Below are 83,269 nucleotides of genomic sequence, written 5' to 3'. Positions count from 1 at the left end.
TCCGCCAGCCGCTCCAAGTCCCCCGCCAAGCCCGCCGCCAGCGGTCCCGGCCGCCCCAAGGACCTGGGCAAACGCGCCGCCATCCTCGAGGCCGCCAAGCAATTGTTCGCGCGCGAGGGGTTCAACGGCGTCAGCATGGACCAGATCGCCGCCGAAGCGGGCGTCTCCAAGCTGACGGTGTACAGCCATTTCGGCGACAAGGACGCGTTGTTCGCCGCCGCCGTGCAGGCGAAGTGCGAGGAAATGCTGCCGGATACGCTGTTCGACCTTGAGCTGACCGGCAGCCTGCGCGACCAGCTCAAGGCCATCGCGCAGGCGTTCTTCGCGCTGGTCACCAGCGAGGAAGCCATCAGCACGCACCGCATGATGATGGTCCCGGGCAACATCGACGACAAACTCAAGCGGACCTTCTGGGAAGCCGGCCCGCAGCGCACGCATGATGCATTCGCCGCGATGCTGCAGGCACTGGTGGCCAAGGGCGAGCTGGATATCCCCGACGTGGCGACGGCCTCCTTGCAGTTCTTCACCCTGATCAAGGGCGAGGTACATGCCCGGATGACCTGCGGTCTGTGCAGCCAGCCCGGCCCGCTCGACGCCCGCCGGCATGTCGATGCCACGGTGGAGATGTTCCTGAGGGCGTATGGGCGGCGCTGAAGCTGAAGCCTGCCCCGGGCGACGGAGGTTGCGGTGACTTCCGGCACTGCGCCCGCCGCCGCGGCTGCCGTGATCCTTGCGCAGCGCGGACGCAGCCAGCCCGGTAAAATGCCCGGCCCAGCCTTCCGCGTCGGATGACCACCCCCATGACGATCAACTACACCCAGGCCCGCGAAAACATGGTCGAGCAGCAGGTACGTCCCTGGGACGTGCTGGATGCGCGCGTGCTGGACACACTGGCCACGCTGCCGCGCGAAGCCTTCGTGGCCGAGTCGCACCGCGCCCTGGCTTACGCGGACCTGGAACTGCCGCTGGGCCATGGGCAGACGATGGCGAAACCGGTCATCGAAGGCCGCACGCTGCAGGCGCTGAAGCCGCAGGCCGACGAAGACGTGCTGGAGATCGGCACCGGAAGCGGCTACCTGACCGCCTGCCTGGCGCGCCTGGCGCGCGACGTCGTCAGCCTGGAGATCCATCCCGACCTGGCCGATGCCGCGCGTGCACGCCTTGACGCCACCGGCCTCGGCAACAACGTCCGCATCGAGGCCGTCGACGCGCTTTCGTGGGATACCGACCGCCGTTTCGACGTCATCTGCGTGACCGGCGCCGTCGCGACCGTGCCGGCCCGCTTCCTGCCATGGCTGCGCCCCGGTGGCCGCCTGTTCGTCGTGCGTGGCGCCTCGCCGGTGATGGAAGCCGTGCTGCATGTGGCCGATGTCAACGGCGTGCGCATCGAATCGTTGTTCGAAACCGACCTCCCCTATCTGGTCGGCGCCGCACCGGCGCCCCAGTTCGTCTTCTGAAGAAATAAAAAAGGAACCCGCATGAGCCGTCGCCCCCTCGTACTCGCGCTCGCCTTGGCCCTGCCGTCCGCGGCCGGCGCCACCGACCTGATGCAGACCTATGAGCTGGCGCGCACCGGTGACCCGACCTTGTCGATCGCCGAGTCCACCCGCCTGATCGACAAGGAAGGCGCGGCGCGTGCGCGTGCGGCGCTACTGCCGCAAGTCAGCGGCAGCGCCGGGTACACGCTGACCCACGACAGCCGTCCGGGCAATCCGCTGGGCGACGGCAACAGCCGCAGCTATGGCGCATCGGTCAGCCAGACCATCTTCGACTGGAGCCGTATCGCGAACCTGCGTGGCCAGCGCGCCGTCAGCCAGGCCGCCGACTACACGCTGGCCTCGGCAAACAACCTGTTGATCACCCGCACCTCGGCCGCGTACTTCAACGTGCTGATCGGTATCGAATCGCTGGCGGCCGCCGAGACCAATGAAGCGGCGTCGAAGAAGCAGTTCGACTACGCGCAGAAGCGTCTGGACGTGGGTCTTGCACCGATCACCGACGTGCATGAAGCCCGCGCGCAGTACGACAGCGCGCGCGCCAACACCATCCTCGCCCGCAACGCACTGGACGACAGCTACCGCGCGCTGGCCGAGATCACCGGCCAGCCGATCAGCGGCCTGAAGGGCTTGCCGGACGACTTCCGCCCCGAGCTGCCGCCGGAGCAGAACGCACAGGGCTGGGTGGATCGCGCGCTGGACCAGAACCCGGGCCTGAAGTCGGCGGAATACTCGCTGGAGTCCGCGCAGCACGGTGTCTCGAGTGCACGCGCAGGCCACTACCCGACGCTCAGCTTCAGCGGTCGCTACACCAACGGCACTGCGTGGGACAGCGTGCCGGGCACGCTGTCGCAGGACGGCGAAGGCTACAACTGGGGCGTGACGCTGACCGTACCGATCTTCTCTGGTGGCGCCACGCAGTCCGGCGTGCGCCAGGCGCTCGCGCAGCGTGACCGCGCTTCCGACACGCTTGAACAAACCCGCCGCGCGCTCGTGCGCAACACCAGCAATACCTACCAGGCGCTGATCGCGGGCGTGACCGAAGTGGAAGCACGTCGCCTGGCCGTCGTCTCGGCGCAGAGCGCGCTGGATGCCTCGCAGGTCGGCCTGGAAGTCGGTACCCGCACCGTGCTGGACGTGCTGCAGAACCAGCGCACCCTGTTCCAGGCGCAGGTCGAGTACGCGCAGGCACGCTACCGCTTCCTGCAGAACCGCCTGCTGCTCGAGCAGGCCGCCGGCACGCTGGATGGCGCCGACGTGCAGGACGTGAACCGCCTGCTGACCGCCGACGCCGAAGCGCGTCTGTCGTCGCAGCCGGTCTCGCAGTAGCGCCTCGCGCTCCTCGCGATCACGACGGCGGGCTTCGACCCGCCGTCGTCGTTTCAGGACCCGGGAATTTCTGTAGGAGCGACCTGAGTCGCGACCGCACGTCTCAGTAACCCGGATATGTCGAAGCAAGCGGAAGACTCGCGGCCGCGACTCACGTCGCTCCTGCACCTACAGCTCAGATCGCGCCACGCGCATGCAGCGCGGCGATCTCCGCATCGTCGTAACCCGCCTCGCGCAATACCTCGTCGGTGTGCTGTCCCAGCCACGGCGGCGCATGCCGCAGCTCCACCGGCGTGGCCGACAGCTTCAGCGGACTCGCGACCAGCGGAACCGTGCCGGCGTGCGGATGCCCGACATGCCCCACCATGCCACGCGCCCGCACCTGCGGATCGGCGAATACATCGGCGATGTCGTTGACGGGTCCGCACGGAATGCCGGCCGCTTCGAGTAACGTCAGCCACGCCTGCCTATCTCGCGAGACGAATGCCGCCTGCAACATCGGCACCAGCACATCGCGATGGCGTACGCGTCCCGCATTGGTCGCGAAGCGCGCGTCACTGGCCAACAGGGCATTTCCCAGCACGTCGCACAAGCGCGCGAACTGGCGGTCGTTGCCGACCGCCACGATGAGGTGACCATCGGCGACGGCGAAGACCTGGTACGGCACGATGTTGGCATGCGCATTGCCCTGCCGCGGCGGCACCTCGCCGCCGACCAGGTAGTGGCTGCCCAGGTTGGCGAGCATCGCGACCTGCGCATCGAGCAGGGCCATGTCGATCACCTGGCCTTCGCCGGTGGCGTCACGGTGGCGAAGCGCGGCGAGGATCGCGACGGTGGCGTACATGCCGGTGAACAGATCGGCGACCGCGACCCCGACCTTCTGCGGTTCGCCATCGGCCGCACCGGTCACGCTCATCAGGCCACCGAGCCCCTGGATCGCGAAGTCGTAGCCGGCGCGTTGCGCGTGAGGACCATGATGGCCGAAACCGGTGATCGAGCAGTACACCAGCCGTGGATGCTCGGCGCGCAGCGTCGCGGCATCCAGACCGTGACGCGCCATGTCGCCCACCTTGAAATTCTCCACCAGCACATCGCTCTGCAGCGCAAGGCGACGGATGATCGTTTGGCCTTCGAGGGTGGCGATGTCCACCGTCAGCGACCGTTTGTTGCGGTTGGCGCACAGGTAATACGCCGACTCCGCGGTTTCGTTCCCCTCGGCATCGCGCAGGAAAGGCGGCCCCCAGCCGCGCGTGTCGTCGCCGCTGCCCGGACGTTCCACCTTGATGACCTCGGCGCCGAGGTCGGCAAGCACCTGCGTGCACCACGGGCCGGCGAGCACGCGGGTCAGGTCCAGCACCCGCACGCCGGCCAGCGCACGCGGCGTGGCCGTACTCATGCCACCGGCACCGGCAGGTGCGGCGCGATCATCACCAGCGTGCGCGCCAGCGCGCCGCGGCCATGTTCGACCAGCGCGCGGCCGCGCGCGGCGACTTCATGACGCCGTGCATCGTCCGCCAGCAGGTCTTCGACCGCATCGCCCACGCCCGCCGCGTCCGGCGCGATCACCAGGGCGTCGGCGTCCCTGAGCAGGCGGGAAATCTCGCTGAAGTTGTGCAGATGCGGGCCGGTGACGGCCGGTGTTCCGACGGCCGCCGGTTCCAGCATGTTGTGGCCGCCGATGGCCTGCAGGCTGCCGCCGACGAAGGCCACGTCGGCGCAGGCGAAGAAGGCCATCAACTCGCCCAGCGTGTCGAGCACGAAGACATCGTTGTTCGCGCCCGGCCAGCCATCCGCGCGACGGGTTCCCACGTTCCAGCCGGCTTCACCAGCGGCCTCCACGACGCGCGGGAAACGTTCCGGATGCCGCGGCGCCCACAACAGCAGCAGGTCGGGCCAGCGCTTGCGCAGGCGGGCGTGGATGGCGAGCACGGGTGCCTCTTCGTCCTCGTGCGTGCTGGCGGCGATCCAGACGCGACGCCCCGCGGCGAGGTGCTGGCGGAAACCGGCGACCACCTCGGCCACGTTGGTCGGGACGGGAATATCGAACTTGAGATTGCCGACATCGCGCACCTGCTCGGGTGCCGCACCAAGCTGGACGAAGCGCCCGGCATCGTCTTCGGATTGCGCCGCCACCTTGCGCACGGTACGCAGCGTGCGCGCGATCAGCGGTCGCAGCACGCTGTAGCCGCGCAGCGAACGGGCGGACAGGCGTGCGTTGAGGATGTATACCGGCACGCGGCGATCGTGGCAGCCGAACAGCAGGCTGGGCCACAGCTCGGTTTCCATGATCAACGCCAGCCGCGGCGGGAAATGCGTGAGGAAACGTGCGACGGCGCCTGGAAGATCGTACGGCGAGTACACGTGCAGCACGCGGTCGCCCCACAACGCCTGCACCCGCTGCGATCCGGTCGGGGTGATCGTGGTGATCAGCAGGCGCAGCCCGCGATGCCGCTTCAGCAACGCATCCACGACGGGCGCAGCCGCGTTCACCTCGCCGACCGACACGGCGTGCAGCCAGACATCGACCGTGCCGCCGGGCATGTCGTAGCTGCCGTAGCGTTCGTTCCAGCGCTGGAAGTAGTCCGGATACCGGAAACCGCGCCAGATCAGGTGGTACACCGTCACCGGCGTCAGCACGTAGAGCACCACCGAATACAGGGCACGCAGCAGGCGTTCGGCGGTACGGTTCGACATGGGCGACAAGGATACCCGGGGCCGCCGCTACAATGGGCCATGGCTGAATCCGAGAAGAAACCCTCCGCCGCCGGTGAGCGCCTCCCGCTGGGGCCACGGCAATGGCCGGCCTGGATCGGCATAGGTCTGGCGTGGCTGGTGGCACGCCTGCCGTGGACGCTGCAGCGGTGGCTCGGGCGCCTGATCGGTGCACTGTTCTTCATGGCGATGCGCGAACGCCGCGAGATCGCCCGCCGCAATATCGCGCTGTGCTTCCCGGCGCGTTCGTCCGCCGAGCAGGACGCGCTGGCCAGGGCCAGCTTCGCCGAGCTCGGTATCGGCCTGTTCGAATTCGCCCGCGCCTGGTGGGGCAGCGTCGACCCGATGCGCAAGGGCCTGCAGGTGGAAGGCCTGGAACACCTGGCGGCGGCGCGTGCCGGCGGCCGTGGCGTGATCGTGGTATCCGGCCACTTCACCACGCTGGAGATGTCGGCGCGGCTGATGTGCGACTACGCGCCACTGGCCGGCATGTACCGCCCGCACAACCAGGGCGCGATGGAATGGGCGGTCAAGCGCGGCCGGCTGCGTTATGCCACCGCGATGTTCACTCGCGACGAGCTGCGTCCTGCCCTGAAGCATCTCAAGCAGGGCGGACTGCTGTGGTTCGCACCGGACCAGGACACGCGCCGCGGCGAGAGCGTCTTCGTGCCGTTCTTCGGCCATCCCGCCTACAGCCTGACCTCCACGCACCAGCTTGCGCGGCTTTCGGGTGCGGCCGTCATCGCGTTCTCGCACGTGCGGCGCGAGGACGGCGGTTACACGCTGACGCTGTCACCGGCGCTCGAAGACTTCCCGTCGTCCGACGCCACGACCGACACCGCGCGCGTGATCGCCGCGATCGAAGCGATGGTGCGCGCGGCACCCACGCAATACCTGTGGATCCACCGGCGCTTCAAGCGCCAGCCCGACGGCCGCGGCGAACTCTACCGGTAGAGATCCGGCTCGCCCGGCGGCCGCGTCTTGAACCGCCGGTGCACCCACAGGTACTGCTCGGGATGCCGGCGGACGACGGCCTCCAGCTCGGCCATGTAGCGCGCCGCGTCCTGTACCGGATCATCGCTGGGCCATCCCCGCCACGTCGGTTCGACGCGCAACTGATAGCGCCCGTCGGCATCGCGATGGAACCAGAACGGCAGCACCACCGCATTGCCACGGCGGGCGAGATCGGGCGTGGCCGCCAGCGTCGCCGCCTGGATGCCGAAGAACGGCACGAAGGCATTCTGGTAGTTGAAATCCTGATCGGCCGAATACGCAACGATCGCGCCGCGCGACAGCGCGCGCAGCAAGCCACGCACATCCTTCTTGCCGACGACATCGGCGAACACGCGTCGCCGCGCCTCGTCCAGCATGCGCTCGATGCAGGGATCGTTGTTGCGCCGCGCGACGATGGTGACCCGGTCGCCCAGCGCTTCGCCCAGCAGGCGCGCGCACAGTTCCGAATGCGGGAAATGCCCGCCGAACAGCAGCACCCCGCGTCCCTGGGCCTGTGCGGCACGCACATGTTCCAGGCCCTGCACGTCGGCCAGCCCGTGCAGGCGGGGAGCAGGCGCGTACCAGCCGCGGATCAGCTCGAGGACACCGGTCACCGTCGCACGCAGGTTGTCGCGCAGCAGCTGCGCTTGTGCGCGCTCGTCCAGCGCGGGAAAACACATCGCGATGTTGGTCGCCGCGTATCGGCGCCGCTTGCCCAGCAGTGGCCACAACACCCAGGTGCCGGCCCTGCCCACTGCCAGCAGCAGGCGTTGCGGCAATCGCGCGATACCGGCAGCGATCAGGTTGGCGGGCGCAACGAACCAGCAGCGGACACCCGCGACACGATCACTCGTCATCGCGCGCCAGCAGACTGCCGGCATACAGCGCGGCCAGCATCAGCGTCAGCCCGCCCCAGAAGGTGGAATAGAACGCAAGATGGGTGTTGAGCGGGAACACCGTGACGGCCAACGCCAGCATCGCCGGCCGCGCGCGTTCCTTGGCCTGCGGCGTGGCGTAGCGCCACGCCCGCCACGCGAGCGCGGCACCGGCCAGCCACAACAGCAGGCCGATGACGCCGGTTTCACTGAGCACTTCGAGCACGATCTGGTGGGCATGGAAGGCTGGGCCCTGGCCCCATTCCGGACGCTGTCCGGTATCCGTGGTGCAGGCGGGATAGGCCTCGCGGAAGCCACGGGCACCGACGCCATTGATCGGGTGATGGAGCACCATGCAGACTGCGGCAGACCAGATCTGCGCACGGCCCGACAGGGCCGTGTCCACTCCCGACTCATCGGCAGTCAGCGCCTGGGCCGTCAGCATGATGCGGTCGCGTACCTGCACGGACGATACCGAAAGCAGGGTCAACACCAGCGTGCCCGCCGCCATCACGCCCAGCATGCGGCGCAGCCCGAGCAGTCGCCAACCGGATGCCACGAGCACCAGCGCGTAGGTGATCCATGCCGCCCGCGCGCCTGCCAGCAGGACGACGAGGCCGATCGCACCCGCGGCGAGCAGCCAGCCCAGTGTCTCCAGGCGCTTCGCGGCGGCGAACAGCAGGAACGGCGACAGGCTGGCCATCACCACGCCCAGCTTGCGATTGCATGGACCGAGGAAGCCGCTGAGCCGGTCGATACCGGCCATCTGATCCGCGGTGCACATCGGCCGCCCGCTGATCAGCTGCTTGAGCTGGTCCAACCCCCAGAACAACGGGCTGGTGCCGAAGACGACCTGCGCCAGCGCATCCAGCGTCCAGATCGCCACGATGATCGCCAAGCCGTTGAACGTCGCGCGTCGTGCCGTTGCATTTGCCACCGCCGCTGCCGTCAACCACAGGAACGGCAGGTAGCGCAGGTCTACCGCGGCCTCACGCAGCGCACGCGGCGTGTCGACCGCATCGATCGCCGAGATCGCCTGCGGCAGCCAGTACGCGGCGAACAGCGCGCTGGTCAACGCCCATGCGCCGCCGCTCAACAGGCGCGCGCTGCCACGGAAACGCCCCAGCAGCAGGCGCACGATCGCCGCCAGTGCGCCCAACACCATCACCGCTTCGGCATACCCGGGCGCGGGCCACAGCGCGACGTAGGCCAGCACCCACGCGGGCGCCCAGCGCCAGCCATGCCCCTCGCGGCGGGTGGGCGAAACAGGAATCGACGGCGAGTCAGCGGTCATCGGCGAGATCGTGGTAGAGGGCGAGCGTGGCGTCCTGCATCGCGCGCAGGGTGTAGGTGTCCATCGTAGCCAATGGCGGCGGCGGATGGGCGAGCATCGCCGTCACGCTATTGAACAGGTGGTCTTCATCGAAGATCGGCACCGCACCCTGGGGCTGCAGTTCCGTCAGCAGTTCGCCCACGCCGCCATGCGCCCAGCCGACCACCGGGCGTCCCACCGAGAGCGCCTCGATCACCGTGCGGCCGAAGGCCTCGGGCTTGCGCGACAGCTGCAGCACCAGATCGCTGGCGGCATAGGCGCGGGCGATCTGCGCGGTAGGTGGCGTGATCGCGAGCGCATCGGCCACCGCACCCAACTGCGCCTCCGCTTCCAGTTCGGCCACGTACTGCTCGCGCCCCGCTTCACGGGTGCCAGGCATCCATAGCCGGGCCTCCACGCCCACCGCCCGCAGACGGCCCAGCAGCACGATCGCTTCGCGATGCCCCTTCAGCCGCGTGCCGCGTCCCGGCAACAGCAGCAGCGGCCCATCGCCCGACAACGCGGGATGCTGCGTCGCCGCCCACGCGCGCGCATCGGGATCCGGATGCGCGGCGCGCGGGAACTGCGCCGGATCGATGCCGCGCGGAATCACCACCAGCTTGCCGGGATCCGTGCGCGGGTAGTGCTGCAGCAGATAGCCGCGCACGGTCTCCGACACGCAGATCACCCGCTCGCCGCGCGTCATCACCGCGCTGTAGCGGCTTGGTGAATTCAGTCCGTGCATGGTGGTGATGAAGCGCGGCCGCGATGCCGACGGCATGCTGCGCACCGCCCACAGGCCGATCCACGCCGGCAGGCGCGAACGCGCATGCACGATATCGGCGCCGACCTCGGCGAACAGCCGTCGCAGTGCAGCGGCATGGCGCAGTGTCAGCAGCGACTTGCGGCCGATATCGAGCGTGATGTGTTCGGCGCCGGCGGCACGCAAGGCCGGTTCGAGACGGCCGCCCGCGGAGACGACCACGGCACGATGGCCGGCGCGCGCCAGTGCATCGGCGACTTCGAGGGTGGAGCGTTCGACACCGCCGGATTCCAGCGCCGGCAGCAGCTGGACGACAGTCAGCCGGCGCATGGTCGAGGGGCGATGCGGCGCGACCGCATCAGGCGGTCAGTCGGCCAGGACGAAGTGCGAACCGCAGTACGGGCACTGCACTTCCCCGCCCGCCGCGTCCTCGATGGCCAGGTATACGCGCGGGTGCGAGTTCCACAGCGCCATCGACGGCAGCGGGCAGCTCAGCGGCAGGTCGGCGCGCGACACGGTGTAGCGCTTCTCGGCGTTGGCGGGCGCGGTGGCGGTCTGGCTCATGGCGGTGAAGGCGGTCGTGGAACGAGGCGGCCAGTCTACCAGCCGGCGCCACGGCCGCCCATGAACCGCCCCCCGAAAAGGAAAACGCCGCCCTGCGCGAGCGGGGCGGCGTGTCCTTGCTGGCGGTGTCCGGCGGGGGAGGAGCGCCGGATCGCAGCGGGATTACTTCTTCGCGTCGGCCGTGGCCTCGGTGGTGATTTTCAGCGCGACCTCGTCGCTGACCATCGGGGCGTACGCGCCCACGCCGAAGTCGCTGCGCTTCACGGTGGCCGTGGCGTCGAAGCCGATCGCCGGCACCTTCTTCATCGGGTGCTCGCCGGCCTTGTTGAGGGTCACGTCCAGCACCACCGGCTTGGTGATGCCCTTGATGGTCAGGTCGCCGGTGACCTTCAGCTTGCCTTCGCCCGCGGCTTCGACCTTGGTGCTCTTGAAGGTCGCGGCCGGGTACTTGGCGGCGTCGAACCACTTGTCGCTGGTCAGGTGATCGTAGAACTGGTCGGCCAGCGCGCTCAGGCCGGTCAGTGGCAGCGTGACCTGCACGCTCGACTTGGACACATCGGCGGCGTCGTACACCAGCGTGCCGTCGGCCTGGCCGAAGTTGGCGCTCGGGTTGGAGAAGCCGAAATGGTTCCAGTTGGCCAGCACGTTGGTGTGGCTGGGATCGAGCTTGTAGGTCACCGGCGCGGCGAAGGCCGAACCGGCGAACGCGAACAGGGCGGCAACGAGCAGGGTCTTGCGCATGGGGATGTCTCCGGGTGGTGGGGTGTCAGAGGATGCGCGCGGCTTCGTCGAAGCCCAGGCGCGGGGAACGCGGGAAGATGCTGGCCGGATCGCCATGACCCAGGTTGACCAGGATGTCGGACTTGATGGCGGTACCGGCGAAGAACGCTTCGTCCACCTTCTCGGCGTCGAAGCCGGTCATCGGGCCGGCATCCAGGCCCAGCGCGCGCGCGGCGACGATCAGGTAGGCCGCCTGCAGGCTCATGTTGCGCAGCGAGGGCTTGCTGCGGTTGTCGCGCGGGCCGTCGAACCAGGCCTTGGCGTCGGTATGGGGAAACAGGAACGGCAGCTTCTCGTGGAAGTCCTCGTCACGGCCGATGATGACGGTGACCGGGGCTTCCATCGTCTTCTTGTAGTTGCCTTCGGACAGCGCCGGGCCCAGCTTGGCCTTGGCCTCGGCCGACTTCACGAACACGAAGCGCGCCGGCGTCGTGTTGGCCTGGGTGGGGCCGAACTTCAGCAGGTCGTACAACTGGCGCAGGGTGTCGTCACCGACCTCGCCGGTGAAAGCGTTGTAGGTGCGGGCGGTGCGGAACAGCTGGTCGAGCGAGGCAGCGTCGAGGGCGTGGGACATGGGTTACCTGTCGCGAGGAAGGGAAGCACGTCGCGGCGGCACGGGCCGGCGCATCGGACGGGCAGTGTAGAGTGTCCTGACCATGGCAATATCCAATCGACCCGGAACGGATTGTTTTAACCGGTGGAACAAACAAGCCCCCTCCAGGCCGATTCCTGCGGTCTCTGCACGCTGACCGATGGCAACGCCGGCAACGTACGCCAGGCGCAGTCGTTGGCGCGTGCACTGGGCGCCCAGGCGCGCGAGGTGGTGCTCGCACCGCGTGCGCCTTGGCGCTGGATGGCGCCGCGCCTGCTGCCGGGCGCGACGCAGGGTCTGGGACCGGCCTTCGATCAACTGCAGCGGCAGCCACCCGCCCTGGCCATCGGCTGTGGTCGTCAGGCGGCGCTGGCCACGCGGCTGTTGCGTGTGCGCGGCAGCCGCAGCGTGCAGATCCTCGACCCGCGCATCGATCCGTCGCACTGGGATCTCGTCGTCGCGCCGGAGCACGACGGGCTCACCGGCCCCAACGTACTGACGCTCCTGGGCAGCCTCAATCCGGTCGACGATGTTTGGCTGGCCGACGCACGCGCCGCGTTTCCATCCTTCGCCACCCTGCCCTCGCCGCGCACGGCGGTACTGCTTGGCGGCGACAGCGCGCACTACCGGTTCGATGCCGATGCGTTCGCACGGCTCGCGATCCTGCTCGACGACATGACGGCGGATGGCAGCCTGCTGGTCACCACCTCACGACGCACGCCGCACGCCCTGATCGACGCCGTGCGCCAGCGCGGGGCGCAACGGCCGCATACGCTCCTGTGGTGCGATCCGTCCGACGGCCCGAATCCTTACGCTGGCCTGCTGGCGTGGGCCGACCGCATCGTCTGCACGCCGGAGTCGGTCAACATGCTGTCGGAAGCCTGTGGCACGCGCGTGCCGGTGCAGGTGTTCGAACCGGATCGCGTCGTCGGTCGCCCCCGTCGCTTCCTGGATGCGCTGCTCCAGCGCGGACGTATCCGCGATCTCGCCGACGGACCGGCGACGTTCGATGGCCAGCCGTTGCGCGAGACGGCGCGCATTGCCGCTGAAGTGCGGTCGCGCCTCGCGATCTGAAGCACCCGCCTAGGGATCGCGTGCGTCGAAGCCCAATCCGTGTGCGGCCGTCGTCCGCATCACCACCGCGCGTGCCGTCGCCAGCGCCGCGCTCTCGACGACCAGGCGCGGACGGCGGTCCAGTGTGCAGGCCAGGCCTTCGGCGACGAAGGTCGCATGCACCGCGTCCAGCGCACCTGCTTCATCGGCAGACAACGCACCTGCAGCCGCCAGTGCGGCGATCAATCCGGGCGTATCGCGCGGCAGCACCAGGGCGGCGTGCGCCTCCGCATCGCGAAGCACGAGATACTGGATCAGGAACTCCAGATCGACCAGGCCACCCGCGCCCTGCTTCAGGTCGAAGCGTGCGATGTCGCTACGATCCAGTTCTGCACGCATGCGGGCGCGCATCTTGACCACCTCGTCGCGCAGGACGCCGCCATCGCGCACGCGCGCCAGCGTCGCGGTGCGGATGTCCTCGAACGCGTCCAGCAGCGTGGTGTCGCCGGCCACACCACGCGCGCGCACCAGCGCCTGGTGCTCCCATGTCCACGCACGCTCGCGCTGGTACTCGCTGAAGCTCGCCAGCGACGACACCAGCAGGCCTTTCGCCCCATCGGGACGCAGGCGCACGTCCACGTCGTAGAGACGACCCGCGGCGGTGACTGCGCCGAGCAGCGCGACGATCTTCTGCGCCAGCCGCGCATACCAGCGGCCGGCCTCCATCGGGCGCACACCGTCGGACTCCGCTTCAGTCGGCGCCTCGAACAGGAACACCAGGTCGAGGTCCGAACCGAAGCCGAGCTCTTCGCCTCCCAGGCTGCCGTAACCGATCACCGCGAACCGGCCCGCCGCGACGGCGCCATGCGACGCGGCGACATCGCGCGTGGCGACCTGCACGACGACGCGGACGACTTCGTCCGCCAGCCACGCCAGCTGGCGCACGCTGTCACGGGCCGACTGGCGCCCGTCCAACGCCGCCAGTGCCACGCGGAAGCTCAACGCCAGGCGGCGCTCGTTCAATACGCGCAGGCAGGTTTCCGGATCGTCTTCCTGCAGCGCGACCTCGCATTCGGTCCGCAGTTCGTCGCGATCGGGCATCGGGCCGGACACGCGGGTATCCAGCAACTCGTCGAGCAGCAACGGGTACTGCGCCAGGCGCTCGGACAGCAGCGCACTGCGCGCCAGCACGTCCACCAATCGTCCAAGCGCACTGGGCTGCTCGTCCAGCAACGCCAGATAGCTGGCGCGCCGCAGGATGGCCTGCAACAGCGACAGCACACGGCGCAGCGCGGCATCCGGTTGCGACGAACGCGCGCAGGCGTCGAGCAACGCAGGCACCACGCGATCCAGGCGCGCACGCGCGCCATCCGACAGCGCACGCACGCCGCTGAACTGTGCGAACTCGCGCAGCGAGCCGTCCGCACTGCCGGCATCCGCGAAGCCCGACGCCGCCAGCGTCTCCGCATCGCCACCGTCGGGCAGCGCACGCCAGTACAGTGCCAGTGCGCCTGGTGCCGCATCGCGCTGGCGCGGCGCCAGCAGTTCGGCGAACTCGGCGGACACGCGTGCGCGCTGCATTTCCAGCGCTGCGACCAGACCATCCCAGTCCGGATAGCCCAGCCCCCGCGCGATGCGATGGCGATCCAGCGGATCCTCGGGCAAGGCATGCGTCTGCGCATCACGCAGCATCTGCAGACGGTTCTCCAGCCGGCGCAGGAAGCGATAGGCCTGCATCAATGCATCGCCCTCCTCGACCGAGACCTGGCGCACGGCGACCAGCGCCGGCAACGCCACGCGCAGGCGGCGTTCGCGCAGGGCCGGCTCGCGACCGCCACGGATCAACTGCAGCGCCTGCACCAGGAATTCGATCTCGCGGATGCCGCCCGGTCCACGCTTGATATCGTCGGCCAACTCGCGGCGCGCGACTTCGGCGGCGATCGCCGCCTTCATCTCGCGCAGGCCGTCGAGGGCGGTGTAGTCCAGGTAGCGGCGGTAGACGAACGGACGCAGCGACTCCAGCCAGCGCTCGCCCGCCTCGATGTCGCCCGCCACCGCGCGCGCCTTCAGCCAGGCATAGCGCTCCCAGTCGCGACCCTCGCGCTGGAAGTACGAATCCATGCCGGCGAACGACAGCGCGACGCGACCGGCGTTGCCGAACGGCCGCAGGCGCAGGTCGACGCGGTGGCAGAATCCGTCGACGGTCGGCTCGTCCAGCAGCTTCGCCAGCCGCTGCCCCAGCCGCATGAAGTAATCCTCGGCAGCGAGCGCGCGCGCGCCGTCGGACTCGCCGCCCTGCGGATACGCGTAGACCAGGTCAATGTCCGACGAGAAATTCAGTTCGCCGCCGCCCAGCTTGCCCAGGCCGAACACCACCAGCCGCTGTGCAGTGCCGTCCGGCGCTCGCACCACACCGTGGCGCTGCGCGAACTCTGCTTCAAGAGCATCCAGTGCGGTCTGCAGGCAGACCTCCGCCAAGCGCGTGGTGCCGGACAACGTGTCGTCGACCGTGTCCAGGCCGTGCACGTCGCGCCATACAAGTCGTGTCGAGTCGGCGGTGCGGTAGCGGCGCAGCAGTTCGGGCCATTGCCCGGTGTTGTCAGCCGTCAATGCTGGCATTGGCCACGGCGCGTCGCCATCGGTGCCTAGCAACCCTGCCAGCAACTCGGGTTGCCGCCATAGCGTCTCGAAGGCGAAGTCGCTGGCCGCGATCACGCGCGACACGCGGTCCGCGTTGCGCGCATCGGCCAGCACCGCTTCACTGTCGGGCGACGATGCCCGCAGGCGGGCAAGGCTACGCTCCGTCAGAGCATCGCGTTCGGTATCGAGGGACAAGGTCGCGTCATTCATGGCGACCGATTGTGGCATGCGATCGCGACGACTTACGCCGCCCGCGACAGATCCGGCAAGGCGGCTTCGCGCTGAAGTGAAAGTCCGAACTGCTCGGCCATGTGCGTCAGCAGCACCGGCTTCACCTGGTCCATGCCGGTCGGGCCACCGAGGTCGGCGAGCGACACCACCTGCAGGCCCTGGTAGCCGCAGGGATTGATGCGATGGAATGGCTCCAGGTCCATCGCGATGTTGAACGCGAGGCCGTGGAAGGTATAGCCGCGGCGCACGCGGATGCCGAGCGCGCCGATCTTGGCGCCGGCCACGTACACGCCGGGCGCGCCGTCCTTGCGTTCGGCATGGACGTTCCATTCCGCCAGCGTGTCGATCATCGCCTGCTCGATCTTGCAGACGTACTCGCGCACACCGACCTTCAGGCGCTTCAGGTCGAACAACGGGTACGCGACGATCTGGCCGGGGCCGTGGTAGGTCACCTGGCCGCCACGGTCGACGTTGATCACCGGAATGTCGCCTGCCGCGAGCACATGCTCGGGCTTGCCGGCCTGGCCGAGGGTAAAGACGGGATCGTGCTCGACCAGCCACAGTTCGTCGGCGGTCGCCTCGGTGCGGGCATCGGTGAAGCGTTGCATCGCACGCCAGACCGGCTCGTACGGCTGGCGGCCGAGCTCGCGGACGATGCAGGTCGCCGTCACAGCGTCCACTTCACTTCGGGATGATCGCGCAGCGCCTCATGGGCGGCGTCGTACTGCGCACGGTCATTGGCCTGGAAGCGGATGCGCACGGACACGTACTTGCCGTTGGCCGAATGCTTCCAGCTGATGTCTTCGTGCACGACGTCCACGCCCTTCGATTCCAGCAGGCGCGGCAGTTCGGTTTCCAGACCGGTGCCGGCCGTGCCCATCGCGCTGAGCTCGAAGGTGCCGGGGAACTGGAAGCCGTGTTCGGGGTTGTCGGATTTGATGTCCATGCACGGATTATTGGGACGCCGGCGGCGAAAGCCAAGCTGCGCGGTCCCGGAACGACGAAGGGCCGCTCGCGCGGCCCTTCATTCATGCAGCGCAGCGGTTCAGCGCGCCAGCTGCACCAGGCTGGACGACACCCAGCCCTTGTTGCCGAGTTCGTCCTCGACTTCCCACATCACGCCATCCTTGTTGCCGGTGGGGTACAGCATCATGCCCGGGTCGAGGTCACGCACCGCCTTGCCGGTGCCCTTCGGATTGGCGAACAGGCGGCCGGGCTTGGTCATTTCCACCGCCTGCTGGGCGTTGGAGGCCGACGCGTTGCCGGACAGGCCACCGAGTTCGCTGACCAGGTTGGTGTACGCCTGCAGGTAGGCCAGCGTGATGACCTGGCCGATCTCGGTGTTGGCGTAGCCGCTGGCACCACCGCCGCCCCAGTGGCTGCCGGTAAACAGGCTGCCGCCGGCACCCCAGCCGATGTCGGTCTTCTTGGCGCTGCCTTCGGCCATCGCGACCTGCTCTGACGAACGCACGTCGGTGACCGTCAGCACCACGTCGGCGGTCTTCTTCTTCATATCCAACCCACCGACCACGCGGCCGAGGTTGCCGCCCACCAGCCCGCCCAGCAGGCCACTGATGGCGTTGCCGCCCGCATTGCTGTTATGCGAGATCAGGTCGGGCACCAGCACGTAGTCGGCGGCGCGGATCTGGCCCTTGCCGATGTTGGACCGGTTGCGCAGCTCGCCACTCGCCGCCAGGTCGCGCTCGGCCATCGCCGCGCCCATGCCCACGCCACGGTCCACCAACGTGAAGCAGCGGGACTTGTTGACGAACACCTTGATCAACTTCGACGGCGCGGGCAGCTGCTGGCCGCTCCACCAGTTCACGCCATCCTCCGGTTCGATCACCGAGATCGAGCCCAGCGGCTTGCTGCAGGTCGGGATTTCCGCGGTCTGCTGCTTGCGCTGGTCCTGTGCGCTCTGCCGCTGCGCCCACGCGGGCGCCGTTGCCGCGGCGGCCATCAGCAGGCATGCCGTCATCGTTACCGTCTTGCCAGTTCCCCTGTTCACTCGTGCATCTCCTTGAGATTGATGGTGCCCGCACCCCGCGGACCTTCCGTTGCGGGCGTGGCCCGCATTCGCGTGCCGGATCACCCGACAACGATGATAGGCGAAGAATGCGGTTTCGCTCGCTACACACGAAAAGAGTGACAGTCGAAGGCCACTGACCGGGGCACGGGAGGGCGATGCGGCGATAATGCCGACCCTTCCCGCGAGGTCCGCCGTGCTCTTCCTGCTCTCCAGTGTCATCTGCAGCGTGCTGGTCTCGGTCCTGCTGAAGCTCATGCAGCGACGCGGCATCGACACCGCCCAGGGCATCGCCTGGAACTACCTCGCCGCGTCGCTGCTCTGCTTCACCCTGCTGGATCCACCGTTGTCGGCGCTTGCGGCGGCCCACGCACCCTGGCCAGCGCTCGCGCTGCTGGCGGTGCTGCTGCCCGGCATCTTCCTGGCGTTGTCGGCCTCCGTTCGCGCGGCCGGCATCGTGCGTACCGACATCGCCCAGCGCATGTCGCTGGTGCTGTCGTTGCTGGCCGCATTCCTGTGGTTCGGCGAACAGGCCGATGCGCGGCGACTGGCCGGCCTCGGGCTCGGCCTGCTGGCGGTCGTGCTGCTGGTGTTGCGCCCGCGCACCGACACTGCGCAGACCGAAGACCGCTGGACCGGCTGGGGCCTGCCGCTAGTGGTGCTGGTCGGCTATGCCAGCGTGGACGTGCTGCTGAAACACATCGCAGCCGCCGGCACGCCGTTCGCGGCATCGCTGCAGGTCGCGTTCGTCGCCGCCTTCGTCGTGATGATGGCGGTGCAGGTGGTGCGGCGCGCGCGTGGCGGCCCGGAGCTCACGCTGTCAGCACTCGGCGCCGGCCTGCTGTTGGGCCTGCTCAACTTCGGCAACATCCTCTTCTACGTGAAGGCGCATCGCGCGTTGCCGGACAACCCGGCCGTCGTGTTCTCCACGATGAACATCGGCGTGGTCGTGCTGGGCACGCTGGCCGGCACGCTGTTGTTCCGCGAACGGCTCAGTCGCATGAACCTGCTGGCGATTCCGCTGGCGATCATCGCCATCGCGCTGGTCGCCGCCGGCCTGTGAGGGGTCCGCAGGAATGAAAAAGGCCGGCATGCGCCGGCCTTTTCTTCAGGGGATGGAGCGCCGGATCACTCCGACTCCCACCACATCCAGAACGCATCCCACAGGCGCCTGAAGAAGCCGGCTTCTTCGATCGGGGTGATCGCCACCAGCGGCGATTCCGCGACGACCTTGCCGTCCAGCGTGACCTTCACCGTGCCGATGGCCTGGCCTGCGGTGATCGGCGCCACCAGCGTCTTCGGCACGTCCATCGTCGGCTTCAGGTCGTCGTAGCGGCCGCGCGGCACGCTGACCAGCATCGGCTGTGCGACGCCCAGCTGCACGTCCTTCGCCTGGCCCTTCCACACGCGCTGCGTGGCGATGGCTTTGCCCGGCTCGTACAGGCGGTGCGTTTCGTAGAAGCGGAAGCCCCAGTTCAACAGCGCCAGGCTGTCCTCGGCGCGCTGCTTCTCGGAGGTCGAACCCATCACCACCGCGATCAGGCGCTGGTCACCGCGCTTGGCCGAACTCATCAGGCAGTAGCCCGCGGCGGAATGGTGGCCGGTCTTGATGCCGTCGACGCTGGCATCGCGCCACAGCAGCAGGTTGCGGTTCGGCTGGGTGATGGTGCCGACCGTGAATTCCTTGATCTTGTTGAACGCGTACTGCTCCGGATATTCGCGGATCAGCGCGCGGCCGAGCAGCGCCAGGTCGTAGGCGGTCGAGTAGTGCTCCGGTGCCGACAGGCCGTGCGCGTTGGCGAAGTGCGAGCCCTTCATGCCGATCTGCGCGGCGTAGTTGTTCATCAGCGCGGCAAATGCCTCCTGGCTGCCGGCGGCATGTTCGGCCAGTGCGATGGCGGCGTCGTTGCCCGACTGCACGGCCATGCCGGTTTCCATGTCCAGCAGCGACGCCGTCTTGTTGACGGCGAAACCGCTGTAGCTGCCGTCGGTGCCGGCCCCACCTTCGCGCCAGGCGCGTTCGCTCATCATCACCTGGTCGGTCGGCTTGATCTTGCCGTTCTTCTGCTCGGCGGCGAGCACGTACGAGGTCATGACCTTGGTGATGCTGGCCGGCTCGACGCGCTCGTTGTAGTTCTCACCCGCCAGCACCTGGCCGGTGATGTAGTCCATCAGCACCCAGGCGGCGGGGGTCTGGGCGATGGCCAGGCCCATGGCGGTGGTCGCGAGCGCGGCGAGAGCGAAACGGAACTTCATCGGCGGAAAACTCCTGGCAAGGCCGTGGGCCTGACGGTTCAAGCGAATATTGTAGGGACGCGGACTGCGGCTTGGGTTGGAAACAAGTAAAAAACCGGCGGATGGCCGCGTCGGATCTACTCGCGGACGATCTGCGGTCGCCCGAAGCCCAGGCTGGCGATCCGGCCCGCCAGCGCTTCGGCCGAGGCCGCATCGCGGGCGCCTACACGCAAGCGCCACAGCGGACGGTCGGCGCCCGGCACGTCACTGAGCCGCGCGTCGGCAATGCCGGCGGCCGTCAACCGTGCAAGCGCGCGGTCGGCGTTGTCGCGGCTGGAAAAGCTGGCGACCTGCAGTTGCAGGGCCGAGGGCATCGAGGCGACCGGCGAGACGTCCGTAACGACCACCGCCTGCGTCGCGGACGGCACTGGAGACGGCGCTGGCGAGACCGCCGGCGTACCGGGCTTGCCCGACGCCACGCGCACGCCGTTGGCCTTCATCCAGGCATCGAAGCCGGCCGCACTCGGCGTATCGCCGGCTTTCGCGGGCACGTGGTAACGCGCGGATTCCCTCGGCAACTGCCCGACCAGCCGGTCGATCGCCGACGACGAAGGCCCGGGCGTAGGCGCAGCGGCGAGCGTGCTGCCGTCCGGCGTCAGCGCGCGCACTTCCACCCGGCCGGTGCCGCGCTGGGTGATGCCCAACCGGACCGCAGCGGCATAGCTGAGGTCGATCACGCGGCCTTCGTGGAACGGCCCGCGATCATTGACGCGCACGACCACCGACTGGCCGTTGTCCAGGTTGGTCACGCGGGCGAAGCTCGGCAGTGGCAGCGACTTGTGCGCGGCGCTGTAGGCGTACATGTCGTACACCTCCTGGTTGGACGTACGGCGACCATGGAACTTGTTGCCGTAGTACGACGCCGTGCCCTGTTCGACGTAGCCGTCGACGCGGTCGAGCACCTTGTACTGCTTGCCCAGCACCGAATACGGCGACTTGTTGCCCACGCGCGAGCGCGCTTCGGCCGTGACGACCGGTTCGCGGATGCAGTCCAGGTCGGGCACGTGGTCCGGCGTGGTGTCGGAAACGCCCGGCTTGTAGAGCCCACCGGCGGTGTAGTCGCCGCGCGTGGACAGGTCTTCCTGCGCCGCGGCGTAGCGCGAACAGTCCTTGCCGGCGATGGAGGACGATGGCGCCGTGGGTGACGGCTTGCCCGTGTGGCCAGACGCGGAGGGTGGCGACGACTTCTTCGGTGCCGTGCTGCACGCGGCCAGGGCCACCGCCAGCAGCGGCAGGACCAGCCACTTCATGCCGGCGGAATCTCGCGGCCGGCGATCGCCTGCGACAGCTGGTGCACCGCCATCGCGTACATCTTGGAATTGTTGTAGCGGGTGATCGCGTAGTAATTCTGGAAGCCCAGCCAATACTGCTTGCCGTCGGCGCCATCCAGTTGCACGAGCGTCGCGGTCGCATCGGGCGCCACCGGATCGAGCGGGCGATAGCCCTTCTCGGCCAGTTGCGCGAGCGTGTAGTCCGGCGTCCACGTCTCCGGATTGAACTCGGCGAAACCGTCCTGCAGCTGCGCACGCGCCACCACCGCGCCACCCGGCACCCAGCCGCCACGCTCGCCGCCCTTCTTGCGGAAGTAGTTGGCGATCGAGGCGAAGATATCCGGATAGGTCGTGAACAGATCGCGGCGGCCGTCGCCATTGCCGTCCACCGCGAACTCGCGGTAGCTCGACGGCATGAACTGGCCCAACCCCATCGCGCCGGCGTAGCTGCCGGTCAGCGAGGCGATATCGAGCTTCTCCTCGCGGCCCAGCGCGAACAGCTGCGCCAGTTCGTCGCGGAAGAACTGCTCGCGACGGTGTTCATAGGCGGCGCGCTCGGGATTGCCCGTGCGCGGGTAGCGGAACGCCAGCGTGTACAGCGCGTCCAGCACCTTGTGCCGGCCGGTGAAACCACCGTAGCTGGTTTCCACGCCGATGATCGAGACGATCACCTCGGCGGGCACGCCGTACTGCTGTTCGACACGGGTCAATTCGTCGCGGTGCGCGGCGATGAACGTGCGGCCGCCATCGATGCGCGACTGCGTGAGGAAACCGACGCGGTACTCGCTCCACGGCTTCACCCGTTCGGCGGGACGCGACATCGCCGCGACCACGCTGTCGAGGAACTGCGCCTTCGCCAGCGTGGCCTCGATCTCGGCCGGCGCGATGCCGTACTTCGCCGCCGTATCGCGCACGAACTGTGCACGCGCCGTGGGGAAATCGACCGGCTTCAAGGCCTCGGGCGACACCTCGGCGACGCGCTCGACCGACGTTTCGGCCGGCGTGGCGGAGGCAGGTGCGGGAGGAGCATCGGACGCCGTGGACGCCGGCGCCGGCGGTTGCGGTGTGGCGCAGGCCGCGAGGCCGAGCACCAGCAGACAGGGAAGAGCGCGTCGCATCATCGGCGCGAGGGTAGCACGCACGTTTCGAAGCAGGGTGAACAGCACGCGGTGCGCAGACGTGAGTCGATGAGGTCAGTACCCGTGCACGGGCCGATGCGCGCGCACTGCCATCACCAGGCCCAAGCCTGCGAGCAGCGAGACCGCCGACGTACCGCCGTAGCTCAGCAGCGGCATCGGCACACCGACCACCGGCAGCAGGCCCGACACCATGCCGCCGTTGACGACGACGTAGACGAACAGCGCCATGCCCAGTGTGCCGGCGAGCAGTCGCGAATAGGTGTCGCGCGCATCCATCGCGATCCACAGGCAACGACCGACGACGAACAGGTACAGCGTCAGCGCCACCATCACGCCCATCCAGCCGAACTCCTCCGACAGCACCGAGAAGATGAAATCGGTGGTGTGCTCCGGCAGGTAGTCCAGGTGCGATTGCGAGCCCTCGCCCCAGCCCTTGCCGCTCCAGCCGCCACCGCCGATGGCGATCTTCGACTGCAGGATGTTCCAGCCTGCGCCAAGCGGATCGTTCTCGGGATCGCGGAAGGTCAGGATGCGGTTCTGCTGGTATTCGCGCAGGAACGAGAACCACGAGATCGGCGCGAACATCACCAGGCCCACCGCCGTACCGCCGACCACGCCAGCGGTGATGAACCACCACCACGACAGCCCGGCGAGGTACAGCCCGAACACGCCGCTGGCCGCCACCAGCATCGCCGTACCGAAGTCCGGCTGCAGCAGGATCAGCCCGGTCGGCAGGCCGATCAACAACGCCGACACGCTCGTCGTGCGCCAGCCCGGCGGCAGCGGCTCGCGGTGCAGGTACCACGCCAGCATCATCGGCAGCGCGATCTTCAGCAGTTCCGAGGGCTGCAGGTAGAAGAACTTCAGGTCGATCCAGTGCGCGCCATGCTTGCCGGTACCGATGAACAGCACCAGCACCAGCGGCACCAGCGCCACAGCGAACACGCCCGGCGTCCAGGCACGCAAGCGCACGGGGGTCACGCGCGACAGCGCCCACATCGCCACCAGGCCGACGCCGAAGCGCACGCCCTGCGCCAGCACCAGGCGATCGCCCAGCGCCTCGCCGCCCGCGCTGTACAGCACCGCCAGTCCGATGCCCATCAGCGCCAGCAAGGCGCCCAGCAGCAGCCAGTCCACCGTGCGCAGCAGGTGGCGCAACAGATCGAAGCCCCAGCGCAGCAGCTCGGTCATGCGTGCGTCTCCTGCAATGCGCGCGCGCGTGCAAGCCCCTCTCCCGGCGGGAGAGGGGCCAGGATTCGCGGGCGTAGCGGGCACTGGCGATGGCGGCATCACCTCCGGTGCCGGTGTCGTTGCGGGTGGTGCAGCACCAGGAACGGCCTCCTCGCCTTCCTTCTCCGGCATCTTGCCCAGCAGGTAGGCATCGAAGATCTTGCGCGCCATCGGGCCGGCGGTGCTGCCGCCGTAACCGCCGCCTTCCACCGCGATGGCGATGGCGATCGTCGGGTTGTCGGCCGGCGCGAAGCCGACGAACAGCGAACGGTGGCGCAGGTGCATCGGCAGGCTGCGCGGATCGACCGCGGCGGTGCCACGACGGCTGATCACCTGCGCGGTGCCGGTCTTGCCCGCCATCAGGTAGGGCGCATTCAGCGCGACGCGCCAGCCGGTGCCGCCGGGCTGCATGGTGTCCTGCATGCCCAGGCGCACCACCTCGACGTTCGCGGGATGGGAGCTGATCGCGATCGGCGCGGGTTGTGGCATCGGCTGCCACGGTCGGTCGAAGCCGACCCGCATCTCGCTGACCAGGTGCGGCCGACGCATCTGCCCGTTGGCGATACCCGCGGTGGCGCGCACCAGTTGCAGCGGGGTGACCTTCCAGTCGCCCTGGCCGATGGCGACGTTGACCGTGTCGCCGGGATACCAGCGTTCCTTGCGCGCTTTCAACTTGGCCGCCGGCGACGGCAGGATGCCGCCGATCTCGCCACGCAGGTCCACGCCGGTCGGCTGGCCGAAGCCGTAGTGCTCCATGTAGTCGTCGAACTGCGCGATGCCCAGGTCCAGCGCGAGCCGGTAGTAGTAGGTGTTGACCGACTGCGAGATCGACTTGCGCAGGTTGGTCACGCCGTGGCCGCGCCGGCTGGCGTCGCCCCAGCCGCGGCTGGTGCCGGGCAGGTAGAACATGCCGGTGGACACCACCGTGTCTTCGGGCTTGCGCTTGCCGCTGTCCAGGCCGGCCAGCGCGATCAACGGCTTCAGCGTCGAGCCCGGCGCCACGCCGCCCAGCACCAGGCGGTTGAACTGCGGCCGCGACGGGTTGTCGTTGAGCAGCTTGAAGTCCTTGCTGGAAATACCGTTGACGAACAGGTTGGGGTCGTAGCTGGGCAGGCTGACCATCGCCAGGATTTCGCCGGTGCGCGGATCGACCGCGATGGCCGAGCCCTCCAGTTCGCCGAACGAATCGACGATGGCCTGCTGCAGCTTCGCATCCACGCTCAGGCGCAGGTCGGTGCCCGCCTGCGCCGGCACGCGGCCGACCACGCGCAGCGCGCGGCCTTCCACGTTGGTCTCGACCTTCTCGTAGCCGATCTTTCCGCGCAGCTGCTCGTCGTAGTAGCGCTCGAGCCCGGTCTTGCCGATATGGGTCAGCGCCGAATTGATCTCGCCCAGGGTTTCGAGATCCTTTTCATCGACGCGACCGACGTAGCCGACGATGTGCGCGAACAGTTCGCCGTAGGGATACCGGCGGGTCAGGTACGGCACCAGTTCCACGCCGGGATAACGCCAGCGGTCCACCGCGAAGCGCGCCATCTCTTCCTCGCTCACGCGCAGTTTCAGCGTGATCGGGCGGAAGCCGCGCGTGGCCTTGCGGGTGGCGTCGAAGCGCTCGATGTCCTCGGGCGAGAGTTCGATGATCTTCGCCAGGTCGGCGACCAGCTTCGCCGGCTCCTTGACCTTGTCGGGCGTCACGTCGAGGCGGAACGCCGGCACGTTCTCCGCCAGCAGCAGGCCGTTGCGGTCGTAGATGGTGCCGCGTCCCGGCACGACCGGCCGCGGCCGGATGCGGTTGGCTTCCGAGCGCGTGGCGTAGTCGGCGTGGTCGATGACCTGCAACTTGAAGTACCAGGCCCCCAGGCCAATCAGGCACAACGCCACGATGGCGAAGCCGGTCACCGCACGGCGTCGGAACTGGTCGGCTTCGGCGTGCGGGTTCTTGCCGCGCCGGCGCGATCCGATCATCGCTCAGCCCCGCCTGCGGCGACCCAGCCGCAGCGCGTCCATCAGCACGAACAACGGCGGCCAGAACAGCATGCCCAGCAGCGGTGCCCACCAGTAGGCCCAGGGCAGCGTCGGCTCGCCCAGCGCCAGCTGCACCACGGTGGTGACGATGCGGTCGTTGAGCAGCAAGCCGCCGATCGCCAGCGCCTGCTGCGACATCGGGAAGAACCGCAGCCGCGCGCGGAAACGCTGCAGGATGAAGGCCATGATCAGCAGGCGCAGCGCCTGTTCGCCCAGCAGCGTGCCGAACATCAGGTCGGCGATCAGGCCGACGATCACGGCGAAGCCGAGGCCGGCGCTGTCCGGCGCCTCGATCACCCAGTACGCCACCACCAGCGCCAGCCAGTACGGACGCAACGGCTGCAGCAGGTCGGGCAGCGGCAACAGCCCCAGCAGCAGGGCGACGAGGATACTCAGCGGCATCAGCCAGCCGGTGCGCGCGCGGCTCATCGCTGCGGCTCCGTTGCCGGCGGGTTCGAGGACGGCGCTTTCGGCCCCTCTCCCCCCGGGAGAGGGGTTGGGGTGAGGGTCGGCGCGTTCACGGGGCGCGAAGCTCGCGGAGCAACTGTCGCGGGCGCGGACGCGGTGTTGGTTGCGCCGGCATTGCTGCCTTCGTTGCCCCTCTCCCCAACCCCTCTCCCGGCGGGAGAGGGGCTTTGGGTCGCGGACGCGGCCGGTCCCGTTTCCACCGGACTGGCGGAGCCTGCCGCTGGCGAGGCCGGCTCAGGCAGGAACCGGCTCGGATCCGCCGGCGGCAACGGCAGCGGCGGCGCCGATTTCAGCAACAGCACGTCGCGGCCGCGGTCCAGCCGCGCGGCCGGGGTGACGTCGCCGACCAGGAAGGCATGGCTGTCGTCCGGGCGCAGCGCGGAGATCGTGCCGACCGGGAAACCCGCCGGGAAGCGGCCGCCAAGACCAGAGGTCACCAGCACGTCACCGACCTCGACACCGCTGTTGAGGGGGACGTCGGCCAGTTCCAGCAGGTCGCTGCGGCCGCGCCCGTAGACGATCAGGCGCACGCCGTTGCGCGCGACCACCACCGGCACCGCATGGTCAGGATCGGTCAGCAGCAGCACGGTGGCGTGGGCGGGCGTGGTCTCGATGATCTGGCCCATCAGGCCGCCCGCATCGATGACCGATTGGCCGACCAGCGCGCCGGCGCGACTGCCCACGTCCAGTACCAGCCGCTGACGGCCCGGGGCGAGGTCGATGTCGAGGATCGGCGCCAGTTGCACATCCAGTCCGCGCGAGGTCTTCACGCCGAGCAGCGCGCGCAGCTGGGCGTTGTCGGCCGCCGCGGTCTGCAGCCGGGCGAGCCGGGCGTTGGCGACCAGCATGTCGTTGCGCAGGCGCTGGTTCTCTTCGATCAGGCCGGTGCGGGTGGCCGCATCGTCCTGGACGCGGGTGGTCACGCGGCCAGGCAGGCCCGCCACCCACCACAGCGGCTGGGTGACCGCGTTGGCCTGCGCGCGCAGTTGCGACAACCAGCCGCCGCGATGGTCCAGGATCACCAGCGCGATGGTCAGCGCGAGATAGCCGAGCAGCCGCAGCGTGCTGGCGACTTCACCGCGGGTGGCGACGGGGGGACCGGCGTAGGAAGGCACGTCAGGGCCGAAGGGAGGTGGATCGGAGTGGGCCGCGGGGCGAAACCGCGACCGGGTGGCGAATCAACGTGCGTCGCGCGGCGTCGGGCGCGCGGAGCGGCCATGCCGCTCCCGCTGGCCGCAGCCGCAGGCCCCGTGTCATTCGGGTGCGAAGAACTCGTTGCCGTGCATGTCGACCAGTTCCAGCGCGCGTCCACCGCCGCGGGCGACGCAGGTCAGCGGATCGTCGGCCACCTGCACATGCAGGCCGGTTTCCTCGCTGATCAGCCGGTCCAGGTCACGCAGCAGCGCGCCGCCGCCGGTCAGCACGATGCCGCGCTCGGCGACGTCCGCGCACAGTTCCGGCGGGGTCTGCTCCAGCGCCAGCTTGACCGCGCTGACAATGCCGGACAGCGGCTCGTGCAGGGCTTCCAGCACCTCGTTGGAGTTGATCTTGATCATCTTCGGTACGCCCTCGGCGAGGTTGCGGCCGGAGATATCCATCTCCTGCACCTCCGCCTGCGGGTAGGCGCAGCCGATCTCCAGCTTGATCCGTTCGGCCGTGGCTTCGCCGATCAGCATGCCGTGGTTGCGGCGCACGTAGTTGGTGATGAACTCGTCGAAGCGGTCGCCGCCGATGCGGACCGACTGCGAGTAGACGATGCCGTTCAGCGAGATCACCGCCACCTCGGTGGTGCCGCCGCCGATGTCGATGACCATCGAGCCGCGGGCCTCGGTCACCGGCATGCCGGCGCCGATCGCGGCCGCCATCGGTTCCTCGATCAGGTAAACGTCGCGGGCACCGGCCTCTTCGGCCGATTCCTTGATCGCGCGGCGCTCCACCTGGGTGCTGCCGGCCGGCACGCACACCAGCACGCGCGGGCTGGGACGCAGGAAGCGCGACTTGTGCACCTTCTTGATGAAGTACTTCAGCATCGCCTCGGTGTAGGTGAAGTCGGCGATCACGCCGTCCTTCATCGGGCGGATGGTGGTGATGTGGCCCGGCGTGCGGCCCAGCATCTGCTTGGCCTCGGCGCCGACCGCCGCGACCGAGCGCGAGCCGCCGATGGCGCGGTCCTGGCGCACTGCCACGACCGAGGGTTCATTGAGCACGATGCCCTGTCCGCGCACGTAGATCAGGGTGTTGGCCGTGCCCAGGTCGATGGACAGGTCGTTGGAGAACATGCCGCGGAGCTTCTTGAACATCGGGGGACGGGTTCCTGCTGGGGGCTGGAAAATCGCGCGGAGCTGGCGATTTTTTGGGCAAAAACGAAGTCGGCTAGCCTAACAATCCGGCATGGAGCGGGCAAGGAAAAATCTCGTGAATCCGCGGGAAAAAACGGCGTTCGTGACGCATGCGCGCGGTGCCGGACGACGGCGCAGCACCCTCGAGCGCCCGCGATCAAGACTGGCCGCAGGCCGGTCCAGCCGGTAACCTTCGCACCGGCGCGCCGGGAATGGGGCGCACGTCCCGCTTTTCCTGCGGCCCGGGACGGCCGCATCCGCCTCCAGCCGAGTCTGCCGATGTCCGCACTGATCTGTGGTTCCCTTGCCTACGACACCATCATGGTGTTCCCGGACCAGTTCAAGAACCACATCCTGCCGGACAAGGTGCACATCCTGAATGTGTCGTTCCTGGTGCCGCGCATGCGCCGCGAGTTCGGCGGCTGCGCCGGCAACATCGCCTACAACCTGAAGCTGCTGGGCGGCGACCCGATACCGATGGCGACGGTGGGCCAGGATTTCGGTCCCTACCGCGAGCATTTCGTCGAACAGGGCATCAACCTGACCCAGGTGAAGGTGATCGACGAACTGTTCACCCCGCAGGCGTTCATCACCACCGACCACGACAACAACCAGATCACCGCGTTCCATCCGGGCGCGATGATGCGCAGCTACGAGAACCACGTGAAGGACGTGGCCGGCGTGACCTTCGGCATCGTCAGCCCCGACGGTCGCGAAGGCATGATCCAGAACGCCGCCGAGTTCGCCGAGGCCGGCATTCCCTTCATCTTCGATCCCGGCCAGGCCATGCCGCTGTTCAACGGCGAGGAGCTGCGCCACTTCATCGAGCTGGCGGACTACGTGACCGTGAACGACTACGAGTCGAACCTGCTGCAGGAGCGTACCGGCTGGAGCGAAGCCGACATCGTCAAGCGGGTGAAGGCCTATATCACCACGCGCGGTCCGCACGGCTCGCTGATCCACACGCCCGAGAAGACCTACGACATCCCGCCGGCGCACGAGCGCCGCGTGACCGACCCGACCGGCTGCGGCGACGCGTTCCGCGCCGGCCTGATCTACGGCATCGAGAAAGGCTACGACTGGCTGACCATCGGCCGCATGGGCAACCTGATGGGCGCACTGAAGGTCGAACATCCGGGTACGCAGAACCAGCGCTTCGACTTCGGCGAATTCAACGAACAGTTCAAGCAGCAGTTCGGCTACGCGCTGTAAGGAAAAAAGCCAGTTGGGCGGCGGGATCTCCTGCCGTGGCGACGGCGCCGACAGTACCGGCGCCCCTGCCTCCACTCGGCGCGGCTACGCGCTGTAAGCCGCCTGCACCGGCGCGGCGTCGAGTCCTGCCAGGACCGCCGCGCAATCGGGCGACCGCCAGGTCGCCAACGCCGGCCAGCCGTCGCCCACGCAATTGACCAGCAGGGTGTGCGTGCCGGCGGCGCGACCGCATTCCAGGTCGAACCGGTAGTCGCCCACCATCACCATCTGCGCCGGTGGCACGGCCCATCGCGCTGCGAAGTAGTGCAGGCCATCCGGCGCGGGCTTGGGTGCCGCCTCGTCGCGGCCGAGGACGTCGGCTGCATCGAAGACGTCCGCCAGCCCGATCGCCGCCAGCGTCACCACGGCCAGTTCGCGCGCATTGCGGGTGAGGATGCCGAGGCGACACCCCCTTGCATGCAGGGCACGCACCAGGGCGACCGCGCCGGTGGCCGCCGTCGCCGCTTCGGCCAGGGCACGCTCGTGCTGCATCAGCCAGGCGTGCTTGTCTTGCGCCTCACTGGCTGGCAACGCCGCCAGATGGGCCAGGATGTCGGCGTCCAGCGGGATGTCCAGCGCGCGCCGGATCAGCACGAAATCGTGCACCGCTTCCGTCAGCGTGCCATCCAGGTCGAACACCCAGTGCCGCAGCGCCGACAGCGACGGCGCATCGACCTCAGCGGACGCCACCGCGCTCAGTCCCATCCCGGCATCTGGCTGCCGTCCAGGCCGCCGGTTTCGAACACGGCCTTGCGCATGCTGCCATCCTTCACCGGAAACTCGACTTCCAGCACCTTGGTCTTGCGCACGAGGCGCCACAGCGCCTTGTTGTCGTCGATGAACATCGCGGTGGCTTCGTCGGTATCCGGCCGATGGGACGCCATGCGCTTGGGCGCGGCGCCGTCCGCCACCACGGTCACCTGGCAACGGCTGTAGCACGCCTTGGCGAAGTCGCTGGCCTGCAGCACCAGGTAGCTGCTGCGTTTCCACGTGGGATGGTCGCGGAACACCAGCTGCACCGGCTTGGCGCCGCTGCCATCCACGTCCACCGGTTCCTTGCTGTAGATCATCGCCGAGCGCTGGGTGCCGCCATCGGCCGCCACCTGCGCATACGCCCACAGCGCTTCCATCCTGCGCTGGTCGCGCACCGCCTCGGCCTTGCCCTTCACTTCGTCGAGCGACGGCCCGATGCGTCCGGCCGCCACGCTCTGCGGGTACTGGTCGAGCAGCGCGATGCCATGGATGCGCGCCATGTCCCAGTCGCCGGAGGCCACGGCACTGTCGTACTTCTTCGCCAGTTCATCGGCCTGTTGCTCGACGGCCGCCGCCTGCGCGGCCGCGGCGGCCGCGCGCTCGGCTTCGCGATCACCACAGGCGGACAGGGCCAGCGCGCAGGCCAGCGCCAACATCAGCGTCTTCATTGCGTTCTTCTTCATCGGGGTGTGCCTTGCTGTATCAACTGGGCGACCGCGGCCGCCACCTCGTCGGGTTTTTCCATGATGGACATATGGCCGCAACCATCGAGTGAAACCTGCATGGCCTGCGGGATCTTCCTGGCGTACAGCGCCATCGCGCTGGGGTCGATCACGCGGTCCTGCCGGCACCACAGCAGCAGCGCCGGCTGGCGGATCGACGCGGCCCTCTCGCCGGGCAGGAAACGCTCGTCGCTGCGACCGATGCGGTCCAGCACCTGCTGCTCGAACGGTGCCTGCGCGATGCGCCAGTCGATCACCGCCTTCGACGCCGGCCAGGGAATGGCGGGCTGCGCGGCGCGATCGTGGAAGACGGTGTCGAGGTAACGCTGCAGGGACGCAGCATCATGGACGCCAAACGGATTCTTCCCTGCCAACACCTCGGTACCGAACACGTTGTCGTTGAAGCGCACGCCCGCGGCATCGATCAACGCCACGCGCGCAACGAGGTCCGGATGTTCCGCCGCGACGATCGCCACGATGCCTCCGCCCATCGAATGGCCGAGCAGCACGACCGGACTGCCGTCGCGACGGACGTGCGACAGAAAAGCCGCCAGCCGCGCCGCCTGCGCCTTGAACCCGTAGTCCGCACCGGCGAGGCGCTGGCTTTCGCCCCAGCCCGGCAGGTCGGGAATCACCAGCCGATACGGGCCGCGGAGGCTTTCCGCCAGCGGATACCAGTTCTCCTTGCTGCCGGTGAAGCCATGCACCATCACCACCGTCGGCGCGGCGGGATCCTTTCCGTCGCGTTCGTCGTAGACCCAGCGATGGTCGTCGATGACGGCATGGCGCTCGGACAGGCCGATCCACCCACCCTGCATCGCCATCCCGGCGCGCAAGGGCGCCATCGGGTCGCGCCACGCCCACAACGCGAGCGCGCAGACAAGAACGGCCGCCACCAGGGCGACCGTCCTTGCGCGGGTCATGCGGACCGGCATGCCTTACGGGCTCGCCGACGCCTTCGCCAGCAGCGCCTCGACCGACCCGGTCGTGATCGGGTGGTAGCCCGGCCTGGCGCGCGCGAAGCTGTCCTTCGCCAGCGTCAGGCCCTCCGGCGTCTTCACCAGTTCTTCGTAGATCGGGAGGATCAGTTTGCGACGGCCGACGCGCTCGATGAACTTGGCGATCTCCGGCTGCGCGTCGACGTAACCGCTGCGGATGGTCAGCGGATACCAGCGCATCGCGATCTCGCCGTTGGCCGTACCGGTGAAGTGGTAGGCGTCATCCAGCTGCTTCAGCTGCTCGACGGTCAGCTTCTCGCCCATGCCTTCGAGGAAATGCACCCATTGCTGGGTCACCCAGGCGTCGGTGAGCTGTGGATTCGGCAGCTGGCCGCTGCCCTGCCAGGCGATGCGCGCGGTGTCGGTGTTGGAAAAGCCGCGCGACTGCACCTGCGGCGCGTTGGCCGGGATGCCCGTGCCGTAGACCCAGGCCTGGATCTCGGCATCGCTGACCAGGTTGGGGTGCTTGTCGAACAGGTTTTTCTTCGCGTAGTCGAGGAACTGCTCGGTCGTGATGCTCTGGAACGCGAAGTGGTCGAAGTAGCCACGCAGGAAGGCATCGAACTCCTGCCGGCCGAAGCGCTCTTCCAGGAACTGCAGGAACCACGCGCCCTTGTCGTACGACACCGCACTGAGTGCGTCGTCCGCGTCCAGCGGCGTGCCTGGCTTGACCGCCAGCGACTGCGTCGCTTCCGGCATCGTGCCGATGTCCTTCTTCAAACTGTTGCGGGCGATGGAGTACTCCATGCTGGAGGTCTCCTTGCCGTACAGCGCCTCGACGATGCGGTTCTCGACGTAGCTGGTGAAGCCCTCGTTCAACCAGCCGTGCTTGGCGCTGGAGAAGGTCACCAGGTTGCCCGACCAGCTGTGCGCCAGCTCATGCGCGATCAGCGAGACCAGCGTCTTGTCGCCGACGATCACCGTGGGCGTGATGAAACTCAGGCGCGGGTTCTCCATGCCGCCGTACGGGAACGACGGCGGCAGCACCAGCATGTCGTAGCGGTCCCAGCGGTAGGGGCCGTACAGCTGCTCGGTCGCGGCGATCATCTTCTCGGTGTCTTCGAATTCCTTGGTGGCCTTGTCGACCATCGCCGGCTCGGCCCAGACGCCGCTGCGCGCGGAAATCGGCTTGAACACCAGGTCGCCGGCGGCGATCGCCATCAGGTACGACGGGATCTTCTGCGGCATCTTGAACGTGTACTCGCCGTCGCGCGCGGCGGCCGGATCGTTGTCGGCGCTCATCAGCACCATCACGTCAGGACGCGAGGTCACCTGCGCGCTGTAGGTGTAGCGCACCTGCGGCGTGTCCTGCAGCGGCACCCAGCTGCGCGCGTGGATCTGTTGCGACTGGCTGAACATGAAGGGCAGTTGCTTGCCTTCGGTCATCTCCGGCGTCAGCCACTGCAGGCCGGAGGCCTCGGGCGAGCTGGTGTAGGTGACGCGGATCTTGGCGTTGCGGGCCGGCGTCTCGATGGTCAGCTTGCTGCCCAGCACGGCGTCCTTGGCGGCCAGCGCGTACTTCAGCGGCGCCCAGGCGCCATTGGCCTCGCCTTCCACCGTGGCGATGGCCAGGTCGCGCGTGTCCAGCACCAGTTGGGTGGCGGCCTTGTCCTTCCAGTCCAGCGTGTAGGTCGCGGTGCCGCCGATGGTCTTGGCGTCGAAGTCGACGGCGATATCCAGCGCCAGGTCATCGATGGCGACCTTGCGCGGTTCGGCGTAGGAGTGCTCGTCCTGGTCGACGGGCGCCTCGACGGCGGGCTTGGGCGTGGCGGCCACGGGAGCGGGTTCGGGTTCCTTGGAACAACCGGCCGCCAGCACGGCGGCGCAGGACAACAGCAAAGCCAGTGAACGCATCAGGGAACTTCCAGCGATACGGGGGAAGTCCCCAGTTTACCGCGCTCGGCCCCGGCCGCCCTCAGACCTTGTAGCCGGTATGGATGGCGACGATGCCGGCGGACAGGTTCTTGTAGCTGGTCCGCGCGAAACCGGCCTCGTCCATCATGCCCTGCAGCTCGGCCTGCGGCGGGTGCTGGCGGATGCTTTCGGCCAGGTACTGGTAGCTGCCGGCGTCCTGCGCGAACAGCTGGCCCAGCTTCGGCAGCACCTTGAACGAATGGAAGTCGTAGACCGGCTTGAACCAGTCCACCGTCACTTCGGAAAACTCCAGCACGCGTGCCTGCCCGCCGATCTTCAGCACGCGATGCATGTCGCGCAGCGCGGCCGCCTTGTCGGTGACGTTGCGCAGGCCGAAGGCGATCGTGACCAGGTCGAAGCTGGCATCCGGGAACGGCAGCGCCTCGGCGTTGCACTGCACGTACTCCAGGCCCTGCACCACGCCACGGTCGGTCATGCGGTCGCGGCCGACCGACAGCATGCCGGCGTTGATGTCGCCCAGCACGATCTGGCCGGTGTCGCCCACCCGATCCTTCAACAACGCGGCGATGTCGCCGGTGCCGCCCGCCAGGTCGAGCACGCGGTCGCCGCGCTTCACCTGGCAAGTGCTGACGAAGTAGCGCTTCCAGACCCGATGGATGCCGAGGCTCATCAGGTCGTTCATCAGGTCGTACTTGCCGGCCACCGAGGTGAAGACCTCGCCGACGAGCTTCTGCTTGTCCTTGGCGGCGACGTCGCGGAAGCCGAAATGGGTGGTGCCGCGTTCGTAGGGGGATTCGCTCATGGCCGGATTATCGCACTACCCGCCGGCCACGGCCCGCTCATCGCGCGAACAGGGCACACGCCGGCGATGCCTGCCACCGACGCACGAGCGTGCCGCATGTCGGTGTGTCGCCTGCTCGCCGCTGCAGCGAACCTCGAACACCGACCTGCGTCACGTCCATCCGCCCCGCGGCCGATGCCTGCGGTGCCGCGGTGCGCTCCAGCGCGGGCGCGGGCGCACTCATCACGCGCGGTCGCGGTCCGATGCGTATCAGGAAGCCGGTGGTCGTCGAGGCGATGACCGACACCCAGTGCCGCCCATCCGGCGTGTTCCATTGCTCGCCTACCCGCAGCATCGAGCCTTCGTTGCCGGACAGGTCGGCGGGCGGCGTGTCCGTGTCGACGCTGTAGGCAGCGCCGTTGTCCGCCACCCGGTGGAGGATGACGGCGTCGCCCGCCAGCCCGGATTCGTAGGTGCCGCTGCGGCGACGCGCTTCCAGCGTGTAGGACTCGGTGCGGTAGGGGTCCGGTTGCGCCGCACCGGCCAGTACCACCAGGTGCACGCCGCCCGAAGGCGGCATGCTGGCGGCCTCCAGCACGATCTCGTGGGCCGCTGCATTGTTCTCCGGCACCACGTATCGCAGTGCCGGGGATACCCAGCCCAGGCGGTCGCGATGATGCATGCTCAGGTGTTTGGGCAGCAGGCCCAGCACGGGATCGCTGGCGGCATGGCGCCAGGCATCGCTCATCAGGTCCCAGGGATTGTCGTGGGTATCGGCATCGCCATCGGAGTTGTCCGAATGCGGCAGGCCATAGCCGTGCCCCATCTCGTGCGCCAGGCTGGACAGGTTGTCCGTGGACCATGGCGGATTCCAGGTCGCGCGCGTACAGGCATACACGCCCTCCAGCAGGCCGCAGGCACCGCCAGCCCATGCGCGGCCGTCGAGCTCGGCGTTGAACATCAGGTTGATGCCCTGCACGTTGCGGAAATCGACCTGCGCTTCGGCCTGGGCGATGCAGTCGTTGAACAGCAGCGGCAGGTCCGCGCGCGCCTTGCCGCCGACCATGGTGACGTAGGTCGACCTGGGGGCGGGCAACGCGTACCACCCGTGCGCGCTGCTGCCGGCCAGCGTGATCGCCCCGTAGGACACCTCCGACCAGTAGTGGCCCAACTGCCCGGGGGCATCGCCATACTGCGACTGGAAGAACGCGCGCGATCTCGGTTCGGCCGCCACGTCGGCGAACTTGCACATCAGCGTCACCCAGCGCGTGCTGCCCGTCACCGGCGCGGCCAGGGCGATGCGGCCGTCTGCTGCCCTCGCCAGCGCGCGCGCCGGCACCCGGTCCACCGGCACGATGGCGTCGATGCTGGGCGTCATCGCCTGCCCAGCGCCGGTCTTCGCGGCGGGCTGGCGGCGGGACGTGTAGGACACCGCCACCCGACGATGGGAGAGCGCGGGCAGATCCCCCGCCGCGCGCATGGCCTGGTCCATGTCCAGCCGGTAACGCAGCCCGGGACCCACCTCGAGCCATGCCTCCACGTGCGACGTTGCGGACGCACGACCGACGGCGGCCCGCGGCCCGTCGCCCCAGCGCACAAGCAGCGTGCCCTGCACGATGTCGTCCGCCCTGGCCCACGGCACAGCACCACCCAACGCGATCAACAGCACGATGCTCCACCGCGCCAGCACGCGGTTGATACCGATGATCCGTCCCGACATATCCACGACCGTCTCCCCGCCGTGATATGACATGAAAGTGCACGGCTACCCGGGATATCGCGATGGCGTGCCGAAGGCGGCTACGCGATACGGGTCCTTGGCCCGCGGCAGATCCATTCTGCGACCGCGTTCAAGCTCTTGAGGCTCCGGTCCGCGCGTGTCCGGCTACTACGTTCCGCGGCACGGCCCGCTGCCATCAAGCCCGGCGCTACAGCAGGGCACACAGGGTCGGCAGTCGCAGCACACGCGGCAGGACCTCGCATGCGCGCGCTCGCGCCGAGGGAACGTTTGCCGGACGCGCCCGCCGGGTAGCCGGGGTCGTGCGGACCGCAACGGCGGCCGGCGCCGAAGCGACGGTGGCCGCGGAACGCTCCAGGGCCGGTGTCGGCGCGCTCATCGCGCGGGGACGCGGCCCCACGCGCAGCACGAAGCCGCTATCCGTGCGGGCCACCACCTCGATCCAGTGCCGCTCATCGGGCGTACTCCAGCGCCCCCCCACCTTCAACATCGATCCTTCATTGCTGGAGAACGAGGCGACCGGCGTATCGCGATCGATGCTGCGCGCGATCCCGTAGTCCTCGAGCCGGTGGATGATGACGGCGTCACCCGCGAGTGCCGCTTCGTACGTGCCTGTGCGCCGGCGTGCTTCGACCGTATAGACGACGGTGGTGAAGGGGTCCGCCTGCGCGGGCAATGCCAGCATGAGCAGCTGCACGCCGCCGGCGTTTTGCAGGCTGGCCGCATCCAGCATGATCTCGTGCGTCTCGGCGTTGTTCGCCGGGATGGTGCGCTTGCGTGCAGCCGCCACCCAACCCAGGCGCTCGCGCTGGTACATGTTCAGGTGCTTCGGCAACAGGCCATACGTCACGTCGCTGGTCGCCATGCGCCAGGCATCGCTCATCAGGTCCCAGGGATTGTCGTAGGTATCGCCATCGCCATCGGAGTTGTCCGAATGCGGCAGCCCGTAGCCGTGCCCCATCTCGTGCGCCAACGGTGCGAGGTTGTTGAAGGACCACGGCGGATTCCAGGTCGCGCGCGTGCACTGGTAGCTGCCGTCCAGCGTGGCGCAGGCACCCCCGCCCCACGCGCTGCCATCGAGTTCGGCATTGAACATGAGGTTGACGCCCTGGGCGCCACGGAAGTCGACGTCCGCGTCCGCCAGCGCCGCGCAATCCGCGAACAGCAGCGACAGGTCCGCCCTGGTCCGCCCGCCGGCATCGGACAGGTAGGCCGCTCGCGGACGCGGCAAGGTGTACCAGCCGTGTGCGGCACTACCGGCCAGGTCGATGCGGCCGTAGGACACCTCGGACCAGTAGTGGCCCAGTTGTCCCGGCGCATCGCCGTACTGCGACTGGAAGAACGCGCGCGGCCGCTGTTCCGAGGCGATATCGGCGAACTTGCACATCACCGTGATCCAGCGCGTGCTGCCCGACAACGGCACCGCAGTGCCGCCACCACTGGCGTCGCTTTTCGCCATCGTGCGCGACGGCAGCGTATCCGTCGGCACGATGGCGCTGATCTCCGGTGCGATCGAAGACGCCTTCGCGCCGGCCATCACGCGCGAAGACACGCGATACGCCACGGCCACGCGGCGGTTCGACAACCCATACAGGTCGCCGGCCGCGCGGCGGGCCTGCTCGACATCCAGGCGGTAACGACGGCCGGGCCCGGCATCGAGCCATGCCTCGACCTGCGCATGGGCGTCCACCCGCGAGTGGGGAACATGCGGCGCATCGCCCCAGCGCAGCTGCAGTACGCCCTGGACAATCTCGTCCGCTTTCGCATCGGCCGCCACGGCGATGCACGTCGCCAGGCCAGCCAGCAGGATGCCTACCCGCGTGATCGCGCTGCGGGTCGCCCGCCGTTCCGCCACCATGTCGCTCTCCGAATGCGCGCCGTGCTGCGCTACTACCGGGGACATCGACAAGCGATACGCAACGAGGCAAGCGAATTCGCGTTTATCGCGACAACATTCTGTTTCTGGAATGCAGGTCCGTCTTCGTCTGCGCCCCAGCCCGCACTCCGGTGCGATGAATACGAATGCAGCGATGCGTCATGAAGTCGTCGCTGTCACACGCGAATGCGATCACATCGACACTTGCAGCCCTGCGCGCCAAACGCTTGACGACATCAACGCTCGATCAACGCGCACAACGGCGACGCCCGCAACAGCGAGGGCAGCGCGACGCATGCCCGCCGGGCCGCACGGGCAACGCGCACCACGGCGGGCGGCGACGACGCCGTGCCGGGTGCAGGGGACGATGCCGCGGCCACCGTCGCCGGGCGCTCCATGACGGGTGCCGGCGAGCTCATCGAACGCGGGCGCGGACCGACGCGCACGACGAATCCCTGCGCGGTGGCCGACACCACTTCGACCCAATGCGATTCGTCGGGCGTATTCCAGCGTCCGCCGACTTTCAGCATCGATCCCTCGTTGCTGGAGAAGTTGGCGGCCGGCGTGTCGCGATCGACGCTGTAGGCGATGCCATAGTCTTCGAGTTTGTGGACGATCACCGCGTCGCCGGCGAGACTGGCTTCGTAGGTGCCGGTGCGACGCCGCGATTCGAGCGTGTAGATCACCGTCTTGTAAGGATCCGGCTGGGCCGGCAGCGCCAGCACGGCGAGTTGCGTGTTGGCTGTCTTCAGTACGCTGCCCGCGTCCAGCACGAACTCGACCGTCTCGCGATTGTCGGCGGCAATGACGCGCTTGCGCGACGCCGGCAGCCAGCCCAGGCGTTCGCGCTGGTACATGTTCGGATGCTTCGGCAGCAGCCCGTAGGTGGCGTCACTGGTGGCATTCCGCCACGCATCGCTCATCACGTCCCAGGGATTGTCGTAGGTGTCGCTGTCGCCATCGGAGTTGTTGGAATGCGGCAGCCCGTAGCCGTGTCCCATTTCGTGCGCCAGCGGCGCGAGGTTGGCGAATGACCACGGTGGACTCCAGGTCACGCGCGTGCAGGCATAGGCGCCGTCCAGGGTCGTGCAGGCGCCTCCGCCCCATGCGTTGCCATCCAGCTCGCCGTTGAACATCAGGTTGACGCCCTGGATGCCACTGAAATCGACCTCGGCGTCCGCCGCTGCGGCGCAATCGGCGAAGAGTTCGGAAAGCTGTGCCTTCTGCTTGCCATTGACGTCGCCAAGATAGGACGAACGCGGCTTGGGCAGCGTGTACCAGCCATGCGCGGAACTGCCCGCGAGATTGATCTGGCCGTAGGAAACCTCCGACCAGTAGTGACCCAGTTGTCCCGGCGCATTGCCGTACTGCTCCTGGAAGAAGCTGCGCGGCTTCTGCTCGCTCGCGATGTCGGCGAACTTGCACATCAGCGTGACCCAGCGCGTTGCGCCGAGGACGGGCGCAGCCGCCATCACGCGCCCGTCGGCACCCATCGCCAGCGCGCGCTCGGGCAGGCGGTCCGTGGGCACGATGGCACTGATCGACGCCAGCGCACCGGATGCGGACATGACCTTCGACGACGCCGCGATATCCGCACGCGTGCCGTACGACACGGCCACGCGGCGGTTGGACAGTGCATACAGGTCACCTGCGGCCTGCTTGGCCTGCGCGACATCCAGCGGGATACGTCGTCCCGGGCCCATATCCAGCCAGGCATCGAGTTGCGGCGCCGCCTGCACGCGCCCGGGCAGCGCGCGCGGTGGATCCGCCCACTGCAACTGCAATGTTCCCTGCACCACCGTCTCCGCCCTCAGCGGAAGATTCGGAAGCATGCAGGCCATGACCGACATTCCCGCGGCGAAGAGCACCCGAATGCTCCCGCAGCGCGTGCCGGCTGATCGGTGTTTGATCACGCGCGACCCCATTCACGACGGCGGGTCGAGATGACGCCGCCATGGTCGGGGTGTCGGCAGGGAATGTGAGGTCTTGAGGGTGCTTCAGGGCCTCAGGACATGCTTCGCGACCGGATGTTCCGAACTGCGATGCCGGTCAGGATTCTGGTGCGAACATCAACCAATTGGCCCCGACACCACATCGTCATGCACTGTCGGGATTGCCCGGGCCATGTAGGAGAAATCCCGACGCATCAGCGCACGCGAACCGCGCAGGACGACGCCCTGGCGCCCTGTCCGGACGCGCATCGCGATGGCGGTACATCGCGCGCATCTCTGCCAGTCGTCGTCGCTGCAGATTGTTCCGTCGATGACAGGGACGACGCAGAGACCGCGGCCGGCTTCACCAGCGCCGGCAACGGACTGCTCATCACCCGTGGCGGGCTCACCGCCAGGACGAACCCTGTCGCGGTCTGCGACTTGATGGTGACCACGTGCGAAGCCTCCGGCGTGATCCAGCGCTCGCCTACCTTGAACATCGAGCCTTCGTTGTTCGATCGGTTGGCCGGCGGCACATCGGCGTCGATGCTGTAGGCAGTTCCCGATCGCTCCACCTTGTGGATGATCACGGCATTGCCCGCCAGGTTGCCGTCGTAGGTGCCTTCACGCTTGCGCGCTTCCAATGTGTACACCACGGTCGCGTAGGGATCGGCCTGCGGTGACAGCGACAGCACCAGCATCTGCACGTTAGCGGCATTCGCCAGGTGCGCGTAATCGAGCGCGATCTCGCGTGTCGTCCGTTCGCCCAGCCCCACGATCTGCTGGCGCGGTGCATCCACCCAACTCAGCCGGTGGCGCTGGAAGATGTTGATGTGCTTCGGGCGCGTGCCGTAGGTGGCGTCGGCGACGGCGTTGGCCCAGCCATCGCTCATCACGTCCCATGGATTGTCGTAGGTGTCGTCATCGCCATCGGAGTTGTCCGAATGCGGCAGGCCGTAACCGTGGCCCATTTCATGCGCGAGCGGCGCCAGGTTGCCGAACGACCACGGCGGATTCCATGTCACCCGCTTGCACAGGCGCGCGCCACGCACGGTGGCGCAACTCTGGCCACCCCAGGCGTAGCCGTCCAGGTTGCCGTTGAACATCATGTTGATGCCCACCGGCGCCGTCAGGTCGACAGTCTCCGGCGCGGCGGCGGCGCAATCGGCGAACAGCTTGTTGAGATCCGCCTTGTCCTTGCCGTCCACGGTCGTGACGTAGGTGGAGCGCGGGTTGGGCAGCGCGTACCAGCCGTGCGTGGTGCTGCCCGTCAGGTTGATCTTGTTGTACGAGACATCACGCCAGTAGTGGCCCAACTGGCCCACTCCCTCGCCGTACTGGGACTGGAAGAAGGCCTGGTCCTTCTGCTCGTCCGCGATGTCGCTGAACTTGCACATCAGCGTCACCCAGCGCGTGGTGCCGCTGATCGGCGCCGCTGCCATGACACGCGCATTGGCGGGATGTACCTTGCCCGATTGCGTGATGCGGTCGGCCGGCACGATGGCCTGGATCGCGGATGCGGACGACATCACGCGCCCGGGTGGTGCCAACGCCACCGCGACGCGACGATTGGCCAGCACATACAGATCGCCGGCAGCGAGCTTCGCCTGTTCGGGATCGAGCGCCAGGCGACTGCCATCGTCCTTCAGCAGCGACGCATTGAAACGCGGCGCCAGCCGCGGTTGCCCTGCAGTGGCGCGCGGTGGATCGCCCCATTCCAGTTGCAGCAGCCCCTGCTCGATGGTCTGCGCACGCAGGTCGCCCGGCGCCACAAGACCCCATGCCAGCGCCATCGCAAGCACCCATGCGCCGCGGATCGCCGCCGTCGTTTCCATTCCCATGATCGTCCCGACTCCATGCCGATGCGGCGCAATGTTCCCCGTCTCGTGTTCTAGCGGCTGCGAACGGATGGTGCCGTGCGGCGGATCACACTCTCCGGCGTTAGGATGGAGCCCCCACACGGCCCACCTCCGCCCATGAGCAATGCCATCGACTATCGCGCCCTCCTCGATACCGCCATCGCCGAAGCGCGCCAGGGACTCGCCGAGGGCGGCATCCCCATCGGCGCCGCCCTCTACCACCAGGACGGCCAGCTGCTCGGCTGCGGCCACAACCGCCGCGTGCAGGAAGGCGATCCGTCGGTACACGGCGAAACCGATGCGTTCCGCAAGGCGGGCCGCCAGCGCCGTTATCGCGACACGATCATGGTCACCACGCTGGCACCGTGCTGGTACTGCAGCGGCTTGGTGCGCCAGTTCAATATCGGCACGGTGGTCGTTGGCGAATCGGTGACGTTCCAGGGCGGTATCGACTGGCTGCGCGAATCCGGCGTGAACGTCATCGACCTGCAAGACCAGGAATGCATCGAGCTCCTCGGCGGCTACATCCGCGCCAATCCCGAGGTGTGGAACGAGGATATCGGCGAGGACTGACAGGCACATCCTCCCAGCCCTCCCTTCATAGGACGCTCATGCCCCGCTTCCCCGCCTTGCTCAGTGCACTGCTCGCCGTTGCCCTTGCCTTGCTGCCAAGCGCGGTTCATGCCCAAGACGGCGCAAAGGACGTGAAAGTGCTGGTGGTGTTCCCGCAGACCCCCACGCCGTCCAAGGTGTATTTCGCGACCGATGGCGAGTTCACCCGAGGACTGCTGATCCCCTTCGCAGCCATCGCCAACAGTGCCAACCTGCGCAAGCGCAGCGACACGCTGGGCGCGCAGCTCGACGCCACGCTGGTGGGCTACGACCGCTACGCCGTCCTCGAGGAGGCCTTGCGCAAGAGTTTCGGACAGCGCTCGCCGATGTTCATGATCGAAGCCACGACCGATGTCGACCGCTTCCTGCCGGGTGAGAAGCTGGGGACAGCCGCCGCCCAAGCAGGCTACCGCTATGTCATCACCATCGAGGAAGTGTTCAGCGGCTTGTCGATGCTCAACCTGATGGCGACCCGGAGCGACGATGTTGCGCCGATGGCGACCATCCGCTATCGGGTATACGAAACCAGCGATCGCAAGCAGTTGCTGAAAGGTGTCGCCGCGCAGAATGGAATGACCAAGAAGCATATCGACCATGCTCCCGGTGATCGTGCGCTGTTCGTCGATGCCTACCCCCAGATGGCCCAGGGGATCGCGACACAGCTCGTGGGCAACCTGTTCCGTACCGATACGCTGCATGCGATGGCGGCCTCGATAGGCCGTGGCGGCGAAGTCCCCAAGGTATCCACGGTACTCAAGCAGAACGAGCGCCGCTTCGCCTACACCTTCAAGCCGGCCGAGGGCTGGAAGCAGACGAAGATGAACACCCGCTACGCCAGCGTCCTCGAGCCCCGCACCGATCTGCGCTACCGCATGGGCATGCGGTTCGAGATCGACCTGCTGGTGCCGGAATTCGGGCAAGCCGTCGACAATCTGGACGACTACCTGCCACCCTTCCTGGAGCGCCTAGGGGATACGGGGGTGGACATGACCACCTTCGCGCCGTTCGACGACATCCAGGCTCCCGGCTACCGGATCTATTCGCACGCCGTGGGCGACAAGGGCGGCCGCAACGTGGTGATGATGCGAATGCTGGACAAGGACATGCTGGAAGTGGTGACGATCGTGGTACTCGAAGACTTCGACGCGCTGTATCCGCAGTATCGCGCTGCGCTCGAGCAGAATCTCTCCGCTACCCGGCTCAAGGTGGCCAACGCACGCTGATGGCCGTGGCATCAAACACGTTACGCCTTGCGCACGAACTCCGACTTGAGCTTCATCGCGCCGATGCCGTCGATCTTGCAGTCGATGTCATGGTCGCCGTCGACCAGGCGGATGTTCTTGACCTTGGTGCCGACCTTCACCACCAGCGACGACCCCTTGACCTTCAGGTCCTTGATGACGGTGACGGTGTCGCCATCCTGCAGCAGGTTGCCGTTCGCATCCTTGATGACGCGTTCGTCATCGCCGCCCGCAGGTGCATCGGCCGACCATTCGTGTCCGCATTCCGGACAGACCAGCTGGGCGCCGTCCTCGTAGGTGTAGGCGGAGGCGCACTGGGGGCAGGGAGGCAACGTGCTCATCGAAACCGGGACGTATAGAGGTGCATCGATTGTAACCGACGGACCGATGCCCTTCCGAAGCGAAGAACCCGCCTTGCGGCGGGTTCTTGGCATCACAGGATGTAGCGGCTCAGGTCGGGATCCTGCACCAGTTCGCCCAGATGCGCATCGACGTACGCGCGGTCGATGGTGATGCTCTGGCCGTCGCGGTCGGGCGCCTCGTAACTCAGCGTATCCAGCAGGCGTTCCAGCACGGTATGCAGGCGGCGCGCACCGATGTTCTCCTGGCGTTCGTTGACGATCGCCGCGATCTCGGCCAGCCGGTCGATGGCGTCGTCGGTGAAGCGCAGCGCGACGCCTTCGGTCTTCATCAGCTCCACGTACTGCCTGCTCAGCGCGGCCTTCGGCTCGGTGAGGATGCGGATGAAATCCTCCTTGCTCAGTGCCGACAGCTCCACGCGGATCGGGAAGCGGCCCTGCAGCTCGGGGATCAGGTCGCTGGGCTTGGCGAGGTGGAACGCGCCCGAGGCGATGAACAGGATGTGGTCGGTCTTCACCGTGCCGTATTTGGTCGACACGTTGCTGCCTTCCACCAGCGGCAGCAGGTCGCGCTGCACGCCTTCACGGCTGACGTCGGCGCCGCTCATGTTGCCGCTGCGCTTGGCGACCTTGTCGATCTCGTCGATGAAGACGATGCCGTGCTGCTCGCACGACTCGATGGCGGCGGCGCGGATGTCGTCCTCGTTGACCAGCTTGGCCGCCTCTTCCTCGATCAGTTGCGGGCGTGCCGCCTTGATGGTCACCGTGCGCTTGTGCGTCTTCTGCCCGCCGAGGTTGGAGAACATCTGCCGCAGCTGCTGACCCATTTCCTCCATGCCGGGCGGCGTCATGATGTCGACGCCGGCATTGGCGGCCAGTTCCAGTTCGATCTCGCGGTCGTCCAGGTCGCCGCTGCGAAGCTGGCGACGTAGCTTCTGCCGGGTCTCTGACTCCTTCGACGAGGGCTCGGCACCGATGTCGACGGTCGTCGTGGCCGCACCGAAACCGAAGCCGTTGCCGCCGGCCGCATCGCGGCGTGGCAGCAGCGCATCGAGGATGCGGTCCTCGGCACGCTCCTCGGCCTGCGTGCGCATGCGCGCCTTGGCCTGTTCGCGGTACATCTTCACCGCCGTGTCCGCCAGGTCGCGCACGATCTGCTCGACGTCCTTGCCCACGTAGCCGACCTCGGTGAAACGCGTGGCTTCGACTTTCACGAACGGGGCATTGGCCAGCGTGGCCAGGCGGCGCGCGATCTCGGTCTTGCCGACGCCGGTGGGGCCGATCAGCAGGATGTTCTTCGGCATCACTTCGTTGCGCAGCCCGGCATCGAGCTGCATGCGGCGCCAGCGGTTGCGCAGCGCGATGGCGACGGCGCGCTTGGCGGCGTGCTGGCCGACGATATGGCGGTCGAGTTCCTGCACGATCTCGCGCGGCGTCATGGTGGACGATGTGTTCTCGGTCATGGCATTGGATTCTTGGGAGGGGGAACCGCCCCGGCTCGATCGCCGGAGCATTGCGGCGGCCCGAGCGTCAGAGCTCTTCGACCACCACGTTGCGATTGGTGTAGATGCAGATATCGCCGGCGATGTTCAGCGACTCGACGGCAATGGACTTCGCGTCCAGCTCGGTGTGCGCCAGCAGCGCGCGCGCCGCAGACAGGGCGTAGGAACCACCGGAGCCGATGGCGATGATGCCGTCTTCCGGCTCGATGACGTCGCCGGTGCCGCTGATGATCAGCGAGGTTTCCTTGTCGGCGACGGCAAGCAGGGCCTCGAGCTTGCCGAGGCGGCGCTCGGTACGCCAATCCTTCGCCAGTTCGACCGCCGCACGCGTCAGCTGGCCATGCTTTTCCAGCTTGGCTTCGAACAGCTCGAACAGCGTGAACGCATCGGCCGCCGCGCCGGCGAAGCCCGCCAGCACCTGGCCGTCGCGACCGAGACGACGCACCTTGCGCGCGTTGCCCTTCATCACCGTGTGGCCCAGCGTTACCTGGCCATCGCCGGCAACGGCGACATGGCCGTTGCGACGCACGGACAGGATGGTGGTGGCGTGAAAGACGTTGGGATTCTGGCTGGGGTCCATGGAGGCCTCCGGGGTGTTCCCACAGAGGTGGGGACGCCGGTTCCGGGTTCAAGCATGACCTTCGGCGTACCGGTTCAGCCCTTCTTGCGCTTCGCCCGTGGGTGCGCGGCGTCGTACACCTTGGCCAGGTGCTGGAAGTCCAGGTGCGTGTAGATCTGGGTGGTGGCGATGTCGGCGTGGCCGAGCAGTTCCTGCACGCCGCGCAGGTCACCGGACGATTCCAGGATGTGGCTGGCGAAACTGTGGCGCAGCATGTGCGGGTGTACGTGCTTGAACAGTCCCTGCCGTTGCGCGAGCTGCTTGATGCGGATCTGCACGGCGCGCTGCGAGATCGGACCTTCGCCGCGACCGGGGAACACGAAGGCTTCGTTCGCCGCTGGCCGTTCCTGTCGCCACTCCCCCAGCGCGTTGCGCGCATGCGAGCCGACCGGCACCTTGCGTTCCTTGTTGCCCTTGCCCAGCACGGTGACCATGCCGCCGGCGATGTCCAGGTCGCGCCAGCGCAGCGCGCACAGTTCGCTGAGGCGCAGGCCGGACGAGTAGAACAGTTCCAGCAGCGCGCGATCGCGCTTGCCCAGCGGCGCATCGACCGGCACCTCCACCAGCCTGACGGCCTCGTCCGCGTCCAGCACCTGCGGCAGTTTGCGCGGCGCTTTGGGGGCGCGCAGCGCGGCGGCGGGACTGGCAGCGATGCGACCGTGCTTGAGCAGCCACTGGTAATAGCTGCGGCAGGCCGACAGGCGCCGCTGCAGGCTCTTCGGTGACAGGCCACGCCGGTGCTCGCTGGCGACGAAGCCGCGCAGCTGTTCCGTGTGGATGTCGGTCAACGCGGCGATGCCCTGGGCCTGCGCCCACTCCGTCAGCGCGGCGAGGTCACGGCGATACGCATCCAGCGTGTGCGCGGAGACACGGCGCTCGACTTGGAGATGCGCCAGGAAGTCGGCGACTGCGTGCATTCCGATAACCCGTCATTCCGGCGAAAGCCGGTATCCAGTGCCCGAACCAAACAATCCTCAAACAAGCTCCAGTCCAAATGGACTACTGACCGTCGCGTCGAAACGACTGGCGCATGAGGTCCATCTTGAGATCACGAACCTCGTCCATGGGCGCAACGCCCCGCACCGAATGTTCCACGGAACCCTCATTGCTCCACAAAAACGGATAGAAAATGAAAGCAGAATCAGCAGAAAGAGAGTTCACATCGGACTGCCAGTCTTTCCAACGAAGATCTTGGTAGAAGCCGTCAATACCTCCGCTAAGCATCGACGCGAGGAAATCCGAATATCCCGTCTTCAAGGCCAACCAGCCAGTGTCATCCGGACCGGAATAGTAGACGTTGCCAAGATCCTCCCCCAGCGCTCCTCCGTTGAGTGCAAAAAGACCGCCGACGGCATCGTCTGCGACCAGCAAATAGCCAGATGAGCGACTGCCGTTCCACTGGTCGATCCGGCGCTGGAGCGTGGGGCTACCCGATCCCAGGAAGCGCAACCAACCACGCTGTATCAACAGGCCTCCGGTGTCGTGGGCGATGGCGCCCATGGGTGATCGCGTAGTCACTTGAAGATTCAGCAGCGTCTCATCTGCGAAATCCGATGGATCCAAGATCTCGCAATCAACGTTGGCCTGCCTGACCCACTTCCTGACGAGATCGATTCCCGGATCGTCCAGATTGATCAGTTCCTCCAGTGAACGCATGGGTTATCTCGAGGACTACGGCTGACGCATAAGGGCTGTCGTGTCGGCATCCAACAAGCAAGATCAACCTGGATGCCAACTTTCGCTGGAATGACCACAGGAGGCGCGAGCCTCCACTCAACCATCGAACCGCTTCAGCGCCGTCACCAGCGTCTCGCCCATCATGCGCAGGAACAACGTGCCCATGCCGGGATAGAAGCGGTTGCCGTCGCGGCTGCCGACGGCGACCAGGCCGATGCCGGGAAGCGGCAGCAACGCCGACGACGCCACGTCCTCGGCGCGCGCGCCGTACAGCAGCACGTGCTTCTCCGGCTGCAGGCGGCCGCAGATCGGCTCACCGTCGCGCAGGCAGTCGCGGAACGGCGCCATGTGCGGATTGTCCGCCGGCACCACCTGCAGCCACTCGCTGTCCTCCAGCCCGGCCACCGGCTGCAGCAGCACGATGCTGACGCGGTCGCCGTTGAAATCTTCGGCCAGCGACGCCGCCATCGCGCGCACGGTGTCGGCGGCGGTGCCTTGCTTCATCAGCGTCAGCGCGAGCTGATGGGTACGCACCGCCAGGCGCTCGTTTTCCTGCGCGTTGGCAAACAGGTCGCCGAGGCGCTTGGACAGCTCACGGTTCTTGTCGCGCAGCACGTCCAGCTGATAGCTCGCCAGCGACGCCGTGGGGCCTTCGTCGCGCGGCACCACCATGCTCAACGCCAGGTCCGGGAACTGCTTCAGGAAGGTGGGGTGCCGCCGCAACCAGGCCGCGACTTCGTGGGCGCCCAGCTTCTCCTGTGTGTCACTCATGCTTTCCATTCCCCTTCGAATACGAACGCCGCCGGTCCTGACATGATGACCGGTGCATCGTCGGACGGCCAGCGGATGCGCAGCTCGCCACCGGGCAACACCACCGCCACGTCACGGTCCACGCGCCCCCGGCGGATCAGCACCGCCGCGGCGGCACAGGCGCCGCTGCCGCAGGCCAGCGTCTCGCCCGCGCCGCGCTCGTACACACGCAGGCGCACGCGATCGCGCGCCACGACGTCGGCAAAACCGACGTTGACCGATTCCGGAAAGTGTCGGGAGCGCTGCAGCAACGGGCCATAGTGCTGGACCGGTGCAGCGTCGATGGACGGCACTTCGATGACGGCATGCGGATTGCCCATCGATACCGCACCGAAGCGCAGGCGCAGGCCCTCATCCACGTCGACGTCATACTCGCCACGCGGCTGATCGAAGCCCAGCAGCGGGATGCGCGCCGGCATGAACTCGGGCACACCCATGGCGATGGCGTAGCGGTCGTCGCCGATGCGCTCAACGGCATGCGTCGCGAGTGGGCTGTCGACCTCGAACGTGTCGCCGTGCGCCGCGCCATCTCGGACCAACCAGGCCGCCACGCAGCGCGCGCCGTTGCCGCACTGCTGCGAAGGCGAACCATCGGAATTCCAGATGCGGTAGGCCGCGACCGCGCCGGCACTGCGCGGCGGCTCGATGGTCAGGATCTGGTCGCAGCCCACGCCGCGATGCCGGTCGGCCAAGGCGGCAGCGAGCATTGCATCAGGCGGCGGCAGGCCATCGCGCAGGTCCAGCACGACAAAGTCGTTGCCGGCCCCGTGCATCTTGGTGAACCGCATCGCCATGGACCGCGCGTGCGAGGGATCAGCCATTCCCGTCGGTGGCGGGCACCGTGGCGGGATCGATCGGCGGTTCCGCCGGCAGCGTATCACTGCTCGCCGGCGTGCTCTCGGCGGGCGTGACCGGCGCCTCTTCGACCGGCTTTTCCGGCATGAACAGCGGGCCCTTGGCGCCGCAGGCAGACAGGACCGCCATCAGGGCGGCAGCGAGGACAAGACGGGCGTTCCGGTTCATGGCGCGAGTATAGCCACAGCGCGATGAACGCGGCGGCCGCTCATTCGGTGCGCGGCGGCTCGGGACGCATCCACAGCCAGACGGCGACCGTCGTCATGCAGACGATCGGCAGGGCGACCATCCACCAGCGGTGCGAACCCGTCCACAGCATCACGCCGAGCAGGATCACCGCGCTGCCCAGCATCGTCCACGTGGCGGCCCACTTGGCGCGGCGCGAGACCGCGCGATGCTGGTGCCAGTCGCGGATCATCGGGCCGAAGCGCGGGTGCGTCACCAGATAGCGATGCAGCCGCTCGGAACCACGCGAGGCCGCATAGGCCGCGATCAGGATGAAGACCGTGGTCGGCAAACCCGGCAGGAAGATTCCCACGATTCCCATGCCCAAGCTGGCATAGGCCAGCAGCCACCAGGCCCAGCGGAAGCGCGTGGGCGGTGGCGCGTCAGGCAGTACGCGCGGCGGCGGAGATGGGTCGTGCACGGCGACCTTGTACCCCAAATCCATGGCGGACGGCGCAAATACGATCTGCGCGGACCGGACGACCGCGCCCCACGTTGCCATGACCCACCACTCCCGACCGACGATGCTTCCGGGATATCGGCGATAGCGGGGCGGACCTGAAGCGCCATCCATCGGCCAAACGGCCGGAAACGCGAAGAGCCGGGTTTCCCCGGCTCTCCGTATACCCGTGCGATGCGGTTACTTCGACGGCACGCCCAGCTGGTCCAGCATGAAGGCGTACATCTCCGCGCGCTCTCGGTACTGGCGGAAACGGCCCGACTTGCCGCCGTGGCCGGCCTCCATGTTGGTGCGGAACACGACGGTTTGCTTGCTCGTGTTCAGGTCACGCAGGCGGGCGACGTACTTGGCTGGCTCCCAGTACTGCACCTGCGAATCCCACAGGCCGGTGCCGACGAACATCGCCGGGTAGGCCTTGGCCTGCAGGTTGTCGTACGGCGAGTACTTCAGGATGTAGTCGTAGTAGCCCTTCTCTTCCGGGTTGCCCCACTCGTCGTACTCGTTGGTGGTCAGCGGGATGCTGGGGTCCAGCATCGTGGTCGCCACGTCCACGAACGGCACCAGGGTCAGGATGACCCGGTACTTCTCCGGCGCCATGTTCGACACCGCGCCCATCAGCAGGCCGCCGGCGCTGCCACCCATCGCGGCAACGCGGCCCTTCGCCGCATAGCCTTCCTTCACCAGGTAGTCGGTGACGTCGATGAAGTCGGTGAAGGTGTTGATCTTGTTGTACAGCTTGCCGTCGTCGTACCACGTGCGGCCCATTTCCTGGCCACCACGGATGTGCGCGAGCGCGTACACCACGCCGCGGTCCAGCAGGCTGACGTTGGTGATGCTGAAGTTCGGATCCATCGACGAGCCGTAGCTGCCGTAGGCGTACTGCAGCATCGCTGCCTTGCCGTCGCGGGCCACATCCTTGCGGTAGACCAGCGTCACCGGGATCTTCGTCTTGCCGTCACGGGCCGGTGCCCACATGCGCTCGGTCGTGTACTTCGAGGCGTCATAGCCCGGCACCGGCTGCTGTTTCAGCTGGCGGCGCTCGCCGGTCCTGGTGTTGATCTCGTAGGTCGTGGCCGGCGTGGTCATCGACGTGTAGCTGTAGCGGATCCAGTCGGTGCCGGTTTCCGGATTCGCGGACAGGCCCATCGAATACGCCGCTTCGTCCGCCTTGATGTAATCGCTGCTGCCGTCGGCCTTGACCACGCGCAGGCTTTCCAGCGCATTGGCGCGCTCGGACACCACGCTGAAGCCGTCGAACAGCTCGATGCCCTCGACGAACACGTCGCTGCGGTGCGCGATCCAGTCCTTCCAGTCCTTGCGCGAGGTCGAACCGGTCGGCGCGGTGACGACCTTGAAGTTAGTAGCGCCGTCGGCATTCGTGCGGATCACCCAGCGGTCGCCCAGGTGATCGGCCTGGTACTCGACGTCGCGCTCGCGCGGCGCCAGCACGGTGAACACGCCCGGGCTGGCGGCCGGCGTGCAGCGCATCTCCGAGGACACGGTGCTTTCCACGCCGATGCAGATGAACTGGTCGTCGCGGGTGCGGCCGATGCCCATGTAGAAGCTGTCGTCCTCTTCCTCGTAGACCAGCTTGTCGGCGCTGGCGGGCGTGCCCAGTGCGTGCGACTTCACCCGCTTGCTGAGCAGGGTTTCCGGGTCCTTGTCGACGTAGAACAGCGTGCTGCCGTCGTTGGACCAGACCAGGTTCGGTTCGGCGTTGGTCACGGTGTCCGGCAGGATTTCGCCGGTATCCAGGTTCTTGAAGCGGATCGTGTACTGGCGGCGGCCGTTGGTGTCGTCGGCGTAGGCGAGCAGCTGGTTGTCCTGGCTGACCTCGTAGTCGCCGACGCTGTAGTAGTCCTTGCCTTCGCCCAACGCATTGACGTCCAGCAGCACCTGCTCGCCGGCGAAGTCGCCGGCCGCGTTCGCCGCCTGGATCGACACCGCGTCCACGTCCGGGCCGTCCTTGCGGCGCGCATGCACCGGGTAGTCCTTGCCGGTCACGAAGCGCGCGTAGTACCACCAGCCGCGCTCGCGGTACGGCACGCTGGCATCGTCCTGCTTGATGCGGGCGACGACCTCGTTGTAGAGCTTGTCCTCCAGTGGCTTCAGCGGTGCCATCACCGCATCGACGTAGGCGTTCTCGGCATTGAGGTACGCCAGCATCTCCTTGTTCTCGCGCTTGTCGTCGCGCAGCCAGTAGTACTCGTCGTTGCGCTCGGCGCCGTGGGGCGCTTTCACGACATGCGGCTTCTTGGCCACGTCGGGCGGGGTGGCGCTGGCAGCCAGCGCGGAGGTGATCGGGGTGCTCATCAGGACGGTCGCGGCAAGCAGAAAGGAAGTCGTCTTCATGGATGGGGTCCGGGAATGCGGGATGCAATGGCAGCGCCCCTCCGCAAGGGAGGGGCGCCGGACACTTACTTGGTCAGCTGTTGCCAGAGGAAGGTGTAGGCCAGCGCGCTCATGTGCGCGGCCTGGGCGTTGTTCGCCGCACCGCCGTGGCCACCTTCGATGTTCTCGTAGTAGCGCACGTCCTTGCCGGCATCCAGCATCATCGCCGCCATCTTGCGGGCATGGCCCGGATGCACGCGGTCATCGCGCGTCGAGGTCATGAACAGGGTCGGCGGATAGTCCTTCTTCGCATCGAACACATGGTACGGCGAGAAGGTCTTGATGAACTCCCAGTCGGCGGTGTCGGGATTGCCGTACTCGGCCATCCACGAAGCGCCGGCCAGCAGGTGGCTGTAACGCTTCATGTCCAGCAGCGGCACCTGCACCACCACGGCGCCGAACAGCGCCGGATACTGCGTCAGCATGTTGCCGGTCAGCAGGCCGCCGTTGCTGCCGCCCTGGATGCCCAGGTGCTTCGGCGAGGTGATCTTGCGCGCGATCAGGTCCTGCGCGACCGCGGCGAAATCCTCATACGCCCTGTGGCGGTTGGCCTTCAGCGCCGCCTGGTGCCAGCGCGGACCGTACTCGCCGCCGCCGCGGATGTTGGCGACCGCGTAGACGCCGCCCTTCTCCAGCCAGCCCTTGCCGACGCCACCGGAATAGCCGGGCGTCATCGAGATCTCGAAGCCGCCATAGCCGTACAGCAGCGTCGGCGTGCTGCCGTCGTACTTCAGGCCTTCCGGGCGCACCAGGAAGTACGGCACCTTGGTGCCGTCCTTGGACGTGGCGAAGTGCTGCTCGATCTTCTTGCCGGCCGCGTCGAAGAACGCCGGCATCGTCTTCAGTGGCTCGATCTTGGCATCCGGCATGCTGGCATCGGCCAGCATCAGCGTGGTCGGGGTCAGGTAGTCGGTGACGGTCAGCCACAACGCATCGGATTCTTCGCTGTCCACGGCGCTGGCGCTGATCGCGCCAAAGGCCAGATCGCCGACCTTCAGTTGCTTGGAGCTCCAGGTGCCGTTGGCGTGGGTCAGCACGCTGAGGTGATTCTTCACGTCCTGCATGATGTTGAGCACGACGTGGTGACGCGTAAGCGTCACGCCGGCCAGCGACGTGGTGTCGGTCGGCTCGAACAGCACGTCGAACTCACGCTTGCCGGCCATGAAGTCATCGAAGCGCGCCACCAGGAACGAGCCGGCCTTGTAGGTCTTGCCGCCCACGGTCCAGGGCTCGCGCAACTCCAGGCCCAGCCATTCGCGCTGGACGGACTTCTGCGCCGAGTTGGGCGCGTCGACCTTGGTCAGCGTGCCGTCCTTGCCCCGCAGGTAGAGCTCGTCGTTGTAGAAGGCGATGGTGCGACTGACGAAATCGCGCTCGAACCCCTTGGTCGCGTCGTGCCCGGCAGCGATGTACATGTCGTCCGGCTTGCCTTCGTAGACGACGGTGGCGCCATCCAGCGGCGTGCCGCGCTTCCATTCCTTGACGATGCGCGGATAGCCCGAGCTGGTCATGCTGCCGGCACCGAAATCGGTGTAGACGTAGACCATGTCGGCGTCCTTCCAGCCCAGGCCGCCCTTGGCTTCGGGACGGTAGAAGCCGTCGGTGAGGAACTTCTTGTTGACCAGGTCGAACTCGCGGGTCTCGTCCGCGTCGGCGCCACCGCGCGACAGCGCGATCAGGCAGCGGGTGTAGTCGGGCTTGCGGCAGTCGGCACCGTGCCAGACCCAGTTCTTGCCTTCGGCCTTGTTCAGCGCGTCCAGGTCGAGCACGGTCTCCCACTGCGGCTGGGCCTTGCGGTACTCGGCCAGCGTGGTACGGCGCCACAGTCCACGTTCGTGCTGCTTGTCCTTCCAGAAGTTGTAGTAGTGGTCGCCGATCTTCTGCACGCCGGGGATCTTGGCGTCGGAATCCAGGATGGCGCGGATGTCGGCTTCGAGCTTGCGGAACGCCGGCGTCGCGGCGATCTCGGCCTCGGCCTTGGCGTTCACGCCCTTCACCCAATCGAGCTGCTTCTGGCCTTCGACGTCTTCCAGCCAGGCATACGGGTCGTTGGACACGTCAGCCTCCTTGGCATGGACGGGGGCGGACAGGGCGCCCGCAACGGCAAGGCCGGCGGCCAGGCAGGCATGGGTGAGTCTGGGCATCGGGAGCGGCTCCGGAAGTGCTGTTCATGAACATGTCACGCTAGCACAAGGCCCGGAGGCCACCCCCTGCCGAAGGTCAGGCCGCCCGTGGCAGGGCCCCGCGCAGTGCCCGGACGCGCCGCGCCTGCGGCCCGCGACGACGCCGCAGTCCGCCACGCGCCGTCCATGCCGGCGGAAGACGGAAACGGTGCAGCGCCCACCATGCCGTCGTCGGCATGCCCACCAACCACAGGGGAAGCCATCCCAGCCAGTCAGTGCTTGCCCGTGCCAGCGGCACCAGCAGCACCAGCGCCAGCCCGGTCACCACCAACCTGCGCAGCGCGCGATCAAGATGGACATCGGGGCGAACCCGGGCAACCGCATGCGAAGACGCCAGCGACCGTGTGGACATGGAAGGACTCCGTTGTGATGTCAGTACGACGTCACAATCACACACCCGCATCTCACGGGTTGCGACGTCACCGGTTAACATCCCCATCGCATCCCGATGACGAGCGTGTCCGCATGACAGGCAGGAAGAAGTTCCGTATGTCCATGGCCTTGTTTACCCGCGTGGCCCGCATCGCCCTCCTCGCCCTGGCGGCCAGCATGGCGATCGGCTGCGCCAGCCGTGGCACGGTGCGGGAAGCGCCCAACGCCGTCGACCTGCCGCGCTTCATGGGCACGTGGCACGTGGTCGCCCACATTCCGTATTTCGCCGAACGCGGGCATGTCGCCGCGCGCTACGACTATGCCCTGCGCGACACCGACAAGGTCGGCGTGACGTACTACTACCGCGAGGGATTCGATCAACCCGAGCAGGCGCGCGACGCACGCGCGTCGGTCAAGGGCGATTCCGGGAACCGCGAGTGGACGCTGTGGTTCGTCGGCGTGGTGCCCGCCAAGTGGCGCATCGTCGAGGTCGCGCCGGATTATTCATGGGCGCTGGTCGATTATCCGGGCCGCGACATGGGCTGGATCCTGTCCCGCGACGCCACGATGGACGATGCGCAGTACCAGTCCCTGGTGAAGCGCGCGCGCGACCACAACATCAATGCCCGCCAGCTGGTCCGTGTCCCGCAGGTCCCGGCACAGGTGGGCACACCGGGATTCGGCGATCCGAAAGACCCGTGAGTCGCAGCAGGCGTGCGGTGTAGCGGCGGAGCAAGCGCCGCGCTACGGGTCTACTTCTTCTCGTAGTTCGACAGCGCCAGCTCCAGCAGCGCCTTGGCCTGTTCTCGCAGCACGGCAGGCTCGATGATCTCGGCGTCGGCGCCGTAATGCAGGATGTCCATCAACAGTTCGCGCGAGACACTGTAGGGAATCTTCAGTTCGTAGCGGCCATCGGGCAGGTGGCGGCCCTGCTGCTTGGAGTGCCATTGCTCGTCAGCGACCCAGCGCGCGGCCTTGGCGCTGAACAGGATCGTCGCCCAGCCCTTCGGTTCGCCCGAGAAGATGCCGTAGCTTGAAGCCAGGTGCTGGTTGAGCTCGTCGTTCGGCAGGTCGCGGGCGGGCTCCTCCCCCATCCTTGCATTGCCGACGCGGTCGACGGCGAAGCTGCGCAGCGCGTTGCGCTCGTGGTCCCAGGCATCCAGGTACCAGTTGTCGCGGTAATGCGTGATGCGCTGTGGCGACACTGTGCGCTTGGTGCGCTCATCGGTGGACCGCGCGCGGTACTCGAACTGCAATTGCTTCCGCTCCAGCACGGCGGAGGCGACGGATCGGAAGCTGGCTTCGTCCAGCGTGCGGCCGCGGTGCGGGATCACGCGAACGCGGTCGACCGGCCACTGGTCGACGCCGGCATGGTCGGCCAACAGGCCTTCGATGCGTTTCTGCAGCGGAGCCAATGCGCCGGACAGTACCCCGCCACCGGTGCGGACCAGCAACTGTTGCGCCGCCAGCAAGGCATACAGCTCTTCCGAACTCAGCCACAGACCCGGCAGCTCGAAGCGGTCGCTTTCAGCGGCGTGGTAGCGGAAGCCTGCTTCGCCATCCCCCTCGATCGGCGCCATCAGCGCATCGCGCAGGTAGGCCAGGTCGCGGTAGACCGTGGCGCGCGAGCACCCCAGCTCTTCCTGCAGCCGCTTGACGGTGACCGGATAGCGCGCCGCCTTCAGGATGCGGTGCAAGGCGGTGATGCGTTCGATCTTGTCCATGGGCGGCACGGCAGGGGGCGTGCGCGGATTATCACCGACGGGTGGCCGTTTTCGTCGCCTGCCCGCCGTTGGAACGGAGACAGGGGAACCAGCGCCGACGGCGCCTTGGGCCCGTGCGGTGCCTGGTGCCGCGGCGTGTTCTCGCCGCCGTGGCGCCCCCAACGCACGGACCCAAGGCGCCCGCGTCCGGAAACCGCCGGCACGACCACCGCGTGGACGGATAACTCCACATTCATTTCCGGCTCGACAGACTCCGCGCACGCGACACGGAGATGACAGGATGTCACCGGAAAGCCGGAACCGCGCCATCGCGGCGGTGATCGTGATCGTGGTCCATGGCGCGGTCACCTGGGTGCTGTTTCGCACGCCCCTCCCGGACGCCAGCGACCGCACGGGTCCGCCGGCATTGCGGGTGCGCTGGATCGAGCGCCCACGACCTGTCCCACCCACGTCGTCCCGTCCGGCGCCTCCTACAGCGTCCTCGTACTCCGCACGTCCACCGGCGCCTGAAACGCATCGCCGTGCCTCGTCGCCACAGCGCTCCGCACGACCGCTCTCGGAAGTGCCCGCACCCGAGCCTGCGCCGGACTACCTGGCACAAGGTGCGGCCTGGGCCGCGAAAACGGCGACGGCCGTCGATTTCCAGCCCGGACTGACCGCCAGCCGCGTTCCGAGATTGCCTGGTGGCACCCCTGACGGCCGCTTTCGCATGCGTGCCCCGCCGTCGCCGCAGAAAACGCTGCAGGCGATCGGCAGGATGCTCGCCGGCCCCGGCTACACCACCGACCCCTGCCCGCAGATGCACGACAACGTCTACGGCCTGCTGCCGAACGCCAGCGACGACGGAAGGCGGCGCCTGGCATGGGAACTCCGCGAGTACCGGGAGCGCTGCCGTCCGTGACGGCGATCCTGATCCGGACCCGTTCCCATGGCAGAATGCATGTCGCAAACCTGAATCGGAACAATCACTTGGGTTGTCGCACCGCTGCGGCCTCCCTACCATGTAACCGATTACAAACCCTCTCCCCCAGAGACCCGCCATGCTCCCCCGGATGCCCCTATCGCTGCTCGCCGTTGCCCTGTTGGCAGGCGGTGCGGCCCAGGCACAGGCCACTGACGTCCTGCTGCCGCGCAATGACAAAGTTGGCGCGCCCCAGGCCAGCAAGGGATTCGGCAAGCAGGCCGGCATGGCGCTTCCGGTGGTCGCGATGGCCGTGCGCCCGATCCCGGAAGCGCCCCCCGCACCGCCGCCACCCACACCGCCGGCCCCGACCCTCACCGGCGGGGGCGAACTGGGCTTCGCGGCCGCCAGCGGCAACAGCAACAATGAGAGCTTCAACGGGCGGCTGGACCTCACTTACAACGACGGCGGCGCCTGGCGCCACAGCGCCAGCCTGTTCGGCCTGCATTCGCGCTCGGAGTACATGCGCACGGAGGATGACGGCAGCGTGGTCCGCGAGCGCCGCACCACCGCCAACCGCTACACGGTGACGGCCAACAGCGCCTACCTGATGGATGATCGCGGCACGCTCAACACGTCGGTCCGCCAGGAGGAAGACGGTTTCGGTACCTACAGCCGCCAGCAATCGGTCAGCCTGAGCTACGGCAACCGCGTGATCGAGAACGAACGCGCGCATCTCGACCTGCAGGTCGGGCCTGGTTACCGGCGTGCCCACGACACCGTGGACGGCCGCACCGAAGCCGGCTTCATCGGCCGTGGCCTGGTCGACATGCGCTACGCCCTCAGCGAGAACACCGAGCTCGTCAACAAGCTGCTGGTGGAGTCGGGCGGGTACAACACGTTCGCGCAGAACGACCTGGGCGTGTCGGTGACGATGAACTCGCACCTCGCATTGAAGGCCGGCTGGCAGGCCCGCCACAACAGCGACGTGGCACCGGATATCAAGAAGACCGACACGCTGACCACCATGAACGTGGTCTACCGCTTCAAGTAAGCGCGTTCAACCTATCACGCAGCGCACGACTCAGGCGAGGAACGCGCCGGCGCCCTGCTCCAGCAGCTGCGCCGCCACCCGGCGACCAAGTGCATCGGGATCGTAGGCCGGGCCGCGCGCTTCGGCGCGCAGCACCTGTCCGTCCGCCGCCGACCCCACCAGTCCCGACAGCACGAGTACGTCACCGTCGCGCCGTGCGAACGCCGCCACGGGCACATGGCAGCTGCCATGCAGCGCGCGGTTCATCGCCCGCTCCGCCGCCACGCAGACACGGGTGGCGGCATCGTCCAGCACGGCGAACAACGCATGCGTGCCCGGGTCTTCGGCGCGGCACTCGACCGCCACCGCACCCTGCGCAGGCGCCGGCAGCCAGTCCGGCGCATCCAGCCGGGCACGGATGCGCGATGCGAGGCCGAGCCGCTGCAGGCCCGCACAGGCCAGGACGATGGCGTCGTAGTCGCCCGCATCCAGCTTGGCCAGGCGCGTGTTGACGTTGCCGCGCAGGTCGAGCAACGCGAGATCGGGCCGCAGCGCGCGCAACTGCGCCTGGCGACGCAGCGACGACGTGCCGACGCGCGCACCCAGCGGCAGCGCGGCGACGTCGGCATACTGATGGGAAACAAACGCGTCGGCGGGGTCGGCACGCGTCAGGATCGCCGGCAGCACGAAGGGCCCTTCCAGCTCCATCGGCACGTCCTTCAGCGAATGCACCGCGCAATCCGCCTCGCCGCGCAACATCGCCAACTCGAGTTCCTTCAGGAACAGGCCCTTGCCGCCGATCGCGGCCAGTGAACGGTCCAGCACTTCGTCGCCACGCGTGCTCATCGGCACCAGGTCGACGACCAGGCCCGGGTGCGCGGCGCGCAGGCGGTCGGCGACGTGTTCGCTCTGCCAGAGGGCGAGCGGGCTCTTGCGGGTGGCGATGCGCAGCGTGGTCATGCGGGCATTATCCCGCATGGGGCGGCGTCCGCGGCGATCAGAGCGCCTTGACCGTCTCGCGCAGACCGGCCACGCAGCGGCGGCTGACCTCAAGTGGAACCTTGCCGTGGCGCAGGATGGCCTGCACATGGCCGTCGCTGATGCGCTTGATCTCGACCAGCTCGTGCCGCGCGACCAGGCAGTTGCGGTGGATGCGCACGAAGCGGCTGCCGAACTCCTCTTCGAGCGACTTCAGCGACTCCTCGATCAGGTCCTCGCCGCGGGCATGGTGCACCACGACGTACTTTTCCTCGGCCTGCAGGTAGTGCACTTCGTCGACCGGGATCAACCGCAGGCTGCCGCGCAGGCGCGCGCACAGGTGGGTACGCGGCTGGCTGCTCGATGCTGCCGGTGGGTGGTTTTCCCGCCCGGCGATGAACGTGCGTGCACGCTCGAGCGCTGCGGCAAGCCGCTCGGGGCGGATCGGCTTCATCAGGTAATCGATGGCTGCCGCCTCGAAGGCGGACAGCGCGTGCTCGTCGTAGGCCGTGCAGAACACCACCGCCGGTCGCGGATCGAACGCCGCCAGATGGCGAGCAGCCTCCAGGCCATCCACGCCAGGCATGGCGATGTCGAGCAAGACCATGTCGGGGCGATGCTGCGCGCATGCCTGCAGCGCATCGAGCCCATTCTCGGCCTCGGCGACGACCTCGATGCCAGCATGTTCGGCAAGCAGTGCGCGTAACCGCTCGCGGGCGAGCGCTTCGTCGTCGGCGATGACCACTTTCACGGCAGAGGCGTCCTCGGTGAACGTTGGCGTGATCCCTCGCGGCCTAGGTTACCCATGGCCGCGTCCTGCGTCATCCCTGCGGAGCCGCCTGGCGATTACAACGCAAACCGCCGATCCATCCAGTCACCCAGGTCACGGATTTCCTCCGCGCAGACCTGGTGCGCCATCGGATAGCGGTGCCACTGGACGTCGAAGCCCAGGTCACCCAGCGCGCGCGCGCTCTGGTCGGCATGGACGAGCGGGATCACCGGATCGCCCGTTCCGTGCGCCATGAAGACAGGCTGCGTGGTCGCCGCCTGGGCGAGATGGGCCCTGGCCTGCGCGGCGCCCGGTAGATAGGTCGACAGTGCGATGAGTCCCGCCAGCGGCACCTGCCTGCGCAGGCCGGCGGCCAGGGTGATGGCGCCGCCCTGCGAGAAGCCGGCCAGCAGCAGCCGTTCCGGCGCGATGCCGCGAGCCTGTTCGCGCGCGATCAGCGCCTCCACCTGGGCGATGGACTCCTCGATGCCGGCACTGTCCGCACGGGTGGGAAAGTCCATGCCCACGATGTCGTACCACGCGCGCATGCGCACGCCGTTGTTGATCGTCACCGCGCGCACCGGCGCATGCGGGAACACGAAGCGGATCGCCGGCCAGCCCGGGCGCAGGAGTTCGGGCACGAGCGGCGCGAAGTCATGGCCATCGGCGCCCAGCCCGTGCAGCCACAGCACGGACCATTGCGGCTCCGGGCCCGTTTCCTGTTCGACAGTGTCGAGAATCGCGGAATCATGGGAAGTCGTCATGCCGCCATTCTCGCCGCAGACGCCGCCCGACACCACTCAGCCGCCGCCGGCATTCGCGGCAGGCAACCGGAACCGCACCGTGCGGCTCGACGCGTGCGCCTGGCCCGTGGCCTCGAAACGCCAGCGTTGCGCCACCGCGAGCGCCGACGCATCGAACATGCCGTCAGACGTGGATGACAGCAGGCGGACGTCACGCACGCTTCCGTCGGGCTGGATGGTGAAGGCCACTTCCGCCTGCCCCTCGATGCGCGCGCGCAAGGCCGGCAACGGATAACGTGGCTGTGCATCCTGCAGCAGCCGCGGCGTGCGCGCGCCCTGCGCAACGCGGGGTGACGGGGCGGGCACGCTGGCAGGCCTTGGCGCTTCCTGCACCGCGGCAGGCATGGGCGGTGACGCGGATGGTATCGGCGGCGGTGCGGCCTCCGGCACTGTCGTCGTCGCTGTCGCCAGGATGGCCGGTGGCGTCGGCGGACGGGTCATTGCCGACGGCGCGGCCGACGGCGCTGGAGGTGTCGCCACCGAAGCCGCCGTCGCGCGTGCCGCCTGGTCACGCAGGAGACTGGACACTTCCGCCCGCAATCTTGGCAGGGCGGGTGCCTGCGCATCGATGCGTTCGACCAGGTGTTGCAGTCGCGAGGCCTCCTGGGCGTCGTCGCGGGCGATCGCCTGCTCGGTGGCGATCACCACGTAAGGCTGCAATTCGGCCAGCGCCGCTTGTGCGCGTACCTGCTCCGACGCCTGTGAGCGCGCTTCCAGATAGTGCTCGACCGCGTTGTCGCCCGCCGGCGACAGCATCCTGTTGGCGGACAGCGCTCGCGTGGCGCGCGCGTACGCAGTCGCTGCCCCGACCTCCATGCGGGCATCGCCGGGGGGCGCGGCAGACACCGTCTCCTCCTCGCCTGGAACGGGCGCAGCAGCCTCTCCGCACGCCGTCAGACCCAGCACTACGCCCATCCCGATCACTATCCACGTCGCTTTCATGGCCACCCCTGTCTTGCGGCCGGCAAGCCTAGGCGGTGTTCATGACGGCGGTGCGTCAACCCAACGCAAGCGGGCGTCCTGTCATGCGTTTCCCTACACGGCGCACGATGCCGTGGGTCGATGGCGGACATGCCTGCGAGGACATGCCGGCCGCCATGTCGGGGCTGGAATCGTTTGCATCCCGCGAGGCGCCCGCGCGGCGGAAAACTTCAGGTAAAGTGCCGCGATCAAGGGCAATACCACGATGTATGGTCCTGTTTCGGGGGCGACGTAGCGATAAATGCCGTGGCGAACCCGGTCCATCTGGCGGCAACCGTTCTTTTGGGGAAGAACCGACCGTGAGGCCCACTGCCATCACCATGCCTTCGCACATCGCCGACGGCGAACCGGACGTGTCCTGGGTCATCGACCACAGCGACAACGCCGTGGTCGTCTGCGACGACACGGCCCGCATCACCTGGACCAACCAGGGCTTCACGCGCATGTTCGGCTACACCAAGGAAGACGCGCTGGGACACCGGCCGAGCGATTTCCTCGCCGGCCCGCACACGGACCCCGAAACCGTCGAGTGGGTGCGCGGCCAGCTTCACGCGCAGCAGGGTTACCGCACCGAACTGCTGGTCTACGCCAAGAACGGCGTGCCGCTGTGGATTTCCGCGGTGGTCAACCCGGTCTACGATCCGGAGCGCAACGTGCGCTACCTGCTCGGCGTCTATACCGACATCACCCACAGCAAACTGCACGAAGAGATGCACCGCAAGGTGCTCGGCGCGATCGTCCGCGAGCAGCCGCTGCAGGACGTGCTGGCGCTGGTCTGCCGTGAAGTCGAGAAGGTCATGCCGGAAGCGGTCGCCTCGGTGATCGCCGTCGACGACTATGGCCGCTTGCGGCCGCTGGCGGCGCCCAGCCTGCCCGACAACATCGCCTCGCTCATCGACGGCGAAATGGCTGGCCCCATGGTCGGCGCCTGCGGTTCGGCGGCGTGGAGCGGGCAGCCCGTCGAGTGCAACGACATCGAGCGCGACCCGCGCTGGCAGGCGTACAACGCGCCGTTCCTCGCACTCGGCATTCGCGCCTGCTGGTCCAACCCGATCAAGGGCAACGATGGGCGCGTGCTGGGTACCTTCGCGCTGTACTACTGGGAGAGCCGTGCACCCGACGAGTTCCACCAGCGTGTCGTCGATGTCTGCCTGCACCTGTGCGCACTGGCGATGGAGCGCGAACGTGCCCGCGCCCGCATGCACCAGCTCTCCTTCTTCGACACGCTGACCGGCCTGCCCAACCGCGCGCTGTTCAACAGCAAGGTCGAGCAGATGTTGCTGGGTGCCGCGCGCCGCGACAGCCATGTCGCGTTGCTGTTCGTCGATATCGACCGTTTCAAGATCGTCAACGATACCCAGGGCCACAGTGCGGGCGACGCGCTGTTGCGCGAACTGGCCAAGCGGCTCGGCAGCGAACTGCGCGACGGCGACGTGGTGGCGCGGCTGGCGGGCGACGAGTTCGTGCTCGCGGCTCCCGATCGCACGGCGGAAGAAGCCGCCAATCTCGCCGACCGCCTGATGGCCCGTCTGTCCGAGCCGGTCAATGCGGGGCGCATGATGCTGACCCCGCAGGCCAGCGTGGGCGTGGCGATGTTCCCCGCCGATGGCTGGGACGTCGATTCGCTGGTGCGCCATGCCGACATCGCCATGTACCGCGCCAAATCCGAGGGCGGTGGGCGCATCGTCTTCTACAGCCTGGAAATGAACCAGGCGATGCAGGAACGCCTGGCACTGGAGAATGCCCTGCGCGAGGCTGTCCGCAGCGGGCAGCTTCGCCTGCACTACCAGCCACAGGTCGCACTGGACAACGACGCACGCCTGCATGGCGTGGAAGCGTTGTTGCGCTGGCGGCATCCGGAGATCGGCGAGATCTCGCCGGCGACCTTCGTACCGATGGCGGAAGAGTGTGGCCTGATCGACGAACTGGGCCGCTGGACGCTGGAAGAGGCCTGCACGCAGATGGCCGACTGGCGCCGCCGCGGCGTGCCCGTGCCGCGCGTGTCGGTGAATCTGTCGGCGATCAATTTCGAGCATCAGGACCTGCCCGCGTTCATCGGCAACGTGCTGGGCAAGTGCGGCCTGTCGCCCGACGAGCTGATGGTCGAAGTGACCGAAAGCGTCATGCTGGCGCAGAAGCCGGAAGTGCTCGCGAACATTGACGCGATCCACCGGATGGGCGTGAGCCTGTCGATCGACGATTTCGGTACCGGCTATTCCAGCCTGAGCCACCTGCACCGCCTGCCGATCAGCGAGCTGAAGCTGGACATGAGCTTCGTCCGCGACCTGGAACACAGCGAATCCGCGCGCGCGCTGACGACGTCCATCCTGCGCATCGGCGAAAGCCTGTCGTTGAAGGTGGTCGCCGAAGGCGTGGAGAATGCCGCGCAACGCGCCGTGCTGGCCTCGCTCAACTGCGACCTGCTGCAGGGCTACTACGTCTCGCGCCCGCTGTCGCCGCACTCGCTGGAGCGCTGGGTCAGCCTGCAACCGCCGGCGGAGTAATCGCGGGGCGGCAGGTGTCTTGCAGCAGGAAGGCCAGCGCATCACCACAGGGCGCGGCCATGCGGAACTGCAACAGGTCGTCTGCGCGCGTGCGCCCCAGGCTGACCGCGGCCACGGGCACGCCGAGGCGTGTCGCAGCGTGCACGAAGCGCAGTCCCGAATAGACCATCAGCGACGAGCCGACCACCAGCATCGCGTCGGCCCGGCCCAGATGCGCCATCGCACGCTCGACCCGCGCACGCGGCACGTTCTCGCCGAAGAACACCACATCCGGCTTCAGTACGCCATCGCAGCGCTCGCATGCAGGCACCTGGAACAGGGAGAAATCCTTCCCGTCCAGGTCGGCGTCGCCATCCGGTGCCGTGCCAGCCTCCAGGCCGATCCAATCCGGGTTGTCCTGCAGCAGGCGTTGCTGGAGTTCTGCACGCGACGAGGTCGCTGCGCATGCCAGGCAGATCACGCCGTCGAGCCGGCCGTGCAGGTCGATCACCGACGTGTTGCCGGCCGTCTGGTGCAGGCCGTCGACATTCTGGGTCAGCAGCAGTTCGCAGCGGCCTTGTTCCTCAAGCGCCGACAGCGCGCGATGCGCTGGATTCGGCTGTGCCGCCGCGATGTGGGGCCAGCCCAGCAAACTGCGGGCCCAGTAGCGCTGGCGCGTCGCCAGGTCACCGACGAACGCCTGGTACGTCACCGGTGGGGTGCGCTTCCACGCGCCCTGTTCGTCCCGATAGTCGGGGATACCGGATGCGGTACTGCATCCCGCCCCGGTCAACACGAACACGCGGCGGTGCGCCGCGATGAAATCCTGCAGTCTCGTATCGCCCATGCCAGCCGCTTGGGCCATGCCGGCCTCCGTGCGGATCAGGGCTTCTGCGCCGGACAGTAACTGCGCAGATAGTCCATGTGCGCCGGCATCCGTTGCACGTTGGACAGTACGCTGCTGCGGATATCGTCGAGGAAGCGCGCCAGGTCGGCCTTGGGAATCACGTCGGCCGTCGGGTGGTAGCGCTTCGGCAGGATGCCCTGCCCCATCATCACCTGGATCCACGAATTCTCGCCGAACAGCTCGCCGGGCACGTGGAAGACGGTGCCGGTCTCGCGGAACAGTTCGATGCGGTGGCGCAACGTGGCCGGAATCTCCATCTCCGCGATCTCGCGCCAGTACGGCGAGTCGCGGCGGTCGCTGAGGTGGTAGTGCATCACCACGAAGTCGCGCACGTGCTGCAGCTCCTCGTCCAGGCGCGCGTTGTACTCGTCGATCGCCGGCTGGGTGATCACCTGCGGGAAATTCTGCAGCAGGTGCACGATGCCGCGCTGGATCAGGTGGATGGTGGTCGACTCCAGCGGCTCGATGAAGCTGCCGGCCAGGCCCAGCGCCACGCAGTTCTTCGCCCAGCATTGTTGACGCTGGCCGGGCTTGAAGCGGATCGGCCAGGGCTGCTTGATGACCTCTCCCTCGACGCTGCCGAGGAACTCCTCGCGCGCCTCGTCGTCGCTGACGTGGCGGCTGGAATAGACGATGCCGTTGCCGACGCGGTGCTGCAACGGGATGCGCCACTGCCAGCCGGACGTGCCGGCAATGGCACGCGTATAGGGCACCGCATCGCGCACGGCCGTGGTCTGGGTGGCCAGCGCACTGTCGTTGAACAGCCAGTGCGACCAGTCAGTAAAGCCCACGCCCAACGTCTTGCCGATCAGCAGCGCGCGGAAGCCGGTGCAGTCGATGAAGAGATCGCCTTCGATCGTGTCGCCGTTCTCCATCTTCAGCGCGGCGATGTGGCCTGATTCCGCGTCGGTCAGGACGTCGGCGATCTTGCCTTCCACGCGCCGGGCACCGTGGCGTTCGCTGAACTGCCGAAGGAACTTCGCGTACAGGCTGGCGTCCATGTGGTAGGCGTAGTTGAGGCCGCCGTTGGGGAGATGCGCGAAGCGGTCCTCAGTCGCCGCCTTCAGCTCCAGGCAGTAGTCCTCGTAACCGCTGGCCATCCCTTCCTTGCGCCCGCGCAACCAGAAGTGCTGGAAGCCGGTGGACGCCCGGTCCTTCCCGCTGAATCCGAACGAGTGGATGTAGCGATGCCCGACATCCAGCCAGTTCTCGAACGAAATGCCCAGCTTGACGGTGCCCTGCACCGCAGCCATGTACTCCTGCTCGCCGATGCCGATCATCCGGTGGAAGCTCAGCAGCGTCGGGATGGTGGCTTCGCCCACCCCCACGGTGCCGATTTCCTCCGATTCGACCAGCGTGATGTCCAGTGCCGTCCCCAGGACCCGTGAGATCGCCGCCGCCGCCATCCAGCCGGCCGTACCGCCGCCAGCAATGACGACGCGTTTCACGGGCCGGCTGCGGATGTCCTCGGTCTGGTTGCTCACAGGCAGGCTCCTTGGCGTTCGATGGTCAGCGATTGATGCGTTTGAGCAAGCGTGCACGAAGGTCGCGGGCGCGCCCTTCGTCCAGCGGCGAGAGCACGCGACGGGCCTGCTCGGGGATATGGGCGGCGGTATCCGCGCCCGCCTCGAACACGTAGTGGCGGAACACATCCCTCCATGTTTCGCGCTCATGCGGCGGCAGGTCGCGCAGCGTCATCAGCGCATACATCAGGACGTTCATCGGTGTGTCCATCCAGTCCGGCGCATCGCGCCACCAGTAATTGACCAGCACGTTGAATGGCTCCAGTCCCTCCATGTGGTGCCACCACATGCTCGGAATCAGCACCGCATCTCCCGGCTCGAGCTCGGCCACCTGTGCGTGCCGCATCGCTTCCGCGAATCGAGGGAAACGCTCCAGGTCAGGGGCCGAGAAATCGACAAGGCTCACGGCCTGTCCGGCAGGCGTGAAATCCAGCGGGCCGATGTACAGGTTGCGCAACTGGTCGGGCGGAAACAGGGTGACGCGACGGCGCCCGGCCACCACGCAGGCGATGTTGTCGGGCACATCCTGGTGCGCGGCGATGCGGGTGCGGTTGCCGATCCAGATGCTGGCCAGCGGATCGCGCCCCTCGAGCGCCAACCCGTTGGCATCATGGAACCCCGGCAACCACGTCTCGATCGTGGTCGATGCGACATAGATCATCGGTGGCGATGGATGCTCCGCATACTTGAGCAACGTATCGAGCACCGCGCGCAGGGGAATCCGCTCCTGGCGGAAATTGAATCCGCTCAGGTCGCCGTTGTAGAACACGCGACCGCCGGTCTCGGGCGCCGCGACCGTCGCGACCACCGGCGGTGCTTCCCTACGCTCGAAGCCTTGCAGGTACGCCACGGCGGCCTGCACCGATTCGCGCGCGGCGGCCACCATCGGCCAATGCGCAACAAGCCCTCGCAGCACGACCGGCCCGGACGATGCCGGCAACACGCCGGACAGCGCATCGCGCACATCGCCGCGCTGTTCGCGGATTGGCTTAGCGTCCGCCAGCACGGCTCCGATTCATCCTGTCGATCAGGGACCGGAAATTCGAGATCGATGCCACTGCCATGAAGATCGGCTCCAGGTGACCCGATGCATGCAAAGGCCCCAACGCTTCGGCATCGAGGCCGCGGAGGCGGTCTTCGTTGATGGTGTAGTAACCGGCCAGGCGATTGACCGACCCGTCGTCCAGTTCCACGTCCAGCGCGAAAGATTCCAGCAAATCGAGTGCCAGCAGGGCATCGACGAAGGCAGGCACGCGCTCCAGGCCGTTGTGCAGCGTGAGCAGCACCGAGGCGATCCGGTCCAGGTATTCGGTGTTGCCACCATGTTCGCGGAACAGCGGCTGGCCGGCGGTGCTCCCCACCCTGGGGTTGTCGAGGTCGATATGCACCGTCATGTCGCCACCGTCCCGGCCGATCAGGAACGGCTGCCGTTCTATCGCCAGCGGCAGGTAGTGCGCATCCCAGCGCTCGCCATCAAGGAACAGATTTCGCCCTTCCTCGAACCCGAGCAGTGCGATCGGCGACAACGCACCCCTTGCATCCTTGCGGAACAGGATCGGGTAGTACGCCTGCAGATCGCGGAACTCGGCAGGAAACGTGGCGGCGAAACCGACGTCGTCGCCCAGCGTTGCACTGTGCCGGGTGTCGATTCGCAGGTCCTTGTGGTCGATGTTGTTGACCTGGGCGTGTCGGGGCATCGGTGGTGGCGTCCTAGATGCGCGGCATCCCGCGCGTCATCACATGATCGAGCATCTCGCGATGCCCAGGCAACGCCGACAGCATCTTCCTGGCGATGTCGGCGGACTGGCGGAAGTATTCTTCGGAGCGCCGTACGTCGTCCATGCGTCGCGTGGCCGGCCGTGCGTCAGGCATGAATCCCATGCCGTAGAGGATGAACTGGTAGCTCGCCGAGGGAAACACTTCCTCGACCCGGTTGAGGTCGTACCGGGACGGCGGCTGGTGTCGCCAGAATTCGAGCAGGTCGCGCAGCCGCTCCGGTATCGTGTCGGGGCTTCGGTTGTCGCGCCAGTAGTCGCTGTCGTCGCGCTTGCTCAGGACGTAGTGCAACTTCAGGAAGTCGACGATCCGGTCCCAGCGGTAGCTGAAGATGTCGTTGTAGCGCTTGGCGACGATGTCCACGGCCGCGCGCGTGGCGGGCATCTGGTCGGCCAGCATGCCGGCGGCAAGCTCCACCATGACCAAGGACGACGCTTCCAATGGCTCCATGAAACCGCTGGAAAGACCGATGGCCACGCAGTTCCGGTGCCAGGCCCCGCGCCTGAAGCCGGGGCGGATCACGATCTTCGGCAGCGTATCGATGTCCTGCTCGCGGCCACCCGTCGCCACGATGTAGCGGCGCAGCGCCGCTTCCGCCGCTTCATCACTCGTATGGGTACTGGAATAAACGTGGCCGATGCCCCGTCGAGTCTGCAGCCCGATGTCCCAGATCCAACCCGCGTCCTGCGCGGTCGAGATGGTCTGGCAGGCGATCTCGACGCCGGGATCCGCATAAGGCACCCGCGTCGCGATGGCGCGGTCATTGAACAGCACATCCTTCTGCGATTCGATCTCGACGCCATAGTGCTGGCCGATCAGCAGCGCACGCATACCGCTGCAATCAACGAACAGATCGCCTTCGATCGCACCGTGCTCGCGCGTCCGCAACGCGGCGATGTCGCCGTTCTCGTGCGTCTCCACCTCGACCATGTGGTCTGCGATGTGCCGCACGCCGAGCTTCTCGACGCAGTGCTTGCGCATGAACACGCCAAGCTTGGCGGCATCCAGGTGGTAGGCATAGTTGGCCACGGCAGCCCATTCCGGCGTGGCGAATTGCTTGGGTGATTTTCCCGCCTCGCAGAGGTGCGCCTGGAAACACGTCAGCATGCTGAAGGGCACGTCCCGGTGCGCCATCCAGCCGGTGGCCAGGTGGGTTTCCAGGAACCCGGGCGGCAACACGAAGGGATGGTGGTAGTAGTCGCCCTCGACCTCTTCGCGCCAGCGGACGAACTTGGAGCCCTGCTTGAAGGCCGCATCGCACTCGCGGATGAAGTCCGTCTCGTCGACGCCGGTCCTGCGCAAGGTGTCGCGCATGGTCGGCCAGGTGCCTTCACCCACGCCCACCGTCGCGACATCCGGCGATTCGATCAACGTGATCCGCAACCCGGTATCCGAGGCGGTCTGGTGCTCGGCAGCCAGCACGGCGGCCGTGAGCCAGCCTGCCGAACCACCGCCGAGGATCACTACATGCCTGACAGGAACATCCACGCCGCCACCTCGTGCCTGAGTTCGTCTGGCGGGACACATCAAACCCGCCCCAAAGCCAAAGCCGCTGGAAACCAGCGGCTTCGGCGATGCCGCCCAGGCCCATGCAGGGCCTGGACCAGCCGTCGGACGTCAGCGGAAGTTGTAGCGGAAACCAAGCATGTAGCGCGGACCGGTCTGGGTGCCGTAGAACAGGATGTTCTTGTGGCGCTCGCTGAGCCGTGCGGTTTCGTCCGTGAGGTTGATGCCCTCGAACTGGACCGAGAAGCGGTCGCTGAACTTGTAGCCGACGCTCAGGTCGAGCTGACCGTAAGCCTCCACATACACCGGATTGTTCTTCGCGGGATCGGAGGCATCGCCGTCGTATTGCCCGCTGAGGAACTTGTCGCGCCAGTTGTACGCCAGGCGCACCTGCCACGGCCCCTTGTCGTAGAAGCCCACCAGGTTGGCCGAGTCGCTCAGGCCGATCAGCACCTGCTGCGGTCCCTTCGCATTGTTGTTGTACGACAGGCTGTCGCTGTCGACCATGGTGTAGTTGGCCGCCACACCGAAGCCGCTGTCGCCGAACATGTGCTGCAGGGCGAACTCAAAGCCGTTGAGCTTGTGCGAACCCGCATTGCCCGGAATGGTGACGTTGTACACCACCAGCGGATTGCCGGCGATACCGGTGATCTCGCCCGCGCTGCCCGCCGTGCTGTCCACGCCCGGCTGGCCGTCGAAGTTGGCGAAGATGTAGTCGCGGATGCAACCCACGTCAGCGCTGCCGCAACCACCGGCACCGATGGCGGCGTTCCAGTACGCGCCCCCCACCGGCGTGGGCAGGCTGAACAACGTGTCCTGGAACGACCCAGCGCCACTGTCGATGTAGTTGGAGATGTTCTTCCGGTAGTAGCCCACCGAGAAGTAGCTCGCATCACCGTAGTACCACTCGTACGACAGATCGATGTTCTTCGACAGCAGCGGCAGCAGGTTCGGATTACCGGAGTTGCCGCTGCCGCCGTTGACGCGCAGCAGCGGGCTGACGGTCTGTCCGCCCTGGATGTCCTGCCAACCGGGACGGCCGAGCGAGTGGCCATAGCTGGCACGCAGCACCATGTCCTCGGTCAGTTCGAAGCTGGTATCGATGTTCGGCAGCACATAGTCGTACTCACCCGTCATGGTGGTGAACGACTTCGCGCCCATGTCGGTGAAGAACTCGTTGTCCGCGACCCAGCGTACGAGGACGGGGGTATCCACCTGCGCGCCGGATTCGATCTCGGTCTTTTCGTAACGCACGCCCACGGCGAGGTTGACCGGGATGCGCGTCTGCCAGCTGGTGCTGTACTGCAGGTAGGCGCTGCGGGTCTTCTCGGTGGTGCGCAGGTCGGCGCGGTTGTAGTCGTCCGGGCGACGAGCCAGGTCCGGCCTGCCGGTGAAATTGCCCACGGCCTGACGCATGCGCTCGTAGTCGAAGACCAGGAACTGGCTGTTGAAGCGCGGGTCCTTGTAACCGGGGAACGCATTGAAGTAGCGCGCCATGTCGTCGACCTGCCACAGGCTGTCGTCGAAGTTGGACGCAAGGCCGATCCCGCCCCAGTCTGCCGCTTCGTTGATGCCCCACGCGGTCCGGTTCCTGACTTCGGTGTTGGCCACGCCGAACTTCAGGTCGGAGTAGTCGCCGAACTTGAACGTACCGCTCAGCTGGCCCTGGTCCACTTCACCACGCGAGTAGCCGTTCACGAACTGGCGTCCGGTCGGACGCGCCTGCGAGGGGAGCACGCCACTGACGCCCGGCGCCAGCGTGTAGTTCAGGATCGGCAGCTTGCCATCGAAATAGACCGTGGTATCGCCACGAACCCACGCCGCCGTACCGATATTGCCCTGCGAGCCCCACTCGCTGTCGGGTGTCAGCTCGGCACTGGACCGGTGATAGTCGAACGCCAGGTCCAGCGCGTCCGTCGCTTCCCATTCGACGTTGAAGCCAAGCGATTCGTTCGCGGCCTTGGTCGCGCTGATGCCGCCCGCCATGGCGAGATCGCTGCACCCTTCGTAGGTACCGTTGGCATTCTGCACGCCGGTGCACGGGATGCGTTCACGGTAGAACACCGGGCCTGCGGCGGGGCCATTGGTCCAGGCACTTTCCACGCCAACGAAATTGAACCACACCGACATTTCGTTGCGGCGCGTCTGGATCTTGTTTTCGGAATACGTGTAGTCCAGCGTCGTGGTGATGCGATCCGTCGGCGCCCATTGCAGGGTCACCTGACCGTTGGTGCGCTGCCGCTGGATGCCATTGACGCTGTAGTTGAGGTTCTGCGGCACCGAATACAGGTCGGTCGGGCCGGGCAGGTTGTCGTTGCCCGGCGTGCCCGGCGCGATCGCACCCCAGCCGCCTTCACCGCCGAAATGGGTGCGCCAGCCCGACGTCACGCCAACCTGGCTGAAGCCACTGTCGCGTTCCTGATAGCTGCCGTTGACCGCAATACCGAACTTTCCGTCGGCGAAGGTCTGGCTGAAGATGCCCGACATCTCGCCGGTCCAGTCGCTGCCCTGCATGGTCTTGGGCAGATTGCCGTTTGACGTGTCGTGGACGGTCTTCATGCCCAGGTTCATGAGCGGCCCGCTTTCCAGCGGACGGGCCGTCTTGATGTTGATCGTCGCGCCGATGCCGCCGGTCGGATTGGAGGCCAGGCCGGTCTTGTAGACCTCGATGCCCGACACCGCTTCCGATGCGAGGTTGGCGAAATCGAACGCGCGCGAGTTGGACGCGGAGAAGCCATTCAGCAGGGCACCAGGCATCTGGCGGCCGTTGAGGAGCACCAGATTGTGGTCAGGCCCGATGCCACGCACCGTGACCTTCGAGCCTTCGCCGCTGGGCGTGCGGTCGATCGATACGCCGCTGATGCGCTGCAGCGATTCGGCGAGGTTGGTATCGGGGAACTTGCCGATGTCTTCGGCCACGATGCCGTCGACGACACCTTGCGCATCGCGCTTGAGGTTCATCGACGATTCCAGGCTGGCCCGGATACCCGTCACGACGATGGTGTCGAGCTCGGTGGGATCCGCCGTGCTCGATGTGGTCGGTGCGGGATTGGCGTTGCCCTGCGGCTCGGCTTGCTGGGCCCACGCGGGGCCGGCGAGCGCCAGCAACAATGCGGATGTCAGCACCCGCTTCCTTGGAACGGACTGGACTTGCTTCATGGACTTTCCCCTCTCCGGAAATTCACGAATGATTTTTGGTGTTGGCGCGTGTGCTCGAGGTCCCTTCACCTCTCACATTGGGCCGCATTGGACGCGCGATTGACAGCGTTGTCAACTTTTCGTGATTCGCCTCATCGTCGCGAGAAAACTGCTTGTTTTCAGCTGCGAAGCTCATGCTGCGTCGCAGCTGAAACCGTTTTCCCACCTTGTTTCCCCGGTCATCACCGCAAGAAATTTTCCGCATGACCACACGGAAGGTTTTCTATTGGTATGGAATCCGGAGAAGACAGATGCCCGATCGCACGACCAGCGACAGCGTCATCCGGACCAGTCGGACAACGCGACGCGCGACTGTCAGCGCTTCGGGGGAGGCTGCGTGGATTCGCGGAACAGCACTTCGTGCTCGACGCGCACCATGCTGCCGGCGTCGTCGGCGCGGATTCGGGCGAGCAACTGCAGTGTTGCGAGTTGGCCCATTTCCGAGGTCGGTTGACGCACCGTCGTCAGGGCGGGGTAGATGTGGCGCGCGATGGGCGTGTCATCGAAGCCACAGACCGAGATGTCGCGTGGCACCGACAGTCCGCGCTCGCACGCGGCACGGATGACGCCCGCAGCCATGTCGTCGTTGGCGGCGAAGATGGCGGTGGGCGGCGCAGCCAGGTCCAGCAGCCGATCACCGGCCTCGATCCCGGATTCGAACGAGAACGCGCCCTGCACGACGAGGTCGGCGTCGTACTCCAGCCCTGCTGCACGCAAGGCGTCCTTGTATCCCTTGTAACGCCACTGGCATGCACCGTGCGCCGGTGGCCCCTTGATATGCGCGATGCGGCGATGCCCCTGAGCCACCAGTCCGGCGATCAGTTCGAGGACCGCCGCTGTTTCGTCCATCATCACGCCGATGCGGTCGCTGGGATGCTTGGGCGCGATGCACGCGAACGGCACGTCGTGGGCCTCCAGGAACTCCAGCACCACCGGATCGTCCGTCAATGGAGGAATCAGCACGACGCCATCGGGCGAGAAATGCTCGAACACGACTTTCAGGTCATCGGCCTTGCGCTGCTTCGGCGCACCGACCGGCGCCAGCACCAGGTTGTAGTGGTTGTCACGACAGGCATCCAGCATGCCGCTCTGGATTTCCATCAGGTAATTGCGCGAAGGATTGTTGTAGACCAGCGCGATCACGTAGGAACGCTGCCCGGCCAGGCTGCGCGCGGACAGATTGGGCCGATATTGCAGCTGTTCGACCGCCTTCATGACCCGCTGGCGCATTTCCTCGCGCACGTTGGGCTCGTTGTTGAGCACCCGCGACACGGTCTTCATGGACACGCCGGCCGCGGCGGCCACGTCTTCGATCCGACTACGCATGGGGTTGTTCCTGCTCCACTGCGACCACCCTCCCGGCACGACGCCGGATTCTGACAGCGATGACTACTGCTTGGATACCGCGCACCGCGCCCCTCGATCACGGCGGGATGCGATGCATGCCGGCCTGCTGACCACGGACACGCGCAAACGGTTGTTGCATGGCAGCACGTTCCTGCCCCGCGCGTGCGACGGACACCGCCCTTGATCCCTCCATCGCGACGCCCGGCGCGCATACGGTTGACAGCAAGATGTAGCAACGGTATGACAGCGCTGTCAACTACCGCGCATCCGATGCCGCTGCCATGACATGGGATTGCCCTTCCTTCCTGCGAGGTATTCCGATGCACTCCATCCGATTCCTGTCCGCCGCCGCGCTCGGGGTAACCATGGCTGCCGGACTCTCCGGCGCCGACGCTGCCGAAACAAGGGACGCCATGCACGCCGCGACGACCGTCACGATCTATACGACCGCGCAAGGTTCGAACCAACGGCTCAGTCAGGCGGGCACGGCCACGTTGCAGCCCGGACACACGCTGATCGAAGTGGAAAACTCCGTCTTCGTCGATCCGTCGAAGAAGTTCCAGGCCCTGCTCGGCATCGGCGGTGCGATCACCGACTCCACCGCCGAGGTCTACGCCACGCTGTCGCCCGAGAGGCGCGCCGAGTTCATGCGCGCCTACTACGACAAGCAGGACGGCATCGGCTATTCGATCGCGCGCACCACCATCCACAGCTCCGACTTCAGCTCCGCCAGCTACACCTACATTGAGGAGGGCGACAAGGATCTCGCCACCTTCTCCATCGAGCACGACCGCACCGCGCGCATCCCGATGATCAAGCAGGCCATCGCGGCAGCGGGCGGCGCATTGCCGCTGTACGCCAGCCCGTGGAGCGCGCCGGCCTTCATGAAGACGAACAAGCACATGCTGAAGGGCGGCGCGCTGCTGCCCGAGTACCGCGATGCGTGGGCGAACTACTACGTGAAGTTCATCCAGGCCTACGAGAAGGAAGGCATCCCGATCTGGGGCATCACCGTGCAGAACGAGCCCATGGCCACGCAGACCTGGGAGTCGATGCTGTACACGGCCGAAGAGGAGCGCGACTTCCTCAAGCTGCACCTCGGCCCGACCATGCACGCGGCCGGCTATGCCGACAAGAAGATCATCGTGTGGGACCACAACCGCGACATGATGCTGTACCGCGCACAGGTGATCCTGGGCGATCCGGAAGCGGCGAAGTACGCGTGGGGCCTGGGCTTCCACTGGTACGAGACGTGGGCCGGCTTCGACCCCATGTTCCGCAACGTCGCCGCAGTGACAGAAGCCTTTCCCGACAAGCCGGTGCTGCTGACCGAGGCGGCGGTGGAGAAGTTCGACCCGACGCGCTACCAGCACTGGCCGAATGCCGAGCGCTACGGCACCTCGATGATCAACGACTTCAACAACGGTGCCGTGGGCTGGACCGACTGGAACATGCTGCTCGACCAGACGGGGGGCCCCAACCACGTCGGCAACTTCTGCTTCGCACCGCTGCACGCCGATACGCGCACGGGCGAGCTGATCTACACGCCGAGCTACTACTACATCGGGCACTTCTCGAAGTTCATCCGTCCGGAAGCGCGTCGCGTCAGCACCGCCACCAGCCGCAGCACGTTGTTGGCCACGTCCTTCGTCAACCCCGACGGTCGCCTGGCGACCGTGGTGATGAATCCCACCGACAAGGAGATCGCCTACAACTTCTATGTCGGCCAGGCCTCGGCGGTGGTGACGATCCCGGCACGCGCCATCCAGACGCTGGTGCAGTAGGCATGCGCGGCGCACGGCGGTTCGCGCTGCTGGTCCTGGCGACCGTCGCCGGGACGACGCAGGCTGCCGAGCCGTTTCCATGGCCCGGTGGCAGGAAGGCCGCCGTCAGCCTCGCCTATGACGATGCGGCGCCGTCGCAACTCGACAACGCGATTCCCGCGCTCGACCGCCACGGCCTGAAGGGCAGCTTCTACCTGACGCTGGCCTCGGACACCCTGCGCACGCGCCAACGGGAATGGGCGGCGGCGGCGCGCAACGGCCATGAACTCGGCAACCACACCCTGTTCCATGCCTGTTCTTCATCGCTCCCCGACAGGCAGTGGGTTCCTGCGCATCGCGATCTGGACACCACGACCGTGGCGCAGTTGCGCGACCAGGTGCTGCTGGCGAACGTCATGCTGACGGCGATCGATGGCAGGCGTGAGCGGACGATGACGGTGCCCTGCGGCGATACCCAGGCGCGTGACGGCAACTACATCGATGCCATCGCCTCGGAGTTCGTCGCCATCAAACTCGGCCAGGGCGGCGTGATCGACGACATGGCGACGCTCGATCCCGCGGCGGTACCGGTCGACGTGCCGGTGGACGTCACCGGCGAGCAGCTGATCGCGCGCGTGGAAGAGGCCGCTCGCCGCGGCACGATGGTCAGCTTCACCTTCCACGGCATCGGCGGCGACCACCTGGCGGTGTCCAACGAGGCGCACGAACAGCTGCTGCGCCATCTCGCCGCGCACCCGGATGTCTACTGGGTGGCGCCCTTCATCGACATCATGCAGTACGTCGCCTCGCAACGCCCTGCAAAAGGCGCGGCGCCACCCTGAGGCACGTGCGCTTCAGCCGTCCGCCCACAGCCAGCGCAGGCCGACGGTGAACGTGCGGTCCGCGCCGGGCTCGTAGAAGCGCCCGTTGCCTTCGTTGACGATGACGGAGCCGATGTGGAAGCGGTCCAGCGCGTTGTCGATGCGCGCGAAGCCCTGCAGGCGCCCGCTGCCCGCCGACCAGTCGCGCACCACTTCGAGGTTGAGCAGGCCGTAGCCAGGTGCGCGTTCGCTGCCGGTGTCGTTCACCGTGACATCGCCGACGCCCAGCAGCTGCGCCGCAGCATTCCACTGTTTGCCCTGCCAGCGTAGCCGCAACGACGCCTGCTGCCGTGCGACGCCGGGAATGCGCGTGCCAGCCGCCACCTGCACGACGGGCGAGGTGCAACCGCTCGCCGTACAGATCGGGAAGCTGTCGCGGAAGGTCGCATCCAGCCAGGTATAGGCGGCTTGAAGTTGCCAGGCTTCCGACAACGGCAGGTCCGCCTGCATCTCCACACCCTGCCGGCGGGCGGCGCCGACATTGCGGAAGCTGCTGCGGCCGCCGACATTGCGCGCGACCGCCAGTTCGTCGTCGGTATCGGCGCGGAACAGCGCGGCTTCGACGCGCGCGCCGTGCTCACCGCGCCACTTCATGCCCAGCTCGGCATTGCGCGTGGTCGCCGGTCGCAGGTCGAACGCCAGTCCGGCGCCACCGTCCGCGCGGTAGCCGACCTCGTTGAAGGTCGGCGTTTCGAAGCCGCGTCCGACCGACGCATACACACGCCACGCGTCCGCCGGCGTGAGCACGACGCCGGCCACCGGCGTCGTGCGCTCGTAGACCACGCGACCGCTGTCGTCGGGATTGCCGGTCGCGATGTAGTCGTCGTCCGAGCGGAAACCGACCCGGCTGTGCCGCGCGCCCATCAGCAGCGACCAGCGCGGCGCGACACGCCACCACGCCTGCGCATACTGGTCCACGTTCCACACCTGGTTGCGCTCGTCGCGGCGCAGCGCGCCGCGCACCCCCAGGGTCGTGCCGACGAAGTTCTCGTAGCCGCGGCGATGCTGGCGCTGGCGATCCGCATTGGCGCCTGCACTCAGCTCGAACGGCCGCCCGGCGAGATCGCCGGCCCACGACCAGCGCAGGTCGGCGCCGCCGTAGTCGTTGTCCAGATCAATCACGCCACCGGAGTTCAGCCGGTTCGCCTGTGCCGCGATCGGCAGCGCCAGGTACTGCTCCACTTCGCGTCGTCCGCCATAGGCCATCGCGCGCAGGCGATGGCCTTCCGCGAAGGGCCATTCGTAGACAACACCCAGCTGGTCCTGGCGGACCGACTTGCGCGTGTCGTACTGGGTCGCGACCGGCGATGCCTGGCTCGGATCCGTCCACGCCTGCATGCGCGTCAGACCCAGCGGATCCTTCGCATCGGGCGCATTGAAATGATTGAGCAACAGATCCAGCGTGCCGGCACCGGGACGGAAACGCAGCTTGGCGTTCAGCGACTCGCGCCGCGCCGCACTGTGGTCACGATAGCCCTGCGTATCCAGCACGGACGCCGCCACGCTGTAGCCCAGTACCTCGCCCGCACCGCGCAGGCGTGCGCCGATGACGGTGCTGTCGTGGCTGGCCACGCTGGCCTGCACGCGCGCTTCGTGCCCCTCGTCGGGGATGTCGCTCCAGACCTGGATCACGCCGCCGGACGAGTTGCCGTGCAGCGCCGAGAACGGACCGCGCAGCACTTCGACGCGATCCGCCGCGAGCATGGTGACGTGCGAGACCTGCCCCTGCCCGTCCGGCATCGTCGCCGGCACGCCGTCGGCGTACAGCCGCAGGCCGCGCACGCCGAACGTCGAACGCGCACCGAAGCCGCGGATCGACAGCTGCGTGTCCTGCGCGAGGTTCTGCCGCTCGCGCGCCAGCAGGCCGGGAATCCCGTCAAGGACTTCCGACAACGCCGCCTGAGGACGCGCACCACCATCGCCGAGCGCGACCACGCTGGTCGATGCCGGTGCGTCGAAGGCGGTCACCGTCTCCAGCCGCGTCGCAGTCACGACCACGCGGTCCAGCGTTTCCATCGGCGCCGCCGGCTCGCCCGCAGGCGCGGCGATCGCGCCCGGCGCCAACAGCACGGCGCCCAGCAGCGGCGACACGCGCGATCTCATGCGCATGCCTGGATCATCCGAACACCAACTTGCCTTTCATCATCATCCAATGGCCCGGCACCGAGCAGAAGAACGTGTAGTCGCCACCCTTGCGTAGCACCGACGAGGAGAAGGTGAAGGTGGTCGACTGTCCACCGCCCACCACCTTGCTGGCCGCCAGCACGCGTGCGTCGCCCTTGGGCACGTGATCGCTGCTGGCGGGAAGTTTTCCGGCGGCCGTCGCGAGCGCCTCCAGGTTTGCCGTGGTCGTCAACACCCAGTTGTGGCCCATCACCTCGGCGGGAAGGGCGCCAGTATGCCGCAGCGTCAGTTTCACCTGCGTGCAGTCGGCGGCGATGCGGATCTCCTGCGTGTCGAACTGCATCGCATCGTTGCTGCCGATGGCGACGTTGCAGGTCTTGGCCGCCGCGTGCAAAGGAAGCAACGCAAGCACGGCCACGACGAGAGAGGAAAGTACGGATTTCGATGGCATGGGGGAGTTCCTGTGAATCGTGGTGACTGCGCTGCGCTGCCCCGTCACCGGGGCCGCGCAGGCAGAGAGAGCGAAGACGTGGATCAGTCGCCGAGTGCGAACACCCACACCGAGCCGCCTTCAGGCACCGCCTTCTCCCATCCCGCCAGGCCGTGCATCTTGCCCTGGATCCATTGCGCGTCCACGCCCCAGCCGGACACCACGGCGATGTACTGCTTGCCATCGACGGTGAAGGTGCTGGGCGGCGCGATGATGCCGGACGGCGTGGGGAACTCCCACAACAGCTTGCCCGTCTTGGCGTCATACGCACGGAACATGCGGTCGTTGGTGCCACCGGCGAACAGCACGCCGCCGGCCGTGGTCATGATCGAGCCCCAGTTCCACGAGTGCGGATACTTCTCGCGCCACACTTCCTTGCCGCCATCCACGCTCCACGCCTGGATACCACCGATGTGGTCGAAGCCCTTCTTCACCGACAGGTCGAGGCGGTTGATGTCCACGCCCGCCGACCACTGGCCCGGGATGCGCGGCTGGATCATGCCGGTCAGCGTGAGGCAATGGTTGTCGTTGTACGGGATGTACAGCATGCCCGTCTTCGGGTTGTACGCCTCGTACGGCCAGTCCTTGCCACCCCACAGGCTGGGGCAGTAGGTACGCGTCTTGCCGGTCGCCGGCTTCGCTTCTTCGTTGTAGGTCGGGCGGCCGGTCTTCGGATCGATGCTGGTGAACACCGTGTTGTGCACGTACGGCTCGGACTTGTTGTAGGTGATCTGGCCCTTGTCGTCGCGGTCCAGCCAGTACAGGCGGCCGTTGCGCTGCGCGCTGATCAGGCCCGATACCTTCTTGCCATTGCGGTTGAACTCGACCAGCGTCGGTGCGTTCATGCCCGCCCAGTCCCACGAATCGTTCCAGTGGTACTGGAAGTGGCTGACGATGTCGCCGCTCTCCGGATCCAGCGCAAGCACCGAGGCCAGATAGAGGTTGTCGCCCGGGCGCTGGTCGCCCAGCCACGGCGCGCCGTTGCCGACGCCCCAGTAGATGACGTTGTTGGTGGCGTCGTAGTTGCCCGGCATCCACATGGTGCCGCCACCGTTCTTCCACGCGTCCTTCCACTCGCCGTCCTGCGGCCACGTCTCGAAGCCTTTCTCGCCCGGCGCCGGCACGCTGTAGCGCGTCCACGCGAGCTTGCCGGTTTCGGCATCGAACGCCTTGAGGAAGCCGCGCACGCCGAACTCGCCACCGGACGGGCCGATCAGCACCTTGCCCTTGACCACCAGCGGCGCGGACGTGATGTAGGCGCTGTCCTGTTCCCAGTCGCAGACCTGCGCTTCCCACACCAGCGTGCCGGTCTTGGCGTCCAGCGCGCTGAGCATGCAGTCGATGCTGCCCACGTACACCTTGTCGCCGTACAGCGACACACCGCGGTTGGTGCGATGGAGCGCGCCCAGGCCTTCCGGCACCTCGCGCACGAACTTCCAGCGGACCTTGCCGGTGCGCGTGTCGTAGGCGATCACCTGGTTATGCGGCGTGGCCACGAACATGTAGTCGCCGTTGACGATCGCGGGCGCTTCATGGCCCGAGTTCACGCCGGTGGCCGCAGACCACACCGGCCGCAGCTTGGCGACGTTGGCGGTGGTGACCTGGTCCAGTTCGCTGTAGCTCCAGCCGGCGTAGTTGCCCTTGGTCAGCAGCCAGTTCGCGGGCTCCTGCTTGGCCAGGCGCGCATCGGTGACGGGTTGATAATCGGCCGCGGCGAGCGGGGCCGAAGCGAGGGACGCGACGAGCGCGGCCGTGATCAGTTTCAGGTGCATGGGTCTCCTCCCGGGTGAAGCGTTGGTGTGTGTGGTGCAAAAGGGAACGTGGACGTGGAACGGCACGCAGGTCAGGTGGTCGGCGGGCCGAGCGGTCCGTCGAACTTGCCGCTGACCACCAGCGCGCCGTCCTTGATCGTCACCGGCAGCATCGCGAGCCGGCGCGTGGCCGGTCCCGTGGTGACGGCGCCGCGGTTGGCCGCGTCGAACACCGAGCCATGGCAGTTGCAGACGATCTGCGTCTGGCTCGGATGCAGCGTGGTGATGGGACAGCCGTAGTGCGTGCACAGCGACGAGAACGCGACGATGCCGTCGGCGGCGTTGCGGGCGCTGGTCGGTTTCAGGTCGGCCGGCTTCAGCCGCACCACGGTCAGCAGGTTGGCTTTCGAGATCAGCACCTTGCCGGTCGCCGGATCCATCGGATACGCGAGCACCGGCGGCTTGCCGACTTCGATGTCGGCGGGCTTCACTTCCTTGCCTGCCTTCGGCCCGATCATGAAAGCCAGCTTGTCGCCCGGCTCCGGCTTCGGGCTGCGCGTGGCAGCCGGGGCGGATGCCTGCGCCTGCGCACCACCGCTGACGGCGGCCAACGGCGCCAATGCCGCCAGCGCGAGTGCGCCTGTCAGCATGCTACGTCGTCCGCTGTCGTCGGGATGTCCGGCGCACGCGCACGCGCAACCGCCCTGTTCTTTCGCTTCGCTCATCGTGGCTGTTCTCTTCTTCAGGGCGTCTGCAGGTAGACCACGTGGGTCTCGGTGAATTCGAGCAGGCCGTGCTTGCCGTCGGCGCCGCCGATGCCGGACTTGCGCCGGCCCGCATGGAAGCCCTGCATGGCTTCGAAATGCTCACGGTTGATGTAGGTCTCGCCGAAGCGCAGCTCGCGCGCGGCCTTCATCGCCGCGTTGATGTCGCGGGTGAAGATCGACGACGTCAGTCCGTACTCGGAGTCGTTGGCCAGCGCGATGGCCTCGTCCAGGCTGTCGACCACCTGGATCGGCAGCACCGGGCCGAACGTCTCCTCGCGCATGATCGCCATGTCGGCGCGCGCATCGACGATCAGCGTCGGCTCGTAGTGGAAGCCCTTGCC

General features: G+C 67.3%; 72 protein-coding genes and 1 pseudogene (1 of these 73 running past the window's edge). 15 read left to right on the top strand and 58 right to left on the bottom strand.

Features of this window, described 5'->3' with window-relative positions; translation table 11 throughout:
* The 3 genes from AX730_RS13405 to AX730_RS13395 form a co-directional block, all read left to right on the top strand.
* A partial coding sequence (locus AX730_RS13405; protein ID WP_062357325.1) for a TetR/AcrR family transcriptional regulator occupies positions 1-654 on the top strand: 654 nt, incomplete at its 5' end.
* 146 nt (positions 655-800) lie between these two features.
* A complete protein-coding gene (locus tag AX730_RS13400; protein ID WP_062357323.1) occupies positions 801-1,457 on the top strand; it encodes a protein-L-isoaspartate O-methyltransferase family protein in 657 nt (218 codons plus the stop codon).
* Between the two features lie 21 nt (positions 1,458-1,478).
* Positions 1,479-2,825: a TolC family outer membrane protein gene (locus AX730_RS13395; RefSeq protein ID WP_062357321.1), complete on the top strand. Its 1,347-nt coding sequence runs from the start codon at positions 1,479-1,481 to the stop codon at positions 2,823-2,825.
* 175 nt (positions 2,826-3,000) lie between these two features.
* Here AX730_RS13395 and AX730_RS13390 read toward each other — a convergent pair whose 3' ends face one another.
* Together AX730_RS13390 and waaA are read right to left on the bottom strand one after the other, a co-directional pair.
* Positions 3,001-4,221, bottom strand: coding sequence for a CaiB/BaiF CoA transferase family protein (locus AX730_RS13390; protein ID WP_062357320.1), 1,221 nt, complete (start codon positions 4,219-4,221; stop codon positions 3,001-3,003).
* Positions 4,218-5,519 (bottom strand): lipid IV(A) 3-deoxy-D-manno-octulosonic acid transferase, encoded by a 1,302-nt coding sequence (gene waaA / locus AX730_RS13385; RefSeq protein WP_062357318.1) that lies wholly within the window; start codon positions 5,517-5,519, stop codon positions 4,218-4,220. The genes AX730_RS13390 and waaA overlap by 4 nt, the downstream gene beginning before the upstream one ends.
* Before the next feature lie 39 nt (positions 5,520-5,558).
* Here waaA and lpxL point away from each other — a divergent pair, with 39 nt between their 5' ends.
* Positions 5,559-6,491, top strand: a complete 933-nt coding sequence (gene lpxL / locus AX730_RS13380; RefSeq protein ID WP_062357316.1) for an LpxL/LpxP family Kdo(2)-lipid IV(A) lauroyl/palmitoleoyl acyltransferase — start codon at positions 5,559-5,561, stop codon at positions 6,489-6,491.
* On the opposite strand, the gene AX730_RS13375 is transcribed toward lpxL, so the two are convergent.
* From AX730_RS13375 to AX730_RS13350, 6 genes are all read right to left on the bottom strand, one after another.
* Positions 6,482-7,387: a lysophospholipid acyltransferase family protein gene (locus tag AX730_RS13375; RefSeq protein ID WP_062357314.1), complete on the bottom strand. Its 906-nt coding sequence runs from the start codon at positions 7,385-7,387 to the stop codon at positions 6,482-6,484. The two genes, lpxL and AX730_RS13375, sit on opposite strands and share 10 nt — an antisense overlap.
* Positions 7,377-8,699: an O-antigen ligase family protein gene (locus tag AX730_RS13370; protein ID WP_062357312.1), complete on the bottom strand. Its 1,323-nt coding sequence runs from the start codon at positions 8,697-8,699 to the stop codon at positions 7,377-7,379. Before AX730_RS13370 ends, AX730_RS13375 begins: the two co-directional genes overlap by 11 nt.
* Positions 8,689-9,810, bottom strand: a complete 1,122-nt coding sequence (locus AX730_RS13365; RefSeq protein WP_062357311.1) for a glycosyltransferase — start codon at positions 9,808-9,810, stop codon at positions 8,689-8,691. Before AX730_RS13365 ends, AX730_RS13370 begins: the two co-directional genes overlap by 11 nt.
* A 36-nt stretch (positions 9,811-9,846) precedes the next feature.
* Positions 9,847-10,044, bottom strand: coding sequence for a zinc-finger domain-containing protein (locus tag AX730_RS13360; RefSeq protein ID WP_062357310.1), 198 nt, complete (start codon positions 10,042-10,044; stop codon positions 9,847-9,849).
* Between the two features lie 162 nt (positions 10,045-10,206).
* Positions 10,207-10,785, bottom strand: coding sequence for a YceI family protein (locus AX730_RS13355; RefSeq protein WP_062357305.1), 579 nt, complete (start codon positions 10,783-10,785; stop codon positions 10,207-10,209).
* Between the two features lie 25 nt (positions 10,786-10,810).
* Complete coding sequence (locus AX730_RS13350) at positions 10,811-11,398, bottom strand: malonic semialdehyde reductase (protein ID WP_062357304.1); 588 nt, start codon at positions 11,396-11,398, stop codon at positions 10,811-10,813.
* A gap of 123 nt (positions 11,399-11,521) precedes the next feature.
* Here AX730_RS13350 and AX730_RS13345 point away from each other — a divergent pair, with 123 nt between their 5' ends.
* Positions 11,522-12,490: a mitochondrial fission ELM1 family protein gene (locus tag AX730_RS13345; protein WP_062357303.1), complete on the top strand. Its 969-nt coding sequence runs from the start codon at positions 11,522-11,524 to the stop codon at positions 12,488-12,490.
* Positions 12,491-12,499: 9 nt separating this feature from the next.
* On the opposite strand, the gene glnE is transcribed toward AX730_RS13345, so the two are convergent.
* The 4 genes from glnE to AX730_RS13325 form a co-directional block, all read right to left on the bottom strand.
* Positions 12,500-15,319, bottom strand: a complete 2,820-nt coding sequence (glnE, locus tag AX730_RS13340) for a bifunctional [glutamate--ammonia ligase]-adenylyl-L-tyrosine phosphorylase/[glutamate--ammonia-ligase] adenylyltransferase (protein ID WP_232310261.1) — start codon at positions 15,317-15,319, stop codon at positions 12,500-12,502.
* Positions 15,320-15,351: 32 nt separating this feature from the next.
* Positions 15,352-16,020, bottom strand: a complete 669-nt coding sequence (gene lipB / locus AX730_RS13335) for a lipoyl(octanoyl) transferase LipB (protein ID WP_062357302.1) — start codon at positions 16,018-16,020, stop codon at positions 15,352-15,354.
* Positions 16,008-16,286 carry a DUF493 family protein gene (locus tag AX730_RS13330; RefSeq protein ID WP_062357301.1) on the bottom strand — a complete coding sequence of 93 codons (279 nt, stop codon included), beginning with the start codon at positions 16,284-16,286 and terminating at the stop codon, positions 16,008-16,010. The genes lipB and AX730_RS13330 overlap by 13 nt, the downstream gene beginning before the upstream one ends.
* A gap of 99 nt (positions 16,287-16,385) precedes the next feature.
* Positions 16,386-17,300: a CsgG/HfaB family protein gene (locus tag AX730_RS13325; protein WP_407071496.1), complete on the bottom strand. Its 915-nt coding sequence runs from the start codon at positions 17,298-17,300 to the stop codon at positions 16,386-16,388.
* Positions 17,301-17,562: 262 nt separating this feature from the next.
* Between AX730_RS13325 and AX730_RS13320 the strand changes: the two genes are divergently transcribed.
* The gene (locus AX730_RS13320; protein WP_062357299.1) at positions 17,563-18,429 is read left to right on the top strand and encodes an EamA family transporter; all 867 of its coding nucleotides are present in this window, start codon (positions 17,563-17,565) and stop codon (positions 18,427-18,429) included.
* 65 nt (positions 18,430-18,494) lie between these two features.
* Here AX730_RS13320 and AX730_RS13315 read toward each other — a convergent pair whose 3' ends face one another.
* The 8 genes and pseudogenes from AX730_RS13315 to AX730_RS13285 all read right to left on the bottom strand — a co-directional run bounded on the left by AX730_RS13315 (position 18,495) and on the right by AX730_RS13285 (position 28,094).
* Entirely contained in the window at positions 18,495-19,622 is a 1,128-nt protein-coding gene (locus AX730_RS13315) for a D-alanyl-D-alanine carboxypeptidase family protein (protein WP_062357298.1), read from the bottom strand.
* Positions 19,623-19,738: 116 nt separating this feature from the next.
* Positions 19,739-20,911, bottom strand: coding sequence for a septal ring lytic transglycosylase RlpA family protein (locus AX730_RS13310; RefSeq protein WP_062357291.1), 1,173 nt, complete (start codon positions 20,909-20,911; stop codon positions 19,739-19,741).
* On the bottom strand, positions 20,908-22,053 hold the full coding sequence (mltB, locus tag AX730_RS13305) for a lytic murein transglycosylase B (protein ID WP_062357345.1): 1,146 nt from the start codon (positions 22,051-22,053) through the stop codon (positions 20,908-20,910). Before mltB ends, AX730_RS13310 begins: the two co-directional genes overlap by 4 nt.
* A 72-nt stretch (positions 22,054-22,125) precedes the next feature.
* Positions 22,126-23,262, bottom strand: a complete 1,137-nt coding sequence (gene rodA, locus AX730_RS18520; RefSeq protein ID WP_083537904.1) for a rod shape-determining protein RodA — start codon at positions 23,260-23,262, stop codon at positions 22,126-22,128.
* A 192-nt stretch (positions 23,263-23,454) separates the two neighbouring features.
* Positions 23,455-25,266: pseudogene (gene mrdA, locus AX730_RS13300) on the bottom strand (penicillin-binding protein 2); the annotation flags it as partial.
* A 3-nt stretch (positions 25,267-25,269) separates the two neighbouring features.
* A complete protein-coding gene (gene mreD / locus AX730_RS13295; protein WP_062357289.1) occupies positions 25,270-25,755 on the bottom strand; it encodes a rod shape-determining protein MreD in 486 nt (161 codons plus the stop codon).
* Entirely contained in the window at positions 25,752-26,909 is a 1,158-nt protein-coding gene (gene mreC / locus AX730_RS13290) for a rod shape-determining protein MreC (RefSeq protein ID WP_083537897.1), read from the bottom strand. The genes mreD and mreC overlap by 4 nt, the downstream gene beginning before the upstream one ends.
* Before the next feature lie 138 nt (positions 26,910-27,047).
* Entirely contained in the window at positions 27,048-28,094 is a 1,047-nt protein-coding gene (locus AX730_RS13285) for a rod shape-determining protein (RefSeq protein ID WP_062357288.1), read from the bottom strand.
* Positions 28,095-28,412: 318 nt separating this feature from the next.
* Between AX730_RS13285 and AX730_RS13280 the strand changes: the two genes are divergently transcribed.
* Positions 28,413-29,345: a carbohydrate kinase family protein gene (locus AX730_RS13280; RefSeq protein ID WP_062357285.1), complete on the top strand. Its 933-nt coding sequence runs from the start codon at positions 28,413-28,415 to the stop codon at positions 29,343-29,345.
* 84 nt (positions 29,346-29,429) lie between these two features.
* Here the strand turns inward: AX730_RS13280 and AX730_RS13275 are convergent, their stop codons facing one another.
* The 9 genes from AX730_RS13275 to AX730_RS13235 all read right to left on the bottom strand — a co-directional run bounded on the left by AX730_RS13275 (position 29,430) and on the right by AX730_RS13235 (position 41,899).
* Positions 29,430-30,089 carry an HAD family hydrolase gene (locus AX730_RS13275; protein WP_062357283.1) on the bottom strand — a complete coding sequence of 220 codons (660 nt, stop codon included), beginning with the start codon at positions 30,087-30,089 and terminating at the stop codon, positions 29,430-29,432.
* Positions 30,080-30,805 carry a hypothetical protein gene (locus AX730_RS13270; RefSeq protein ID WP_062357344.1) on the bottom strand — a complete coding sequence of 242 codons (726 nt, stop codon included), beginning with the start codon at positions 30,803-30,805 and terminating at the stop codon, positions 30,080-30,082. Before AX730_RS13270 ends, AX730_RS13275 begins: the two co-directional genes overlap by 10 nt.
* 11 nt (positions 30,806-30,816) lie before the next feature.
* Positions 30,817-31,782, bottom strand: coding sequence for an alpha/beta fold hydrolase (locus AX730_RS13265; RefSeq protein ID WP_232310260.1), 966 nt, complete (start codon positions 31,780-31,782; stop codon positions 30,817-30,819).
* Between the two features lie 15 nt (positions 31,783-31,797).
* Positions 31,798-33,711 carry a M1 family metallopeptidase gene (locus tag AX730_RS13260; protein ID WP_062357280.1) on the bottom strand — a complete coding sequence of 638 codons (1,914 nt, stop codon included), beginning with the start codon at positions 33,709-33,711 and terminating at the stop codon, positions 31,798-31,800.
* Between the two features lie 61 nt (positions 33,712-33,772).
* The gene (gene ubiE, locus AX730_RS13255) at positions 33,773-34,534 is read right to left on the bottom strand and encodes a bifunctional demethylmenaquinone methyltransferase/2-methoxy-6-polyprenyl-1,4-benzoquinol methylase UbiE (protein ID WP_062357278.1); all 762 of its coding nucleotides are present in this window, start codon (positions 34,532-34,534) and stop codon (positions 33,773-33,775) included.
* Between the two features lie 37 nt (positions 34,535-34,571).
* Complete coding sequence (locus tag AX730_RS13250; RefSeq protein ID WP_157074249.1) at positions 34,572-36,239, bottom strand: metallopeptidase domain-containing protein; 1,668 nt, start codon at positions 36,237-36,239, stop codon at positions 34,572-34,574.
* 202 nt (positions 36,240-36,441) lie between these two features.
* The gene (locus tag AX730_RS13245; protein ID WP_157074248.1) at positions 36,442-38,154 is read right to left on the bottom strand and encodes a metallopeptidase domain-containing protein; all 1,713 of its coding nucleotides are present in this window, start codon (positions 38,152-38,154) and stop codon (positions 36,442-36,444) included.
* Positions 38,155-38,363: 209 nt separating this feature from the next.
* Positions 38,364-39,968: a metallopeptidase domain-containing protein gene (locus AX730_RS13240; RefSeq protein WP_157074247.1), complete on the bottom strand. Its 1,605-nt coding sequence runs from the start codon at positions 39,966-39,968 to the stop codon at positions 38,364-38,366.
* A gap of 305 nt (positions 39,969-40,273) precedes the next feature.
* Positions 40,274-41,899: a metallopeptidase domain-containing protein gene (locus tag AX730_RS13235; RefSeq protein WP_157074246.1), complete on the bottom strand. Its 1,626-nt coding sequence runs from the start codon at positions 41,897-41,899 to the stop codon at positions 40,274-40,276.
* 135 nt (positions 41,900-42,034) lie between these two features.
* On the opposite strand from AX730_RS13235, the gene AX730_RS13230 reads away from it, so the two are divergent.
* Both AX730_RS13230 and AX730_RS13225 read left to right on the top strand, forming a co-directional pair.
* A complete protein-coding gene (locus AX730_RS13230) occupies positions 42,035-42,490 on the top strand; it encodes a nucleoside deaminase (RefSeq protein ID WP_062357268.1) in 456 nt (151 codons plus the stop codon).
* Positions 42,491-42,528: 38 nt separating this feature from the next.
* Positions 42,529-43,752, top strand: coding sequence for a hypothetical protein (locus tag AX730_RS13225; RefSeq protein WP_157074245.1), 1,224 nt, complete (start codon positions 42,529-42,531; stop codon positions 43,750-43,752).
* A 20-nt stretch (positions 43,753-43,772) separates the two neighbouring features.
* Here AX730_RS13225 and AX730_RS13220 read toward each other — a convergent pair whose 3' ends face one another.
* The 12 genes from AX730_RS13220 to AX730_RS13170 form a co-directional block, all read right to left on the bottom strand.
* Positions 43,773-44,111 (bottom strand): zinc ribbon domain-containing protein YjdM, encoded by a 339-nt coding sequence (locus tag AX730_RS13220; RefSeq protein ID WP_062357264.1) that lies wholly within the window; start codon positions 44,109-44,111, stop codon positions 43,773-43,775.
* Between the two features lie 92 nt (positions 44,112-44,203).
* The gene (gene hslU / locus AX730_RS13215) at positions 44,204-45,592 is read right to left on the bottom strand and encodes an ATP-dependent protease ATPase subunit HslU (protein WP_062357261.1); all 1,389 of its coding nucleotides are present in this window, start codon (positions 45,590-45,592) and stop codon (positions 44,204-44,206) included.
* 67 nt (positions 45,593-45,659) lie between these two features.
* Positions 45,660-46,211, bottom strand: a complete 552-nt coding sequence (hslV, locus tag AX730_RS13210) for an ATP-dependent protease subunit HslV (RefSeq protein ID WP_056879246.1) — start codon at positions 46,209-46,211, stop codon at positions 45,660-45,662.
* A gap of 74 nt (positions 46,212-46,285) precedes the next feature.
* Positions 46,286-47,167 (bottom strand): tyrosine recombinase XerC, encoded by an 882-nt coding sequence (gene xerC / locus AX730_RS13205; protein ID WP_062357260.1) that lies wholly within the window; start codon positions 47,165-47,167, stop codon positions 46,286-46,288.
* Positions 47,168-47,249: 82 nt separating this feature from the next.
* Entirely contained in the window at positions 47,250-47,906 is a 657-nt protein-coding gene (locus AX730_RS13200) for a DUF2625 family protein (protein WP_062357257.1), read from the bottom strand.
* A gap of 117 nt (positions 47,907-48,023) precedes the next feature.
* The gene (locus tag AX730_RS13195; RefSeq protein WP_062357256.1) at positions 48,024-48,698 is read right to left on the bottom strand and encodes a DUF484 family protein; all 675 of its coding nucleotides are present in this window, start codon (positions 48,696-48,698) and stop codon (positions 48,024-48,026) included.
* Positions 48,695-49,558, bottom strand: coding sequence for a diaminopimelate epimerase (dapF, locus tag AX730_RS13190; protein WP_062357254.1), 864 nt, complete (start codon positions 49,556-49,558; stop codon positions 48,695-48,697). Before dapF ends, AX730_RS13195 begins: the two co-directional genes overlap by 4 nt.
* Complete coding sequence (gene lptM, locus AX730_RS18515; RefSeq protein WP_083537896.1) at positions 49,551-49,760, bottom strand: LPS translocon maturation chaperone LptM; 210 nt, start codon at positions 49,758-49,760, stop codon at positions 49,551-49,553. The genes dapF and lptM overlap by 8 nt, the downstream gene beginning before the upstream one ends.
* Before the next feature lie 40 nt (positions 49,761-49,800).
* Complete coding sequence (locus AX730_RS13185; protein WP_062357342.1) at positions 49,801-50,139, bottom strand: YbaN family protein; 339 nt, start codon at positions 50,137-50,139, stop codon at positions 49,801-49,803.
* 318 nt (positions 50,140-50,457) lie between these two features.
* The gene (locus tag AX730_RS13180) at positions 50,458-52,629 is read right to left on the bottom strand and encodes a S9 family peptidase (RefSeq protein WP_062357253.1); all 2,172 of its coding nucleotides are present in this window, start codon (positions 52,627-52,629) and stop codon (positions 50,458-50,460) included.
* Positions 52,630-52,694: 65 nt separating this feature from the next.
* A complete protein-coding gene (locus AX730_RS13175) occupies positions 52,695-54,812 on the bottom strand; it encodes a prolyl oligopeptidase family serine peptidase (RefSeq protein ID WP_062357251.1) in 2,118 nt (705 codons plus the stop codon).
* Positions 54,813-54,888: 76 nt separating this feature from the next.
* Complete coding sequence (locus tag AX730_RS13170; RefSeq protein WP_062357249.1) at positions 54,889-55,203, bottom strand: hypothetical protein; 315 nt, start codon at positions 55,201-55,203, stop codon at positions 54,889-54,891.
* A 137-nt stretch (positions 55,204-55,340) separates the two neighbouring features.
* Here AX730_RS13170 and AX730_RS13165 point away from each other — a divergent pair, with 137 nt between their 5' ends.
* Positions 55,341-55,925: a lipocalin family protein gene (locus AX730_RS13165; protein ID WP_232310258.1), complete on the top strand. Its 585-nt coding sequence runs from the start codon at positions 55,341-55,343 to the stop codon at positions 55,923-55,925.
* Positions 55,926-55,975: 50 nt separating this feature from the next.
* Here the strand turns inward: AX730_RS13165 and AX730_RS13160 are convergent, their stop codons facing one another.
* The gene (locus AX730_RS13160) at positions 55,976-56,947 is read right to left on the bottom strand and encodes a helix-turn-helix transcriptional regulator (protein ID WP_062357245.1); all 972 of its coding nucleotides are present in this window, start codon (positions 56,945-56,947) and stop codon (positions 55,976-55,978) included.
* Positions 56,948-57,227: 280 nt separating this feature from the next.
* On the opposite strand from AX730_RS13160, the gene AX730_RS18925 reads away from it, so the two are divergent.
* The gene (locus AX730_RS18925) at positions 57,228-57,848 is read left to right on the top strand and encodes a single stranded DNA-binding domain-containing protein (RefSeq protein ID WP_157074244.1); all 621 of its coding nucleotides are present in this window, start codon (positions 57,228-57,230) and stop codon (positions 57,846-57,848) included.
* 286 nt (positions 57,849-58,134) lie between these two features.
* The gene (locus AX730_RS13150; protein WP_062357338.1) at positions 58,135-58,902 is read left to right on the top strand and encodes a DUF481 domain-containing protein; all 768 of its coding nucleotides are present in this window, start codon (positions 58,135-58,137) and stop codon (positions 58,900-58,902) included.
* 30 nt (positions 58,903-58,932) lie between these two features.
* On the opposite strand, the gene hemC is transcribed toward AX730_RS13150, so the two are convergent.
* The 4 genes from hemC to AX730_RS13130 all read right to left on the bottom strand — a co-directional run bounded on the left by hemC (position 58,933) and on the right by AX730_RS13130 (position 62,277).
* Entirely contained in the window at positions 58,933-59,841 is a 909-nt protein-coding gene (hemC, locus tag AX730_RS13145; RefSeq protein ID WP_062357242.1) for a hydroxymethylbilane synthase, read from the bottom strand.
* 37 nt (positions 59,842-59,878) lie between these two features.
* On the bottom strand, positions 59,879-60,610 hold the full coding sequence (locus AX730_RS13140; protein ID WP_062357240.1) for a LytR/AlgR family response regulator transcription factor: 732 nt from the start codon (positions 60,608-60,610) through the stop codon (positions 59,879-59,881).
* Between the two features lie 95 nt (positions 60,611-60,705).
* Positions 60,706-61,392: an alpha/beta hydrolase gene (locus tag AX730_RS13135; RefSeq protein WP_062357336.1), complete on the bottom strand. Its 687-nt coding sequence runs from the start codon at positions 61,390-61,392 to the stop codon at positions 60,706-60,708.
* Positions 61,393-61,428: 36 nt separating this feature from the next.
* On the bottom strand, positions 61,429-62,277 hold the full coding sequence (locus AX730_RS13130) for an energy transducer TonB (RefSeq protein ID WP_157074243.1): 849 nt from the start codon (positions 62,275-62,277) through the stop codon (positions 61,429-61,431).
* A gap of 455 nt (positions 62,278-62,732) precedes the next feature.
* Between AX730_RS13130 and AX730_RS13125 the strand changes: the two genes are divergently transcribed.
* Complete coding sequence (locus AX730_RS13125) at positions 62,733-64,916, top strand: sensor domain-containing protein (protein ID WP_062357236.1); 2,184 nt, start codon at positions 62,733-62,735, stop codon at positions 64,914-64,916.
* Here AX730_RS13125 and AX730_RS13120 read toward each other — a convergent pair.
* From AX730_RS13120 to AX730_RS13090, 7 genes are all read right to left on the bottom strand, one after another.
* A complete protein-coding gene (locus AX730_RS13120) occupies positions 64,891-65,760 on the bottom strand; it encodes an NAD-dependent protein deacetylase (RefSeq protein WP_062357234.1) in 870 nt (289 codons plus the stop codon). The two genes, AX730_RS13125 and AX730_RS13120, sit on opposite strands and share 26 nt — an antisense overlap.
* Before the next feature lie 17 nt (positions 65,761-65,777).
* Entirely contained in the window at positions 65,778-67,286 is a 1,509-nt protein-coding gene (locus AX730_RS13115) for a tryptophan halogenase family protein (RefSeq protein ID WP_062357232.1), read from the bottom strand.
* A gap of 25 nt (positions 67,287-67,311) precedes the next feature.
* The gene (locus AX730_RS13110; RefSeq protein WP_062357230.1) at positions 67,312-68,331 is read right to left on the bottom strand and encodes a cupin-like domain-containing protein; all 1,020 of its coding nucleotides are present in this window, start codon (positions 68,329-68,331) and stop codon (positions 67,312-67,314) included.
* On the bottom strand, positions 68,315-69,022 hold the full coding sequence (locus tag AX730_RS13105; protein ID WP_062357228.1) for a SapC family protein: 708 nt from the start codon (positions 69,020-69,022) through the stop codon (positions 68,315-68,317). The genes AX730_RS13110 and AX730_RS13105 overlap by 17 nt, the downstream gene beginning before the upstream one ends.
* 13 nt (positions 69,023-69,035) lie before the next feature.
* On the bottom strand, positions 69,036-70,589 hold the full coding sequence (locus tag AX730_RS13100; protein WP_198147198.1) for a tryptophan halogenase family protein: 1,554 nt from the start codon (positions 70,587-70,589) through the stop codon (positions 69,036-69,038).
* Positions 70,590-70,718: 129 nt separating this feature from the next.
* Positions 70,719-73,766: a TonB-dependent receptor gene (locus AX730_RS13095; protein WP_062357225.1), complete on the bottom strand. Its 3,048-nt coding sequence runs from the start codon at positions 73,764-73,766 to the stop codon at positions 70,719-70,721.
* A gap of 354 nt (positions 73,767-74,120) precedes the next feature.
* Positions 74,121-75,131 carry a LacI family DNA-binding transcriptional regulator gene (locus AX730_RS13090; RefSeq protein ID WP_062357223.1) on the bottom strand — a complete coding sequence of 337 codons (1,011 nt, stop codon included), beginning with the start codon at positions 75,129-75,131 and terminating at the stop codon, positions 74,121-74,123.
* A gap of 326 nt (positions 75,132-75,457) precedes the next feature.
* On the opposite strand from AX730_RS13090, the gene AX730_RS13085 reads away from it, so the two are divergent.
* A complete protein-coding gene (locus tag AX730_RS13085; RefSeq protein ID WP_062357334.1) occupies positions 75,458-76,936 on the top strand; it encodes a glycoside hydrolase family 30 protein in 1,479 nt (492 codons plus the stop codon).
* Between the two features lie 2 nt (positions 76,937-76,938).
* Entirely contained in the window at positions 76,939-77,757 is an 819-nt protein-coding gene (locus AX730_RS13080) for a polysaccharide deacetylase family protein (protein ID WP_062357221.1), read from the top strand.
* A 12-nt stretch (positions 77,758-77,769) separates the two neighbouring features.
* Here the strand turns inward: AX730_RS13080 and AX730_RS13075 are convergent, their stop codons facing one another.
* The 5 genes from AX730_RS13075 to aldA form a co-directional block, all read right to left on the bottom strand.
* On the bottom strand, positions 77,770-79,905 hold the full coding sequence (locus tag AX730_RS13075) for a TonB-dependent receptor family protein (protein WP_407071493.1): 2,136 nt from the start codon (positions 79,903-79,905) through the stop codon (positions 77,770-77,772).
* Between the two features lie 7 nt (positions 79,906-79,912).
* A complete protein-coding gene (azu, locus tag AX730_RS13070) occupies positions 79,913-80,371 on the bottom strand; it encodes an azurin (RefSeq protein WP_062357220.1) in 459 nt (152 codons plus the stop codon).
* An 83-nt stretch (positions 80,372-80,454) separates the two neighbouring features.
* Complete coding sequence (locus AX730_RS13065; RefSeq protein WP_062357218.1) at positions 80,455-82,182, bottom strand: PQQ-dependent dehydrogenase, methanol/ethanol family; 1,728 nt, start codon at positions 82,180-82,182, stop codon at positions 80,455-80,457.
* A gap of 71 nt (positions 82,183-82,253) precedes the next feature.
* The gene (locus AX730_RS13060) at positions 82,254-82,811 is read right to left on the bottom strand and encodes a QcrA and Rieske domain-containing protein (RefSeq protein WP_198147194.1); all 558 of its coding nucleotides are present in this window, start codon (positions 82,809-82,811) and stop codon (positions 82,254-82,256) included.
* Between the two features lie 92 nt (positions 82,812-82,903).
* A protein-coding gene (gene aldA, locus AX730_RS13055; RefSeq protein WP_062357214.1) for an aldehyde dehydrogenase crosses the window boundary here: on the bottom strand, positions 82,904-83,269 show its final stretch. It continues 1,071 nt past the right edge of the window; the window shows 366 of its 1,437 coding nt (coding positions 1,072-1,437); the start codon falls outside the window, past its right edge — the gene reads right to left on this strand; the stop codon is at positions 82,904-82,906.

The organism is Pseudoxanthomonas mexicana (assembly GCF_001556105.1).
Taxonomy (GTDB): Bacteria; Pseudomonadota; Gammaproteobacteria; order Xanthomonadales; family Xanthomonadaceae; genus Pseudoxanthomonas_A; species Pseudoxanthomonas_A mexicana_A.
Note: the sequence above shows the minus strand (reverse complement) of the source record. Positions and strands in the feature narration are given on the sequence as shown.

What these genes read in the sequence shown, in the direction of transcription:
- AX730_RS13400 (WP_062357323.1), top strand. Translation starts at nt 801, where the DNA reads ATGACGATCAACTACACCCAGGCCCGCGAAAACATGGTCGAGCAGCAG.
- AX730_RS13395 (WP_062357321.1), top strand. Translation starts at nt 1,479, where the DNA reads ATGAGCCGTCGCCCCCTCGTACTCGCGCTCGCCTTGGCCCTGCCGTCC.
- AX730_RS13390 (WP_062357320.1), bottom strand. Translation starts at nt 4,221, where the DNA reads ATGAGTACGGCCACGCCGCGTGCGCTGGCCGGCGTGCGGGTGCTGGAC.
- waaA (WP_062357318.1), bottom strand. Translation starts at nt 5,519, where the DNA reads ATGTCGAACCGTACCGCCGAACGCCTGCTGCGTGCCCTGTATTCGGTG.
- lpxL (WP_062357316.1), top strand. Translation starts at nt 5,559, where the DNA reads ATGGCTGAATCCGAGAAGAAACCCTCCGCCGCCGGTGAGCGCCTCCCG.
- AX730_RS13375 (WP_062357314.1), bottom strand. Translation starts at nt 7,387, where the DNA reads ATGACGAGTGATCGTGTCGCGGGTGTCCGCTGCTGGTTCGTTGCGCCC.
- AX730_RS13370 (WP_062357312.1), bottom strand. Translation starts at nt 8,699, where the DNA reads ATGACCGCTGACTCGCCGTCGATTCCTGTTTCGCCCACCCGCCGCGAG.
- AX730_RS13365 (WP_062357311.1), bottom strand. Translation starts at nt 9,810, where the DNA reads ATGCGCCGGCTGACTGTCGTCCAGCTGCTGCCGGCGCTGGAATCCGGC.
- AX730_RS13360 (WP_062357310.1), bottom strand. Translation starts at nt 10,044, where the DNA reads ATGAGCCAGACCGCCACCGCGCCCGCCAACGCCGAGAAGCGCTACACC.
- AX730_RS13355 (WP_062357305.1), bottom strand. Translation starts at nt 10,785, where the DNA reads ATGCGCAAGACCCTGCTCGTTGCCGCCCTGTTCGCGTTCGCCGGTTCG.
- AX730_RS13350 (WP_062357304.1), bottom strand. Translation starts at nt 11,398, where the DNA reads ATGTCCCACGCCCTCGACGCTGCCTCGCTCGACCAGCTGTTCCGCACC.
- glnE (WP_232310261.1), bottom strand. Translation starts at nt 15,319, where the DNA reads ATGAATGACGCGACCTTGTCCCTCGATACCGAACGCGATGCTCTGACG.
- AX730_RS13330 (WP_062357301.1), bottom strand. Translation starts at nt 16,286, where the DNA reads ATGGACATCAAATCCGACAACCCCGAACACGGCTTCCAGTTCCCCGGC.
- AX730_RS13325 (WP_407071496.1), bottom strand. Translation starts at nt 17,300, where the DNA reads ATGGCCGCCGCGGCAACGGCGCCCGCGTGGGCGCAGCGGCAGAGCGCA.
- AX730_RS13315 (WP_062357298.1), bottom strand. Translation starts at nt 19,622, where the DNA reads ATGAAGTTCCGTTTCGCTCTCGCCGCGCTCGCGACCACCGCCATGGGC.
- AX730_RS13310 (WP_062357291.1), bottom strand. Translation starts at nt 20,911, where the DNA reads ATGAAGTGGCTGGTCCTGCCGCTGCTGGCGGTGGCCCTGGCCGCGTGC.
- mltB (WP_062357345.1), bottom strand. Translation starts at nt 22,053, where the DNA reads ATGATGCGACGCGCTCTTCCCTGTCTGCTGGTGCTCGGCCTCGCGGCC.
- rodA (WP_083537904.1), bottom strand. Translation starts at nt 23,262, where the DNA reads ATGACCGAGCTGCTGCGCTGGGGCTTCGATCTGTTGCGCCACCTGCTG.
- mreD (WP_062357289.1), bottom strand. Translation starts at nt 25,755, where the DNA reads ATGAGCCGCGCGCGCACCGGCTGGCTGATGCCGCTGAGTATCCTCGTC.
- AX730_RS13285 (WP_062357288.1), bottom strand. Translation starts at nt 28,094, where the DNA reads ATGTTCAAGAAGCTCCGCGGCATGTTCTCCAACGACCTGTCCATCGAC.
- AX730_RS13280 (WP_062357285.1), top strand. Translation starts at nt 28,413, where the DNA reads ATGTCCGCACTGATCTGTGGTTCCCTTGCCTACGACACCATCATGGTG.
- AX730_RS13275 (WP_062357283.1), bottom strand. Translation starts at nt 30,089, where the DNA reads ATGGGACTGAGCGCGGTGGCGTCCGCTGAGGTCGATGCGCCGTCGCTG.
- AX730_RS13270 (WP_062357344.1), bottom strand. Translation starts at nt 30,805, where the DNA reads ATGAAGACGCTGATGTTGGCGCTGGCCTGCGCGCTGGCCCTGTCCGCC.
- AX730_RS13265 (WP_232310260.1), bottom strand. Translation starts at nt 31,782, where the DNA reads ATGACCCGCGCAAGGACGGTCGCCCTGGTGGCGGCCGTTCTTGTCTGC.
- AX730_RS13260 (WP_062357280.1), bottom strand. Translation starts at nt 33,711, where the DNA reads ATGCGTTCACTGGCTTTGCTGTTGTCCTGCGCCGCCGTGCTGGCGGCC.
- ubiE (WP_062357278.1), bottom strand. Translation starts at nt 34,534, where the DNA reads ATGAGCGAATCCCCCTACGAACGCGGCACCACCCATTTCGGCTTCCGC.
- AX730_RS13245 (WP_157074248.1), bottom strand. Translation starts at nt 38,154, where the DNA reads ATGTCCCCGGTAGTAGCGCAGCACGGCGCGCATTCGGAGAGCGACATG.
- AX730_RS13240 (WP_157074247.1), bottom strand. Translation starts at nt 39,968, where the DNA reads ATGGCCTGCATGCTTCCGAATCTTCCGCTGAGGGCGGAGACGGTGGTG.
- AX730_RS13235 (WP_157074246.1), bottom strand. Translation starts at nt 41,899, where the DNA reads ATGGGAATGGAAACGACGGCGGCGATCCGCGGCGCATGGGTGCTTGCG.
- AX730_RS13230 (WP_062357268.1), top strand. Translation starts at nt 42,035, where the DNA reads ATGAGCAATGCCATCGACTATCGCGCCCTCCTCGATACCGCCATCGCC.
- AX730_RS13225 (WP_157074245.1), top strand. Translation starts at nt 42,529, where the DNA reads ATGCCCCGCTTCCCCGCCTTGCTCAGTGCACTGCTCGCCGTTGCCCTT.
- AX730_RS13220 (WP_062357264.1), bottom strand. Translation starts at nt 44,111, where the DNA reads ATGAGCACGTTGCCTCCCTGCCCCCAGTGCGCCTCCGCCTACACCTAC.
- hslU (WP_062357261.1), bottom strand. Translation starts at nt 45,592, where the DNA reads ATGACCGAGAACACATCGTCCACCATGACGCCGCGCGAGATCGTGCAG.
- hslV (WP_056879246.1), bottom strand. Translation starts at nt 46,211, where the DNA reads ATGGACCCCAGCCAGAATCCCAACGTCTTTCACGCCACCACCATCCTG.
- xerC (WP_062357260.1), bottom strand. Translation starts at nt 47,167, where the DNA reads ATGCACGCAGTCGCCGACTTCCTGGCGCATCTCCAAGTCGAGCGCCGT.
- AX730_RS13200 (WP_062357257.1), bottom strand. Translation starts at nt 47,906, where the DNA reads ATGCGTTCACTGGAGGAACTGATCAATCTGGACGATCCGGGAATCGAT.
- AX730_RS13195 (WP_062357256.1), bottom strand. Translation starts at nt 48,698, where the DNA reads ATGAGTGACACACAGGAGAAGCTGGGCGCCCACGAAGTCGCGGCCTGG.
- dapF (WP_062357254.1), bottom strand. Translation starts at nt 49,558, where the DNA reads ATGGCTGATCCCTCGCACGCGCGGTCCATGGCGATGCGGTTCACCAAG.
- lptM (WP_083537896.1), bottom strand. Translation starts at nt 49,760, where the DNA reads ATGAACCGGAACGCCCGTCTTGTCCTCGCTGCCGCCCTGATGGCGGTC.
- AX730_RS13185 (WP_062357342.1), bottom strand. Translation starts at nt 50,139, where the DNA reads ATGGGAATCGTGGGAATCTTCCTGCCGGGTTTGCCGACCACGGTCTTC.
- AX730_RS13180 (WP_062357253.1), bottom strand. Translation starts at nt 52,629, where the DNA reads ATGAAGACGACTTCCTTTCTGCTTGCCGCGACCGTCCTGATGAGCACC.
- AX730_RS13175 (WP_062357251.1), bottom strand. Translation starts at nt 54,812, where the DNA reads ATGCCCAGACTCACCCATGCCTGCCTGGCCGCCGGCCTTGCCGTTGCG.
- AX730_RS13170 (WP_062357249.1), bottom strand. Translation starts at nt 55,203, where the DNA reads ATGTCCACACGGTCGCTGGCGTCTTCGCATGCGGTTGCCCGGGTTCGC.
- AX730_RS13165 (WP_232310258.1), top strand. Translation starts at nt 55,341, where the DNA reads ATGTCCATGGCCTTGTTTACCCGCGTGGCCCGCATCGCCCTCCTCGCC.
- AX730_RS13160 (WP_062357245.1), bottom strand. Translation starts at nt 56,947, where the DNA reads ATGGACAAGATCGAACGCATCACCGCCTTGCACCGCATCCTGAAGGCG.
- AX730_RS18925 (WP_157074244.1), top strand. Translation starts at nt 57,228, where the DNA reads ATGTCACCGGAAAGCCGGAACCGCGCCATCGCGGCGGTGATCGTGATC.
- AX730_RS13150 (WP_062357338.1), top strand. Translation starts at nt 58,135, where the DNA reads ATGGCGCTTCCGGTGGTCGCGATGGCCGTGCGCCCGATCCCGGAAGCG.
- hemC (WP_062357242.1), bottom strand. Translation starts at nt 59,841, where the DNA reads ATGACCACGCTGCGCATCGCCACCCGCAAGAGCCCGCTCGCCCTCTGG.
- AX730_RS13135 (WP_062357336.1), bottom strand. Translation starts at nt 61,392, where the DNA reads ATGACGACTTCCCATGATTCCGCGATTCTCGACACTGTCGAACAGGAA.
- AX730_RS13125 (WP_062357236.1), top strand. Translation starts at nt 62,733, where the DNA reads ATGCCTTCGCACATCGCCGACGGCGAACCGGACGTGTCCTGGGTCATC.
- AX730_RS13120 (WP_062357234.1), bottom strand. Translation starts at nt 65,760, where the DNA reads ATGGCCCAAGCGGCTGGCATGGGCGATACGAGACTGCAGGATTTCATC.
- AX730_RS13105 (WP_062357228.1), bottom strand. Translation starts at nt 69,022, where the DNA reads ATGCCCCGACACGCCCAGGTCAACAACATCGACCACAAGGACCTGCGA.
- AX730_RS13095 (WP_062357225.1), bottom strand. Translation starts at nt 73,766, where the DNA reads ATGAAGCAAGTCCAGTCCGTTCCAAGGAAGCGGGTGCTGACATCCGCA.
- AX730_RS13090 (WP_062357223.1), bottom strand. Translation starts at nt 75,131, where the DNA reads ATGCGTAGTCGGATCGAAGACGTGGCCGCCGCGGCCGGCGTGTCCATG.
- AX730_RS13080 (WP_062357221.1), top strand. Translation starts at nt 76,939, where the DNA reads ATGCGCGGCGCACGGCGGTTCGCGCTGCTGGTCCTGGCGACCGTCGCC.
- AX730_RS13075 (WP_407071493.1), bottom strand. Translation starts at nt 79,905, where the DNA reads ATGCGCATGAGATCGCGCGTGTCGCCGCTGCTGGGCGCCGTGCTGTTG.
- azu (WP_062357220.1), bottom strand. Translation starts at nt 80,371, where the DNA reads ATGCCATCGAAATCCGTACTTTCCTCTCTCGTCGTGGCCGTGCTTGCG.
- AX730_RS13065 (WP_062357218.1), bottom strand. Translation starts at nt 82,182, where the DNA reads ATGCACCTGAAACTGATCACGGCCGCGCTCGTCGCGTCCCTCGCTTCG.
- AX730_RS13060 (WP_198147194.1), bottom strand. Translation starts at nt 82,811, where the DNA reads ATGCTGACAGGCGCACTCGCGCTGGCGGCATTGGCGCCGTTGGCCGCC.